The 115,343-nt window shown below is 50.3% G+C and carries 99 protein-coding genes, 3 CRISPR repeat arrays and 2 riboswitches (2 of these 104 running past the window's edge); of the genes, 63 read left to right on the top strand and 36 right to left on the bottom strand.

Features of this window, described 5'->3' with window-relative positions:
• A protein-coding gene (locus N7E60_RS07815; protein ID WP_077480383.1) for a dihydroorotase crosses the window boundary here: on the bottom strand, positions 1–98 show its beginning. It extends 1,258 nt beyond the left edge of the window; only the first 98 of its 1,356 coding nucleotides appear in the window; its start codon is at positions 96–98; its stop codon lies beyond the left edge, outside the window.
• A gap of 204 nt (positions 99–302) precedes the next feature.
• Here N7E60_RS07815 and hinT point away from each other — a divergent pair, with 204 nt between their 5' ends.
• The 9 genes from hinT to N7E60_RS07770 all read left to right on the top strand — a co-directional run bounded on the left by hinT (position 303) and on the right by N7E60_RS07770 (position 8,957).
• Entirely contained in the window at positions 303–653 is a 351-nt protein-coding gene (gene hinT / locus N7E60_RS07810) for a purine nucleoside phosphoramidase (RefSeq protein WP_269597048.1), read from the top strand.
• Positions 654–679: 26 nt separating this feature from the next.
• Positions 680–1,078: a YcfL family protein gene (locus N7E60_RS07805; RefSeq protein WP_269597047.1), complete on the top strand. Its 399-nt coding sequence runs from the start codon at positions 680–682 to the stop codon at positions 1,076–1,078.
• Positions 1,079–1,147: 69 nt separating this feature from the next.
• Complete coding sequence (locus N7E60_RS07800) at positions 1,148–1,726, top strand: hypothetical protein (protein ID WP_269597046.1); 579 nt, start codon at positions 1,148–1,150, stop codon at positions 1,724–1,726.
• Positions 1,719–2,579, top strand: coding sequence for a phosphotransferase (locus N7E60_RS07795; protein WP_269598560.1), 861 nt, complete (start codon positions 1,719–1,721; stop codon positions 2,577–2,579). Before N7E60_RS07800 ends, N7E60_RS07795 begins: the two co-directional genes overlap by 8 nt.
• Before the next feature lie 11 nt (positions 2,580–2,590).
• On the top strand, positions 2,591–3,436 hold the full coding sequence (locus N7E60_RS07790) for a DUF6279 family lipoprotein (protein ID WP_269597045.1): 846 nt from the start codon (positions 2,591–2,593) through the stop codon (positions 3,434–3,436).
• A 181-nt stretch (positions 3,437–3,617) separates the two neighbouring features.
• On the top strand, positions 3,618–4,172 hold the full coding sequence (gene ycfP / locus N7E60_RS07785) for an alpha/beta hydrolase YcfP (RefSeq protein ID WP_077455894.1): 555 nt from the start codon (positions 3,618–3,620) through the stop codon (positions 4,170–4,172).
• A gap of 174 nt (positions 4,173–4,346) precedes the next feature.
• Positions 4,347–5,684, top strand: a complete 1,338-nt coding sequence (hutW, locus tag N7E60_RS07780; RefSeq protein WP_269597043.1) for a heme anaerobic degradation radical SAM methyltransferase ChuW/HutW — start codon at positions 4,347–4,349, stop codon at positions 5,682–5,684.
• Positions 5,685–6,009: 325 nt separating this feature from the next.
• Entirely contained in the window at positions 6,010–7,299 is a 1,290-nt protein-coding gene (locus N7E60_RS07775; protein WP_269597041.1) for an NAD(P)/FAD-dependent oxidoreductase, read from the top strand.
• A 266-nt stretch (positions 7,300–7,565) separates the two neighbouring features.
• The gene (locus tag N7E60_RS07770; RefSeq protein ID WP_269597040.1) at positions 7,566–8,957 is read left to right on the top strand and encodes a DEAD/DEAH box helicase; all 1,392 of its coding nucleotides are present in this window, start codon (positions 7,566–7,568) and stop codon (positions 8,955–8,957) included.
• Positions 8,958–9,069: 112 nt separating this feature from the next.
• On the opposite strand, the gene N7E60_RS07765 is transcribed toward N7E60_RS07770, so the two are convergent.
• From N7E60_RS07765 to N7E60_RS07755, 3 genes are read right to left on the bottom strand one after another with little or no spacing between them, the layout of a single operon-like run.
• Positions 9,070–9,939, bottom strand: coding sequence for a peptidoglycan binding protein CsiV (locus tag N7E60_RS07765; RefSeq protein WP_241824929.1), 870 nt, complete (start codon positions 9,937–9,939; stop codon positions 9,070–9,072).
• A gap of 41 nt (positions 9,940–9,980) precedes the next feature.
• On the bottom strand, positions 9,981–13,445 hold the full coding sequence (mfd, locus tag N7E60_RS07760; RefSeq protein ID WP_269597039.1) for a transcription-repair coupling factor: 3,465 nt from the start codon (positions 13,443–13,445) through the stop codon (positions 9,981–9,983).
• 4 nt (positions 13,446–13,449) lie between these two features.
• The gene (locus tag N7E60_RS07755) at positions 13,450–14,043 is read right to left on the bottom strand and encodes a PilZ domain-containing protein (RefSeq protein WP_077639422.1); all 594 of its coding nucleotides are present in this window, start codon (positions 14,041–14,043) and stop codon (positions 13,450–13,452) included.
• Between the two features lie 202 nt (positions 14,044–14,245).
• Between N7E60_RS07755 and N7E60_RS07750 the strand changes: the two genes are divergently transcribed.
• The 3 genes from N7E60_RS07750 to lolE are packed head-to-tail and all read left to right on the top strand — an operon-like array spanning position 14,246 to position 17,362.
• The gene (locus tag N7E60_RS07750) at positions 14,246–15,433 is read left to right on the top strand and encodes a lipoprotein-releasing ABC transporter permease subunit (protein ID WP_269597038.1); all 1,188 of its coding nucleotides are present in this window, start codon (positions 14,246–14,248) and stop codon (positions 15,431–15,433) included.
• Positions 15,426–16,127, top strand: coding sequence for a lipoprotein-releasing ABC transporter ATP-binding protein LolD (lolD, locus tag N7E60_RS07745; protein ID WP_269597037.1), 702 nt, complete (start codon positions 15,426–15,428; stop codon positions 16,125–16,127). Before N7E60_RS07750 ends, lolD begins: the two co-directional genes overlap by 8 nt.
• Positions 16,124–17,362: a lipoprotein-releasing ABC transporter permease subunit LolE gene (gene lolE / locus N7E60_RS07740; RefSeq protein WP_269597036.1), complete on the top strand. Its 1,239-nt coding sequence runs from the start codon at positions 16,124–16,126 to the stop codon at positions 17,360–17,362. The genes lolD and lolE overlap by 4 nt, the downstream gene beginning before the upstream one ends.
• 199 nt (positions 17,363–17,561) lie before the next feature.
• Here lolE and N7E60_RS07735 read toward each other — a convergent pair whose 3' ends face one another.
• A complete protein-coding gene (locus tag N7E60_RS07735; protein ID WP_269597035.1) occupies positions 17,562–18,119 on the bottom strand; it encodes a DUF2062 domain-containing protein in 558 nt (185 codons plus the stop codon).
• A gap of 29 nt (positions 18,120–18,148) precedes the next feature.
• On the opposite strand from N7E60_RS07735, the gene N7E60_RS07730 reads away from it, so the two are divergent.
• The 5 genes from N7E60_RS07730 to kdsB are packed head-to-tail and all read left to right on the top strand — an operon-like array spanning position 18,149 to position 24,183.
• On the top strand, positions 18,149–20,449 hold the full coding sequence (locus N7E60_RS07730; protein ID WP_269597033.1) for a DNA internalization-related competence protein ComEC/Rec2: 2,301 nt from the start codon (positions 18,149–18,151) through the stop codon (positions 20,447–20,449).
• Positions 20,450–20,492: 43 nt separating this feature from the next.
• Positions 20,493–22,247 carry a lipid A ABC transporter ATP-binding protein/permease MsbA gene (msbA, locus tag N7E60_RS07725; protein WP_269597032.1) on the top strand — a complete coding sequence of 585 codons (1,755 nt, stop codon included), beginning with the start codon at positions 20,493–20,495 and terminating at the stop codon, positions 22,245–22,247.
• A gap of 2 nt (positions 22,248–22,249) precedes the next feature.
• A complete protein-coding gene (gene lpxK / locus N7E60_RS07720; protein WP_269597030.1) occupies positions 22,250–23,239 on the top strand; it encodes a tetraacyldisaccharide 4'-kinase in 990 nt (329 codons plus the stop codon).
• 9 nt (positions 23,240–23,248) lie between these two features.
• Positions 23,249–23,431 (top strand): Trm112 family protein, encoded by a 183-nt coding sequence (locus N7E60_RS07715; RefSeq protein WP_069587307.1) that lies wholly within the window; start codon positions 23,249–23,251, stop codon positions 23,429–23,431.
• A complete protein-coding gene (gene kdsB / locus N7E60_RS07710) occupies positions 23,428–24,183 on the top strand; it encodes a 3-deoxy-manno-octulosonate cytidylyltransferase (protein WP_167314465.1) in 756 nt (251 codons plus the stop codon). The genes N7E60_RS07715 and kdsB overlap by 4 nt, the downstream gene beginning before the upstream one ends.
• A 61-nt stretch (positions 24,184–24,244) precedes the next feature.
• Here kdsB and elyC read toward each other — a convergent pair whose 3' ends face one another.
• A complete protein-coding gene (gene elyC / locus N7E60_RS07705; protein WP_077455881.1) occupies positions 24,245–25,018 on the bottom strand; it encodes an envelope biogenesis factor ElyC in 774 nt (257 codons plus the stop codon).
• A 116-nt stretch (positions 25,019–25,134) separates the two neighbouring features.
• Between elyC and cmoM the strand changes: the two genes are divergently transcribed.
• Genes cmoM through mukB form a run of 4 tightly spaced genes read left to right on the top strand, consistent with a single transcriptional unit; the run spans position 25,135 to position 32,472 of the window.
• Positions 25,135–25,914: a tRNA uridine 5-oxyacetic acid(34) methyltransferase CmoM gene (cmoM, locus tag N7E60_RS07700; protein WP_069587321.1), complete on the top strand. Its 780-nt coding sequence runs from the start codon at positions 25,135–25,137 to the stop codon at positions 25,912–25,914.
• A gap of 33 nt (positions 25,915–25,947) precedes the next feature.
• Positions 25,948–27,312, top strand: a complete 1,365-nt coding sequence (mukF, locus tag N7E60_RS07695) for a chromosome partition protein MukF (RefSeq protein WP_077455880.1) — start codon at positions 25,948–25,950, stop codon at positions 27,310–27,312.
• The gene (gene mukE / locus N7E60_RS07690) at positions 27,293–28,024 is read left to right on the top strand and encodes a chromosome partition protein MukE (protein WP_069587314.1); all 732 of its coding nucleotides are present in this window, start codon (positions 27,293–27,295) and stop codon (positions 28,022–28,024) included. Before mukF ends, mukE begins: the two co-directional genes overlap by 20 nt.
• Entirely contained in the window at positions 28,021–32,472 is a 4,452-nt protein-coding gene (gene mukB, locus N7E60_RS07685) for a chromosome partition protein MukB (RefSeq protein WP_269597027.1), read from the top strand. Before mukE ends, mukB begins: the two co-directional genes overlap by 4 nt.
• Positions 32,473–32,531: 59 nt before the next feature.
• Here mukB and N7E60_RS07680 read toward each other — a convergent pair whose 3' ends face one another.
• From N7E60_RS07680 to N7E60_RS07670, 3 genes are all read right to left on the bottom strand, one after another.
• Entirely contained in the window at positions 32,532–33,737 is a 1,206-nt protein-coding gene (locus N7E60_RS07680) for a methyl-accepting chemotaxis protein (protein WP_269597026.1), read from the bottom strand.
• Positions 33,738–33,812: 75 nt separating this feature from the next.
• On the bottom strand, positions 33,813–34,811 hold the full coding sequence (locus N7E60_RS07675) for a cache domain-containing protein (RefSeq protein ID WP_269597025.1): 999 nt from the start codon (positions 34,809–34,811) through the stop codon (positions 33,813–33,815).
• 350 nt (positions 34,812–35,161) lie between these two features.
• On the bottom strand, positions 35,162–35,659 hold the full coding sequence (locus N7E60_RS07670) for a GNAT family N-acetyltransferase (RefSeq protein ID WP_269597024.1): 498 nt from the start codon (positions 35,657–35,659) through the stop codon (positions 35,162–35,164).
• A gap of 214 nt (positions 35,660–35,873) precedes the next feature.
• Here N7E60_RS07670 and N7E60_RS07665 point away from each other — a divergent pair, with 214 nt between their 5' ends.
• The gene (locus N7E60_RS07665; RefSeq protein WP_269597023.1) at positions 35,874–36,785 is read left to right on the top strand and encodes an aldo/keto reductase; all 912 of its coding nucleotides are present in this window, start codon (positions 35,874–35,876) and stop codon (positions 36,783–36,785) included.
• Between the two features lie 195 nt (positions 36,786–36,980).
• Here the strand turns inward: N7E60_RS07665 and N7E60_RS07660 are convergent, their stop codons facing one another.
• Positions 36,981–37,478, bottom strand: coding sequence for a MarR family winged helix-turn-helix transcriptional regulator (locus N7E60_RS07660; RefSeq protein ID WP_069587048.1), 498 nt, complete (start codon positions 37,476–37,478; stop codon positions 36,981–36,983).
• Between the two features lie 416 nt (positions 37,479–37,894).
• On the opposite strand from N7E60_RS07660, the gene N7E60_RS07655 reads away from it, so the two are divergent.
• From N7E60_RS07655 to N7E60_RS07635, 5 genes are all read left to right on the top strand, one after another.
• Complete coding sequence (locus N7E60_RS07655; protein ID WP_269597021.1) at positions 37,895–39,151, top strand: imelysin family protein; 1,257 nt, start codon at positions 37,895–37,897, stop codon at positions 39,149–39,151.
• Between the two features lie 58 nt (positions 39,152–39,209).
• Positions 39,210–40,607, top strand: coding sequence for a di-heme oxidoreductase family protein (locus N7E60_RS07650; RefSeq protein WP_269597019.1), 1,398 nt, complete (start codon positions 39,210–39,212; stop codon positions 40,605–40,607).
• Positions 40,608–40,643: 36 nt separating this feature from the next.
• On the top strand, positions 40,644–41,657 hold the full coding sequence (locus tag N7E60_RS07645) for an imelysin family protein (protein ID WP_269597018.1): 1,014 nt from the start codon (positions 40,644–40,646) through the stop codon (positions 41,655–41,657).
• Positions 41,647–42,744, top strand: coding sequence for a DUF1513 domain-containing protein (locus N7E60_RS07640; RefSeq protein WP_269597017.1), 1,098 nt, complete (start codon positions 41,647–41,649; stop codon positions 42,742–42,744). Before N7E60_RS07645 ends, N7E60_RS07640 begins: the two co-directional genes overlap by 11 nt.
• A gap of 151 nt (positions 42,745–42,895) precedes the next feature.
• Complete coding sequence (locus N7E60_RS07635; RefSeq protein ID WP_269597016.1) at positions 42,896–44,635, top strand: L,D-transpeptidase family protein; 1,740 nt, start codon at positions 42,896–42,898, stop codon at positions 44,633–44,635.
• A gap of 91 nt (positions 44,636–44,726) precedes the next feature.
• Here N7E60_RS07635 and N7E60_RS07630 read toward each other — a convergent pair whose 3' ends face one another.
• Positions 44,727–46,460, bottom strand: a complete 1,734-nt coding sequence (locus N7E60_RS07630; protein WP_077639441.1) for a GNAT family N-acyltransferase — start codon at positions 46,458–46,460, stop codon at positions 44,727–44,729.
• Between the two features lie 313 nt (positions 46,461–46,773).
• Between N7E60_RS07630 and N7E60_RS07625 the strand changes: the two genes are divergently transcribed.
• A complete protein-coding gene (locus N7E60_RS07625; protein ID WP_069587035.1) occupies positions 46,774–47,418 on the top strand; it encodes an MBL fold metallo-hydrolase in 645 nt (214 codons plus the stop codon).
• A 32-nt stretch (positions 47,419–47,450) separates the two neighbouring features.
• Here N7E60_RS07625 and N7E60_RS07620 read toward each other — a convergent pair whose 3' ends face one another.
• Complete coding sequence (locus N7E60_RS07620; RefSeq protein ID WP_240531886.1) at positions 47,451–48,134, bottom strand: DUF2982 domain-containing protein; 684 nt, start codon at positions 48,132–48,134, stop codon at positions 47,451–47,453.
• Between the two features lie 316 nt (positions 48,135–48,450).
• Here N7E60_RS07620 and N7E60_RS07615 point away from each other — a divergent pair, with 316 nt between their 5' ends.
• Positions 48,451–48,813: a MarR family transcriptional regulator gene (locus N7E60_RS07615; RefSeq protein WP_269597015.1), complete on the top strand. Its 363-nt coding sequence runs from the start codon at positions 48,451–48,453 to the stop codon at positions 48,811–48,813.
• 301 nt (positions 48,814–49,114) lie between these two features.
• Complete coding sequence (locus tag N7E60_RS07610) at positions 49,115–49,522, top strand: hypothetical protein (RefSeq protein WP_069587029.1); 408 nt, start codon at positions 49,115–49,117, stop codon at positions 49,520–49,522.
• 17 nt (positions 49,523–49,539) lie between these two features.
• Here the strand turns inward: N7E60_RS07610 and N7E60_RS07605 are convergent, their stop codons facing one another.
• On the bottom strand, positions 49,540–49,953 hold the full coding sequence (locus N7E60_RS07605) for a hypothetical protein (RefSeq protein WP_269597014.1): 414 nt from the start codon (positions 49,951–49,953) through the stop codon (positions 49,540–49,542).
• Positions 49,954–50,210: 257 nt separating this feature from the next.
• Between N7E60_RS07605 and N7E60_RS07600 the strand changes: the two genes are divergently transcribed.
• A complete protein-coding gene (locus N7E60_RS07600) occupies positions 50,211–50,828 on the top strand; it encodes a thiopurine S-methyltransferase (protein ID WP_269597013.1) in 618 nt (205 codons plus the stop codon).
• Between the two features lie 41 nt (positions 50,829–50,869).
• Here N7E60_RS07600 and N7E60_RS07595 read toward each other — a convergent pair whose 3' ends face one another.
• The 7 genes from N7E60_RS07595 to N7E60_RS07565 form a co-directional block, all read right to left on the bottom strand.
• Positions 50,870–51,769 (bottom strand): DMT family transporter, encoded by a 900-nt coding sequence (locus N7E60_RS07595; protein WP_069587024.1) that lies wholly within the window; start codon positions 51,767–51,769, stop codon positions 50,870–50,872.
• A gap of 89 nt (positions 51,770–51,858) precedes the next feature.
• On the bottom strand, positions 51,859–52,755 hold the full coding sequence (gene cdd / locus N7E60_RS07590; protein ID WP_269597012.1) for a cytidine deaminase: 897 nt from the start codon (positions 52,753–52,755) through the stop codon (positions 51,859–51,861).
• A 182-nt stretch (positions 52,756–52,937) separates the two neighbouring features.
• Positions 52,938–53,735, bottom strand: a complete 798-nt coding sequence (locus N7E60_RS07585; protein ID WP_269597011.1) for a type 2 periplasmic-binding domain-containing protein — start codon at positions 53,733–53,735, stop codon at positions 52,938–52,940.
• Positions 53,707–54,453 carry a type 2 periplasmic-binding domain-containing protein gene (locus tag N7E60_RS07580; RefSeq protein ID WP_269597009.1) on the bottom strand — a complete coding sequence of 249 codons (747 nt, stop codon included), beginning with the start codon at positions 54,451–54,453 and terminating at the stop codon, positions 53,707–53,709. The genes N7E60_RS07585 and N7E60_RS07580 overlap by 29 nt, the downstream gene beginning before the upstream one ends.
• Positions 54,454–54,529: 76 nt before the next feature.
• A complete protein-coding gene (locus N7E60_RS07575) occupies positions 54,530–55,021 on the bottom strand; it encodes a winged helix-turn-helix domain-containing protein (protein ID WP_269597008.1) in 492 nt (163 codons plus the stop codon).
• A gap of 199 nt (positions 55,022–55,220) precedes the next feature.
• Positions 55,221–56,642 carry an exodeoxyribonuclease I gene (gene sbcB / locus N7E60_RS07570; RefSeq protein WP_077455919.1) on the bottom strand — a complete coding sequence of 474 codons (1,422 nt, stop codon included), beginning with the start codon at positions 56,640–56,642 and terminating at the stop codon, positions 55,221–55,223.
• A gap of 162 nt (positions 56,643–56,804) precedes the next feature.
• Positions 56,805–57,389: an FMN-dependent NADH-azoreductase gene (locus tag N7E60_RS07565; RefSeq protein ID WP_269597006.1), complete on the bottom strand. Its 585-nt coding sequence runs from the start codon at positions 57,387–57,389 to the stop codon at positions 56,805–56,807.
• Positions 57,390–57,694: 305 nt separating this feature from the next.
• Between N7E60_RS07565 and N7E60_RS07560 the strand changes: the two genes are divergently transcribed.
• Complete coding sequence (locus N7E60_RS07560) at positions 57,695–58,372, top strand: HAD family hydrolase (RefSeq protein WP_269597003.1); 678 nt, start codon at positions 57,695–57,697, stop codon at positions 58,370–58,372.
• A 121-nt stretch (positions 58,373–58,493) separates the two neighbouring features.
• Here N7E60_RS07560 and N7E60_RS07555 read toward each other — a convergent pair whose 3' ends face one another.
• Positions 58,494–59,897: an alanine/glycine:cation symporter family protein gene (locus tag N7E60_RS07555; protein WP_269597001.1), complete on the bottom strand. Its 1,404-nt coding sequence runs from the start codon at positions 59,895–59,897 to the stop codon at positions 58,494–58,496.
• Positions 59,898–59,976: 79 nt separating this feature from the next.
• Positions 59,977–60,056: riboswitch (glycine riboswitch) on the bottom strand.
• Between the two features lie 2 nt (positions 60,057–60,058).
• Positions 60,059–60,146, bottom strand: a riboswitch (glycine riboswitch).
• Positions 60,147–60,400: 254 nt separating this feature from the next.
• Here N7E60_RS07555 and N7E60_RS07550 point away from each other — a divergent pair.
• The gene (locus N7E60_RS07550; RefSeq protein ID WP_269596999.1) at positions 60,401–61,567 is read left to right on the top strand and encodes a J domain-containing protein; all 1,167 of its coding nucleotides are present in this window, start codon (positions 60,401–60,403) and stop codon (positions 61,565–61,567) included.
• Positions 61,568–61,688: 121 nt separating this feature from the next.
• Positions 61,689–62,852 (top strand): amidase family protein, encoded by a 1,164-nt coding sequence (locus tag N7E60_RS07545; protein WP_269596998.1) that lies wholly within the window; start codon positions 61,689–61,691, stop codon positions 62,850–62,852.
• Between the two features lie 321 nt (positions 62,853–63,173).
• Here N7E60_RS07545 and N7E60_RS07540 read toward each other — a convergent pair whose 3' ends face one another.
• The gene (locus N7E60_RS07540) at positions 63,174–63,458 is read right to left on the bottom strand and encodes a TIGR03643 family protein (protein WP_069587016.1); all 285 of its coding nucleotides are present in this window, start codon (positions 63,456–63,458) and stop codon (positions 63,174–63,176) included.
• A 218-nt stretch (positions 63,459–63,676) separates the two neighbouring features.
• Positions 63,677–64,244: direct repeats of the CRISPR family, unit length 28 nt; unit sequence GTTCACTGCCGCACAGGCAGCTTAGAAA.
• Positions 64,245–64,379: 135 nt separating this feature from the next.
• On the opposite strand from N7E60_RS07540, the gene N7E60_RS07535 reads away from it, so the two are divergent.
• The 10 genes from N7E60_RS07535 to N7E60_RS07490 all read left to right on the top strand — a co-directional run bounded on the left by N7E60_RS07535 (position 64,380) and on the right by N7E60_RS07490 (position 75,517).
• Positions 64,380–64,628, top strand: a complete 249-nt coding sequence (locus tag N7E60_RS07535) for a type II toxin-antitoxin system ParD family antitoxin (protein WP_269596997.1) — start codon at positions 64,380–64,382, stop codon at positions 64,626–64,628.
• Entirely contained in the window at positions 64,625–64,942 is a 318-nt protein-coding gene (locus N7E60_RS07530; protein WP_269596996.1) for a type II toxin-antitoxin system RelE/ParE family toxin, read from the top strand. Before N7E60_RS07535 ends, N7E60_RS07530 begins: the two co-directional genes overlap by 4 nt.
• 167 nt (positions 64,943–65,109) lie before the next feature.
• Positions 65,110–66,081 (top strand): type I-F CRISPR-associated endonuclease Cas1f, encoded by a 972-nt coding sequence (gene cas1f / locus N7E60_RS07525; protein ID WP_269596995.1) that lies wholly within the window; start codon positions 65,110–65,112, stop codon positions 66,079–66,081.
• A complete protein-coding gene (cas3f, locus tag N7E60_RS07520; RefSeq protein ID WP_269596993.1) occupies positions 66,078–69,524 on the top strand; it encodes a type I-F CRISPR-associated helicase Cas3f in 3,447 nt (1,148 codons plus the stop codon). Before cas1f ends, cas3f begins: the two co-directional genes overlap by 4 nt.
• 252 nt (positions 69,525–69,776) lie before the next feature.
• Positions 69,777–71,126 carry a type I-F CRISPR-associated protein Csy1 gene (gene csy1 / locus N7E60_RS07515; protein ID WP_269596991.1) on the top strand — a complete coding sequence of 450 codons (1,350 nt, stop codon included), beginning with the start codon at positions 69,777–69,779 and terminating at the stop codon, positions 71,124–71,126.
• Positions 71,126–72,118, top strand: a complete 993-nt coding sequence (gene csy2, locus N7E60_RS07510) for a type I-F CRISPR-associated protein Csy2 (protein ID WP_269596988.1) — start codon at positions 71,126–71,128, stop codon at positions 72,116–72,118. The genes csy1 and csy2 overlap by 1 nt, the downstream gene beginning before the upstream one ends.
• A gap of 16 nt (positions 72,119–72,134) precedes the next feature.
• A complete protein-coding gene (gene csy3, locus N7E60_RS07505) occupies positions 72,135–73,118 on the top strand; it encodes a type I-F CRISPR-associated protein Csy3 (RefSeq protein ID WP_269596986.1) in 984 nt (327 codons plus the stop codon).
• A 9-nt stretch (positions 73,119–73,127) separates the two neighbouring features.
• A complete protein-coding gene (gene cas6f, locus N7E60_RS07500) occupies positions 73,128–73,775 on the top strand; it encodes a type I-F CRISPR-associated endoribonuclease Cas6/Csy4 (RefSeq protein ID WP_269596984.1) in 648 nt (215 codons plus the stop codon).
• A 150-nt stretch (positions 73,776–73,925) separates the two neighbouring features.
• Positions 73,926–74,552: a CRISPR direct-repeat array (repeat unit 28 nt; unit sequence GTTCACTGCCGCACAGGCAGCTTAGAAA).
• 370 nt (positions 74,553–74,922) lie between these two features.
• Positions 74,923–75,231: a helix-turn-helix domain-containing protein gene (locus N7E60_RS07495; protein WP_077455917.1), complete on the top strand. Its 309-nt coding sequence runs from the start codon at positions 74,923–74,925 to the stop codon at positions 75,229–75,231.
• Complete coding sequence (locus N7E60_RS07490; protein ID WP_269596983.1) at positions 75,215–75,517, top strand: HipA N-terminal domain-containing protein; 303 nt, start codon at positions 75,215–75,217, stop codon at positions 75,515–75,517. The genes N7E60_RS07495 and N7E60_RS07490 overlap by 17 nt, the downstream gene beginning before the upstream one ends.
• Positions 75,518–75,643: 126 nt before the next feature.
• Here N7E60_RS07490 and N7E60_RS07485 read toward each other — a convergent pair whose 3' ends face one another.
• Together N7E60_RS07485 and N7E60_RS07480 are read right to left on the bottom strand one after the other, a co-directional pair.
• Positions 75,644–75,991, bottom strand: coding sequence for a type II toxin-antitoxin system RelE/ParE family toxin (locus N7E60_RS07485; RefSeq protein WP_069586498.1), 348 nt, complete (start codon positions 75,989–75,991; stop codon positions 75,644–75,646).
• Complete coding sequence (locus N7E60_RS07480; protein ID WP_069586499.1) at positions 75,960–76,196, bottom strand: TA system antitoxin ParD family protein; 237 nt, start codon at positions 76,194–76,196, stop codon at positions 75,960–75,962. The genes N7E60_RS07485 and N7E60_RS07480 overlap by 32 nt, the downstream gene beginning before the upstream one ends.
• A 272-nt stretch (positions 76,197–76,468) precedes the next feature.
• Positions 76,469–76,976: direct repeats of the CRISPR family, unit length 28 nt; unit sequence GTTCACTGCCGCACAGGCAGCTTAGAAA.
• A gap of 320 nt (positions 76,977–77,296) precedes the next feature.
• On the opposite strand from N7E60_RS07480, the gene N7E60_RS07475 reads away from it, so the two are divergent.
• Positions 77,297–79,033 (top strand): methyl-accepting chemotaxis protein, encoded by a 1,737-nt coding sequence (locus tag N7E60_RS07475; protein ID WP_269596981.1) that lies wholly within the window; start codon positions 77,297–77,299, stop codon positions 79,031–79,033.
• A 201-nt stretch (positions 79,034–79,234) separates the two neighbouring features.
• On the top strand, positions 79,235–80,185 hold the full coding sequence (locus N7E60_RS07470; protein ID WP_269596979.1) for a VirK/YbjX family protein: 951 nt from the start codon (positions 79,235–79,237) through the stop codon (positions 80,183–80,185).
• Positions 80,186–80,257: 72 nt separating this feature from the next.
• On the opposite strand, the gene N7E60_RS07465 is transcribed toward N7E60_RS07470, so the two are convergent.
• The 3 genes from N7E60_RS07465 to rrtA form a co-directional block, all read right to left on the bottom strand.
• Positions 80,258–81,154: a DMT family transporter gene (locus tag N7E60_RS07465; protein WP_269596978.1), complete on the bottom strand. Its 897-nt coding sequence runs from the start codon at positions 81,152–81,154 to the stop codon at positions 80,258–80,260.
• Positions 81,155–81,273: 119 nt separating this feature from the next.
• Entirely contained in the window at positions 81,274–81,756 is a 483-nt protein-coding gene (locus N7E60_RS07460; protein ID WP_269596977.1) for a DUF2780 domain-containing protein, read from the bottom strand.
• A gap of 73 nt (positions 81,757–81,829) precedes the next feature.
• Positions 81,830–82,444, bottom strand: a complete 615-nt coding sequence (gene rrtA, locus N7E60_RS07455; protein WP_269596976.1) for a rhombosortase — start codon at positions 82,442–82,444, stop codon at positions 81,830–81,832.
• A 165-nt stretch (positions 82,445–82,609) separates the two neighbouring features.
• Between rrtA and N7E60_RS07450 the strand changes: the two genes are divergently transcribed.
• From N7E60_RS07450 to N7E60_RS07430, 5 genes are read left to right on the top strand one after another with little or no spacing between them, the layout of a single operon-like run.
• On the top strand, positions 82,610–84,658 hold the full coding sequence (locus N7E60_RS07450; RefSeq protein ID WP_269596975.1) for a prolyl oligopeptidase family serine peptidase: 2,049 nt from the start codon (positions 82,610–82,612) through the stop codon (positions 84,656–84,658).
• A gap of 12 nt (positions 84,659–84,670) precedes the next feature.
• Entirely contained in the window at positions 84,671–86,839 is a 2,169-nt protein-coding gene (locus N7E60_RS07445) for a TonB-dependent hemoglobin/transferrin/lactoferrin family receptor (RefSeq protein WP_269596974.1), read from the top strand.
• Positions 86,840–86,848: 9 nt separating this feature from the next.
• Complete coding sequence (locus N7E60_RS07440) at positions 86,849–89,122, top strand: proprotein convertase P-domain-containing protein (RefSeq protein WP_269596972.1); 2,274 nt, start codon at positions 86,849–86,851, stop codon at positions 89,120–89,122.
• Positions 89,123–89,168: 46 nt separating this feature from the next.
• The gene (locus tag N7E60_RS07435; RefSeq protein ID WP_269596970.1) at positions 89,169–90,632 is read left to right on the top strand and encodes an Lcl C-terminal domain-containing protein; all 1,464 of its coding nucleotides are present in this window, start codon (positions 89,169–89,171) and stop codon (positions 90,630–90,632) included.
• Positions 90,632–91,210 (top strand): Lcl C-terminal domain-containing protein, encoded by a 579-nt coding sequence (locus N7E60_RS07430; RefSeq protein ID WP_077661967.1) that lies wholly within the window; start codon positions 90,632–90,634, stop codon positions 91,208–91,210. Before N7E60_RS07435 ends, N7E60_RS07430 begins: the two co-directional genes overlap by 1 nt.
• Positions 91,211–91,283: 73 nt before the next feature.
• Here the strand turns inward: N7E60_RS07430 and N7E60_RS07425 are convergent, their stop codons facing one another.
• Together N7E60_RS07425 and N7E60_RS07420 are read right to left on the bottom strand one after the other, a co-directional pair.
• Complete coding sequence (locus N7E60_RS07425) at positions 91,284–92,888, bottom strand: ABC-F family ATPase (protein WP_408642320.1); 1,605 nt, start codon at positions 92,886–92,888, stop codon at positions 91,284–91,286.
• Between the two features lie 189 nt (positions 92,889–93,077).
• Complete coding sequence (locus N7E60_RS07420) at positions 93,078–94,565, bottom strand: carboxypeptidase M32 (RefSeq protein WP_269596967.1); 1,488 nt, start codon at positions 94,563–94,565, stop codon at positions 93,078–93,080.
• Positions 94,566–94,675: 110 nt separating this feature from the next.
• Here N7E60_RS07420 and N7E60_RS07415 point away from each other — a divergent pair, with 110 nt between their 5' ends.
• Positions 94,676–95,248, top strand: coding sequence for a gamma-glutamylcyclotransferase family protein (locus N7E60_RS07415; protein ID WP_269596966.1), 573 nt, complete (start codon positions 94,676–94,678; stop codon positions 95,246–95,248).
• Positions 95,249–95,364: 116 nt separating this feature from the next.
• Here N7E60_RS07415 and N7E60_RS07410 read toward each other — a convergent pair whose 3' ends face one another.
• Together N7E60_RS07410 and N7E60_RS07405 are read right to left on the bottom strand one after the other, a co-directional pair.
• Positions 95,365–96,381 carry an OmpA family protein gene (locus tag N7E60_RS07410; RefSeq protein WP_269596965.1) on the bottom strand — a complete coding sequence of 339 codons (1,017 nt, stop codon included), beginning with the start codon at positions 96,379–96,381 and terminating at the stop codon, positions 95,365–95,367.
• Positions 96,382–96,598: 217 nt separating this feature from the next.
• On the bottom strand, positions 96,599–97,303 hold the full coding sequence (locus tag N7E60_RS07405; RefSeq protein ID WP_069588488.1) for a DUF2786 domain-containing protein: 705 nt from the start codon (positions 97,301–97,303) through the stop codon (positions 96,599–96,601).
• 174 nt (positions 97,304–97,477) lie between these two features.
• On the opposite strand from N7E60_RS07405, the gene N7E60_RS07400 reads away from it, so the two are divergent.
• The 4 genes from N7E60_RS07400 to N7E60_RS07385 all read left to right on the top strand — a co-directional run bounded on the left by N7E60_RS07400 (position 97,478) and on the right by N7E60_RS07385 (position 102,302).
• On the top strand, positions 97,478–98,404 hold the full coding sequence (locus N7E60_RS07400) for a hypothetical protein (protein WP_269596962.1): 927 nt from the start codon (positions 97,478–97,480) through the stop codon (positions 98,402–98,404).
• A 97-nt stretch (positions 98,405–98,501) separates the two neighbouring features.
• The gene (locus N7E60_RS07395) at positions 98,502–100,901 is read left to right on the top strand and encodes a DNA polymerase II (RefSeq protein WP_408642344.1); all 2,400 of its coding nucleotides are present in this window, start codon (positions 98,502–98,504) and stop codon (positions 100,899–100,901) included.
• Between the two features lie 59 nt (positions 100,902–100,960).
• On the top strand, positions 100,961–101,239 hold the full coding sequence (locus N7E60_RS07390) for a DUF1289 domain-containing protein (protein ID WP_077457063.1): 279 nt from the start codon (positions 100,961–100,963) through the stop codon (positions 101,237–101,239).
• A gap of 100 nt (positions 101,240–101,339) precedes the next feature.
• On the top strand, positions 101,340–102,302 hold the full coding sequence (locus tag N7E60_RS07385; protein ID WP_167314417.1) for an ion channel: 963 nt from the start codon (positions 101,340–101,342) through the stop codon (positions 102,300–102,302).
• 32 nt (positions 102,303–102,334) lie between these two features.
• Here N7E60_RS07385 and N7E60_RS07380 read toward each other — a convergent pair whose 3' ends face one another.
• The 4 genes from N7E60_RS07380 to N7E60_RS07365 all read right to left on the bottom strand — a co-directional run bounded on the left by N7E60_RS07380 (position 102,335) and on the right by N7E60_RS07365 (position 106,118).
• On the bottom strand, positions 102,335–103,060 hold the full coding sequence (locus N7E60_RS07380; protein WP_205907362.1) for a complement resistance protein TraT: 726 nt from the start codon (positions 103,058–103,060) through the stop codon (positions 102,335–102,337).
• A 221-nt stretch (positions 103,061–103,281) separates the two neighbouring features.
• Positions 103,282–103,560, bottom strand: coding sequence for a 50S ribosomal protein L25 (gene rplY, locus N7E60_RS07375; RefSeq protein ID WP_096631389.1), 279 nt, complete (start codon positions 103,558–103,560; stop codon positions 103,282–103,284).
• 141 nt (positions 103,561–103,701) lie between these two features.
• Entirely contained in the window at positions 103,702–105,504 is a 1,803-nt protein-coding gene (locus N7E60_RS07370; RefSeq protein WP_269596958.1) for a DEAD/DEAH box helicase, read from the bottom strand.
• A 152-nt stretch (positions 105,505–105,656) separates the two neighbouring features.
• On the bottom strand, positions 105,657–106,118 hold the full coding sequence (locus tag N7E60_RS07365) for a GNAT family N-acetyltransferase (RefSeq protein WP_077457057.1): 462 nt from the start codon (positions 106,116–106,118) through the stop codon (positions 105,657–105,659).
• Positions 106,119–106,405: 287 nt separating this feature from the next.
• Between N7E60_RS07365 and rsuA the strand changes: the two genes are divergently transcribed.
• The 7 genes from rsuA (at position 106,406) to N7E60_RS07330 (ending at position 115,101) form a co-directional block, all read left to right on the top strand.
• Positions 106,406–107,101, top strand: a complete 696-nt coding sequence (gene rsuA / locus N7E60_RS07360; protein ID WP_096628474.1) for a 16S rRNA pseudouridine(516) synthase RsuA — start codon at positions 106,406–106,408, stop codon at positions 107,099–107,101.
• A gap of 257 nt (positions 107,102–107,358) precedes the next feature.
• On the top strand, positions 107,359–108,591 hold the full coding sequence (locus N7E60_RS07355) for a Bcr/CflA family multidrug efflux MFS transporter (RefSeq protein WP_240531941.1): 1,233 nt from the start codon (positions 107,359–107,361) through the stop codon (positions 108,589–108,591).
• Positions 108,588–109,244 (top strand): DUF2913 family protein, encoded by a 657-nt coding sequence (locus N7E60_RS07350; protein WP_269596957.1) that lies wholly within the window; start codon positions 108,588–108,590, stop codon positions 109,242–109,244. Before N7E60_RS07355 ends, N7E60_RS07350 begins: the two co-directional genes overlap by 4 nt.
• 85 nt (positions 109,245–109,329) lie before the next feature.
• Positions 109,330–110,706 (top strand): MATE family efflux transporter, encoded by a 1,377-nt coding sequence (locus N7E60_RS07345; protein ID WP_240531883.1) that lies wholly within the window; start codon positions 109,330–109,332, stop codon positions 110,704–110,706.
• 149 nt (positions 110,707–110,855) lie between these two features.
• Positions 110,856–111,527 (top strand): ABC transporter ATP-binding protein, encoded by a 672-nt coding sequence (locus tag N7E60_RS07340; RefSeq protein WP_077661959.1) that lies wholly within the window; start codon positions 110,856–110,858, stop codon positions 111,525–111,527.
• Positions 111,508–113,967 carry an ABC transporter permease gene (locus tag N7E60_RS07335; protein WP_269596953.1) on the top strand — a complete coding sequence of 820 codons (2,460 nt, stop codon included), beginning with the start codon at positions 111,508–111,510 and terminating at the stop codon, positions 113,965–113,967. The genes N7E60_RS07340 and N7E60_RS07335 overlap by 20 nt, the downstream gene beginning before the upstream one ends.
• 27 nt (positions 113,968–113,994) lie before the next feature.
• A complete protein-coding gene (locus N7E60_RS07330) occupies positions 113,995–115,101 on the top strand; it encodes a lipocalin-like domain-containing protein (protein WP_269596951.1) in 1,107 nt (368 codons plus the stop codon).
• A 6-nt stretch (positions 115,102–115,107) separates the two neighbouring features.
• On the opposite strand, the gene cra is transcribed toward N7E60_RS07330, so the two are convergent.
• Positions 115,108–115,343: the final stretch of a catabolite repressor/activator gene (gene cra / locus N7E60_RS07325; RefSeq protein WP_269596948.1), read on the bottom strand. The gene runs 778 nt beyond the window's last position; 236 of the gene's 1,014 nt are visible here — the last part of the coding sequence; its start codon lies beyond the right edge, outside the window — the gene reads right to left on this strand; its stop codon occupies positions 115,108–115,110.

The following is a 115,343-nucleotide window of genomic DNA, read 5'->3' as shown; positions in this document are numbered from 1 at the left end:
GCAATCTGAGAGATTCGGCCGTTTTCGACCAGCACATCGGTCTCAACAACTTGTCCTTCGTTGACGACAGAAGCGTTTTTAAATAGCAGGGTGGTCATGTTGTCATCCTTACATGTAAAGGCGTCGGCGCTATAGTAGCGCAAACGATTACCTGATTCAGCCCTTGATTTTACAAGGTGATATAAACATCAATTAACACAAGTTTGACCAAATTGTCGCATGCAACTGTGCTGTACATATTGCCCTTGGCAAAGGGGTACCGCATACTTGGCAGGGTTTATATTTATAAAAGGGAGCACACCATGGCGGAAGAAACCATCTTCAGCAAAATTATTCGCAAAGAAATCCCCGCAGATGTTTTGTATCAAGACGATTTAGTCACTGCTTTCCGTGATATTAACCCGCGTGCGCCTGTGCATATTTTGGTGGTACCAAACAAACTGATCCCCACCACCAATGATGTCAAGATTGAAGACGAGTTAGCGTTAGGTCGTATGGTGACGGTGGCGAAAAAACTGGCGGCTGACGAAGGGATCGCTGAAGACGGCTACCGTTTGATCATGAACTGCAACCAACACGGTGGCCAAGAGGTGTACCATATTCACATGCACCTAGTAGGCGGACGCGCGCTGGGTCCCATGGTGGTGAGTTAACCACGGCAAAGCCGACGATGGTGTGAATGATGTGTAAAAATCAAATCCAAACTTTGATGATTGCACTTGCCTTGGTGTTGGCGGGCTGCGCAGGGAGTCAGTCGACTGACCTGCGCATTGCGCCACACCAAACCGTGGTTTTTGCCGATCCAGAGCTGGCGACGTCGCTATGGGTTAAAGAGACGATGGTTCGTCGCACTCCAAACGGAAATCAAGCATGTGTGTGGTTAGAAAATACGTCTAGTCACCCGCAAACCATGCAGTATCGCTTTAGTTGGTACGATAGCCAAGGGCTCCAATTATCGACCTCTGCGGCGTCTTGGCAATCTGTGACCATTCCTCCCCATACACAGCGCGATATTCATGCGCCGATACCTGATATCAAGGTTTCGCAGTTTCGTTTAGCCGTCATGCAACCAGAATAATCCCCTTGTTTGTTGGCACTTTTTCACGCTTTTCTGGTCTATTCATTTTTTATTTACGGAGTCATCTCTATGTCCGCATGCTGCGCATTGACGGCCGCTTCACGTAAGCCAAATGCATTGGTAAAAGCATTATCGATGGGGCTATTTGTTGTCACAGTTGCAGGCTGTGCACCTCGCACGCAGCCGATCTATCAACCGTCGGCGCCAAAAGAATCCACCGTGCAGCAAGGGGTGGTGCATGGCAGTTTTAATCAAGCCATGCGCGCCGCGGTGCAGTCCTTAATGGGCAGTGAAAGCCTGCAAGGCGCCCCTGTTACTTTGGTGCAACCGCTACAAAATCTGACTGACGGTTATATTGACACTGTGGGTGTGTCAAAACAGCTAGAGCAAGGCCTTGCCGCACAAGGGCTAATAGGAACGGTCTCACAGGCGCAAGTCGATGTGGTCCGTCAGTCGCTAGGTTTGGGTGAGGGACAGGTTCTCATTGATCCGACCACGGTGATGCAATACGGACGCTTACTGGGGGCACAGTATCAGCTTGGTGGTAAGGTCACGGGGCAAGATGAGAAAACCTTATCACTGCAGCTGATGGATTTGACCACAGGTGTGATTGAATGGCAGGACACTCAGCGTTTTGTCAGTGGTTAATCTTTCCCCCGCGTTAAAAAGCTTACTGGAAGCGGCGTTGTGTGAGCACTATTCAGCGACCGTTTCGATTCAGCGTGTTACCCCCCTCGAAGGGGGCCTGACCAACCGCTGTTTGCGGATTGATGACTCACAAGGGGGACGCTTTGTTTGGCGGCCCCAAAGTCAGGTGAGTGGCGCTTTTGCGATTTCTCGGTCGCGCGAGGCGGCTGCGCAATCGCTGGCCGCTACCTATCAACTTGCCTCCGCACCCGTTTGTCAGTTGTCAGAAGGGCTTTTGGTCCCTTGGGTGGAAGGTGAATCCCTTGATCCGCACTCAGTCGAGAGCCAAGCGATCCTGATCGACCTGTTGGTACGTATCCATTCCATGGAAGGCCGTTTGGATGCGCAAGATGTTCGCACCCAATGCCAGCATTATGAGCAGCAGTTGACCTTGGCAAAGCAGCAAACACTCAAAAAGCTGCGCGACAGGCGGCAATGGCAATTACCCACGGATCCGCTCGCCCCTGTGGTGTGTCATATGGATTTGGGTAGTTATAACCTGGTTATTCAGCCAAATGGTGAGCCCTGTGTGCTTGATTGGGAATATGCGCGATTAGGCAGTGCGTGTTTGGACATTGCACTTTTTTGTCGGGCAAACGGCTATACACCAGCACAGGTCGTGTCCGATTATTGTGCGTTGCGATGCATCGAGGACTCGGCACCGGTTCGCCAAGCGGTAGAGGCATGGCTGCCCTTTGCCGACTATCTCGCGCTATGCTGGTATGAAGTGGGCGCATCGTTATATGGGCTCAGCACTTACCAAGAGCAAGCGCAGCGGTTATATCGCCAACTGGCGGGAATGGATGAATCATAAGGAGAGTTGCAATGGCTAGGTCGCGTTTTCGCTATGGCTTGATAGGGGGCTTATTACTGATCCTGACCGGTTGCACCACCGAGCTTGCGTATAACACCTTGCCGTTTTGGATTCATTACTACATCGATGACATTGTTAACTTGCGCCCCGAGCAATCTCGCCAAGTGAAAGCCGACCTCGACAAGATTCAGCAATGGCATCGAACCCATGAGTTACCTGCGATAGCCGAACGGTTAGGGCTGATTGCCACCCACAGTACCGAGCGACATACCATGGCGCAATTACGTGACCATCAAGAGGCGGTAAAAGCGCGGATCCACGCGACGCTACAGGCGTTTGTGCCGGCGACGGCGCGTTTACTTGATAGCTTTGATGACCAGCAAGCGCAGGCGCTCACCCAGTGGATGGAAGACGAGATTCAAAAGGCAACCGAACGACGTGCAAAGCGTTCGCAAGATGAGCAATTTGCCTATCAACGTGATGATCTCGAGGAAGATACGGAAGAGTGGATTGGCAGCGCTGCGCGTCATCAACAGCCCTTGTTTGCCGAAATGGCAGAGTATCAGCAAGCGGCGATGCCAACGTTCCGTCAGGTACGAGAGCGCTTAGTCAGCCGCCTTTTTGCGATTATCAAAAATCGACAGTCGATCGACACTGAGGCCGCGTTGTCAGAGTGGGTGGACGATGTGGTGGCATGGCGAGCCGGACCGGAGACGGAAACCGAAATGGCCATCTACCGTTCACGCCGGTTAGATTGGTTGTTGCGCCTTGATCGTAGCCTTGATGAGGATCAGCGTTCTCAACTGGTCGATAACCTCATTGAGTGGCAAACGCGTCTGAACGAGATGAGCCGTTAGTCTTGTTCCTCTTCCCTTGGATTGGGTAGGGCGTGGGCGTTGCTGTATGCATCAAAGCACCTACCTCATGGTTACGCCAAATACCCTGATTATTTTTAGGGTGATCTTGCTCATTTTTCTGTCTGGGTGGCTATGCTATTGATAGGGGTCACAGCTTTGCGATAACCAAGGATGGCTTTCCATGATCTTATATCTCCACGGTTTTGATTCAACCAGCCCAGGCAACCATGAGAAAGTGTTGCAGCTCCAATTTGTCGATGACGATGTGCGTACTATCAATTACAGCACCATGCACCCAAAACACGATATGCAGCATTTGCTCAAACAAGTCCAGACGCAGCTAGACGCGAGTCAGGATCCCAATCCACTGATCTGCGGCGTTGGCTTAGGCGCATATTGGGCAGAACGGGTGGGTTTTTTGTGTGGGATCAAGCAGGTTCTGTTTAACCCGAACTTATATCCGCACGAGAATATGACTGGAAAAATTGATCGGCCGGAAGAGTATGAGGATATTGCCACCAAGTGTGTGACAGACTTTCGTCAACGCAATCAACAACGAGCATTGGTGGTGTTATCGCGAGAGGATGAAGTCCTCGACAGTCGCCGCAGTTATCAAGTGTTGTCACCTTTCTATCCTGTTCGTTGGGATGAAACGCAAACCCACAAGTTTAAAAACCTATCGGCACACCTCAACGCCATTGCGGATTTTAAAAAGCAGCCCGCCCTCCACACTTAATCGGTTCCCCAGTCGCAAAGTGGGTCTTTGCGCACTGGGGTGCGTCGAATTGACCGAATAAACATCAACAGCGCCTCAGAGCGATGTGAGATCAATAAAACAACAAATGAGATCGCGTATCACTTGTATTTATATTGCAGAGCCGTTTTCGGTGTATAAATACTTGGAGCCGTTATGTTTGTTGATCTTACTCCGTTCGATGAGACGATTTTGGGCACGCATACCCCAGACCCATTGCGTTTTGCCTTTCCGCCGAAAAAACACGCCCACGCGGCGACCCATCAAATGCCTTTACCGCTCGAACAAGGCATCGCAGGCGTTACAACACAGCTTTTATCTCCGCCTGTGCAATCTGGGCCGCGGTGTTTATATATCCATGTGCCATTTTGTCGAGTGAGGTGTACTTACTGTCACTTTTTCCAACATGCGGCGAGCCGCACACTGATTGACAGCTACTTCGCGGCTTTACTCAAAGAGCTTGGTATGAAAGCGGCGATGCCATGGACCCAAGCGCAGCCTTTTGAGGCGGTGTATGTCGGTGGGGGAACACCCACTGCGTTGTCAGCAGCGCAATTGCAGCAATTGGGTCAGGAAATCCGTCGCCAATTTTGGCTCACGCCCGACTGCGAAATCACCCTTGAGGGGCGAATCAATGGCTTTGATGATAATGCGTTCGAGCATTCGCTTGCTGGGGGATTTAACCGTTTCTCGTTTGGGGTACAGAGCTTTAATACCCAAGTCCGCCGCGCGGCAAAACGTTTAGATGATGGTGACACTGTGCGTGAGCGTATTCATGCACTGAGTGCCCGTCAGGAAGCGACGATTGTGGTGGATTTGTTGTATGGCTTGCCTTATCAAACGGCTGAGATCTTTGCACAAGATGTGGCTGACTATCTGCAAACCGGCGCCAATGGTATTGATCTCTACCAGCTGGTGGTGGCGCCAAATACGCCGATGCTGCGCATGGTCGAGCAAGGAAAAATGCCACCGCCGGCAACGACGGCAGAAAAAGCCAGCTTGTTTGCGCAGGGCGTTAGTTTGATGGACCAACACGATTGTCGACGACTCAGTGTCAATCACTGGGCACGTGATCAACGTGAGCAAAGTCGTTACAACCGGCTTGCCAAGCATGGTGCCGATATTTTACCGCTAGGGTGTGGTGCCGGTGGCAGTATTGACGGTGTCGGGATCATGCAACATCGCGACTTGGCAACCTATCTCGATGCAATGCAAACCAATACCATGCCGATTGCGCGCGTTGTAGCCGCTGTGGAGCATCGTCGAGTGTATGATGCTATCAAAGCGGGATTAGATATGGGTGTGCTTCACGCGGATACGTTACCGCCTTGGCAAGGGATGAGCGTGTTTCAGTATCTCTCGCCGTTATTCGCGGTCTGGCAGCAACATGGATTGGTAACATTATGTGAAAATAAATTACAGCTTACTCTTGCCGGTCAGTTTTGGTCCGTAACGCTTGCGCAAGCCTGCATTCATGTCTTGCAGTCACTCTAACTATCAGAATTTAAAATTCAATTGCTTATCGTCAGCTACCTTCATTTCGAAGAAAAGTGTAAGAAAAGGGCGAAATTTAACTTGTCTTAGCTACAGAATATGGTGTTTTATTTCATCATGCAAAAGGCGGCCGAATCCGAATCTATGCTCGAAGTAGGCGACGTTTTCCGGCAGAATACGCATAGCGCTCCGGCCATAAAGAACAATGAACAATACGTAGCGTGCGAGAAACAAACTGTAATTTGATTACTGGCCCAATCCCATTTTTGTCAGTGACTATATAAGTGGCTGATGTTTGAGTTTTTAATTAGGTAAGGATGTAGAAGTGACCAAAATTATCGTTGTCGGTGGCGGTGCAGGCGGGCTAGAGCTTGCAACCAAACTGGGTCGAACGTTAGGCCGCAAGCGTCGTGCACAAATCACCTTGGTGGATAAAAACAGTAGCCACCTATGGAAGCCATTGCTTCATGAAGTGGCAACCGGCTCAATGGATGAGGGTGTTGATGCTTTGAGCTATCGTGCTCATGCCAAAAATCATGGGTTCGATTTCCAAATGGGGACCTTGTGGGACATTGATCGCGACCAGAAAGTGATCACCTTGGCGCCCATGTACGATGAAAATAACGAACTCCTGATGCCTGAGCGTGAGCTCGAGTACGACATCTTAGTGATGGCGATTGGCTCGACTTCTAATGATTTCAACACACCGGGCGTTCGTGACCATTGTATCTTCCTCGATAATCCTAAACAGGCTCACCGCTTCCGCGCGGAAATGAACAATGAATTCTTGCGTTTGCATGCTAAACACGGCCAAGGCAGTGTAGATATTGCGATTGTGGGCGCAGGAGCGACTGGTGTTGAGCTATCAGCAGAGCTGCACAATGCCATCAAAGAACTGCGTAACTACGGTTTCCGTGATTTAGATAGCTCGAAACTGAACGTGACCTTGGTGGAAGCCGGTGAGCGCATTTTGCCAGCGCTGCCTACTCGTATCTCAAGTGCAGCGCACCAAGAGCTGTTGAAGCTGGGTGTCACGGTGAAAACCAATACCTTTGTCACTAAAGCAGACGACCAAGGCTTGGAAACCAAAGAGGGTGAGCGTATTCACGCCGATATTATGGTATGGGCTGCTGGGATCAAGGCTCCGGATTTCTTGAAAGATATCGCTGGTTTGGAAACCAATCGCATTAATCAGTTGGTCGTGAAAAACACACTTCAGACGTCGCGTGATGACGACATCTTTGTGATTGGTGACTGTGCAGCGTGTACGCAAGCCGATGGCAGCATGGTACCGCCACGTGCACAGTCGGCGCACCAGATGGCAAGCCGCTGCTTTAGCAACATTGTTGCTAAATTAAATGGTCGTGATCTCAAGCCTTATGTGTTTAAAGATCATGGCTCACTGGTCTCGCTCAGCCGCTTCTCTACGGTAGGCAGCTTGATGGGTAATCTGACCAAAGGCTCGATGATGATCGAAGGGCGGATTGCTCGTGTGGTATACATCTCTTTGTATCGGATGCACCAAATTGCATTGCACGGTTACGTGAAAACTGGCCTGATGATGCTGGTAGGGCGGATCAACCGCGTTCTACGTCCAAGTTTGAAGCTGCACTAAACACGTGTGAAGCTGTGCTAAAACAGCATATAACCCCAAAGACCGAGGCTTGCCTCGGTCTTTTTTATTGTTCGAATTGGCGCATTTCTAGTTGCCGCTTGACGTGAAAGTCGTCACAATAGCGCCGTAATCAAGATTATTGATATCACTTCTAGAGCAACCCTCCTGACGCCGAGTTTTTCTCATACCACGATATTGATATTCATGACCCTAAGTGATGGGCCATGCGGCCTGTGACGACATTTTTTATTTATTGAGATCAATTAATGAGTTTCTCCTCTTTAGGACTATCTGCACCACTATTGAAAGCCGTGCAAGAGCAAGGCTATACCACACCTTCACCGATTCAGGAAAAAGCGATCCCTGCGGTGATTGAAGGCCACGATGTCATGGCGGCGGCGCAAACCGGTACCGGTAAAACCGCGGGCTTTACCTTACCGATTTTGGAGCGTTTGCAGGCGGGTAAACGTGCTCGCCCTAACCATGTACGTACCTTGATCCTGACGCCAACGCGCGAGCTTGCTGCGCAAGTGCACAAAAACGTGGAGCAATACAGCCAATACACGTCGCTCAGCTCAACCGTGGTATTTGGTGGTGTGAAGATCAATCCGCAGATGATGAAACTTCGTAAAGGCGCTGATGTGCTGGTGGCCACTCCGGGACGCTTGCTGGATCTGTACCAGCAAAATGCCGTGCGCTTTTCTCAGCTTGAAGTGCTGGTCTTGGACGAAGCCGACCGTATGCTCGATATGGGCTTTATTCGTGACATTCGTAAGATCTTGGGCTTGCTGCCGGCTAAGCGCCAGAATTTGCTGTTCTCCGCCACATTCTCGGATGAAATTCGCCAACTGGCGAAAGAGCTAGTCAACAATCCGGTTGAGATTTCAGTCAATCCTGCGAACCAAACCGCAACCGGGGTAGAGCAATGCATTTATCCCGCGGATAAGAAGAAAAAAGCGCCGATGCTGCTGTCACTGATTGCCGACAATAATTGGCAGCAGGTGTTAGTGTTTAGCAAAACCAAACATGGCGCTAACCGTTTGTCGCGTTATCTCGAAGAGTACGGTGTCAGCGCGGCGGCAATTCATGGTAATAAGAGTCAAGGCGCGCGAACGAAAGCGTTAGAGAAGTTTAAAACCGGTGAAGTACGGGTATTGGTTGCCACGGATATTGCCGCACGAGGGATCGATATTGCCCATTTACCGCAAGTGGTAAATTTTGATTTACCCCATGTGGCAGAAGACTATGTTCACCGTATTGGTCGTACTGGTCGTGCAGGTGCCGTGGGCAATGCAGTGTCTTTGGTTTGTGCGGACGAAGCGAAAGATTTGTTCGCCATTGAACGCTTAATTAAACAGGTATTGCCGCGTCATACTCTGGCGGACTTTCCCGTCACGAATCCGTTGCCAGAGTCGAAATTGGATACGCGTCCAATAAAGCCAAAGAAACCGAAAAAGAATAAACCGCGTCAAGACGGACAGCGCTCTGGCGATAACGCGCGCGGACACAAACCGGTAGGCAAAAACCGACGTCATACCGATAGCGCAGGCGACGGTAAGTCACGTGGTACCGGCAATCGCCCACCACGCACGCGCAGCGATAGCAACGGCGCGAAGCCACGCCGCGCGCGACCCGCTGCGGCAAAAACCAGCGCCTAATCTAGACGCTGTGTACTGAACAAGAATAAAAAACCGGCCACTCGCCGGTTTTTTATGATCTAATTTCAGTATCCTTCAAACGATTAGATCAATAGCCCATTAGTGGACAGGGTTAGTTTGCCTTTCTTACTTGAATAATCATGCCCATCATCGGGTTATCTAAATAGTGGGTCTCGCCACTGCGCATCCGTCGTTTGTGCGTGAAAGCATAGGGCTGCAAGAAACGTTGGATGTGATACTGCTTTTTCACCTTTTCCAAGCCTGCAACTTGTACATTGTTGGTATTGGTTGCCGCACCTTGTTGTGCGTCTGAGGTTTGCAACGGCATATCGATAATGTCTTCAACCAGCGCTCGTCGCTCGCTGGGCTCGCGCAGCACCATATCGGCCTCGACAAACAAGTAATGTTGTACATAGACGCGTAGTGTTCCATCGAGTTCATAGAGCGGCTGGCGAGGGGGGAGAGTATCCAATGATTGCTCTTCCCACTGCGATTCGGTATTCGAGGCGGTTGCGTTTGTTGGTGCAGCAGGTTGGGCCGTGATCGGGGTGCCATCTACGTTAAACCGGTCGCTATAATCTCGGCCCGCGCTAACCCGCAGTAGGGGAAGTGCTGCGCGCCCGCTATCATCTTGACGCCAAGCCACATGCACCATCGGGGTGAAGCCTGCATGGTTGGCCAGTTTGTTGTACGCGTCTGTTAATTGCCATTGGCTACGTGGTAGCGGGGTTAGGCCTGCGTTTTGTAATGCAGTTGTATTGGTGACTGGAACCGCTCGATTGACCGACTGGATATCGGTTTGGGTGGGCCAGCTTTCTTGGACACTCGCGGGATCTTGATTACGTTTAAACACAATCAGCTCGACATCATAAAGCCGTTTAGCCAAAGCCGGCTGACTGATGGCAATAAGCAGTAATGCCCAAATGCTCTGCTTGGCAATGCGGGTTAGCCAGCTTTGTAGTTGACGTTGATGGTTTTTCACAGGTTACTCCGTTCTCTCTGGCAAGCCAGTCTGATCGCCGATTAGGCGACCAGTTGGTGACTTGCAAATTGAGTCAACAGCTCATCAATAAAGTTCATCCGCTCACGTCGGTCAGTGAGGCTTTCGACAAACTTAATTTTGGTTGGCCCATCAAATTTATACTTGTCTGGACGCGATTGTAACAGTCCCACTAAGAATCCGGGATCAATTTGCGCATCCTCATGAAATTCAACCACTCCGCCGCGGTCACTGGCTTCGATTTTCTTCACCCCTAGGTGTGCCGCCCGTAACTTGATTTGTTGGACATGTAACAAGTTTTTGGTGGCATCAGGGAGCAGCCCAAAGCGATCAATTAACTCGACTTGAAGCTCTTGAATATCATCATTCGATTTCGCGCTGGCGATGCGTTTATACATCGACAAACGGGTGTTGATGTCAGGGATATAGTCATCCGGCAGCAGAGCGGGGAGGCGGAGCTCGACGTCGGTCTGCTCTTTTAACAGCGCATCCAAGCTCGGCTCTTTGCCTTCTTTTAGTGCCTCGACGGCTTGCTCAAGCATGTCCATGTAGAGGGTAAAGCCAATCGATTGAATTTGGCCACTTTGCTCATCGCCTAATAGCTCTCCCGCCCCGCGGATTTCTAAATCATGGGTGGCAAGGGTAAAACCAGCACCCAGATCTTCGAGTGAGGCAATGGCTTCTAAACGCTTGGCGGCATCCTTGGTCATCCGCTTAGGATGTGGGGTCAGTAGGTAGGCATAAGCCTGATGATGCGAGCGACCGACACGTCCGCGCAGTTGGTGAAGCTGGGCTAAACCAAAGTGGTCGGCACGGTCAATAATGATGGTGTTCGCGGACGGCACATCGATACCGGTCTCAATGATGGTGGTACACACCAAGACGTTGTACTTTTGATGATAAAAATCGCTCATGATCCGCTCGAGTTCGCGCTCACGCATTTGACCATGGGCCACGGTTACGCGCGCTTCAGGGATCATTTCACTGATTTCATTCGCGGTTTTTTCAATTGTTTCGATGTCATTGTGCAAGAAATACACTTGACCACCGCGCATAATTTCGCGCAACAACGCTTCTTTGACCAAGGTGTCTTCGCGCTCGCGAACAAAGGTTTTTACCGCCAAGCGACGTGATGGTGGCGTGGCGATGATCGAGAGATCGCGCATGCCACTCATGGCCATGTTGAGCGTCCGTGGGATCGGGGTCGCCGTGAGGGTGAGAATATCAATGTTGGCGCGCATGGCTTTGATTTTCTCTTTTTGGCGGACGCCAAAACGGTGTTCCTCATCCACGATGAGCAAGCCCAGATCACGTAGCTTCACATCCGCTTGCAGCAGTTTATGGGTGCCAATCAAAATATCGATTTTTCCCTCGGCACAGTCGGCCAAAATGGCTTTTTGTTCTTTCGCTGATTTAAAGCGAGAGAGCACCTCGACGCGGACCGGTAAGTTGGCAAAGCGGTCACGGAAGTTTTCGAAATGTTGCTGGGCAAGCAAGGTGGTCGGCACAAGTACGGCGACTTGTTTGCTGTTATTGACGGCAAGAAACGCAGCCCGCATGGCCACTTCGGTTTTACCAAAACCGACATCACCACACACTAAGCGATCCATGGCAATGGGGCGGCACATATCCGAGAGGACCGCGTTAATGGCTTGGGATTGGTCCGGCGTTTCTTCGAACGGGAAGCTGGATCGAAATACTTGATAGGCTTCTTTGTCATGTTTGAAGGCAAAGCCAGGCTTGGTTTCACGCTTGGCATAGACATCCAACAGCTCTGCAGCGACATCGCGCACTTTTTCTGCCGCGCGGCGACGTGCTTTTTCCCACGCTTCGCCACCGAGCTTATGAATAGGCGCAGTGTCTTCCGCGCCACCGGAATAGCGACTGATCAAGTGTAACGCACCGACTGGCACATAAAGCTTGGCGCCTTGCTGGTACTCGAGGGTCATGTACTCGGTTTTGAGCCCACCGGCTTCAAGCGTCTGCAGTCCTTGGTAGCGACCGATGCCATGCTCAAGGTGAACCACAGGCTGTCCCGGTTTGAGTTCGGCTAAACTACGTATCACGGCATCGTTGTTGACGCTTTGCTTGCGCTTATCACGACGACGTTGCTGTACAGCACGTTCGCCAAACATGTCGCTTTCGCAAATCAGGGCAAATTGACGAGTGTTATCAATAAAGCCTTGGTCAACCGGCCCAATGATGAGGCTGAATCGGCCCGGTTGCGCCAGCGCGTCTGAGAGCGACGATGCGACCATGGGGCGGATTTTGGCTTGAGTCAGCAGATCAAGCAGTGCCTCGCGGCGACCTTCCGATTCGACCGAGAACACCAAGTGACCGCTAAATTGTTCACTGAATTGCCGCAGTGCGGCTAGCGGCTCTTTGGCTTGATGATTGACCGTTAACGTCGGCAGTGGAGAGATATCGACATTCTCACGGCCTGCTTTTTCTGTGACGTTGTCACTTGATAGGCGCAGTTGCGGATAATCCTTCAAGTGACTAAACAGCTGGTCTTTATTAAGCCAAATAGCGTGTGGCGGTAACAGCGGACGTAAGGGGTCCACGCGGCGCTGGTCGTAGCGGTGTGCCACGTCATCGAGGAAGTGTGTCATCGCCGCTTCTATATCACCCACGGTTAAAATCAGGGTGTTATCGGGCAAGTAGTCAAAAAGCGTTTCGGTTTGGTCGAAAAACAGCGGTAGCCAGTATTCAATCCCCGCCGGCCATGTTTTCTTGCTGACTTGTTGGTAGACAGATTCTGGTTCACGGCGGGCTTCAAAGTGCTCGCGGAAGCGGCCACGGAAAAACTCGACGGCGGCATCATCGGTGGGAAATTCGTGTGCAGGTAGCAGTTGGATTTGCGCTAACTCACCCGTCGAACGCTGATTTTCTGGATCGAATTGGCGAATCGTGTCCACTTCATCATCAAAAAAGTCGATGCGATAAGGCTCATCACTGCCCATCGGAAATAAATCAAGGATCGAACCGCGGCTGGCAAATTCACCGTGCTCCATGACTTGGTCAACATGGCGATAGCCGGCATCCGTTAGCTGGTCGCGCAGCTTCTCGAGCGACAGGACGTCCCCTTTTTTCACCATTAATGCATGCTGATGGAGAAATTGCTTCGGCGTCACACGTTGTAAGGCGGTACTCGCCGGTGCGATCAGTACGCCGTCACCTTGGGTTGGCAGTTGATACAGGCACGCCAGTCGTGCAGAGATAATATCTTGATGGGGCGAAAAGCTGTCATAAGGCAAGGTTTCCCAGTCGGGAAAAATATCGCACTGCCCCTCGGTGAATTGGCTGATAGCGGGCTGCAAACGAATCGCGGTTTGGTTATCGGGCACCAACAAAAAAATGGGTCCCTGATGTTGCTGGCGAATGTTGGCGACGGCAATCGGTAACGCCGCACCCGTTAGGTTGCCTAGGTGTTTGACGTCACCCGCACCACGGGGAAGGGTAAACGTGTAAAGCGGTTGTTGAGTCATGAATTTAACTGCTTGATTTCTTTCGGTTGAGTGCGCGCTTTCGCAAAAGCTTTTGCTGATGATGTAAGGCGGCGCGGATCAGAGTGTCTCGGTCGTCTTCCAATAAGCGTGTGTACTGGATTTGGATCAAATATTGGGGTGGATGGTCACCGTCAGGCGCTTTTTCTTCACAGTGGGTGACCACGCCATAGCAATAAATCGCTGTGGGTGGAAAATCAAGAAACAGCTTCACACGCGCATGATCGCCGTGCTTTAACGGCGCAGGGCTTAGATAGGCAAAGCTGCTTGCGCCGAATGTATGGGTGGTGAAGCGCTGCGTGGGATCGTCTTCCTGACTGAGCATATAGCCCATCATTAAAGTGATCTTTTCGTTTTGCGCTTGCAAGATACGGTACAGTGCTGAGGCATCGTCCGGCTCAAGAGATTGTAACTCTTTTTCAACCGCGTTATCGACTTGGCCACATTGGCTTGCAACCCGAAAGGGCGCGGGGATTTCCGCCATAAATGCATCCGCATCGGGTTGGGCTTGGCTATCTTGAAGCGGCTCAACATTGATGCGTATGGCGGCTCTTACAGAAAAATACTCGTCTTGGCTCATCACTGTGCCTTATCTTGCAGTCATTTGATGATTATCACGCACCCGTCGCGTTAGGTAAAGTTTCAAGACCGCCTTATCGGGCGTCAACGTGCGCTTCTGGGCAGTATTCGTCAATATTCAGTCAAATCGGTGTGTAAACTTGGCGACATTCGCTCAGGCAGGTATGCTTTGCAGCGAATCAAAACAATAAGCTAGGTGCACTATGTATCAACCCTTATCGGTGTTTATTGGCTTGCGGTATTTGCGCGGCCGATCGGCCGATCGTTTTGGGCGATTTGTGTCGTCTATGTCTACTGCAGGAATTGCCATTGGTGTGCTCGCTTTGATCACCGTGTCATCGGTGATGAATGGCTTTGAAGCCCAGTTAAAAGGCCGCATTTTAGGCGCACTACCGCATGCGGTCATCGCGGACGGACAAACGGCATCGGTAAAAAACCGCGTTGAACAATGGCCACATGTGGTGGCGACGGCTCCCATTCAAACCACAGAGGCGGTGTTACAAAGCCGAACAGGGCTGAGTGCAGGGTTATTAGAAGGGGTTGACCCAACCGCCTATGAGCCGTTGGCAGACCATTTATTACAAGGAGATATTCAAGCGTTAGCCGAGAGCCGTTATCAAATCATCATTGGCCGAGCGATGGCGAGTAATTTACGTTTACGTGTTGGCGATCAGGTGCGAGTGATGGTCACCAGTGCGAGCCAATTTACCCCGATTGGGCGGATCCCTGCGCAGCGCTTATTCACCGTGGCGGGCATTTTTCACACCGGGACCGATGTCGATAATCAATTGATGCTGGCTAACATCCATGATGTCGCGCGTTTAATGCGTATTCCGCCGCAGCAAGCGCAAGACTTACGCCTTTTCCTTGACGATCCCTTTGCGATAACGGATCTCAAACCGATGGCAGAGAGTGCGGCGTGGCAAGACTGGCGCGTCTGGCGGGGCGAGCTTTTTCAAGCGGTGAAGATGGAAAAGAACATGATGAGCTTAATGCTCAGTCTGATCATTATTGTTGCTGCATTCAACATTATTGCTGCCTTGATCATGGTGGTGATGGAGAAGCAAGCCGAGGTTGCCATTTTGAAAACCTTAGGCATGCAAAATCGCGATATTGTTGCTGTCTTTATCGCTCAAGGCTCACTCAGTGGGTTATTGGGCGCATTGGTCGGGGGCGTATTGGGAGTACTCTCGTCTCTCTATATTAATGAAATCATGGCCCTGTTTGGGGTGAGTTTGCTGGGCAATGGCCTTGCGCTTCCCGTGGTCGTCAATCCAACTCACGTCGTTATGGTCATGGTGTTGGCTATTTTGCTGAGCACGTTAGCGACCCTTTTCCCTGCTTTTAAAGCGGCATCTGTTCAACCTGCTGAGGCACTGCGTTATGAATGAGTCTTTGTTGTCCTGTCACCAAATCAGTAAAACCTATCAAGAGGGTGGTCAGGCGATTCATGTATTGAATCAGGTGTCTCTTACCATTGCATCGGGAGAGCTTGTGGCGATTGTCGGCTCGTCTGGCTCAGGCAAAAGTACCTTGCTGCACACCTTGGGCACGCTTGATACACCGAGCGAGGGTGAGGTGTATTTTGAGGGCAAATCGATTAGCCAAATGTCTGCGAACCAACAAGCGCAGCTAAGAAACCAAGCGCTTGGATTTGTTTATCAGTTTCATCACCTACTGGCTGACTTTACTGCGCTTGAAAATGTGATGATGCCACTGCTGATCAACAAAGTTGCACGCAAAACGGCCACAGCAAGAGCTACGGAGATGTTGAATGCGGTCGGCGTGGGCCATCGTTTATCCCACCGTCCTGCTGAGTTATCGGGGGGCGAGCGTCAGCGTGTTGCGATCGCGCGTGCGCTAGTCAACGATCCTAAGCTGGTTCTCGCAGACGAACCGACGGGGAATCTTGACCATGCGACAGCTTTGGAGATCTATGATTTGATGCGTTCGTTGAATGCACGACATGGGACGGCGTTCCTAGTGGTAACGCATGACAGTGAGCTGGCAGCCAAACTTGACCGCCAAGTGCGAATGCAAGATGGCCAACTGCTTGCTGTGAGTGCCACTGAGGAGGGGCAATGAAACCACTGTCGTTAGCCATTGGACGCCGTTTTAGCCGTGCTCGCCAGCGTAATCGGTTGGTCTCATTTATCTCGTTGTCATCGGTGATTGGCATTGCCATCGGTGTGATGGTCATTATTGTCGGTCTATCGGCCATGAATGGCTTTGAGCGTGAGCTTAATCAGCGCGTGCTCTCTGTGGTGCCGCATGCGCAAGTGTTTGGCGTGAATGGTCCGCTTGACGATTGGCAGCAAGTAAAGCGCCAAGCCTTGCAGCATCCTCAAGTGGTGGCTGCCGCACCGTACGTGGAAATGACTGTGTTGATGGAACATGGCAGTGCACTTAAGCCAGCCCAGATCCGTGCCGTTTCACCGAGCGACGAATCGGCCGTGAGTCGCATTGGTGCTTTTATTGATGGCGGTTGGGACAGTTTGCCAGCGGGGCAATCAAATATCGTGCTCGGGCAAGGTGTCGCCGATAGCTTAGGCGTGAAGGTAGGCGATTGGTTAACGGTGATGATCCCCGCGGCGGATGCGAGCTTAAAGTTGCGTTCACCTCAGCGAGTGAGAATGCAAGTGGGTGGATTGTTACGGCTGGGCGGACAAATTGATCATGCGTTAGCCTTGATGCGTCTATCTGATGCGCAGCAGTTGATGGCACTAGATGGCGCGGTTACTGGGGTCTCACTCAAAGTTGAGCCGGTGTTGGAGGCGCGACGTATCGTCCGAGAGGTCGGTCAAACCCTTTCCGCCTATGTGTACATGAAAGACTGGACCAGTGAATTTGGCTATTTGTATCGCGATATCCATTTGGTGCGTTCGATTATGTATCTCGTCATGGTCTTGGTGATTGGGGTGGCCTGCTTTAACGTGGTATCAACGCTGATGATGTCGGTGAAAGACCGTGCGGCTGATATTGCGATTTTGCGTACGATGGGAGCAGGCGATACTTTGATACGACGGATTTTTATTTGGTATGGACTATTCGCCGGTGCGTTGGGGAGCCTGATTGGCAGTGTACTGGGGGTATTGCTGGCAAGCAATTTAACCCACTTGATCCAATGGGTGGAGCAGGTTGTGGGTCATCGTTTCCTCTCAGGTGATGTGTATTTTATTAACTTCCTACCCAGTGAGTTACGTGTGTCTGATGTGGTGGTGGTGAGTTTAACGGCGATGCTCCTAAGCTTGTTGGCCGCTTGGTATCCCGCGCGTCGCGCGTGTCAGTTACAGCCTGCCGCTGTATTGAGTGCAAAATAGCGGCTAGCTAGCGCGGCAGCTACTACAAACAATCACCAAAGGGGCCAGCATGAGTGCTGGCCCTTTTTCGATCTGTCTCGACAATTATGCGTTGGCATTACGTGGTGATAACGCCGGATGATGACTGCGTCGCAATGCGCCCTCTAGCGGCTTGTTTTCCTTTCCTGACGTTTTAGCGTTGCCTGATATCGACGTTGAATCAAGAGGGTTTATTCTGCTTCGGCAGTACTTCTTTTAACTTTTTCGGAATACGAAGTTTACGTTTTTGCCAGCTTCTTACCACGGAATAGCGCCAAATGCCTCTGACGGCAAAATAGCCAATCACGGCGAGCACCAAACCACTGGTCATACAGCCGAGAAAGAAAGGCGGTCCAATGTGGCCCATTTGTTCAACCAAATAGTGCCAAGAGAGCTCAAAATGGAAGGGATAGGGCGGTGTGTTCATCATCCACGCGCCGAGTTTATAGGCGAGATAGAACAGCACAGGCATGGTAATGGGGTTACTGATCCAAACCAGTGCGACCGACAAAGGCAGATTGACACCAAACAAGATCGCCAGCCCTGCTGCCATGATCATCTGGCTGGGCAAGGGGACAAATGCCATAAACAAACCGACCGCAAACGCCCCCGATGCGGAGCGACGATTCAAGCACCACAGGTTTGGGTCGTGCAACAGGCTTCCAAACACGCGCAGTGCTTTGTTATCGCGCAATGCCTCGCGTTTTGGCATGTAGCGTTGAAAAAACTTCTTGGGCATACCTGCTTAATTTACCTGGATGTTACGCGATGAAGCTGACATTCACGCTTGGCTTGGCTGCGTCGATTTTATCGCTGCCATGGTGGCCCAGTTTGCCACCAGTTTGGACGTGTTTCATTGCGTGTATTGTGTTTCATTTTGGGTGGAAAAAGCGCCTTTGGTGGCTCGCGGGGAGCGCGTTAGGGCTCACTTGGGCTGTATTATCCGCAACCTTATACCAAGCAGACGTGATCCACATCATTTCTAGCACAGAGGATACTACAATATCTGGCTCTGTGGGCAGCCTTTTTAGCCCCAAAGCTGGCCCACAATCGATTATTTTTGACGTTGATAAAATTAATGATAAACCACTGCCGTTTTTTCGTTCAGTTCGAGTGCGTCTTTATTGGCAATCGCCGCCGTTTCCCCAACAAGGTGAGCGTTGGAGGCTTACGGTCAGACTGAAGCCGCCGTATGGACGTTTAAACGAAGCGGGCTTTGATGCAGAGCGTTACTTTGTGGCGCGACGGATTCATGGCAAAGCCAGCCTCAAAAACGCCGAGCAGCTCACCCACACACCATCATGGCGGCAATCAGTCTTAAATGCACTGTCCCCCGTGCTTGAGCCTTTGCGTTATGGCCGCTATTTGCTGGCGCTAAGCTTGGGAGAGCGGCAATGGTTGACCCATGAAGATTGGCAGATCTTGACGCACAGTGGCCTTGCTCACCTGATGGCTATTTCTGGGCTTCATATTGGGCTGGCGTTTGCGTTGGGGTGGCAGGTAGGCTGGGGGATCCGTTTGCTGCTACCCGAATGGCGACTCACCCTTTGGTGGCCGCTCTATAGCGCTATGCTGGTTGCTTTAGGGTATGCCGCGTTAGCAGGGTTTGCGTTGCCCACCCAGCGCGCCTTGATTGCCCTATTTATCTATGCCAGTGCAAAGCGCATGGGGGCACAGGTGTCTCCCAGTACCTTATTGCAAATCACTTTACTGGCTGTGTTATTGCGCGACCCTTTTGCTGGTTTTTCGTTGAGCTTTTGGCTGTCGTTTGCCGCAGTGTCAGCGCTGTGCCTCGCGCATTACTCGCTACCTCGTTGGCGAGAGTTTCCGGCCACAGCTTATGCCCGTATGATTTGGCGGGGCAAGCAACTGGTGTTTATTCAATTCGTTCTCTTGATAGGCATGTTGCCTCTGCAACTGGGCTTTTTTTCTGGTGTGAGCGCCGCCGCCACGCCGTTAAATCTCTTTGCCGTTCCTTGGGTGGGAATATTCACGGTGCCCTTGGTCTTTGTCGCCCTAGTTGCTCAGTTCATAGCGGGCAGTACCGTCGCGACATTTATTTGGCAAGCGGCCGATTTGAGCCTAGCGCCAGTGATATGGCTTGCCGACGTTGCCCGCCAAGCCTGGCTGCAGCCTCCACCGTTATCGTGGTTGTGGTCTTTGCTGGTGGCAGGGGGATGTTGGCTGATAATGAGTTGGCGTTGGCACCGCCAAACGTCGCTTTTATTGGTATTGGTGACGACTGGTTTTGTATGGCGTGCGCCACCATTGCCCGACTGGCAGGTGGATGTGCTCGATGTAGGGCATGGCTTAGCGGTGTTAATCACTAAAAACGGCAGAGCGGTGCTTTATGATACCGGAAACCGATGGCAAGTAGGCGGGATCGCGCAAGCGGTGATTACGCCGATCCTTGAGCAACGAGGCATTGATCAACTCGATGGCCTACTCTTAAGCCATGGTGACAGTGACCATGATGGTGGAGCAGGGTATGTCACCGAACGCTTTCAACCGATTTGGCAGCGGGCCAGTGAGAAAAGACGTGGTTATTTACCCTGTCAGAGAGGCGCCAGGTGGGATTGGCAAGGGTTGAGGTTTAACGTGCTTTGGCCGCCGAGACAAGTGGACCGTGCGGGTAACAATGACTCTTGTGTGGTGCGGGTCAGTGATGGACGCACCAGTATATTGCTAACCGGCGATATTGAATCAAAGGGGGAGTTGGCATTGCTGGCGCGTTTAGAGCGTCGCGAAGCTGTGCAGAGCGACATTATGCTTGTTCCCCATCACGGTAGTGTATCGTCATCGTCACCGCCTTGGATAACCGCGGTATCACCGCACTGGGTGGTGGCGTCTACCGGGTTATTTAATCCGTGGGGATTGCCAGCGGTAGCTGTTCGCGAGCGTTATCAGCAAGCAGGGATCACGTGGTTAGATACCGCGAAAGATGGCCAATTGCGTTTTCAGCGCCGCCAGGGTCGATGGCAAATGACACGGTGGCGGCGTGACCATCAAGGGCAATGGTATCGGACGCTGTTTGAACGGCGACCGGTAAATTTGGACGACGGCGGGTAAAAGAGTAGAATGCCGGTCTGTTTTACACAGCTAAACGATTTTAATGAGCGAATATCAAGATAAAACGACCTGGCAGACGTTTAAGCAACTCTGGCCATACATCGCCAACTATAAGCTTGGCTTGATCGTTGCTATTGTCGCACTGGTTATCAATGCTGCCAGTGATACCCTCATGCTCTCCATGCTCAAGCCACTCCTCGATCAAGGTTTTACCTATGATGACGTGGCGGGGGATTTCCTCAGATGGATGCCCGTTTATCTCGTGGTATTGATGGTAGTTCGCGGGCTGTCTAGTTTTGTCTCCGCTTACTGCTTGTCATGGGTATCAGGGAATGTGGTGATGACCATGCGCCGACGCATGTTTAACCACTTTATGAAAATGCCCGTCAGTTTTTTCGATCAAGAATCCTCCGGCGCCTTGCTCTCTCGTATCACGTATGATTCCGAACAGGTTGCATCGGCGACAAGCAGTGCCTTAGTGAGCCTAGTTCGTGAGGGAGCGTCAATTCTCGGTTTGATGATACTGATGTTTTGGTCGAGCTGGCAGCTATCTGCGATTTTGTTGGTTATCGCACCTGTGGTGGCGTTTTCGATTCGCGTGGTGTCGAAACGGTTCCGTCGTATCTCATCAAATATGCAAGATGCCATGGGGTCTGTCACTAGCTCGGCAGAACAAATGCTGAAAGGACATAAAGTTGTCCTGAGCTACGGTGGCCAAGACGTTGAAAAAGCGCGCTTTGATAAAGTCAGTAATCGCATGCGCCAACAAACGATGAAACTGGTCTCTGCTCAAGCTATTGCTAACCCAGTGATCCAGCTGATTGCCTCGATGGCGCTGGTCGTGGTCTTGGTACTGGCGAATACCGAAGCGATTCGCTCCGAGCTAACTGCCGGTACGTTTGCAGTGGTGTTCGGTGCGATGTTTGGTTTGATGCGTCCACTAAAATCCCTCACTAACGTCACGTCGCAGTTCCAACGAGGCATGGCAGCGTGTCACAGTCTGTTCAACTTGATGGAACTCGACACCGAAAAAGATACCGGTGAGCATGAAGCGGATCGCGTGAAGGGCGATATTCAGGTGGACAATGTCGTCTTTACGTATCCATCCAAAGAAGCGCCTGCGCTTCGCAATGTCAGCTTTGAATTACCTGCCGGGCAAACCTTGGCGCTGGTGGGACGTTCCGGCTCAGGCAAAAGTACCATTGCCAATCTGTTAACGCGTTTTTATGACATCGACAGTGGCACCATCACATTGGATGGCGTGCCCATTGATGAATATAAGCTGGCCAATCTGCGCCAACATGTGGCGGTGGTCTCGCAAAATGTCCACCTGTTTAACGACACGGTCGCCAACAACATCGCCTATGCAGCCGAAGATCAGTTCACCCGTGAGCAGATCATTGAGGCGGCAAAACTAGCGTATGCAGACGACTTCATTCGTGAATTGGATGAAGGGTATGACACCATTATTGGTGAGAATGGCGTCAGCTTATCAGGCGGTCAGCGTCAACGCCTTGCCATTGCTCGTGCGCTGCTGCGCAACGCACCAGTACTGATTTTGGATGAAGCGACCTCGGCATTGGATACTGAATCTGAGCGCGCCATTCAAGCAGCATTGGACGAGTTGCAAAAAAACCGCACTGTGTTGGTGATTGCGCACCGTTTGTCCACGATTGAGGATGCGGATCAAATTCTCGTTGTGGATGAAGGTGAAATTGTTGAGCGTGGTAACCATCAGGCGCTGTTAGAGCAAGACGGTGCGTATGCCCAGTTGCACCGTATTCAATTTGGTGACTGACCATGGTTGAAAAACTTTGGTTTCGTGAAGATGTTCCGGTTTGGGCCGCCCCCTTGTGGCCCATCAGCAAGCTATTTGGCGCGGTGGCACGCTATCGTCGTCAGCGCTATCTGAGTGGTAAAGCCCCCAGTTATCGCGCGCCCGTGCCTGTGATTGTGGTGGGTAACATCATGATCGGCGGCAATGGTAAAACGCCGTTTGTGGTTTGGCTGGTGGAGCAACTGAAGGCCCAGGGATACCGCCCCGGGGTGGTATCACGTGGCTATGGGGGTAAATCAGAACATTATCCATTGTTGTTGTCGCAAACAACCTCTCCTCGTGTGGCCGGTGATGAGCCGGTCTTGATTGCCCGCCGTACTCAAGTGCCTGTTTGTGTTGACCCGGATCGTAGCGCGGCAGTTAAACGACTCCTCGATGAGGGCGTCAATGTAGTGGTTACGGATGATGGTATGCAGCACTACCGGCTCGATCGCGACCTCGAAATTGTGATTGTGGATGGTCAGCGTCGATTCGGAAACGGGCACTATATTCCATTAGGACCATTGCGCGAGCAGACGTCACGTCTCGATACCGTGGATATGGTGGTCAACAATGGAGGTGAGCCGCACCAAGGGGAGTGGCCGATGACATTGGTACCGACCGAAGCGGTGAATTTACGTAGTGGCCAACGTTGTCAGGTGTCGATTCTCCCTGAGGTGGTCGCGATGGCGGGCATAGGTCATCCGCCACGCTTTTTTGCCACCTTACAAAAAATGGGTGTGACCCCGGTACACAGTGAAGCGGTGCAAGATCATCAATCATTGAGTGCCGAAGCGCTAGACAGTTTAGCCGCAAAGGGGCAACATCTATTGATGACCGAAAAAGATGCTGTGAAATATCAAGGCATTGCTCAAGACAATTGGTGGTATTTGCCTGTGGCAGCGAAACTCCCTGACACAGCGGCAAACTATGTGCTAGAAAAGCTTCACCACCTGAAAAAGCATAAAAATTAAAGGAAACTTATGGATCACCGTCTGCTTGAAATTGTGGCTTGTCCTTCTTGTCAGGGTAAGCTCTACTTCAATAAAGAAAATAATGAACTCGTGTGTAAGTTCGACCGTGTTGCGTATCCGATTGAAGATGGGATCCCGGTGCTGCTCGAATCTGAAGCACGTGATATGTCATTGGAAGAGGTTCAGGGATGACAGACTTTTATGTGGTGATCCCCGCGCGTTATGGCTCAAGCCGATTACCGGGGAAACCACTCGCTGATATCGGCGGAAAGCCTATGATCCAACACGTTTACGAGCGCGCTCAAGCCGCTGGTGCCAAACAAGTCATCGTTGCGACGGATGATGCACGGATTGTTGCTGCCGTCGAGGCTTTCGGTGGTGAAGTCTGCTTGACTCGAGATGATCACCAATCTGGGACTGAACGATTGGCTGAAGTTGTGACAACCTATGGGTTTGCGGATGATGCCATTATCGTCAACGTCCAAGGTGATGAGCCTTTGATCCCATCGGCGGTGATCCGGCAAGTTGCGGACAACCTGAACACATACCAACAAGCGCCAATGGCGACTCTTGCGGTTGCGATTGACCAACCGGAGCAGGTCTTCAACCCTAATGTGGTCAAAGTTGTCACCGATCATCAAGGCTTTGCGCTGTATTTTAGTCGCGCCACCATCCCTTGGGATCGGGAGCATTTTGGTGAGGACTCGCCGCAGGTTCCTGAGTCATTACTGCGCCATATTGGTATTTATGGTTATCGCGCCGGATTTATCAGCCAGTACATCCATTGGACACCGAGTCCTTTGGAAAAAATCGAGTCACTGGAGCAGTTACGCGTACTCTGGCATGGTGAGAAAATTCATGTTGATGTGGCCAGTGAAACACCGCCACACGGTGTGGATACCCAAGCGGATTTAGAGGCGGTACGCGCGCACTTAGCGTCGTAACCGTGTGCGTTTGAGCACCAATAAAAAAGCCGCGATAGCTATCGCGGCTTTTTGTTACCTTTTATGCGCTCGGCTGGGCGATTAGATCGCGCAGCCTTTGCCATGCTTGGCCTAACCGTTCATGCCAATAACGCTCAAATTGTTCCAAGTATTGTGCGCGAGGACTGTACTTAATCCACGGCTGTTTGATTTCTTTTTGCGCCATAAAATTGGTTGGGGCAGGGATAGGGTCAAGCCCGGCGCTTCGAAATTCATACAAGGCACGATCCATGTGAGAGGCAGAGGTGACTAACACGAGGTTACTACTGCCTACGACAGATGCCGCTTGATAGGCTTCTTCCCATGTATCTTTGGCGGTTTCAAGTAACAGAATACTGTTCTTATTAACGCCCAGTGCCATGGCCACTCTCGCCAACATTCTGGCGTGGCTCACTTCATATCCGTGATCATAACCAGATAAAATCAGTTTGGAGGTTGGATACATCCGATGGATGCGTATACCTTCAGCCAAGCGCATCAGCGCGGTACGTGATAGCTCGGAGGTGGGTGGCAATGCGTCATCAACTACATGACTATTGCCTAACACCATGACGAAATCCACGGGTTTATCCGTGGGGAGAAAGGCGGGATATTGACGTTCCAGCGGCCGAAGCAGTCCAGAGGCGACGGGTTGGAAAGACGCGAGAAAGATACCTAAAAATGCCCCTAAGATAACAAATGATGCCAGCTTTTTACGCTGAGAGAACCAAAGCAGGCATAGCCCGAAAAGACCCAACAACAACAGCGCGGGCAAGGGCATTATCAAGGTTGAGATCAGTTTTTTTAATTCAAACATGCAATGTCGCCCGAAATATAGTCAAACGAGGCACAAATAGTGCCATAAACCTTTATTAACGTAAGGCTTGTGACAAAATATGCCCTTCTTACTATTCAATGATAACGAATGCCATTGTGACTGAGGACAGAAATTTCGACGACATTGCCCACAAATTTGTTAAAAACATTTATGGATCGGGCAAAGGCGAAATCCGCCAAGCAGTAGTTTGGCAAGACATTGAACAGATTTTGCGCCATTTTGACGATGATAGTCGTCCTCTGCATATTCTAGATGCAGGTGGCGGCGTTGGGCCATTATCGCAGCCATTGGCGGCGCTTGGTCACAGGGTCACTTTATGTGATCTCTCTTCGCAAATGCTCGACTTAGCGCGACAGGAGATTGAACAACAAGGCTTACTCTCGCAGTATCAGCTGGTTCACGCCCCCGTGCAAGCGATCGGCGAACATTTGACCACTGCACCGGATGTGATTTTGTTTCACGCGGTGATGGAGTGGCTAGAGCATCCAGAACAGGTGCTAAAGACGTTATTGACGTTGCTAAAGCCCGGCGGTTTCGCATCGGTGATGTTTTATAACCAGACCGGCTTACTCTTTAAGAATTTAGTGTGCGGCAATTTAAGCCATGTTCAGGCGGGGATGCCGCATCGAAAACGCTTCAAACTGCAGCCGACGAAAGGCTTAATGCCTAACGACGTGTATCAATGGATCACGCAAGCAGGATGCGAGATTAAGGGCAAAACCGGAGTGCGCACGTTTCATGATTACATGCGAGATACCCGCACCGGTGACTTTACCTTTGAACAAGTAGTGGCGCTAGAACAGCAGCTATGCCGCGAAGAACCCTTTGTGTCGCTAGGACGTTACATTCACGTCTGGGCACAGAAGGCAGAATAAGATGAGAAATGATGAAAACAACAAGGACAACGGATGAGTGATCAGGCCCAATCAACCCTGACGCGGGCAGACGACGCTCAGACAGTGCCCGAATTGGTCAACTGGGTGAAGCAAGGTGGCTTTTCACTTAACTTGCCGCCGGAGCGATTGGCGTTTTTATTGGCCATTACGGTAATGAGCCAAGAACGTTTCGAAGATGAACTAAGCGAAGGTGAATTGATTGATGCCTTCCGCATCGTGAGCGAACAGTTTGCCGCGTCGGGTGATAGCTCTGCGGGAAACCTTGCCTTTCGCGCCAACAACGCCATCAATGAAATGGTACAAGCCCGTTTGCTGAGCCGGTTTACGAGTGAAATGACCGAGGGCGATAGCATTTATCGCTTAACGCCGTTGGCGATGGGCATTGCAGATTATTATGCGCGCCACCGCGAGTATTCAGCATTGAAGTTGTCAGTGCAACTATCGATGGTGGCGGATGAAATTGAAAAAGCCCGCAGTGCAGCGATGCAAGACGGCGATGCGAAGTTTTGGCGCCACAACGTGTATGGCGTGTTGAAATACTCGGTAGCCGAAATTTTTGATCGCATCGACCTCAATCAGCGCGTGATGGACGAGCAGCAACAGCAAGTGAAAGATGATATTGCTGCGCTGCTGACGCAAGATTGGCAGGCTGCGATCGCCAATTGTGAATATTTGCTCAATGAAACCTCGAGCACGCTACGCGAGTTGCAAGACACCTTGCAAGCCGCGGGAGATAACTTACAAAGCCAATTACTCGAGATTCAAGAAGTCGTGCGCTCGCGTGATGATCTCGACTTCGTGGATGCGATGGTTTACAGCCTGCAAATGAAACTCGACCGGATCATCAACTGGGGGCAGCAAGCGATTGACTTATGGATCGGCTACGACCGTCATGTGCACAAGTTTATTCGTACCGCCATCGACATGGATAAAAACCGCGCATTCAGCCAGCGCTTACGTCAATCGGTGAGTGACTTTTTCGATGCGCCTTGGTTTTTGACCTATGCCGATGCAGAGCGACTCCGCGACACCCGTGATGAAGCCTTAGTGCTACGTGACGATGAAGTAACGGGAGAAATGCCTGCAGAGGTTGAATTTGAAGAGCTGACGGTGGTGGATGATGCGTTATCACGTCAAGTCTCTGAGATGCTGCAGCGTCACCGTCAAACCGGTCAAGCCATCAACTTAGGCGACGTCCTGAAATCTTATCTGGCCGAGCACCCGCAAGCCCGCCACTTTGATCTCGCGCGTTTGGTGATTAACCAAGCGGTTCGGATGGGCTATTCCCAGTCCGACTTTAACGCGATCCAGCCTGACTGGCAGGCCATTAATGACTTTGGAGCCAAGGTACAAGCGAATGTCATCGATAAATACTGAAATGCCAATGCCTGAAGGGTTAGCAAAAGCGATCGCTAATCCACTGTTTCCGGCGTTGGATAGCGCTTTGCGTGCTGGCCGCCATATTGCCAGTGAAGATTTGGATAACCATGCGTTGTTGGTTGAGTTTGAGCAAGAGCTGAATCTTTTTTACCAGCGGTACAACGCAGAATTAGTGCGTGCCCCAGAAGGGTTCTTTTACCTGCGCCCTCGCTCAACCAGCCTGATACGCCGCAGTGTTCTATCTGAGCTAGATATGCTGGTGGGCAAAGTCTTGTGTTTTCTTTATCTCAGCCCAGAGCGACTGGCACAAGAAGGGATTTTCACCACCCAAGAGCTCTTTGACGAACTGATGGCGCTTGCCGATGAGAAAAAGCTGATGAAGCTGGTCACACATCGCGCCAGTGGCTCTGACTTAGATCGTGACAAACTGTTCGACAAAGTCAAAACCTCACTGCGCCGTCTACGCCGATTAGGCATGATCATTCCAATTGGTGAAGGGCACAAGTTCCGTGTCAGCGAAGCTACGTTCCGTTTTGGCGCCGATGTGCGCACTGGAGAAGACATGCAGGATGCACAATTGCGCCTTATCCGCGATGGTGAAGCGGTAGTGCATACCCAAGAGCATATCCAATCCAGCTTTTTGGACGACGATCTGCATGAAGAGGATTCGTCTACCCAATCCCAACCAACTGAGGAACAGACAGCATGAGCCAACGCGGTAAATATCAATCACTCACCATGGTGAACTGGAACGGCTTTTTTGCTCGAACCTTTGATATCGATACCTTGGTGACCACGCTTTCTGGTGGTAACGGTGCCGGTAAATCAACCACGATGGCGGCGTTTATCACGTCTTTGATTCCCGACCAAACCTTGCTTCACTTCCGAAATACCACGGAAGCGGGCAGCTCGAGTGCCTCGCGAGACAAAGGGCTACACGGTAAGTTGCAGCCGGGGTCGTGTTATGCCGCGCTGGATGTGGTGAATTCCCGTCAGCAACGAGTGTTATTTGCGGTACGTTTGCAGCAAGTCGCAGGGCGAGACAAAAAAGTCGATATTAAACCTTTCGTCATTCAAGGGCTGCCCTCACACGTGACCCCGACTGAGGTATTGGTAGAAACACTGGCTAATGGGCAGGCTCGTGTTCGTCAATTAAATGAAGTGAAAGAGGCAGCCGGAGGCTATGAGACCGCGCATTTCAAGGCGTTTAACTCGGTCACCGACTATCACGCCCACATGTTTGAGTTTGGCGTACTGCCGAAAAAGCTGCGCACTCAGCAAGATCGCGGCAAATACTATCGTTTGATTGAAGCATCCTTGTACGGTGGGATCTCAAGTGCCATCACCAAATCGTTACGCGATTATTTGTTGCCGCAAAACGGTGGCGTGAAAAAAGCGTTCCAAGATATGGAAGTCGCTTTAAAAGAGAACCGGATGACGCTGGAAGCGATCAAACTGACCCAGCGTGATCGGGATTTGTTCAAGCACTTGATCACCGAAGCGACGCACTATGTCGCCTCAGACTACATGCGCCATGCCAACGAACGACGCAGCAAATTAGAACAAGCCTTGTCGTTGCGTGCCGAGTTGGGCAGTGCACAAGCGGAATTGCAGCAAAAGCAAGCGCAAGCACACGCGATGCAAGAAGAGCTGGATGAGCTGGAAGCGGGCCAAGATCACTTAGAACAAGACCACCAAGCGGCATCGGATCATTTGCAGTTAGTGCAATCTGCGTTACGTCAGCAAGAAAAAATCCAACGCTATGAAGAAGACTTACTTGAATTGAGTGAGCGCCTTGAAGAACAAATCATGGTGGTGGAAGAGGCGGCTGAGCAATTAGCTGAGGCCGAACTGCGAGCGGCGCAAAGCGAAGAAGAAGTTGATAGCCTAAAAAGCCAATTGGCCGATTATCAACAGGCATTGAATACGCAACAGACGCGTTCTTTGCAATACCAGCAAGCGGTGAATGCGCTGGAAAAAGCCCGTGCGCTGACCGGCGATGAAGAGCTACTGGCTGATGATGCCAGTGCTCGGTTGCAGACACTTAAAGCCGAAGAAGCGCAGCAAACCGATACCGTGCTGTCCTTGAAGCACAAACGTGACCTTGCTTCTGCGACGGCGAGCCAATTTGATCATGCGTTTACGTTATTACGTCGCATTGAGTCGGATGCGCTGCGCGAGAAAGCCGGAACGCAAGCGAAATATTGGGTGGAACAAGGCCGCGAGCGTCGTTATTTAGCCGATAGCCTGAATCAACTACAGTATGAGCAGCGCGAGCTGTTGCAACGTCAGCAGCACCGTGAGCAAGCACAATCACTGGTGAGTCAATATCAGGATGTAACTCACGAAACACTGACCAACGCGGATGCGGTCGAGCAGGCGGTAGCATTGCAGCAAGCGACGCGTGATGAGTTGCAGTTAGCCCGCGAGCAACAGGCCGAGCAGGTTCGCGAGCATCAACGCCAAGATGATGCACTGGCAAACGAAATTCGTGTGTTAGAGGGACAAGCACCTGCATGGATAGCCGCCAACGACGCACTGACCAAGCTCATTGAGCAGAGTGGTCAAGCATTGCACGATCGCCAAGCGGTGATGGCGGCGATGCATGAGACGCATGAGCAGGTGCGTGAACGTACCCAAGCGCGCGATCAATTAGCGGCGCAAAAAACCAAGGTCGAGCAAGCGATCGAGCATCTTGCCCAGCCAGGTGGCAGTGATGATGCTCAGTTGCAAGCGCTGGCGGACACCTTAGGGGGTACTTTGCTCTCTGAGATTTATGACGACATCACCCTTGATGATGCGCCTTATTTCAGTGCGCTGTATGGTCCGGCTCGTCACGCGATAGTCGTCCCTGACTTAAAAGGCGTGAAAGCAAAGCTGGCTGACTTAGACGATTGCCCAGACGATCTGTATGTCATTGAAGGTGATACCGATGCGTTTGACGACAGCGTGTTTGATGCCGAGGAACTCTCTGGCGCGGTGTGTGTGCACCTCAATGATCGTCAAATGCGTTATTCGCGCTTCCCTGAAACGCCTTTGTTTGGTCGCGCAGCGCGTGAGTACCGTCTCGAGGCGTTACGCGAGCAACGCGAAGCCTTGGTCGAAGACTACGCTAAAGCATCTTTTGATGTGCAAAAACAACAGCGTTTGTCTCAGGCATTTAGCCACTTTATTGCCGAGCATTTAACGGTTGCTTTTGAGGCGGATCCCGAATTAGCCATCAAGCAGCGCCGTGATAAGCGCTCGGCTATTCAGCGTCAATTGGCAGACGCCAAAGCGCAACAGCAACAAACGGACGAGGCAATCAAACGGACTCAGCACGCGCTGCAGATCCTCGACAAACTCCGTTATTGCGCTGGCGCGCTGGCTGAGAGCGATCTGGACAGTCAAATCGATGCGATTCAACAGCGGGTTGAAGCGGCAAAGCAGGCTAGTGCCTTTATCAAGCAGCACGGTGACACCCTCACCGAGTTGGAAGCGCGACTCTCGACGTTGGATGCTGATCCTGAGCAGTTTGATAAGCTTGAGCAGGCATACCAAGATGCAGACGCGCAGCTGCAACAGATTAAGCAGCAAGTGTTCGCGGTCGCCGATTTAGCCGAGCGTCGTCCGCACTTTGCCTATCAAGATGCGGCAGATATGCTCACGCAAAGCAGTGAGTTGAATGAGCAACTGAAAAGCAAGCTGAAAACCGCGGAGCAAGTGCGACAGCGTGAGCGCGAGGCACTAAAAAATATTCAGCAACAGACGAATCAATATCATCAGGTATTGGCGTCACTGAAAAGTTCGCACCAGGCGAAACAAGAAACCGTCGCCGAATTTAAACGTGAGTTAGCTGAGTTGGGCGTTCAGGCCGACGATGATGCGATGGAACGTGCTCGTGTCCGCCGGGACACCTTACATGAACAGGTTCACCAAGCGCGTCAGCGCCATAGTCAGCTTTCACGCGGTATTACTTCGCTGGATATGGAAGTGAAATCGCTAACTAAAGGCCTGCGTAAATCATTGAAGCAATATCAAGACTTGCGCACATTTGTGGTGAATGCGAAAGCAGGCTGGTGCACAGTGATGCGTATTGCGCGTGATAACGGCGTGGAAAAACAGCTGCATCGCCGCGAAATGGCCTATATGTCGGCTGATGAATTGCGTTCGTTGTCGGATAAATCACTGGGCGCGTTGCGTTTGGCAGTCGCCGACAATGAAACCTTACGTGATGCTTTGCGTGCATCGGAAGACATTGGTCGTCCTGAACGCAAGGTACTCTTTTATGTCGCGGTTTATCAGCACTTACGCGAGCGTATTCGCCACGATATTATTCGCACCGATGATCCTGTCGAAGCAATTGAAGAGATGGAAGTTGAGCTCGCTCGCTTGACCGAAGAGCTGACGCAACGGGAAAAACGTTTGGCGATAAGCTCAGAGTCGGTGGCGAACATCATTCGTAAAACCATTCAGCGAGAGCAAAACCGTATCCGCATGCTTAACCAAGGCCTACAAAATATTGGCTTTGGTCAGGTAAAAGGGGTGCGTTTGAATGTGTCGATTCGCGAGACGCATGCACAACTTTTAGCGGGCTTGGCCGAGAATGCTGAGCAACATCAAGACTTGTTTGGCAATCACAACCTCACCTTCTCGGAGGCGATGGCGAAGCTGTTCCAGCGCCTCAACCCGCATATCGAGTTGGGCCAACGTTCGCCACAGGTGTTGGGAGAAGAGCTCCTTGATTATCGCAATTACCTAGAATTAGGCATTGAGGTTAACCGTGGTACGGATGGCTGGTTGCAGGCCGAGTCGGGCGCGTTATCGACCGGTGAAGCAATCGGTACGGGTCAAGCTATCTTGCTGATGGTGGTGCAAAGCTGGGAAGAAGAATCACGCCGTTTGCGCGGTAAAGATGTGATCCCATGTCGTCTGCTGTTCTTGGACGAGGCAGCGCGTTTAGATGCTAAATCCATTTCGACGCTGTTTGAGCTATGTCACCGCCTTGATATGCAGCTATTGATTGCGGCACCGGAAAACATCAGTCCTGAGCAAGGCACGACGTACAAGCTAGTGCGTAAGATCTTCAACGATCGAGAGCATGTGCATGTGGTTGGATTGCGCGGTTTCGGTGAAGAAAAGCGCCGGGAGCTAGCGCAAGAACCCGTCCTCGGCTAGAGGCGAGACTGAAAAATAACAGGGCCAGCAGGATGCTGGCCTTTTTTGTGGCGTTGAGGTTAGGTTTTAAAGTGGCTGATGGTGTTTTCCAAGGTGGTCGCCTGCTCACTTAACTGCGTCACTGTTTCCTCAGTACTGCGGGTTCGCTCTGAGACGCGATCGGCGGATTGCGCCATGGTATTAACGTTTTGACTGATTTCATCGGTCACTTGAGTCTGTTGATTGGCGGCGGTGGCGATCTGCATGTTCATTTCATTGATATGTTTAATCATCTCGGTGATTTGACTGAGCTTGTCATTGTTTTCTTTACAGTTCTCAACGCTTTCAAGCACAGCACCGTTCGCCTGTTCGATGCCCGACGCCGCTTTGCGTGTTTCGAGTTGAAGTGCTTCGACTTTTTTACGGATTTCTTCCGTCGAGTCTTGCGTGCGTGTTGCCAGTGAGCGCACTTCATCCGCGACCACCGCAAATCCACGTCCTTGCTCGCCGGCACGCGCGGCTTCAATCGCCGCATTCAGTGCCAGCAAGTTGGTTTGCTCTGCAATCTCTTGGATGACATCAAGCACCGAGCCAATGGACTCACTTTCTTGCGACAGCTGCTCCATAGACTGCGTGGCATTGGACATATCGTTTTGAAGTTGCTGCATCCTCGCGACAAGGTTATCACCAATTTGGCTTCCTTCTTGTGCAGATTGAGTGATGTTATCTGAGGCTTCAGAGGCATTACTGGCATGTTCAGAGACTTCGCTAATCGAGGCCGCCATTTGTGTAGCAGCTGTCGCGACTTGGCTTGAGTTGCGTGCCTGCTCATCAATTTGACCACGCATATCGACGATATCGGTGCTGATATCCTTTGAGGATTGCAGCAGTAATGAAGACGCATTATGGGTCTGCTGGATAACGTCTCTGAAGCTAGCAAACATACCATTGAGGCTATTGCTAAGCTGTGAAAGCTCGTTTTTACCTTTGAGCTCAAGCTGAATGGTTAAATCCTTATTGGCTGCAATGTGTTGAATTTTATCGGCAAGGGCAAGAATGGGGGCGCCGATACTGCGGCCGAGATAGAACGCGGCGATCGATGCAACCACGGCCAAGCCCAGTGCGGTCAATAATGTCGAATAGAGGATATCATCGTTAATCTGCGCGGTAGCACTCAAGGCTTCGGACGTATCTTGCTGGCTCACGACGGCCCAAGTGATGCCATACACCTCGAGCGGTGAATAGATGGCAATAACCTCATTGCGGCGATAGCCCATCTGGGTCATGAGCCCTTGCTGACCCGTTAATGCTTTGGATGCGGCTTCACTGTCGATGGGTTGCTTACCAGCCGCACTATTCTGTTAGTCAATTTTGTGGATTGTTGCTTCATTTATGCCCATCGCTTGCAGCCGGCTAAGATAGGCGTCTTTGTCATCAGTTAGCAGACGTGGCTCAGAACGCAGACGCTTGTCAGGACCCACGAGAAATAGCTCGCCTGTTTTCCCCATACCTGATTCGGCCCATTTATCATTGTTGCTGATAATTTGGCTGATGCGCTCAATCGGCATCTGGAAAATTAAGGCACCGATTTGTTTATCATTTTTATACACAGGGCTGGCAATAAATGAGGCAGGGCTGTCGTAAGACGGGTAGTAGGCGGCAAAGTCGACAAACCCCAGCTCGCCTTTTGGCGCTTGGCGCACTTTTTTATACGCTTGTGCGATACCACTCGATGCGTAGGGACCATTGAGTAAATTAGTGGCGTAATCAAGCTCTTTATACACGCTGTAAACAATATTGCCTTGATTATCAATCAGAAATATATCGTAATAACCAAAGGTTTTTAAATAGTGCTGAAAGTTAGGATGAAATACGGCATGAATTTCGCTGTAGACTGACCCATCATTTGCGTTTGCTAATGCATCTTTACTCCCCAGTGGGTGCGTGTTTTCACTAATATAACTTTGCTGAAGACGTTTTGCGGTTTCAGTTAATTGATTGTATTTATCTAATGCACTGGTTCTCTCATCATTAATGTTTTGATATTGATTAGAAAACTGTTCTGTATAATATCGCTTTAGTGCGGCTTCTTTTTGAGGCGATGTAGAGATTTCATCATTAATGCTTTGAAATGCATAAGAAAACTGTGCCAATGCATCTTCGGTCATTGTTGAATTAGCCAGAGTTTTTATTTGATTACCAATCAGTTGGAAATAGTTTCCTATCTCCGATTTTTTGGCTTCTTTTATCGCGGTGAGCTGGTCACTCACTTTTGCAGTGAGTGACTGAGAAGACAGTGAAATGGTTCTTGTCGCAAGAATGGCAGCAACAATAATGACACAACTTAATGAGGCTGCCACAATGGCGAGGGTTATTTTTTTACTGACTTTCATTCTTGACACTCCACGTACTGCTTTAAGAAAAAGGTAGATACTAAAGTGTCACTTTGCACAGAAATAAATGCTGTGTTTGCGTGAAATTAATGATATGTACAGTAAAGGATACATATTCATGCGATGCGCGGACAGAAAGTGACGTGCGCTGTCACTTTTTGTCCAAAGAGCGTGATTAGTGGGCCGGTTCCGCCGTGAAGTGATCAATGGTGTTTGCTAAACGTTGAGCGCGTTACACCTGAGACGTCGTTATCCCGGCGTAAAAAGATACCTTGCTGCGACAAGGTGGGAGAGAATTATCCGATGAAGAAAATCACTTAACGGGTGAGATCACATTCCAGCATGGCGACACTGTGCAGTTTTCCAAACTTTTCACCCACATCACTGAGCTGACCGACTTGTTGAAAGCCATAGCGGCGATGTAGTGCCAATGAGGCAGGGTTAGGCAAAGTGATCAGAGAGTAGGCGCGGCGCAGGCCTAGTTGACGCATGCCATTGAGTAGCGTTTGCATCAGTTGCGAACCAATGCCTTGGCCACCTGCATCGTGAGCGACATAAATCGTGATTTCTGAGGAAATAAGATAGGCTTGTTTGGGATTAAAGGCGGTGTTGTATGCAAAACCGACAAGTTCGTTGTTTTGCTCCGCGACCCATGCCTGATAGCGAGATGACGTGTCAAACTGAGCAAACCAACGTTCACGCTCGATCGTTTGCCAAGGCACCAGATCAAAGGTAATCGCGGTTTGCGAAATGTAATAGTTGTAAATGGTGTTGACCGCGTCACAATCACGCAACTCCATGCGTCGAATAAGCATTTTCGCTTCCTTTTTGCGTTCTTTGCGCGAAATAAGATACCCACCTTGTTTCCGTTTGCCAAGTGTTGATGATAATTTGCTCATCGTTTGGGGGAGGAGTGAACACTGCCAACTACCAAGGTGACTGCGTCGGGAAATAAGACGAGAAAAGATTGTAGATTTATCCGGTTCGGATTAGCATGAAATTCTCACTCCTCGACATTAAGGACGTGTTTTGTCTGAGTTAACTGCAACTTCTATTTCGCCCGTCGGTCCGTATTTTTCGCCTTTGGTTCAGGGCTATTGGCGCCTTGATGACTGGCAAATGACGCCACAACAACGCCTTAGCTTTCTTAAAGCGCATATTGACCTTGGCATTACTACGGTGGATCACGCGGACATTTACGGTGATTATCGCTGTGAGTCCTTGTTTGGTCAGGCTCTCAAGCTCGATCCGAGTGTCCGTCAGAAAATTCAAGTGGTCTCGAAGTGTGACATTAAATTGGTCAGTGAAGCGGCGCCAACCCGCAAAATTAACCACTATGACACCAGCTATCGTCATATTATTCAGTCCGTTGATAACTCATTGTCGCGTATAGGCGTTGAGCGTCTAGATGTACTCTTGCTGCATCGTCCTGATGCGTTGATGGATGCAGATGAAGTGGCAGAAGCTTTCACCACACTGCGTCATCACGGCAAAGTGAAGCACTTAGGGGTGTCGAACTTTTCCCCATCGCAGTTTGACTTACTGCAATCGCGACTCGATGAGTCGTTAGTGACCAACCAAGTTGAAATCAACCCGCTGCGCTTTGATGTGATTCATGATGGTACCCTCGATCAGTTACAACGTTTGCGGATTAAGCCGATGGCGTGGTCGTGCCTTGCCGGCGGTGAGCTATTTAATGGTGATAGTGCACAGGCGACGCGGGTAAGAGAAACCTTACAAGTGATTGCGGATGAGTTAGGTGCAACCATTGACCAAGTGATTTACGCGTGGGTGATGCGTTTGCCGTCAGCACCGCTCCCCATTATTGGCTCAGGGAATATTGAACGCGTGAAGTCAGCGATTAATGCGCGCTCATTAACCTTAAGTCGTGAACAATGGTACCGTATTTGGGTCGCCTCAAAAGGGCATAATGTGCCTTAGGCACAGCGGCGAGTAGCCGAATAGATTAGCAAAATAGGGCGGCCATGGTGCCGTCTTTTTTATCACCGTAATGGGTGAAATCAGCGATAGTGTGGGGAAGCATGAATGGCGACGAGAGCGATGATCCTTTGCTTTCGTGACGCCATAACTGGCAGGTTGCCCGGTGGAGACGTCCTGTTACCTGCCGGGTCGCGACTATTTTTTAGCTTGAAGTTGCGCGTTGTGTGACGTGAGCGCAGACACCTCAAGAAGTGGGGCGGCGTCAATATCGTCAGCATTCATCATCGATGATACACGCTGGACTGACGAGAGCAATAATGACTGTTCCCACTCTTCCAAGTTTTGGAAGCGAGAAATAAAGCTTTCTTGCAAAGGTTTCGGCGCTTGCTCGAGTGCCGCTTCACCTTGCTCGGTTAAATGCGCGTGGACTTTACGCTTATCCAGCTCACTGCGCACCCGCACAATCAATCCACGCTTTTCTAAGCGATCAAGGATCGTGGTTGCAGTGGCTTGGCTCATGTTGGTGTGCGTGGACAGTTTTCGAATGGTCACTTGACCTAATTCTTTGATAGCACGCATTAAAACCAGCTGAGGACCTGTAATGCCAGAGACTTTGTTGAGTTTGCGTGAGTGCAGGTCAATCGCTCGGATGATTTGCCGCAGCGCGACCAGGACTTCTTCGTGTTTTTCCATTCATTAACCTCCACCAGTAAAACAGCGAGCGAAACTTACAATACAAGCAGATGTAGTGCAAAGATATTTAGAGAAAAAACGATGATTTACCGTTTTTTTCTCTGCGAAATAACTCGCCGTCTTTCAGTATATTATAATCGTTAGAGTTCAAATTAAATCTAATTTATTGTTATTTTTAGCTCTTTCAGTGACACAGTGCAAAAAGTACTACTTTGTCACAAACTTTCCTGCCAAACAGGTCCGATCAGCGTTGCAACTGGTTGTATTCAACACTAAGCATAATGGGTCGATCACATAAAGAGAAATAGCGCAAATTGATTGTTGCATTCAGTTACACATTGCTTAAAATCGCTTGCCAATAAAAGAGAATGGTTCTCATAACCATTTGAATCTCACTAGCGAAGGATAAAGGTATTATGGAACTGACCCCTTTTAAGCGTAATCTTATCGCGCTTTCCCTTTTTGCGGCACCTTTAGGTGCACAGGCAGCGACCCAGCAGGATGTTGTTGAGCATTACGCTGACGTTGCTCATGCGGTATTTGCTGATTCACACACAACAGCTATCGCGTTAGAGCAGGCCATCGATGCGTTTGTTGCTAAACCTTCTGAACAAACTCTTCAAGCAGCAAAAAAAGCATGGCTCGATGCGCGTGTACCTTACCAACAATCGGAAGTTTTCCGTTTTGGTAACGCTATTGTCGACGATTGGGAAGGGCAACTCAATGCTTGGCCACTCGATGAAGGCCTGATTGATTATGTTGCTGATGGATATCAAGCGGAATTAGGTAATGCGGGCGCGACGGCCAATATTATTGCTAACCAGTCCATTCAAATTGGTGCCACTAAGCTCGACGTTGCTGAGATCACACCTGACTTGCTGGCAAGTTTGAATGAAGTGGGTGGGTCAGAAGCAAATGTGGCGTCTGGATATCACGCGATTGAGTTTTTGCTGTGGGGACAAGATTTACATGGCACCCAAGCAGGCGCCGGTGAGCGTCCTTACACCGACTTTGCCTACGGTGAAGCATGTACGCACGGAAACTGCGACCGTCGTCGTGACTATCTGAAAGCGGCGGCCGATCTGTTGGTCGATGATTTGGCGTGGATGCGCGACCAATGGGCGGAAGGAAATAAAGACAACTATCGTGCGACTTTGCTGGCAGACTCAAGCGAAAATGGCTTGCGTAAAATGCTGTTTGGTATGGGATCACTGTCTTTGGGTGAGCTTGCCGGTGAGCGTATGAAAGTGGCACTGGAAGCGAACTCAACTGAAGATGAGCATGATTGCTTCTCAGACAACACACACAACTCGCACTTTTACAACGAGCAAGGTATTTACAATGTTCTGACGGGCTCCTATCAGCGTGTGGATGGTGGTGAACTGACTGGCCCTTCGATTTTGGATCTGGTTGCGGAAAAAGACCCACAAGCGGCAAAAGAGATCAAAGCGAGCTTTGACAAAGCCCACCAACAAGTCAAAACCTTGGTTGTGTCGGCTGAGCAAAACAACGTGCATTTTGACCAGTTGATTGCCGCGGGCAACACCGAGGGTAATGCGTTAGTTAATCAATCAATTTTTGCGCTGGTTGATCAAACCAAGCACATTGAACGTGCCGCCAAACTGATTGGTATTGATAACCTCAACCCAGATACCGCGGATCACCAATTCTAATTTAGCCGCGAAAGACAAGCCCCGTTCAGCGGGGCTTTTTGCTTTGTCAGGATACACTATGAAGCCCTATGTCATTGCTTATCTCAGTGCAGCGTGTATAAGTGCGTTGTACCTTCCTTCCAGCCTTGCATTTGAACGCACCTCGGGTGGCAGTACCACTGTTATCAAAGAAGGGCAGAATGCCTTTTCACAGCCAGCCGCTAACCTTCCGATGAGTGAGCGCATCGATTTTAGCGTCGGCAACAGTTTTTTTCGAAATCCCTGGGTAAGTTCGCCAGCATCTACGGATGCGCGAGATGGACTGGGACCTTTATTCAATACCAATGGTTGCCAAAACTGCCACATTAAAGATGGTCGTGGTCATCCGCCCCAAGCGGGGGATATTAACGCGGTTTCGATGTTAGTGCGGCTAAGCGTACCGGCGTTGAGTGACGCGGAAAGACAAAAGCTGATCCAGTACGGCAATATTCCCGAGCCAAATTACGGTGGCCAGTTACAAGACTTCGCGCTGCCGGGCGCCAAACCAGAAGGAAAAGTGACACTCTCTTACCAGCCAGTAACGGTCACATTCGAAGACGGTGAATCGGTGACACTGCGAAAACCTAACATTGCGATCACCGATTTAAACTACGGCCCTATGGCTGAGAATGTGCAGATGTCTGCACGCATTGCGCCGCCCATGATTGGACTGGGACTGCTTGAGTCGATTGCCGCTGAGGATATCTACGCGCTGGCCGACCCCAGTGATGATAATGGCGATGGGATTTCAGGACGGGCAAACCAAGTCTGGGACGTCGAACAAGGGCGTACCGCACTGGGTCGCTTTGGCTGGAAAGCCGGTTTGCCAACTGTTAAGCAACAAAATGCAGCGGCCTTTAACGGTGATGTCGGCCTCACGACCTCCATGTTCCCGCATCACAATTGCATGCCTTCTCAATCCGTTTGTGAGGATATGCCAAATGGAGGAACGCCGGAGGTAAGTGACAATATTCTCTCGTTTGTTACCTTTTATGCTCGCCATCTTGCCGTGCCAGCGCGCCGTAATATGCAAGATCCTAGTGTAAAACAAGGACAGGCGCTGTTCGCTGAAGCGGGCTGCCATGCATGTCATGTCCCGACTTTTACCACCCAAAAGCGGCCTGACTTACCGGCATTGAGCGAGCAGACCATTCATCCGTATACGGATTTGCTGTTGCATGACATGGGAGAGGGGCTTGCCGACCACCGCGGCGAGTTTATTGCCAACGGCCGAGAGTGGCGTACTGCCCCGCTTTGGGGAATTGGCTACACCAAAGAAGTTAGCCCAGAAGCAACATACCTTCACGATGGACGCGCGCGTACCCTGATGGAAGCGATTTTATGGCATGATGGTGAAGCCGCGACAGCCAAACAGGCGGTACTAGGCATGTCTAAAACAGAGCGTGATGCCTTGGTTGCTTTCTTACGCTCATTATAACGGTATTAACTAACACGATTATTGGAGTCATATCGCATGCGTTTTCGACTCAATGCTGTGGCGGTGCTCTCTGTGAGCGCCACGCTATGGCTAACGGGGTGTTTATCCCAAACCGAGACAGGGCCTAATCATGGCTTGTGGCAGCTGCAAAAACAACGCAGTGAGCATTTTAAACAAACGGCAGCGCAACTTGCCTCAACCACAGCGGCGGTATGTGATGATCGCGCAACTGTGGTAGAGGCTCGTGCGGCATGGCAAACCACAATGGCGGCGTGGATGCCGCTACAAGGGGTAGAAAAGGGATCGGAGCAAGCGCTCGCACAAAGTTGGCGCATCCAATTCTATCCGGATAAGAAAAACACCACCGGACGCAAAATTAATGCGTTGCTTGCTGCGGATAAAACATGGCAAGCGAATGATTTGGCCGAGCAAAGCGTCGCGGTCCAAGGTGTTGGTGCAATGGAATGGCTGCTTTATGACGCCCAAGCGGACATGCGTGATGCCAAACAATGTCAGCTCGCGAAAGCGGTGAGTGGCCGATTATCGCAAACTGCCAGTGCCCTGAATGACGCTTGGCAGCAAAATCCGTGGCAGGGCATGCCCCCATCGATGGCGATGGCGGAAAAACTTGGTGCATTGAACCACCAGTTAGATTACGTAATGAAGAAGCTTTCAAACCCATTGGGTAAGCCGGGTTTTCCCAACCCGTACCAAGGCGAAGCATGGCGTTCTCGCCATTCGTTAGCGCTATTAGGCGAGAGTATTCAAGCGATGCAGGCGATGTATCATGCTGATGGTGGTATTGAGCAGGCACTGCGCGAGCGTGGTTATGAGAAGGTCGCGGATCGGGTTAGCGAGCATTGGCAGCTTGCCTATGACAGTGTGCCGACGGACGGGGTGCCACTGTTTGAGCGCCTTAATAGCGTTGACGGGTATCGCGATATGCTCACGGTGTACAATAACTTGGAATACCTCAAGTTAGTGCTAAATGGGCAGGTCGCGCAAGATTTGGGTATCGTTGTAGGGTTTAATGCCACCGATGGAGACTAGTCTTAAACGTCGCCGTTTGCTTAAAGCGGCCTTAATGGGCGCGGCGCTTCCTTCCGTCGTGAGCTTAGTGGCAGGCTGTAGCGAAAAAGAATCGCAAAAGACCTGCACCTTGCTGGGCTGTGCCTTGAGCACGGATGGCTCTTACGCGGTGGTGGGCGCTGATGATACCGGCCAGCCGCTATTTCGTCTGCCGTTACCAGATCGTGGTCATGGTGTCGCAGCCCAGCGTCGTCACGTAGGCAGTTTGGCCGTGGCGTTTGCGCGTCGTCCCGGTGATTTCATGCAGGTTTTTGATTATCAACGTGGAGTGACCTTGTCACAAGTTGATGCCGAGCCGGATCGTTATTTCTATGGCCACGGTGCTATCTCTGACGATGGCCAATGGTTGTATACCACAGAAGGAAAACGCCAAACCAGCGAAGGCGTGATTGGTGTGTATCGCTTGTCATCCGACGGTCAAGTGAGCAAGGTGCGTGAGATCAGTGGTTTTGGTATCGGCCCCCATGAAGTAGCCCTGTACGATGCGAAAACGCTGGTGGTAGGGGTTGGCGGTATGCACACGGATGGCCGTACAGTATTGAACATCAACGAGATGCAGCCTGCGTTAGTCTACCTCGACATTGCCAGTGGTGAAGTCGTTGAGCGTGCCGAGTTGGCAAATAAAAAGCTCAGCATTCGGCATCTTATGGTGTCTCATGATGGTTATGTGGCCACCGGCCAACAGTATCACGGTGATGATAATGCTCCGTTGGTAGCGATCCATCGCCGCGGCGAGCCCATGCGACAGCTCACTGCAGAACCAGAGCAGTGGGCGCGATTTAACAATTACGTTGCCAGTATTGCGACCTTAAATGGTTGGATTGTGGCGACCTCTCCGCGAGGAAATTGTTATGGGATCTGGTCACTCGACAGTGGCGAGATGATCGGTCTTCACCCGTTGGTCGATGCGTCCGGGGCGAGTCGCGATGGCGATGTGATCAACCTTAGCTCTGGAGGAGGAAAAATGGTCACGCTGAATACCGCACACACGCCGGATTATCATATGACACCGGTGCGTTGGGATAACCACTGGATAACACTGGTGTAATCTTTCTCGGGTAAAATCAAATATCGGCAGCATCGTTTTGCTGCCGTTTTTTGTGCCATATTCCTGCCGCAAAGCGATAAAAATCAGACTATCATTTTGCTTCTGTCAGGCGAAATTTTGCCATAATTAAAGCATGGAGTAGGAGGGGTGTATGAAAATAAGGCCGGACGCCTATTTGGCTAACCTTCTGATTGTATTCAGCTTAATGTTATCGCCTGTCCATGCGGCATCGCCTAACAGTAGTAGCAGTGTGCGGTTTTTGACCGAATCAGCCGGACAGTCTTTGTCAGCCGATGAGCATCATAAACGCGCCTATCAGCATGCCCGAGATTGGCTGCAAGCGGCCGCGCCGGATGCCACTGTGCTCGCCTATCCTGATCTACTCACCCGCGACTATCTGGAACACGGATTCGTTTTGCTGTGGGAGCGAGACGATGCGCGCTATGAACTCGAAACACAAGTGAACGTCATTTCACTTGCTGGGATCAGCCCCGAGTTTGAATGGCGAGCATGGCAATTACGCCAGCTTCGCGAGCAAGGCCAAGATTTGGCATACGATGTGTTTGCGACCGATACCCTCTATGCACTCCTCAGCTATCAGGCCGCTATTCCCCAGAAAGGAAAACAATGGTTTTTTGGCGCTCAACATCGCGCGCCACTTCCGGCGCCTGCTTTGCCCGTCCGGGAACAGGTATTTCAGGCTGGGTTAGACCATACGCTTTACGCCTTTTTATACCATCGTCGCCCAGCTAATCAGCAATATCGCGCGTTAGTGACCGAAATTATCCGGCTACAACAAGATGCGAACCAACTTTGGCCAACGGTGGCATTAAACGGATTAGTCAGACCCAATGAGGCGGTAGCGACAACCTTTGCGTTGAATTTGGTAGAAAATCTGCGGCGACAAGGGTTTTGGGGGGAAGATCAACGGCTACAAGCGATTGATGGGCACAGCGTTCGTTATGGCGGTGATTTGTTGGCGGCTGTGCGCGAATTCCAAGGGCAACATGGACTGACGGTGGATGGCATCATTGGTCCATCGACGGCACGATGGCTAAATCGTGATGCGCAAGACCGTATTCGATTGCTCGCGCTCAACGCTGAGCGGCTTCGCCTATGGCCGGATAATCAGCCGAATCGTATTGTGGTCAATATTCCCGATTACCGGATGACCTTATGGTTTGACGATCAAAGTGTGTTTGAAAGTAAGGTCGTGGTCGGACGTACATCGCGCCGTACACCATTGTTTTCGTCTCGGCTTGATTCGGTAGTGCTTAACCCCAGCTGGAATGTGCCGCAAAGCATTGTGCGACGGGATATTTTGCCAAAGTTAGCGCGCGATGAGTCTTACCTCAGCCAAAACCATTATCGAATTCTGCCTGATTGGCACAGCGATCAAAGCATCGATCCAACCACTATTGACTGGCAGCAAGTGCGGGTTGATGGGTTTCCTTATCGCTTGCAGCAAGCGCCGGGCAAGCTAAATGCCTTGGGACGATTTAAATTTAACACCCCTAATCGCAATGCGATTTATCTGCACGATACGCCGGCACGCAGCTTGTTTAGCAAATCACGCCGCGCGTTTAGCTCCGGCTGCATTCGGGTGGAATATGCCGAGGAGCTGGCCAATGTGCTGCTCGATTTGTCAGGGCAACGTTTGACCGACTATCAAACCTATCTGGATGCGACGCAAACCAAGTGGATCAGTTTGCGTCGCCCACTCGCCGTACAAACCATATATCAAACGGCGTGGGTGACGGAAGGTGGGCGCGTTGCATTTCGAGATGATGTTTACGCCTATGACACCAAACCTAATCGAGATGTCACGACGCGGGAGCCGAGTTATTTGACTCAGCAGCGGCCGCTACAACAAAACGAACATACTCAGTAGTCCTAATAAGCATCCAGAAGCGGGCGGTCTCTACATAGACGACTGAGGCTAAGCGGCACGAGAGTGTCGCGCCGCTGCATAACGCTGAGGTCTATTCGGTTTGATGGGCCAAATGAGGGGCGATATAGCGCTGATAGCGTTTAGCTTTAAGCTTGGTTAAATCAACGAGGACCAAACCATCAATACAGTCGGCAAAGTCAGGATCGACGCCGAAATCTAAAAACTGTACGCCGCCAGGCTCGCATAACTCACTGTACTGTTTGTACAAAGTCGGGATCCCGACGCCAAGGTGATCCAACAGCATTTTGAGCTGTTTGAGATCCCGCTGATAATCATCGCCACTAAAATGGGCAAGTAATTCACTCTCTTTCGCCGCCGCCAAACGGTAGGGGCGTTTAGAGCGTGCGTAATCACTGTCTCCGGCAAAATAGGTACGGTAGAAAAAGATCAGCAACTCTTTGGCTGCTTGTGGCATGGCGTTGCTGATAGTCACTGGGCCAAATAAATATCGATACTGAGGACGCTGGGCCAACAGGGCACCAATACCAAGCCATAGATAGTCGAGACTGCGCTTGCCCCAATACTTGGGCTGCACAAAACTGCGGCCCAGTTCCAATCCCTGAGCAAGAAAAGGCTGCATACCTTGCTCAAAGTCAAACAAGCTGGCGCTGTAGATCCCCTCTATTCCTTGAGCTGCCACGGTTTTTTGGGTATCACACAGCCGATATGCACCGACAATATCCAGCTCGACCGGATCCCAGAGCACAAGGTGCCAATAATGCTGATCGAATTTATCGAGATCGCGTCGAGCTCCTGTCCCTTCTCCGACAGCGCGAAAGGCGACTTCGCGTAAACGCCCAATTTCTCGCATGATGGGTGAGTCGGCTTGATAGTCGATGAGAAAGATCAACTTACCATCGGGGGTCTCTCCCAGCTTTTCACTGGTTTCTAGCGCACGCTTGAGATCTAACCGCGGTTCAGGAGCGGCAATTGCAGCTTCGGTGGGGAATAAACCGGGCTTACCTTTTCCCAATCGGTAGAGGTGTTTGTGAAATAGCTTTACCCGTGTTCTCACCGGGAGATTGGCACTGGGACTGTAGCTATGGTGTGGGATCATTTCACCAATGGTAAAGACGATGGTTTTATTCTCTTGGCGGAACATTTCCTCTACCAAGAGTAAGGTCGACAAGGGTTTGTACACCATGGACGCGCCATAAAAGGTGGCAGAGTTTCGTCCGTCAACATGAATAGGAAGGATTGGGGCCTTGGCTTTGGTTGCCATCCGTAAAAAGCCTTGTTGCCATGGTCCATCTTTAATGCCAGAAGGCGCGACGCGCGACACTTCACCGGCTGGGAAGATAATTAGCGCGCCGTCGTTATCGAGCCATTGATTGATGTTTTGGAGGTTCTCTTTTGGGGTACGACCGCCCATGTTGTTGACGGGGAGCAGACACGAATGCAAAGGAGTAATTTGCATAAGAAGCTCGTTCGCGATCACTTTTACATCAGGACGTACCGAACGCACCATTTTTAGCAATGCCAAGCCGTCTAACGATCCAATCGGATGGTTGGCGATAATGACCACGCGCCCCGATTCAGGAATGCGCTCTTTTTCACGATCACTGACGCGGTAGCTGAAATTAAAGTAATCTAGTACCTGCTCGACAAACTCAAACCCTTGTAGGTGAGGGTAACGGTGGGCGAAATCGTGGAACTCCTGCTCGTGTAACAGTCGTCGCAACGTTTTAATCATGGGGCGTTTAAGCCATGCGCGTTGCTCCAGTTTGGGGTAATTCGAAGCTAATACCTTATCAACATCAAACATAGTCAACCTTGCGTCCAGAACCGTGCTCATGCACTGTTTGGTTAGACGTTAAAAACGACATTTGCTTACATCCTCACAGTCTTTAGTGCGAACTCATCGCACATAACGCGGTAAAGATCACAAAATAGCCGCTATCTATGGTTGGTGGGGGTCACCATCACCGTATAGGCATCAATGCTAGGTAGGAAAGGTGACAACGGCTTGGCAGCACAGTTGCAAACTCATGACAGCATGGCATAGTGAGGCCCATATTCATTAGCGTAGACAGAGACGGTTGTGTGTGACACGGCCTCGCGAATAAAAGGGATCTCTCATGGCGTTGCATTACGAGATTGTGCCAGTTACGGCATTTCAACAAAATTGCTCCATCATTTGGTGTGATAAAACCAAGCAAGCTGCCGTTGTCGATCCGGGTGGTGATATTGCGAAAGTGCGCCAAATGATTCATGCACTTGACGTTACAGTAACGAAAATTTTGCTGACTCATGGCCACCTTGATCATGTGGGCGGAACGGTTGAGCTTGCCAAAGCGTTAGATATTCCAGTGATTGGGCCGCATAAAGAAGATGCATTTTGGCTGCAAGCCTTGCCTGCACAGGCGCAGATGTTTGGCTTTGCGCATGCCGAGCCGTTTGAGCCAGACCAATGGCTTGAACAAGGCGATACGGTGACGGTTGGAGAAGGACAATTATCGGTATTATTTACTCCGGGCCACACGCCAGGCCATATTGTTTTTGTGGACGAGCAAGGTCGTACAGCGTGGGTTGGCGATGTGCTATTCAATGGCGGGATTGGCCGCACTGATTTTCCGAAAGGCGATCACGCAACCTTGATCAATGCCATCAAAAACACCTTATTGCCGGTGGGGGACGATGTGACTTTCATTCCGGGTCATGGCCCGACGTCCACGCTGGGGCATGAGCGACAAACCAACCCCTTCCTGACCGGGGCGTTTTAGCGCCGTTCGATAGGTAACTGCGCTCGTCGCTGTCACTCTTGGGCGGCGGCGAGATAGCGTCGCGTCACGCCTACAAAATCCTCCAACGGCCTATCCAATAAATCTTCACTGACAAAAATGTCATAGCCAAGAAGCTCGCGAGTATAACGCATGCGATTGGCGAGCATCGCCATCAGCCCTTTGTATAGGATACCGTTTTCACCGCGATATGGCGTATCGTCAAACATCATATCTTCAAGTGGTTTACTGGGCTTACTGGGGGCACGGCGATAGGCGGTAATTAACAGGGCGCGCTGAGTCATAATAATATGCGTGACCATGCGCAGGCTGATCCCCTCGAGGAGAGCGTCATAGTGCTTGATTTTAATCCCCACCCAGGGGAGAGGCTCACTGATCCCCTCTTGCCGATAAACCTGTGGAATACCGATAGCTGCGATATTTTTCCACTTTAGTGCCCACCCCCCGCGAAAGCTATGATGCTGTAGGTGCATAAAAGAGAGGGAAAAGGAGAGTTGTACGCGCTGTAGCAACTTATTGATGGTGAAAAAAATGGCGATAATGGCGATTAATCCCAGTACGCCTTGGCCGAATGACAAGGTGGGTTGGATCAGAAAAAAACAAACTAACCCGAATGCAACCGCCATGGCTGCGAGCATACTCCACCGAGCGGCTTCAAATTGCGGAGGATAGATTTTAACCGTTTTTAGCGCGTCCATGATCCTACGTGCAACCTGTGGGTAAAAAATCAGCGATGTCAGCGCTCCACTTTGCGGGTGGATGTGCCAACGGGCGACACTCTGTCTCGAGTCGAAAACGTCTCTTCTTTTAACCAGTATACGTGGAAAGTGCCTGATTAGTTTGCCTAAAAAACACTGGATTGGTAAACATTTGTCGCGGAATATCACGATCTTTACGCGTACTCGGGCACACTTACCTACAAAAGAGCGTCAAAATTTGGTATAAAACGCGCTTTGTTTTTCACCCGCTGCATTCAGAGGCTCTGAACGTAGTGCATCGGAGTAGGATGATTGAATGAAAATCTCTCACAAGCGTAAGGTACAATTCAAACTGAACAAGCGTGTAAAGGCAACGTCGCCAGCACGTCAGCGTCCAGTTAAAACTCAGCCAGTTGCCGCAGAAAAGCCTGCACCTGCCGCCGCGCCAGCAGCTGCTGCAAGCGTCTCAGTGTCACTCACGCCAAAGCAACAACAGGTGCTTGATATTGTACAAGCCAACCCAGAAGGGATTAATCCTAAAGGCATCGGTTTGGCTGCCGGTCAAGAAGATAGCAAAGCCGCCTCTTGGGCGACAGGCGCGCTGAAAAAACTCACCGAAGAGGGTGTGGTGGAGCGTGTGCAAGTGGCATCTAACAAGGTTATCTACAAAGCCTGTTAATCGCATTTGCTGGCCCGCTTAAGCTGCTGATGGCATCGATGCCATTAGCGTTTAAGCGGGTTACTCTCCCCACAGACCTTCTTATACGCTTTTCTTATTTTTATGTGGCAACAACGTGAATAATGCAGTGATTTTTCATTGAGTTGTTCTTTTATTGTTAAAAAAATCTTGTCATTATTACGCATTCGCGTGATTAAAGCTTGATCAGACGCAAAATACTGTATGATCTTCCAGACATCTGTTTAAAACTGCATATAGTAGAGGGACGTCAGTTTTCTTTCTCTGTCTGGAGGTAAAAGCCATGGAAGCGCTGTCTACCCAGCTGAAAACACCGACTGAAGTCGTTTTCGACTACACCCATTTTCTATGCGAAGAACAACAGCCCAACTGGACGTTTGTCGACATATTTCGCAGTTTGTTGCCTGCATTTAATACGGTGCTTGAGCATCACGCCCAACAGGCATTGACCGCCCAAGATCGTCTGCATCAGCAAGCGGCGCAGGTACTCTCATTTCGCAATACAGATACGGTTAACTTGGTGCGCCTGGCCAAATTGGCTCAACAGCAAAGTATTCGCGAGCTAACCATTTTGATGCCGTATGCACTGGACTACCGTCAAATGGAAGCGATTAGCGACCAAACGGGTGCACTGTTGGAGTACAGCAACGAAAATCGTGAGTGGGTACGCCTCACTTTTCCTTCTGTTTAACGTCTCGACGAATTGCTTCAATGGCAGTGCAACACGGCTGGATTTACAAACGCCACCCACTGTGTCCCTGTTTCATAGTGAGTGATTTTCTCGGCTTGCGGTGAAAAGGCCAACACAGCGCAAGAGGTATTCGCTTTCACAGCACCTTCCACGAGTGCGCAGTCATCGTAACCGTTGCGGCTGCGGATCACTCTCACTTGATCAGGATGAATTCCCCATTGCTGAAGATGTTTGGCCGTAAATGTACGCGGTGGATTGATGACAGTGATCCATTTGGGCTGTCGTGCCTTGAGCGCTAATGCTCGCATCATCGCTTGCCAATGAGTTTGTCGTGCATCTTGCATCGCATATGTGGCGGTGTGTGTTAACGGCGCGGTATTGGTTGCGTGATGTACGGACGTAATATTGGTAAGAGCTGATGTCGTGTACATGCGGATACCTGTATATATAATCAATACTGTATAAAAGAACAGTATTATTAAATCTGACCGTTGGCAAGTTGTCTGATGATTAATTTGTGATCAGGATCGTTATCTCTATCGTGTTGTGATCGGAAAGGAGATAGTCGAACAAGGAGCGTTCGTGAACAAAACGACACTGTTTTGTAGGGGCGAGGTATCGGCCACCTCTCTGCATCATCAGGGAATTCAGATATAATCAAGGACTTTTAAATTGAGTCGGAGAGAGCATGGAGCAAGAGTTTTGGCATCAACGTTGGGCCGAAAATCAAATTGGCTTTCATCGCGATAGCGTACACCCCATGTTGATGGCGTATTGGTCTGCACTAAACCCGCGTTTGGACGAGGAAGTGCTGGTTCCGTTGTGTGGTAAGTCTATCGATTTGAATTGGCTAGCCGAGCGTCATGAGCGTGTGGTTGGGGTAGAGCTTAGTGATATCGCGGTGCGCGCTTTTTTCTCTGAAAACCTTTACACACCGCAAGTGTATACGGCACCTTCTGGACACACGCATTATTGCTTTGACGAATTAGAGTTGATCAGTGGTGATTTCTTTACTGCGCGTTTGCAGCCGGCACCGTTAATTTATGATCGGGCGGCGTTAGTGGCAATGCCACCATCGATGCGTCAGCAGTATGTTGATCGCGTCACTTCCTTACTGGCCCCAGGTGGTCGCATGTTGCTTGTCACTCTGTTTTATCCACAAAGTGATGATCATCCGCCATTCTCTCTGGATGAACAGCTGGTTAGACAGACCTATCAAGGTATGAAAGTAACCTTGCTCGATACCTGTACCGAACCCTGTGGTGAGCGAGGGGAGCAAGTCTGGCTGATTCAAGCCGCTGAATAATGATAAAAAAGGGCCATCAGGCCCTTTTTCTATCGAGTACGTTACGCTGGTTTGGCTTTGGTGGCGTGATACTGACGGGATTCCCAGTGCGTGATAAAGAACACGGCGGCGATAATAATGCCGGCCCCTAACCATAATCGACCGGGTGGAACCCAGCTAAAGACTAACCAGCCAAATAACACATTTAACGGCAATTTGGCGTGATCAAACGGCTGAACAAATGAAGCATCTGCAACGGCATAGGCCTTGGCGATGGCCCATTGGGCTAAGGCGGTGAGCAGGCCAGCACCGATCAGCATCCACCATGCTGTCGCACTTGCTGGTAGCGTCCAATCCGGTACGGCAAGCACCAAATTAAAAGGCGTGATCAATAGCAACAGGTAGACCACCATAGTTGTTGGCGGATCATAGGCGGATAAACGTTTGACCATCAGCGAATAGGTGGCCCAAAAAAACGCAGCGCCGACAGGCAATAAGGTGGCCCACGTAAATCCTTCTGACCAAGGCTCCAAGATAATCATCGCACCACAGAAACCCGCGAGGGTTGCTAAGCTGCGAGCGATACCGACACGTTCTCGTAAAAATAACCCAGAACCGATGGTGGCAAATAAGGGAGAAGTCATCAGTAGAGCAATACCTTGCCAAATCGGTACAGGGTAGGCGAGGGCCCACAGCCACAGTTGAATGCCAATCACCGAGATAAACACGCGCAGACAGTGTTTTCCTAAATGTTCTGTTTTTAATGCGTGGCGTACACCCAGCTGTTTCAGCCACGGGATCATGGCAACCAGTGCGATCGCATATTGAATAAAGGCAACGGTGGTTGACGGCAAGCCGAGTTTAAAACTGACGTATTGTGAGAGGCTATTAACCAGCGCAAAACAGAGGCCGGCGATCAACATCCAGGCAGCACCTTGGATGGGATTATGAATTTGTTTCATCGCTGTGGTTATCCGAAAAAAGATGCTCGGATAGTAGCGTAAAACAGGCCGCAGAGCGACTAGAAATCAATGCGGCCTTATGTTTTGTATTAAGCTCTTAACCCTGCATATAACAAGGGAATGTCGGGATTAATGGCATCCAAGCTTGCTTGAGTGTCGGCCAGATGACTCACGGTGCTGTTTACTACTTCGGCTAATGCCACAGAGGCAATCTTATCCCACGAGTAGCCCGCCATATTGGCGGCAATTAAAGCAACTTGAAGCGGAGGCAAACTCGGATTAAAGGCCGCATTCTCGGCATACATTCCTTTAAATACACGGCCATCGCTTGTTTCAATCGCGACACCGCTGTAGTTGCCCGAATAAGGTGCATGGCTAATGTTCGCCGCTTCAACGGCTTGTTTAAGCAGAGGATCGTCAATATCGTCCGCCGTTAAGCCTTGCGTTTGGTCAGCAAGCAGTCGCGCTTCAATACCTAGGTCGGCAGGGCCAAATGCTTCGGGAAGATAAGCGTGCAGTGATTTAGCGTCCGATTTAGGCAGTTGAATCACTAAGTCCTCAGCACCATTTAACTCGTTCATAAACTGGCGACAATGGCCGCAAGGACTGTAATTAATGGTGATGTCGGTTAAGCGCGTCGCCCCTTTGGTCCATGCGTGGCTGATCGCAGCTTGCTCTGCATGCACGGTTTGTCCGAGTTGAACGCCAGTCAGTTCGATATTTGCACCTAGGTATAACGTACCATCTTCTCCTCTGACAATCGCCCCAACATTGAAACGAGAAATGGGTGTCACAGCATAGGCTGCGGCCAGCGGGAGTAAAGCAAGGCGCAATGCCGCGCCAGACAGGCCACTCGCGGCTTCCATATCTGCCACTTGCGCTTGCGTAAAGGTCGCATCAAACGCCGATGCGTGAAGCCATTCCGAGACGGTGCTCTGTAGTGAGTCTGGCAATTGTGTCAGTGCGTCAATGAGTGCGGTTCGCATAGCATCACTTCTAAATGGTTAACGGCCTATCAGTGTAGAGAAGCGATCTTGATAAATGTGTGAGTAATATCACGCATACAATGCAAATATAATCTTGTTGCTCAAACTTAGAGTGACGTCAACATTTTTAAGCCTGTAAATACAGTCACTATGATTGATTTTAAATACAGTCGCGAAGCTTGCTATTCCGGTTGCCAGTCCACGTAGGGGCGATGAACTTTATAATACTCACGCGCTAAAGCGCCACTGTCACGCAGGCGAGTGATCAACGCGGTGAGGTAGGCATCAATGGCCTGACCTTTCTCTCCTTTGGGGATCACAAATACATCTTGAAAATCAGCAAAATGTGCGCGGCGAATATTGGTTAGCCCTAACTGCTTGAGCATCATATCGGCTTCTTCTTGTGCCCAAACAAACCCATCAATGCGGCCAGCGGCGAGACGGCGCAAGGATTGTTCAATACTGTGCGAACGCTTGACTTTAAACGGCATGTAATAGGGTACCGCCTCAATCGTATAAGGTTCCGGATTAGCCCATAAGACATCAACGGGGAGGGGATTATTCTTATGGGTATATAAAACATGGGTGACATCGCCAAACGACTCACTGCTAAATGCAAAGGGCAAATCGGTGACTGTTTTCGTTGGGCGCACGGCGGGCAGCATTAAATCGGCACTGCCTTGTACGATGCCATTAATCGCGCGATGAATGGGAAATACGGTGATTTCGATTTGTGTGTTCGGATCTTGGTCATCGAGAAAGCGTACAAAATCCACGAACGGCCCTGACCCGTCAAGGTTTATCAGTCCCGGCAGTTCCCCCATGTGGATCACCAATGTGTGTGGGGGGGCGTCACTGTTCGATGGCTGCGCCTGTATCGGTGACGGCCCTATCAAGAAAAGCACTAACGCGCTGAGCAGAGCGCCGACTCGTCCTGCTTGGATCGACATATTAAGGTTGCCAATCATCATAGGGAGCATGAATTTTCCTGTGTTGCTGCTCTAGCTCACCGCTTTCGATGAGAGGTGTGAGCAATTGGGTTAGGTAGGCATCGATCTCTTCTCCCGCTTCACCTTTCGGGATCATAAAGACATCTTCCATATCAGCGAATAACTCGCGCTTAATATCGGTATAGCCAAGCTCTCTCAACACTTGGTCGGCCTCGGTTTGCGCCCAAATAAAGGCATCTATCCTGCCATTATGCAGCCGTTTGAGTGACTGGCGTATGCTGTGAGAGCGGACCACTTCAAAATCAAAGTCATGAGGAATGGATTCAATAATGTAACCATCTGGATTGGCTTTTAGCAGCGTTGCATTAAGTGGCTTAGATTTATGGGTATAGAGCACGTGAGGTACAACCCCAAAAGAGACAGTGCTAAAGGCAAAGGGTAGGTCACTAATATCTTCTTTTAATGGACGAATAGCGGGGAGCGCGATATCTGCTTGGCCTCGAGAGATATTGTTGATCGCGCGAAAAATTGGATAAATGCTGATCGTGATGTCTGTACTCGGATCTTGGGCGTCGAGATAACGAGCAAAATCGACAAAGGCGCCGGAGCCATCAAAATTAATCAACCCCGGAATTTCTCCCATGTGCAAGGTTATCGTGCGGTTCGCTTCCTGTTGAGCCAATGCTGAGAGACTGATCAACATGGCGACTAGCGTGGCAACAACCAATGATACTGATTTCGTGAGCATAGGCCCCTCCATACAACAAACTGGCTCTGGGCTGTTCGGGTTTACCCAAGCATGTTATTTATATCGACTGATCGGCTTATGTGAGTAATGCTGTTATTCCAATAATCACGGTTGCAGCGCTAAGAAGCACAATCAGTGGTTTGGTGATACTAAAGTCTACCGCTTGTAAATCATCTGGCTTCGCGAGCGATGGTGGCTCATCGGCTTGTGGTTGCGTTCTCGGTGCGGGTCGATGCGACAGGGTTTGTTGGGGCAAGGCAACGCGGTAGCCAAACTCGCCCACCACTTCAAAGGGCAAGCACTTTTTGCCGTTACGATAGGACTTTGCCATTAAAGACGTCACCACACTTTGGTGCTGCGCAAACGAGCTATCCGGTAATGCAACTTGCTTAAATAGCGTGCGGCTGGATAGCACTTCTCCCGCGTAGTAGCAAAGCATTTCTAGCATGCGTGACTCTTCGTAGGACAGTACCGTGATGGTTTGGTCGGTCCAATATAAGGTTCTGCTTTCTGGTTCGAAATCAACATCCGCAAATCGATAACAGCGCGTATTCACTTTGGTTGTCATAATTGAGCCCACTCCACACGATACTCTTTTTAAAAGTGTGGACTCAAATCACGGTTCTGCAACTAGAATATGGACGTTTTTTTTGGTAGACGAAGTTGGGCAGCGTGTGAGGAAATTTTTAAAAGCGACTATCTATCAGAAAGATAGTAGGCTTTCCCTTGCCAATGGCTCCGATGACACCACGGCAAGGGAAGCAAAATTAACTGACCAAGGATTCCACATAATGGTACACCGCTTTGAGGATCTTCAGCTGGTGTTCATCGTCTTGGTGAGCATCGACCAATTGCTGTAAGTTTTCCATGTATGCAGGCAAGTGGGCCTCGAAATAGTCGCGACGGTGCATAAACCATTTTTGCTGCTCAGCGTCAGTCAGTGTCCACGGATAATTACGCGCGCGATAGCGGAATAGCAGCGGCTTTATGCGCCAGTCGTCAACGCTCAAATCGAGCGCGGCAAGATTTTCAGGATCGCGCGCACGAATAATTTCCATCGCACTTTGATCGCTTTTCGAGAAAAAGCCTGCATATAGGGCACTATCGACGTCCTGATCGTCAAAGGGTTTTGATTCGGCAAAGACGGCAACCAGCTTTTCTCTTAGCTCTGGTGCGGCTTTGAGCGCTTTTAGATGACGTAAGCAGGCCTCGCGATCCACCCCTAAGCGCGCAGCATCTTCCGGACGTAGCGTTTTGGCATCGGCTAAGACCGGGCATTTGTTGATGTGCACGAGTTTCAGTGGTGCCGGTAATTCATCCTCCGCGAGTGCATGATGAGGCGTATACAAACGCTCGCGCAGCGCATCGACATCAAGCTCAAAAAGAGGTGCTGGGTCTCGCGCCAAATCAATGGTGATCACCGCATTGGGATTTTCAGGATGCCAAGCAACTGGCACGATCCAACTGGTGTTGCTTCGCTCGGTGCCAAACATACCCGAGACATGAACCAGTGGGGTCATATTCACCACATCAATCAGGGTTTTGATTTTGTTTTTATGGCGATGGGTCAGCAAATAATTGAATAAACGCGGTTGCGCAGCTTTTACTTTTTTGGCCAGCTCAATGGTGGCGTACACATCCGCCATAGCATCATGCGCATTACTGTGCTCAATGCCGTTGGCAACCGAGAGTTTTTCCAGCTTAAAGCTTGGCTTGCCATTTTCATCATGCGGCCACTCAATACCCTCGGGGCGCAACGCATAGCAAGCGCGCATCACATCGAGTAAATCCCACCGTGAATTTCCGTTTTGCCAACTCCAACCGTATGGGTCATAAAAGTTACGGTACAACGTGTAGCGGGTCACCTCATCATCAAAGCGTACATTGTTATATCCGAAGACACAGGTATTTGGCTGAGAGAGCGCCTCATGGATACGGGCGATAAATTCGGGCTCAGGTAAGCCTTTTTTCACCGCTAACTGTGGTGTGATCCCGGTGATTAAGCAGGCTTCTGGTGCGGGCAAATAATCATTCGGTGGCTGACAAAACAGCACTAAGGGCTCGCCAATAACGTTGAAGTCGCTATCAGTGCGCACGCCGGCAAACTGACAAGGGCGGTCTTTACCCGGGTGGGTGCCAAAGGTCTCAAAGTCGTAGATAAAAAACGTTGGCTGGGCGGTGTCGGTCACAATCGCATCCAATCTGATCAAAGAAAAGAAAGCAGGCTCAACCACCTGCATTAGACCGCACATGGTAACATTGGCGTCGCGGATCACCAATCCTCGCGCGCTTGCTAACCTAAACGCCTGCACATTGGCAGGCGTTTGCACCAAACAATGGGTCTTTTGCGATTAAGAAACCAGTTTTTTGAGCTGCTGTTTTGCATCGTCAATGGCTTTGCTGGCCAAGTCTTCACCCATGGCGAGGCCTTCCGCGTAGACAAATTCAACGTCTGTAATACCGATAAAACCAAGTACGGTTTGCATATAACCTGTCACGTGATCGGTGTTACCGCCTTTGTGCATCCCACCTCGTGTGGTGACAACGATAGCGCGCTTACCTGTCACTAAGCCTTCAGGGCCATTTTCGGTATAGCGAAATGTCACGCCAGCACGGGCAATAAGATCAATCCACGCTTTCAGCTGTACGGGCACCGTGAAGTTATACATAGGGGCGGCGATGATTAGCGTATCGCTTTGTTGGATCTCGTTGATCAACTGGTCAGAAAGCGCCAACGTTTGCTGTTGACGCTCATTCAGATCACTGCCGCCACGAAGGCCACCGGCAAGCTCGCCGTCAAGGATCGGCAATGGATTGGCTGCCAAGTCACGCTCAACCAAAGAATCAGGTGATAGGTTGTTTACCACGCCATCGATCACGGCGTTCGAGCTAGAATGGGGGCCAAGAATACTTGATTTGATGACAAGCGCTTTCATTACGTTCTCCTTAAAATTAACGGCTGCATATTGCGACCTTGGTTAGTGTAGAGTTTGGGCGTAAAAACACCACGTCAAGGATTCGTTAAACTTGTTCAAAAATTTCGTTGATGTAACAACTTTTCGAGTGAGCATTGGCAGTTATCAAGCAGGGGCGTATGATTGCGCTCGGCTGTCGTCCAAAATGTAAAAATAATGTTATAATGGCCGTTGTGTCGGACAGACAGCTTGCATTGGGGAAGCGCCACAATCAAATCAACAAGCCGTGTGCTTGTGTGGACGCAACGGGATTTGAGGAATAGCGCGTGAAAAATCTATTTATGTTAGACGTGGATGGTACGCTGGTAAATAGCTGCCACATGGACCACGAGTGTTTTAGTGAAGCCATTTTTGCTGTGACGGGACTGACAGTGCCTGATGATTGGGGTGGATACACCAATATCACCGACGCAGGTATCATCGAAGAACTCATCGATAAAAACGACCTGAAAAAAGAGAAAATCACCATTTTCCGAGAAGTGAAACGTGTGTTTATGCAAAAGCTCGCGCACGCCATTGCGGAAAACGGTATGACTCCCATTCCGGGCGCGGTCGAGTTTATCAATGAGATGCGTCAAGTACCTTCTGTCGCCCTTGCCATTGCGACGGGTGGCTGGGAAGAAACCGCGCGGATGAAGTTAAAGGCGGCCGGTTTTAATGTCGATGGTATCGTGTTCTCCTCATGCTCGGATGCGATGAGCCGCAGTGAAGTGATGGCACTCGCGGCGTTCCGCGCTAAGCAAGATTATGGCGTGCAGTTTGATCGCCGAATTTATTTTGGTGACGGGGTATGGGACAAACAGGCGACTCAATCACTGGATTATGAGTTCGTCGCGGTAGGGGATAAAGTGGAACATCACACCCGAATCAACGATTTTGTTAATCCACGCGCCATTTTAGGGCGTTTAGGCATAGAAGAAACCGATGCGGTGAAGTTTGCGTAAGCAATGACTGCCTGTTGAGTAATACGTAAAAGCCGGTGAGGTGTACTCACCGGCTTTTACGTTTGCTGTATCAGCGGGCTGACCGAGGTGGTAACGAGCCACTCACACACTTAGCCGTAACTTAATGCACTTGGCTGCAAGTGGTATGCTCGGCACGGGCTGGGCTCGCCGCCTCTTGATTAAAGTAGGCGCGCGTTTCATTGATCACCACATGGCGAAGTAGCAACAAGCCAATCAGGTTCGGGATCGCCATTAAGCCATTAACGATATCAGCAAGGATCCAAATGGTGTTCAGATGGATAAAAGATCCTGATGCAATCAATCCAATAAAAATGAGCTTATATAGATAGATAGCGCGTTTACCGAACAAATAAGCGACACAGCGCTCACCATAGTAATGCCAGCCTAGAATGGTGGTGAAGGCAAAGAATAACAGGCCAATATTCACCAGCATCGGTCCAATGCTACTCTCCATACCGACTGCAAAGGCATGAGAGGTCATCGAGGCCCCTGCCAGCTCCCCTGACCATGATTGGGTCAGAATTAGGGTCAGGCCCGTCATGGTACAAATCACCAGCGTATCGATAAAAGTACCGGTCATGGAAACAAGGCCTTGCTCAACGCAAGAATCGGTTTTGGCTGCAGCCGCGGCGATAGGGGCGCTGCCCAGTCCTGACTCATTAGAAAATACGCCGCGTGCAATACCGGCTTGAATCGCAAGCATCATTCCCGCACCTGCAAAACCACCGGTTGCTGCCATTCCCGTAAACGCGGACTCAAAGACCAGCGCGACGGCGTGTGGGAGTTGTTCAATGTTCGCCCCAAGCACCCATAAACACGCGACCACATAGAATACCGCCATCACGGGAACGATTTTGGCCGCTACGGCTGAAATCGACTTCACCCCGCCAATGGTTACCAGAGCCACCAGTACGGTTAAGATCCCTGCAACCGCCACGGTGGGAATATTGAACAGGTGAGTAGCGGCACTGCTGATGGCGTTAACTTGCGGGAAGGTGCCAATACCAAAGCAGGCGACGCCTAATCCAAACAGCGCGAACAGCTTCGCTAAAAGCGGTTGCCCAGCCCCTTTAGAAAGGTACATCATGGGCCCGCCCAGCATATTGCCTTTGTGGTCGGTTTCGCGATATTTCACCGCTAGCAAGCATTCTGCGTATTTGGTTGCCATGCCTAAAAACGCGGCTAGCCACATCCAGAATAGGGCGCCGGGACCGCCCAGTGCGATAGCGGTTGCGACACCAATAATATTTCCTGTTCCGATAGTCGCGGACAATGCTGTACATAAAGCCGCAAAACCAGAAACATCGCCTTGGGTTGAGGCGTCCGCCGGTTTAAAAATTTGTTTTAGTGCAAAAGGTAAACGGCGTAGCTGGATAAACCCTAACCGTACGGTAAAGAACAGACCGGTTCCGGTGAGCAGTAGTAAGAGCGGTGGGCCCCATATCCAGTCGTCAATGGTGGCGAGAAGTGATGGTATATCTGGTAGTTGAGTTAGAAATTGCATTTATCCCCCTTTAAACATCAAAGGAGGAGATAAGCCACACTAATATTAACAAAAGTGCTACATATTGGGGTGGGTATCTCCTCTGTCCTTTTGCCTGAGAGTTTCACTTGAAAACAAGCTTGCTCCTTCGGCGCCCGACTTAACGGGTCTCTCCAGAGGCTCCTCCAACAGCAGTCCATACATTTAAGTGCCTGAAAGATTTACTTCTTCGGCGGATGGCGAATGCCACCTCTCTCCTGCTGTCTTCATCGGAACGTCATATTGCGGTAAGTATGATAGATCACAGAAATATGAATGCAATGCAAAAATCAATAAAGAGTCCTATCAATTAAAGAAGCGCGCAAAATTTGCACTCTTTAAACTTTTATCTCCGAACAATATGGTGCTGGCTATACTGAAATCTCGACCCATAAATACTCAATAAATGTGATCCTTTGCCGATAACACGGAACAACACCTTGTGATTAAGTTTGCAAGACGAAGCCGTAATGATGGGCTCTGATATGACCACTTGGAACGAACTTTTAGGCGTTGGCGCCAGTGAAAGCGCCGAGCAAATTAAACAACGCTATCGTCAACTTTCTATTCGTGTGCATCCAGACAAAGGCGGAAGCACAGGGTTGATGCAGCTTGTCAGTGAAGCGTATCAAGCGGTTAAAAATGGCAAGGGCGATCACAGCCCGCTCGACAGTCAACAATCTGCTGGTGGCACGGCAGCATTGCGAAGCCAAGTGGCGCGGTTACAAAAAGAACTCGCCGCATTGCAGCAAGAGAATCGAACTTTACGAGCCCGCCAAGCGAACAACCAAATCCCTGCGCATCTGACCGCGAAAATTGCCAAGCTGGAGTTTGATAATCGCCAATGGCGGGAGCACTATCAGAAGCTGGAAAAGCAACATCATGTCTTAGAAGAGCAGCATCAGCGGTTATCAAAGCAACATGACAGTGACAAGAAAGAGAGTAAACAGCTCAATCGAGAATTAAAACAGGCACTATCTCAGGTTGAACAACTGGAAACCGAGCTCAAACATAAAGCAACGCCAGTGACGCTTAAAGCCGCAAAGCCCGGCTTAGCATGGCGTTGGGTATTGGCTTCTTGGGGCGTGATTGCGGTGCTGATGTTGCCGACTAGCCACTGGCAAAGCATGATGAGGACATTGTTAGGCCAATCGGCGCCAGAGGTGGCGCAACGTGTCAGAATTGTCGAACCGTTGGAAAACAATAAAACAACGGCACCTGCACCGACGCCGACACCCCAGGTAAGCGATTCGCGTGCGTCCATGCCGACCGCTCCGATGATCCAGCTAACTGCAACAGCGAATCAATGGCATGTGAATCAGTTTGATAAAGTACCACAACCTTATCTCGCGTTACGCAGTGAGCAAGGCTCGTATGTGGTGGCCAATTGCCAAGGGGAGTTTTACGTCTACCTTAATACCACCTATCAACCTTTACGCGTACCGCCAAATCTTGACTACATTACTCAGCGTCAACACTTTCATGTGTATGCAATTCCCTACGGACAAGGCGCGTCGATTGATAGTTGGCAGCTCGCCCGCAAAGTGAAAATATTTGACGATACCTTTGTCAGTGAGGATCTTGCCCCTCAACTCAGTGCGTTTGAACAATCGTGTCAACGAGCACCAGGGCTGACAGCGGCGAACTTTTAAAAAACCAGTAACACTTTCATTTGCATCGACATGGTTTACCGCCCAACTCAGGCGTCTGATTTGTCGCGACTGTATTACACTGATCAATAAGGCTCGATTGATTTTGTGATAAGGAACGCCAATGTTAGACCAAGCCATGTTTGCGCATCGGTATGATCCACCTCGTCAGGAAAGCGGCGGTGGGGTATTCAGGCGTTATCACATTGCTGTTTCTCACTCTGTAGCGGTAGAAGGTTTGGTGTCGGGGATCGGTATTCCCGCATGGTCGGAAGGGCGCACTGAATCAGCCAAAGATGCGGCGGTGCTGCACACCATGATGACCCAAGGCGCCAATTTAATTGGCCAACTGCAAGTGGATCCGCTTGCCTTTAGTATTACCGGCCTCAATCCTTTCTACGCTGAGCTTCGCAATCCAAAGTACCGTAAGTATCGCGTCGGCGGCAGTAATGCAGGGATTGCCGTCGCAGTCGCAAAAAAACTGGCTCACTTAGGCATTGGTAATGATGCTTTTGGCGGTGTACGCATCCCGGCGGCACATTGTGGCTTATTTGGCTATCGGCCTACGCCAGGGCTCATCGACGCGAGTGGTTTGCTACCTGCGGCAGAAACATTTGATAATCCGGGCGTCTGTAGTCAGGCATTAGCGCCAATTAGCCAGTTCCAAGAGCTGGTGGCAAAACCTTCAACGGCGATCAAAAACATTGTCGGTGTCGTGTTGGCAGAACCTATCTTCGCACTTTACTACAGTGACGAAGCCATGGATTGTTTCTACAAAAAATTAGAGGCGTTACCTTTACCGCATGAAACCACGTTGGCGATGAACAAACTGGTTTTAACACGAATTGAGAACGCCCAAGTTGCCATTGCCAGCCATGAGTTTTTACTGGTCTATCAAGAATGGCTGGAAAAGCAAAAGCTAGACTTGCCGTCCTCTACGCAAAGCTACTTGGCCCGCCTTCAAGCGATTAATTACAAAGACCATTTCCAAGCGAAAAAAACGCGCAAGCAACTCAGAGATACCGTATGTGCGATGTGGCCAAGTGATAAAGTATTGATTCTACCGTCTACGCCGGGCGAGATCTTGCCAAGAGACGCAGGCCAAGAGCAAAGCGACATCTTTAATTTGGCACAAAGACGCCTCATGGCGCTGGCCGATGTGTGTGGGCTACCGCAGTTAACCTTGCCATTATTTAACTACCAAGAAGCTCCTTACGGTGTCACATTGCTGGGACATCCCAACAAAGATAAGTTATTGATGGAAGTAGCACACCGTTGGGTCGGTTAAGCTTAGATCTGGAATCTTTAGCCACGCTGTCGTCAAGAAATTTCTATAAAATTGTATTTTATGCAATTAACTTGCTGATCTTTAAAGGTTAAATAAGTTACCCGATGTCGATTTACTATCAACAGAAACTGTGGATAAGTAGTTGGATTAGTGTTGTTTTTAACGCATAACTATTTGAAAAATAACGCTGTGAGTTAGATTGGCTTTGAGGTTGAAGCACAGACTAACCGCCAGTAGAAAGTGACAATTAGACTGTCACGTTTCCATAACGTGACAGAGACGATCAATTAACCACTCAGCCGCTTCGCTGTGACATCATTTTTATCTGCGATTGGCCTTACCGTTAGATGATTTTACTTTATATTGGCTTTTACAATGACTACGGCCCACAGACGCTGAACGCAGCGCTTTGTGCTTGGTTTTACGGCCGTTTGTGCGTTCACGCCATACCTTAAAGCTGCGCGGCTTTAACTCACGGCGCATCAGCGCGATAACATCATCTTGTCGCAGGCCATACAGTGTTTCAATGGCTTCAAAAGGGGTCCTGTCTTCCCACGCCATTTCTATAATTCGGTCAATCTCTCCCGGTTGCTCGTTCAAAGCCATATCTGTCTCCCTATGCTGGTGGCAAATAATACGGGTAGCGCAGGAAAAACCGATCAGCGTGTTCTTTCTGACCAATCAATGCTTTTACCCTTATTTTAGGGATATTTAAAAATAAACAATAAATACAGCTAGTTACGAAAGGCCCTTTTTAACAAGGGTAAAAGACGATTTTTATCCTAACAGCCTGTTGTATCGAACGATTGTTAGGTTATTCTATTGTTCACTGCCGCACAGGCAGCTTAGAAAATACCAGCGAGCGCAGATTGGCTTGCGCCAAGGTTCACTGCCGCACAGGCAGCTTAGAAATAAAACGACTTGCTACACCCTCAAAACGGCTTGTTCACTGCCGCATAGGCAGCTTAGAAAGATAGGCTCCAAGCTCTCCGGCGTGTAAATCTGTTCACTGCCGCATAGGCAGCTTAGAAATGACAACAACAGAAGTTGCAAGTAAGAATTTCGTTCACTGCCGCATAGGCAGCTTAGAAATTAACCGGTGGGGTTTTTTTATTTGCAGACAGGTTCACTGCCGCATAGGCAGCTTAGAAAAAGAAACGCGGAATAGATGCCCATCGTGTCTTGTTCACTGCCGCATAGGCAGCTTAGAAATAAGTTAAGTCCCAGTGCTATATCAATACGCTGTTCACTGCCGCATAGGCAGCTTAGAAAAGTATCGTTGTGTCACTAACTCCGAGTAATTAGTTCACTGCCGCATAGGCAGCTTAGAAATCTCTGGAATCCTCACTATCTCAAACGCAATCGTTCACTGCCGCACAGGCAACTTAGAAACGATTGAATGAGAACTCTTGTGGGCTGCTATATACCTAACGTTGTTCGGCTGAATCAATATGAGTTAAAAAGTTGGGAGTCACTTACAAAAAGCGCTATATTCATTATTCATATTTATGAATAAGTGCAATAGTTATGGCAACAACAAGTTTAAGCTTAGGGGAGCACTGGGAAGTGTTTATTAAAAACGAGGTAGCAAGTGGCCGGTACGGCTCTGCTAGCGAGGTTGTTCGTGATGCATTACGCACGCTTGAGGAACGCAAAACCAAATTGGATGTGTTGCGCGCACATCTTGATGAGGGGGCTAAACAGGCAGCCAGTGACACGTTTATCGATGACTTTTCAATGGATGAACTGATTAACGACTTGGACGCAGAATCTTGACGGCGAGCCAAATAAAAAAGCAGGTTCGTATTACGCCCAGAGCACGTGATGATCTTAAAAATATTGGTCGTTACACTGAGCGTAAATGGGGAAAAGCACAGCGTAACACTTATTTAAAGCGCCTAGCTACGCGGTTTAACTGGCTAGCAGAGAACCCGCAACTAGGCCAGCATAGAACAGACATCGAAAACGGGTACTACTGCTTTCCTGAAGGACAACATCTTGTCTTTTATCTTATCCGACGCCATGCGATTGATATCATAGGTGTTCCTCATAAAGAAATGGACATTATTAACCATTTCACTATTGGTTAGTGCGCTCATTGTGATTCATCATTACTGACATACGTACTCATAAAGTGATCTTCCTTCAAACCCTAAACTGTGCCTTGTTTCACGGGCATGCATTGCTATTTTTGTTACCTTTCTAGCGCTTGTGAGTGATCTGCTTTGTCACTCGGACAATCACGAAAGGGACATTCATGGACGATCTATCGCCCTCGGATCTTAAAACCATCCTTCATTCCAAACGCGCCAATACGTACTACCTCGAGCATTGCCGTGTGATGCAAAAAGACGGGCGTGTGTTGTACTTGGTGGAGGCCAAACGCGAAAACCTCTACTTTAATATCCCGATTGCCAATACCACCGTCTTACTGCTCGGCACCGGTACGTCAATTACGCAAGCGGCGATGCGTATGCTCTCGCAAGCGGGCGTGCTGGTTGGATTCTGCGGAGGTGGAGGCACACCGCTGCATATGGCAACCGAGGTCGAATGGTTTACGCCGCAAAGCGAGTATCGACCCACCGAATACCTGCAAGGTTGGTTATCCTTTTGGTTTGATGATCAAAAGCGACTGGACGCTGCGCGGGCTTTTCAGCTGGCACGTCTGAGTTACTTAAAGCAGGTCTGGCAAGCGAGCCGTGAACTTAAGCTTGAAGGATTCGATGTCGCCGAATTGGCTGGCTCGCTCGACACCTTTGTGGAGCGAACCGAGACGGCCAGCAAGCCAGCTGATTTATTGCTTACCGAAGCGCAGCTGACCAAAGCGCTCTACAAACACGCCGCCAACCGCACGCAAAAAAACGGTTTTAAACGCCAGCATGAGGCCGACGATCTCGCCAACCGCTTTTTAAATCATGGCAACTACTTAGCCTATGGCTTGGCAGCGAGTTGTTTGTGGGTGCTTGGGATCCCGCACGGGTTTTCGGTGATGCATGGCAAAACCCGTCGCGGCGCGCTGGTGTTTGATGCGGCTGACCTAATCAAAGATGCCATCGTGCTGCCTTGGGCGTTTGTATGCGCCAAAGAAAACGCTACAGAGCAAGAGTTTCGTCAACAAGTCCTGCAAGCCTTTATTGAGCATAAGGCGATGGACTTTATGTTCAACACCATCAAAGCCATTGCGCTGCAAGATGACTCTGAAGATGAGATAACGGAGCAGCAACGATGATGGTGACCTTTATTTCTCAGTGCGAGAAAAAGGCACTGAAGAAAACCCGCCGTGTGCTCGATGCCTTTGCCAACCGAATTGGTGATAACACCTGGCAAACACTGATCACCGAAGATGGCTTAAACACGGTGCGAAAAATGCTGAGCAAAACTGCCAGCCGCAGCACCGCGGTCAGTTGTCATTGGATTCGTTCGAGGACCCATAGCCAACTCGTGTGGATTGTGGGTAACCGCCGCAAGTTTAACTTAGAAGGCAATGTGCCGGTCAATCGCACTGAGCTTGATCTTAGCCACAAAGAGTGGGAGCAGGGGTGGCAGCTTAATGAGGTGATCGTGCTGGCAACGGCCATGGCAGGGTTGTTTCACGATTTTGGCAAAGCCAATGCGCTGTTTCAGCAAAAGCTTCGTGGCCAAACGACACACCAAGGCGAACCATACCGTCATGAATGGGTATCCTTGCGTTTATTCGAGGCGTTCGCCAAGGGCAAAAAGGATCAGCAATGGCTTGATGAACTTAGCGAGCTTACGCCTGAAACGGCTACTGAGCATGAAACTGAGCTACTGGCGCAACTGTTTACTGAAACGGACGGCTATCAGCCGGTCTTTGATGGCTTATCGCCATTCGCATCCCTCGTGGCTTGGCTGATTGTGTCGCATCACCGATTGCCCGTGAACTATGATGCCGACAACGCGCCAGTTGAGCTCTCGCAAATTGATCAATGGCTTTTCCGTTGCTTTGGCAGCCACTGGAATGCGCCCAACGCACTTGACCTCGCCAAATATGATACGCAGGCGCTTGCCGATAACTGGCGGTTTCCCGATGGCACCCCGTTTTTAAGCCAGCCTTGGCAACAAAAAGCGCGTCAATTGGCCCAGCGTGCCCGCCAATATCCGTGGAGCGCTCATGGACAAGTTGATTGGTTATCACAGCGGTTTGTCAGCCATATGGCACGTTTATCGTTAATGCTGGCGGATCATTATTACTCGTCGCTGCCGCTGGAAAAATCCAAGCCCAAATGGCGGGACGGCCATTACGCGCCGATTGCTAACACAGACCAGTCTCAGGGAAAACGCAAAAGCGCGCTGCCTAAACAACAGTTGGATGAGCACAACATCGGCGTGGCCATTAATGCGAGACGCTTTGCGGAGAATTTACCTTCGCTCAAATGGACCTTGCCGGCGATTGCTCAGCACCGCCGTTTTAGCCAAGGCGCCGAACAAGAAAAGTATCGCTGGCAAGATATCGCTTATCAGAAAACCAAAACCATAGCCACTCAGTCGGAAACACAGGGCTTTTTCGGCATTAATATGGCGTCGACAGGTTGCGGAAAAACCATTGCCAACGCGCGCATTATGTATGCGTTATCCGATCCTTGGCAGGGGTGCCGGTTCTCGGTGGCGCTGGGGTTGAGAACACTCACCTTGCAAACCGGTGATGCGTATCGCGATTTGCTGAAACTTGGCGATGATGAGTTGGCTGTGCTCGTTGGCTCGCAAGCAATCCAGCGCTTGCACGAGGCGCAAAATACGCCAAATCAGTCTTCCGGTGGCAGTGAATCCACTGAAGACTTCCTCGAGCAACTGTTTATCAGCTATGAAGGGCAAATTTACGATGGCCGATTAAAACACTGGCTGAATAATCAGCCTAAGCTGGAGAAATTGGTCAGTGCGCCGGTGTTAGTGAGCACGATAGATCATCTGATGCCCGCCACTGAAAGCCTGCGCGGCGGTCATCAAATTGCGCCCATGTTGCGTCTGCTCAGTACTGACTTAGTCCTTGATGAGCCCGATGACTTTGGTCTCGAAGACCTACCGGCGCTGTGCCGCTTGGTGAACTGGGCAGGCATGTTAGGGTCACGGGTGCTGCTCTCATCGGCGACCTTGCCGCCTTCGTTAGTAAAAAGCTTGTTTGATGCTTATCGTGCGGGCAGGGCGCAGTTTAATCATGCCCAGTTTGGTGACAGAGCGACGACAAACGGCGCTGACGGTGCACCTGTGATTTGCGGCTGGTTTGATGAATTTACCAGCGAGATCCAAACGATAACGAACAAAACCGAATACGTGACTTATCACCGTGAATTTGTCGCCAAGCGCGTTAAGCGATTAGAGGGCGAGCAACAGGTGCTACGTAAAGGGAAGACGGTAGACACCTCCGCGATTACCTCTCTGGCTGCTCCCCCAATATCCAGCGAACCTCATCTCGACTTTGAGCCGCTTGCGCAACTTATCCATACCCATATTCATCAGTTGCACCATGCGCATCACCAAACTCATGCATCCGGCAAAACAGTGTCGATAGGCGTGGTGCGCATGGCCAATATCGATCCGATGGTAGCGCTGACCCGCGCGCTGGTGGAAATCTCGCCAGATCCGGATCATGCACTCTTTGTTTGCCCGTACCACTCTCAGTTTCCGCTGGCATTACGTTCTTATCGAGAGAGTCGCCTCGATGCGGCGTTAAATCGCCATGATGAAGCGGCGATTTTCGAGCAGCCGGAGATTCGCCATGCTATTGAACATTGTGATGCCAAACACCTGATGTTTGTGGTGGTGGGGACCGCGGTGGTGGAAGTCGGGCGCGATCACGATTACGACTGGGCCATTGCCGAGCCGAGTTCAATGCGTGCCTTAATTCAGTTGGCGGGGCGGGTACAACGTCACCGCCAGCAAGCGCCGGCGACCGCCAATATTCATGTGCTCGAGCAGAACGTCCGTGCGTTAAAAGGCAAGCATCCCGCTTATTATAAGCCAGGCTTTGAAAGCGCGGCTATCCCGCTCGAAAAAGGTTACAAGGTCACGCTTGATGAGGGGCTAACGGCAATTTCCGCCACGCCGCGCATTCAGGAAGTTCCTAAGCTGGAAAAATGCGCCTTTGAGTTTGCTTTGCCGAAAAAAACAGAGGCTAAACCGGTGACCCACTGGGGCGTACAAGAGCACCGTGCGTTGCGCTTTACGTTGGAGTTGACGGGCGGGGAAAAGTATCAACCTGATTTTTTTCGAACCGGTAAGGAAGCCGAGCTTTGGTGGAACGATACGCTTGTCAGCCAAGCCGCTGGGCTACGTTTTCCCGGTAAACATGCTAGCTGGAGCGGCGAACTGATCCGGCGTACCCCGTTTCGTCACAGTCAGCGCCAAGAAAGCTTTGTGCTGGCTTATAACGACGATGACACACTAGCTTGGCAACAGTTAGATACTTCACGTTATCCCTACCAATACGCCGATCACTCATATCGCTTTAAACCCGCCGAAATATCGCTAGCAGCCGGTTGCCATTGGTGGTTTGACGTTGATCCGGAAGCTGTTTATCAGCACTTTGCTGACCAACTGGGATGGTCGATTAAAAAAGCGAGCCAGCATTTGGGCGAAATACGCCTCGCGGCTGAGCGGGAAAGCCAAAACATCACTTGGTGTTGGCATCCACAACTGGGTGCTTTTCGGGAATAAAAAGAGGGCAACGAGAGTTGCCCTCAGAAAGAAGCTGCCTATGCGGCAGTGTAACTGTTTGATAACTATTATAATTTCTAAGCTATCGATGCGATAGAGTTAGCAGTATAACGGACTTTTGTTCCCCAGCTCAAATCTGACCTTGATCACCATTCGTGGTTTTTAGTTTGATAACTATTATAAGGTTGTTGATATGATCTTCTTATGGCGGTAAGCTAGACACTGTTGTCTTGATGGATAAAGGAAGCGCTTATGGAACACAGCCTATACGATGCGCTGCTGGCATATATTGAACAGCGCAAACAGGCGAAGCTTGAGCCTTTGCAAAAGGCGCGTGATAAGGCCCTAAAAGCCGCCGCCAGCCAAGAGCAAGAGGCGATCGCCAATGCCGATTACGCAGAGAAAGCTACCCCGATAGAAGCGAAATTTGAGCCAATTCAATGGGTAACAGACGCTGCGACGCGGGCCAAGCAAATTAGCCTCGCCACCCATTGCCCCAAATTTGTTCATAGCGATGCTAGAGCGAGCAGCATGCTGGTGACTGAGAACGATAAGAGCGAGTCTCGCTACCTCACCAGCTATTCGCTGACCGAGAAAGCCATTGATGCGGTCGGCAATGCAGCTGCGTTGGATGTGGCGCGTTTTTTAAAAATCACTGTGGAAGGTGAGTCACTCATTTCTCAGTTACAAGCCGGCCATATCAGCGTACTTAAGCCACTCACTGATGACGCTAACTTGCTAGAGACTTGGCGTGCAGGCTTTTCACTGGCACTGGGTGACCAAGTGCTATCGGCTCATAACTTGATTAAGCAGACCTACTTTCCGGTGAATGAAGGTGAGTACCACCTGCTTTGCCCGCTATATTCATCGAGCCTTGCGCACACCCTGTACACCAAGGTGCGTGCCACGCGGTATGGCGAGAAAGTGAAAGCGATTCGTGAGGCAAAGAATAAACAGCATTATCACCCAGAGCGGTTAGAAGCCTTTCCGCGTACTGTTAAACAGACCTTTGGCGGCTCTAAACCGCAAAACGTGTCACAACTGAATAGTGAGCGTCATGGCGAGGGCTTTTTGCTCAATGCTGCGCCGCCAAGCTATCAGCAGCAGCCGGAGGATCCAAGCAAGCAAACCAGTATCTTCAACCGCCGTTTAGCCTACCAAACCAGCCATTTAATCCACGACTTTCGTAGCTTTTTGGCGAGTTTAACCGAACGGGACCGCAACTTTGCCACCCGTTATCGGCGCGATCATGACTTTATTCTGCCACTCACTGACCTGGTGTTTGACTATGCCGCGCGGGTTCAGCAGCAAGTTCCAGCCGGTTGGAGCCAAGGCACTGATGTTCAATCATGCCAACTAAAACGTGAACATGCACTTTGGCTGGATGTGTACAACCCCGACGATCAATTTCAGCGAGAGCGTGACGCACAAGCGTGGCTGGACACTGTCGCCTCTGATTTTGCTGCTTGGTTACTGCGCCAGCTAGAGGACAAACAACACTATCTGCTTGGTGATACGGAGTTCAATTACATCCGCAAAGTGTTCCTAACCCAGCTAAAAGCGTTTGAGCGCGACACGCCTCAATTTGAGGAGATCCGATAATGGCACAGTATCTATTGCTTAAGCACATTGAGGTGCAAAACGCGAATGCGATCGCGGGGCTGACTTATGGTTTTCCGGCGATCACGCACTTTCTTGGTTTTGCCCATGCGCTATCACGTCAACTCCCTGATGCGATGGGATTGCGTTTGGGTGGCGTGACCGTGGTGAGCCATAAAAACAACGTTCATGCACGGCAGCCCACAGGGTGGGGCGACTATGTTTTTGCCTTAACGCGTAATCCGGTCACCGCCAAAGGTGAAACGGCATCAATCAATGAAGAGGGACGCATGAATATGCAAATCTCTTTGCTGATTGAGGTTGAGGGACTGATTGCCGGTGATAAAGCCGCCACAGCACAGTTGATCGCGGAGGTGAAAGATTTGGCGCCTCAGCGACGGCTTGCGGGTGGGCAAATCTTAGCGATTGGCGAGATTGAATTGCTCGCAGATGCAAGTATGCAGAAAAAAGCGTTGCGCCGCCTCATGCCGGGCTTTGTCCTTTGCGACCGACATGATTATCTCGCTCAACATCATCAACAGCTATTGCAACACAATGCGCAGGCTAGCTTATTCGATGCTTGGTGTGAGTTTGCCATGTTGGCGTACCAAGCTGTCGCCGATAATGAAAGCGCACCTGACGACGATAACCAACCCGTGCCGGCGCAATGGCAGCGCGTAGCCAAACCCAAGCCCGGATATTTAGTGCCGATCATGACGGGCTACCGCGCTATTTCCCCTTGTTATGCCGCAGGCGAGGTCGCCAATGTGCGCGATCCCGAGGTACCGGTAAGCTTTGTGGAAGCAGCATACAGCGTGGGAGAGTGGCGCAGCGTACATCGTCTCACCGATATCGACGAGGCATGCTGGCGTTATCACGGTGATTACCCTTGGTACCTTGCCCGCGTGACGGCAGCAACGCATGACAAACCCATTGAACCTGACGTTGTGCCCACAACCGAAGATAACACTGACTTTGACCCCGACTTTTTGTAATTAAGGAGATTTCATCATGGCTGATAAAAAACTGACTACCCCTTCTGTGCTTGCCTTTGAAGCGAAACTGGTGCCTTCGGATGCACTAATGTATGCGGGCAACTGGGAAAAAGGCGATTGGCAACCCATTCAAGTGGGCGAAAAATCAGTGCGAGGCACCATCTCTAACCGCTTAAAAGCGGCCACCGCCAATGATCCCGCTAAGCTAGATGCGGAAGTATCTAAAGCGAACCTACAAACGGTCGATGTTGCGGCACTACCGCATGATGCCGATACGCTCAAAGTAACGTTCTCACTGCGTGTGCTCAGCGGACTACATGTACCGTCAACCTGTAACAATCCGGACTATCAGCAAGTGTTGGCTGATAAAGTGCGTGACTATCAATCAGAAACCGGTTTTAAAGAGCTGGCGCAGCGTTACGCACACAACATTGCCAATGGGCGTTTTTTGTGGCGCAACCGTGTCGGTGCCGAGCAAGTTAAGGTGGTGGTCACCGCAGGTGAGAAGCAATTTAGTTTTGATAGCTACGAATTTAGCTTGCACGATTTTGACGCGCACCCGGATGTCACCGCGCTGGCAGAGGTGATCCAATATGGCTTAACAGAAGCGCATGCGCTTATTCATGTTGAAGCCTACTGCCAACTGGGCGAAGGGCAAGCGGTCTACCCCTCTCAAGAGCTGGTGATGGGCGGCGGTAAAGGCGACAAAAGTAAATTCTTGTATCAATTAGATGGCCAAGCCGCGATGCACTCACAAAAAATCGGCAACGCGCTGCGCACTATTGATACTTGGCACCCTGCCTATGACGAAGTGGGCGCAATCGCTATTGAACCTTATGGCTCGGTGACTAACCGCGGGGCGGCGTATCGTCAGCCCAAAGAAAAGAACGACTTTTACAACTTGCTCGATGGATGGATGTTAAAAGACAAAACCCCAACGCTCGAACAGCAGCATTACATTATGGCGATGCTGATCCGCGGCGGCGTGTTTGGCGCGTAAGGAGGCACAATGCAGTATTACATTGATATCACCTTATTGCCCGACACAGATATTTCGGCAGATTTTCTCTGGCACAAGGTGTTTCAGCAAGTGCACATTGCCTTGGCAGAAAACAAAATCGGACCGAATCAATCGGCCATTGCGGTGGGTTTTCCGGACTATCGCCAAGGAGATTTCCCACTCGGTCATCGGTTGCGCTTGTTTGCGCAAACCGAGGCGGCATTTGAGCAGCTAAATATTCATCGATGGCTGTCTCGCTTAACCGATTATGTACATATTAAAGCGGTCAAGCCCGTGCCAGAAGGGGTGCAAGACTATGCCTACTTCAAACGTTGGAACTACAAATCGCCGCAGCGACTGTATAAAAACCTCGACCGGCGTGCGGCCGCGATTGCCAGCAAAAATGGTTATAATGAGGAGGAGGTAAAGCGTCGTTTGTTGGAAAACATCAAAACGGACGACAAACGCTGGTCGCTGCCTTTTATTCAAGTCACCAGCCTGTCGAGCCAAAAACGAGTAGGGCAGCCAAATACCGAGTTTGCTTTGTATATCGAACGGGAACTGACCAAACAGCCGCCAAATAACAGCCAACCATTCACCTGTTATGGGCTAAGCCGACGCGAACCCGACCAACAATCTGCGGTGCCGTGTTTTTGAGGGGGAAACCCCTCTTTACCCCTTCTTTTTGGGCTCTTTAAAAATAAACTTTAAATACAGCTAGTTACGGCAGGCCGTTTTTAACAAGGGTAAAAGGCGATTTTTATCCTAACGGCCTGTTGTTACTGACGATTATTAAGTTATTCTATTGTTCACTGCCGCACAGGCAGCTTAGAAATGACCGTGGCGGTTACCGCATTGGCGTACATCGTTCACTGCCGCACAGGCAGCTTAGAAAGATTACCGCAGCCTTGCCGCCAGTGCTAAGCGGTTCACTGCCGCACAGGCAGCTTAGAAAATAAACCTGATCACTTACACCGCGTGCCAGTGGTTCACTGCCGCACAGGCAGCTTAGAAAATCAACCTCTACCGCCAGTTGTACGGTGTTATGTTCACTGCCGCACAGGCAGCTTAGAAATATCCAAACCAACGGATTAACCTTTTTAATATGTTCACTGCCGCACAGGCAGCTTAGAAATCGTTCGCTGGACACTCCGCGACCCACATATAGTTCACTGCCGCACAGGCAGCTTAGAAATTTGCATCTTGGTTTCTTTCTTTGCCATTAAGTTCACTGCCGCACAGGCAGCTTAGAAATCCTTGACCTCGGCGTCACTGTCTACCGTGACGTTCACTGCCGCACAGGCAGCTTAGAAAGGTGAAAAGCTGGTGTACAAAGACGGCATCGAGTTCACTGCCGCACAGGCAGCTTAGAAATATCTCGATTGAACGATATATCAATATCACGAGTTCACTGCCGCATAGGCAGCGTAGGTGACACAAGCCCCAGCACGATTTTGGATAGGTGCACATTGCCAACGGGCGCCTGTCACGATCGAGGTCAATCGTTGGCCTCAATGTCGGAGGCGCGCGGCGCAAATCACACCAAGCTTGTATGATCGAGTTGGCGCTTGTCCGACCTACGCACAGGCAGCTTAGGTGACACAAGCGCCGCTACGGTGTTGGATATATAAAAACTGTCAATGGGCGCCTGTCATGATTGGCGCTTATATCAGCCGATGTAAATGCACCATGCTAGTCTTGATGTTGTGATTTATTTGACAATGAATACGTTGTGATTTCTTAAAGAACAACTAATATGTTGTATGTAAGCCATAATACAATATTAAAGTTGTTTGGGGATGTAATGGTGTCACTAAAAGATATAGCGCGCGCATTGCAAGCCCGTCGCAAATCACTTGGGCTAGAGCAGTCTGACATGTACATGCGTATTGGCATGAAACAACAGCAGTATCAGCGAGTAGAGGCGGGGAGTGATGTTCGGTTATCGACTTTGCTGCGCGTGCTTGAAGGGCTCGACCTGACATTAACGCTCGAGCCCAAAGCATCTCAGATGGTTGATGAGTCGGTAAACCTCGATCGTTATAAAGATGATGATAACGACGATCTCGACTTTTGGTTAGGGACGGAGCATAGCGATGACCAAAACCAGTGAAGACGTTGAGGGGCTGAACATTCAACTGCATGGCGTTGATGTAGCTGTTGTTACGCACTACGCGGGCGGGAAGAATATTCTCACGTTCAATCCGGCGTTTATCACCACCTCTCAGCATGAGCGTTTGACCTTTTCGTTAAGGCAACGTCGCGATCCGCAATACTTACACACACCACAAATTCGCACGGATAAACTGCCGCCAGTGCTCTCCAATCTGCTCCCAGAAGGCGCATTGAGAGACGTCGTCTCACAGGCGTTACAGTGTCATACAAACAATTTTATTTGAGCTTCTATCACAACTACAAAGCTGTGGCACAGTTCCGATGATAAATATACATGCGTATGCTAAATGGCTGAGTAAAGATTGCTAAGATCCTGTTTTTATAGGCGTATGTACCCTAGAGTAACGCCGCTAACGTCGATTCGGCGTCGCGCCGATGATCTTTAAATCCGCTTTTCTGCGCTTTTTCATCGTCGCGTAGAAATTCTCGTGCGAGCTGATATTAAGCAGGTAGAGCTCGAGTTTGTTTTCAATCCAAGCGTAGCCAAGTAACACTTCTTGCCTATCGAGCTTGAACTTGTGCACCCAAAGATAAGACAGATCGCCTTTTTTCTGGGTGCCAAGCGTGGGATCTTCAATGATTCTGTCTATCTCGTCCTCGACCACTTCACATTGCGCCTCGGACAACTTGTTCATCTGCTTTTCAAAAACACGAGAGACGAAAACATCAATCTGATTGTTTTGGGGTCCGTCGCTCATAACGTTTTACCTTACCAAGTTTAACTTCTTCAGATGCAATCAGCGCCTCTTGCACAAAGCTGTAGGGTAAATCAGGGTTCTCAGTCATGATTTTCCCAATTTTTGCCCAGTACTCAATTTGCTTGGGCACAGAGCGCATTTCAGCTTCTGCATGCACTTTTACATCTGACACAAACTCATCATCTAACCGCACACTGGTTGGCATGATTCACTACCTCGTTTAAAAATCTTCACTGGTTAATATGCGACAAAATGTCGCGCCTTGCAACATGTTTAGGACTGGCACATCTGGCGTGACTTAAGACGGCTCTGCTTCAACATATGTGATAAGTTGATACCCTTGCGACCCTTCTTTTTTTGACGTTCAAAAATAAACAATAAATACAAAGCGTTACGGAAAGCGATTTTTAACAAGGGTAAAAGGCCATTTTTATCCTAACGGCCTGTTGTATCAGATGATTGTTAGGTTATTCTATAGTTCACTGCCGCACAGGCAGCTTAGAAAGATAAGCGTAAGGAAAAAGATGCCATCAGCCCGTTCACTGCCGCACAGGCAGCTTAGAAATCGCTGGGATTGTCGATTTCCTCAAACGCTTTGTTCACTGCCGCATAGGCAGCTTAGAAATCGCGGTAAGCGTCGACATAGAGCGTTTTAGGGTTCACTGCCGCATAGGCAGCTTAGAAACTCGAATATCTCACACAGGAAGCGGTCCCACGGTTCACTGCCGCATAGGCAGCTTAGAAATCATCAACGTCAAAGCCGATTCAGTGCTGACAGTTCACTGCCGCATAGGCAGCTTAGAAATCAATGCCGCTGACCGTGTGGCCATCCATCAGGTTCACTGCCGCATAGGCAGCTTAGAAACGTGATTGAAGCGCGAGCACACACCACCGTCGGTTCACTGCCGCATAGGCAGCTTAGAAATTGCTCTGTGGGTGAATCGTGCAGTGATAAACGTTCACTGCCGCATAGGCAGCTTAGAAAAATCAATGGTAAAACCGTACAGCTTTGTGATGGTTCACTGCCGCATAGGCAGTGGTTTACTAATCTCGGAACAACCATTGTGGATGGTTCATTCTATTAGTGAGGGTGTCTTTCTTTTCTATAAAATGACCAATTAACTGTACTCTTTCGTGGTTTGGTATGTAACTCGACGTTTATCGCTAGTTTTATTTTTAGCGAGTAATCAAACAGTAACTTGTGGTGCAATTATCATTGCCTAGATTCTTTCAATTGATGCAGAGATTCTCTTCTACGCTAAGTCAGTAAAGATGTTTTACAGATGTTGAGTGCTGGAGTGGGATATGAACATCAATAACACCATGAAGTTAGTGTTCTTTATTATTGGAGCCGGGATTGTCGTTAGTTTTGTCACGATCATCCAGCTGAATGGGCTGATGAATAAAGTTGATGAAATGGCACAGGTTCGGTATGCCTCTTATCAAACGGCTGATGAATTGAGGCAAAGCTCTGATGATTTAACCCGTTTGGGGCGCACTTATGTTGTGACAGCCGATGATAAATACGAAAAGATGTATATGGACATCCTAGCCATTCGTAACGGTGAAAAACCACGGCCCGTTAACTATCATACGATTTATTGGGATTTGGTTTTAAATTACGGACAAAAACCTAAACCAGATGGTAAAACTATCTCTCTAAATCAGAGAATGCAAGATCTTGGTTTCACTGAAAAAGAATTTGATTTTCTCAAAAAAGCACAAGCTAACTCTGATGGATTAGTCAATATGGAAGTCAAAGCCATGAATGCGGTGAAAGGACTCTATCCGGATAGTAGCGGTAACTATACCGTTCGTGGTGAGCCCGACAAACAAATGGCGATTGAGTTGCTACATAGCCCTCAGTATCATCAAGAAAAAGCAAAGATTATGAAACCCATCGAAAGCTTTTTTATTGCGCTAGAAGAGCGTACAAGTGCGCAATTTAATGCGGCAGCGGCGAGTGTGAAAAGAACTGTACTGATAGGAAATATTTCGTTAGCGGTTGTGGTTGTTATTGCGGTATTAGGTTATGTCATTACTAAACGGAATGTCGTTAATCCTATTGATAGAATGGCGTCAACGCTCACGCAAGTGGATGATAATTCTGATTTAACACTACGCGTGGATGACAGTAAAAATAATGAAATAGGTACAATTGGCAGTACTGTTAATAAAGTCATTGTTAGTTATTCTTCAACGATTGAAAAAATTAATAATGTGAATCATATGATTTCACAGATCACAGAGAGTCTGGTTAATATTACCGACAAAAATGCCAAAGTATCTAACCAACAAAACCAAGAGTTGGAAATGGCTGCCACAGCAATGGAAGAGATGACATCGGCATTGGCCACAGTGGCTGAAAATACGTCCATGGCTGAAAAATATGCAGGAAGCACAGAAAATGAGACGAGCACTAGCAAAGAAGTATTTGATAAGACAATGGTTGAATTTGGCAGTTTAGAAACCGAATTTAACAAAACGTCAGAGGTGATTCAGGAGCTTGCCGATGAGTCCACGAACGTTGGTAATGTGCTTGATGTTATAAAAGGAATTGCGGAACAAACCAATCTGTTAGCGCTAAACGCAGCCATCGAAGCGGCGCGAGCAGGTGATCAAGGCCGTGGCTTTGCGGTCGTAGCCGACGAGGTGAGATCGCTTGCCCAGCGCACGCAAAAGTCTGCCGGAGAGATTGAAGATATGATCGGTGGTTTGCAAGGTAAGGCGGAGCAATCAACACAGACTATTCGTGTTAACGCAGATAAGATAGCATCGACACGTGACAATATGACCACTGCAAACGAATCGCTTGGCACGATCAAAGAATCTGCGGTAGAAATTCACCGTCTGAATTCATCGATTGCCTCGGCGACGGAAGAACAGCTTTCTGTTAGTGATGAAATCTCGAGCAATCTCTCGAATATCAAGACGCTTTCAGGTGATATGAATGAAGCGATTGATCAACTGGGCCCGATAGTGTCCGACCTAAAGAACAATGTTGATTCACTCAGCAGTGCGATTAAACATATTCGTACATAACTCAGTGACTGTTAGCGGATTGTCGAGCTTGGCAATCCGCTCCGTCACTCAAACATTAAGAAATACCTACGCGATACTGAAACACACCGACAAACTCTGACACTCTCGTACATTCTCACGACAGCCTTTTTTTGACTTGCTGATTATAGTCAGCCTTCTTTAGCGCATCTTATGCGACACAATGAAGTGGGTTTGGCTGTGATGAATATCAGTAAACAACATCGAATTAGCCTTGTGGAGTGGGCTGACAAAATTTATCCGAACAGCAAAGGATGGCGTGTGGTGAGCAAAAACTGGCGTTTTTGCGCGTTAGGTTCGGCATTTCCTACCATCATGGAGCGAATGATTGAGGTATTTAACGAACCGCATTTGGAGCCGGTATTGGCTGACTATCCGGAAGTGATCACCAAACCACTTAAACCGTACCTCAATGTCTCATTGAGCATGCCGGAGCGGGTTGAAATGTTGCATGACCATTATCGTTTTATGGCGAATACCTTTGGCCGTCATTGCAGCACCATTTTCTCGGTCGCGGGTCTGCCTCTAGTCAGCTTTACCGCCAATAATGGCCGTCAATATGGCGTGCGTTTTTATCGTGGTGCAATTCGCGAAGGGGCACTGGGTTTGTCCTTGTATGACGTGGAGAGCAAGCAAGGCGTGTACAGCATTTCGTTCCACTTCAACCATGAGGGGCGAGAGCTCTATATCGGTGCCTTGCAAGGTCCGAGTGATAGCGTACCTGACCGTCATCAGATCATTAAAATGTTGACGAAAACGGCGCATGGGTTACGCACCAAAGCTTTGATGTTAGAGCTGGTGTTGATGCTGGGCCGTATCATGGGTGCCGAGCGCTGCTACGCGGTGTCTAACAAAGGCCATATTTATAAAGCGATCCGTTACATCACCTCTAAGCGGAATGTGGTGACGTTTGATTATGATGAGCTTTGGCGCGAATATGATGGGATGCCATTGAGTCGGTATATGTATACCTTACCGATGCAGCCAATACGCAAAGATGTTACCCAGCTTAGCGGCAGTAAGCGACGTTTATACACCAAGCGTTATGCCTGGTTGCATACCCTAGAGCAAGATCTACGCTTGGCGATAAACGCGTTGACGGAAACGCGTGCAGAAATGCATCAAGTTGCCTGATCAGAAAAGCAAAACAATAACATGGCCTCTTTTGAGGCCATGCTCACGTCTTCTAACTACCTTCGTGCCGAACTACATCAAACGTCGTCGAAAGAGGCGGTGTCCCACGGCATTGAACAATGCGCCTGCCACAATCAGCCCACCACCGAGATACGTCCACATGGACGGCAGTTCTTGAAAGATCGCTATCCCAATTAAGGTAGAAAACACGATTTGCACATACGCATAGGCTGACGCTTCGCCAGCTTGTTGTGTTTGCATGGCTTTGGTGAGCCCATACTGGCCGATTTGAGTAAATACACCCACTAACACCAATAAGAATGTGAGTGGCAAACTTGGCATCACAAACTCTGGCCACATCAACACTATTGAGACCGGCAGAGCGACCATCGGGAAGTATAGGATGATCACCGAGCTGTCTTCGCTGCGGCTGAGTTTTCGTACAATCACGTAGGCCACCGAACTCCCTAAAGCCCCCAGTAATGCGATAGCGACACTAAAGGGCGGAAGTGCGCTATCGATCGATGTATTGAGGTTGGGTTGTACCATCAGATAAAGGCCGCCCAAACACAGGGCAATGGATACTAAGGTGGCGCCTTGTAATCGCTCTTTCAGTACGATAAAGCCAAGCACCGCAGTAAAAACGGGGTGCATGTATTGCAATACAGTGGCTTCGGCGAGTGGCAGGGTGGTAACGGCGTAATACACGCACATAAGTGCGGCCGTCCCTAATACGCTGCGCAGCAATAGTAGCGGTTTATTATTGCCAAAGGGCGACAAGCCTTTTCGTTTGACATCGGTGTAGCTGATGATAAGCGACACCAACGCCCGTGCAGCGACAATCTCAAAGAGTGGGATACCATGTAGGCTGACATATTTAACACAGGCGGACATGACCGCGAAGCCGAACGCGGAAAGGAGCATAAAGCGGATCCCAATAGGGATCGCGGACAATGAAAAGGCAGGCATAATCACACCGGCTAAAACAACAAGGCCGCTATGATAACGTGTCTCGATCCGTTTTGCTTGAGAGAACGCACTAACGCGCGGTTAAGCGCCGCGCGTCGATGAAAACGTTTAAGCGAACACTAAGGCCAAAGCCCTGTTAGTGCACTGAGTAAACCTTCACTGGCACCTTTTTGGCCTAAATAGTCGAGTACAATCGGTACAAATTGTTGCAAGGTGGCCGCATCAATGCCGAGTGTGTCAGCCACGTTATATAAACTCTCGAGCGAACCAATGTTATCGCCAATGCCACTGTCACCCAGTAATGATGAAAGGGACGATAAATCAGGACGCAGACTTGCCAGCTCTTGCTGCTGGTTACCGGAGAGCTGATTCGCCGCCATCGCTAGCAGGGCACTTGCGCCCCCAGCCGCTTGCGTCGGGCTAACATCCACTTGCTCGGTAATCGCTTGTACAAGCGGCGATTCACTGGCTTGGTCGTCCGCAAATTGGGTCGCCATTTGGGTCATCACATCCGTGGTGGTATTACCTTGACCAAACAACGCCTGACTGGAGGGAGAGATTAATATGGCAGCAAGCGTAAGTGCTGGCAGTGTCGCTTTCATAGAAGGCACCTATTATCAACCGAGAGTGATGTAGGTATAGCGGTAAATGGCGGTGAATGAAAGTCGCAGACCACTAAGACAGTGCAAGGTCGGTGTTTTTAGCTGATATGGTGCGATGTTGGATCCGCTTTTTGATGGCAAAAAAGGCCAGCGCCCCGGCGATCCCTCCAGCATGAGCGAGGTGAGCAATATCGATACCCAATGCGGCACGCATAGGCAGAGCTTGACCCGTGAGAGCATCTCCCACACATTTTACGCTCGTAATTAAGGCAATCCATTTCCCGCTAGGGGTGTGAATAGTGCTTATTCCTCCAAACATAAATAATCCATACAACACCCCAGATAGACCCATATATTGCTGATAAGGGCTCCACCACATCACCAGACCAACCACACACGCAAGCCACAAGATCAGTGACGCCAGCGTACCGGCGCTGATATGGCGATAAAACATCAGGCCGAATACGCCTAATCCCGTCATGTTGGTCAGTACATGGAAGACGTTGTGATGAATAAAATTGCCGGTTATCACGCGCCATGCTTGGCCTGAAGCAAGTGCACTGCGCTGCCACACCCACGTCTCGGCGAGCGACGAATAATGAACACCCACACACACTAGCGCGACGATTATCAGCAATCCAAGTGTTTGAATTGGCGCGTGTAGGGTGATAGGTCGTTTTCGCTTCATGGTCGCCTTTTATCTCGTTACAGCTTAAATAACAACGCTTTATTACAGTCAATATGACTGAATGAGATCTCCCTCAAAGATCATTACAAATGATAATTGATCTCAATCGTATTTGCATCTATGATGCGCGCCCTGAACTTACCCCCAATTTAATGTTTTTATAACATGAAGTTAGTGAATGCGCTGTTAATCGGGCTTATGTTTGTGTCGCCATTGAGCCATAGCGATGATGAAACGAATACGTTGTCGTCATTTTCGTGGCTGCAAAATGTGACGCAACAACAGGATAAAATTCGGGCATATCTGGAACGCCAAAATCAGCATGCGCAACAGTCGTTGACAGCGAGTCAATCGCTTCGTGATGAGTTATTGAGTGAATGGGAGCGTGCACCGCAAACCGGTTCCGAACCTTGGTTAGCGCGCGATGGTCGCGAGTTTTTACAAACACGGGTTAATGGTGAGCGCGTGCTGCGTATGCGCAAAGCCGCCAGCGAACAAGAAGCCGTTCGCGAAAAAGAAGCAGGTAGCGAAAAAGCATCGACATTGCTCAACATTGAGGCGCGAGCCGCTGAACATGCGTATTACCAGCTAGGGACTTGGTCGTTAAGTCCCAATGGACAATGGCTCGCCATTACCGAGGATATTCACGGTGAGGAAGACTACCGCATCGTGCTGATCAACCGCCAATCAGGGCAAGCCGATATTATTGCCACCGGGGCTGATGCATCTGTCATCTGGTCGCCGAATAATCAGCAGCTCTACTATGTCGGCAAAGAGGCGAAAACTGCGCGTCCCAGCCAGTTGTTCCGCCATGAAATAGGCACTACCGGTGGCGATAGCTTGGTGTATGAAGAAGTCGATCCAGCTTGGTTGTTGTCGGTATACCGTGCTAGCCACACAGATACGGCTATTGTGCAAGTCAACAATGAATCGTCGACCGAACAGCGTCTACTTCGTCTGAATGAAGGCAGCCTGTCTGCACCGCTCAAAGTGCGTCAACCGGATGTCGAATACTATCTCGACAAGACGGATGATGCGTTATGGATGCTGAGCAACCACCAAGGAAACAAGCAGTTTTATCGCGCTGCCGTCGCGACACCGAATGATTGGCACGTCGTTTATGCTGCCGAGCCGGGCGCTGAGTTAAACACGTTTTACCTTTTCGAAGATGGCATTGTCCTCACCCAACAGTACGAGGGTGAGCAGTGGTTTATCTTACTTAATGCGGACGGTGAGCGCGTGGTTAAGCAGCCTTTGGCGGCACAAGGGCAGGCCGCTTGGTTTGCGCGCGGAGGCGACTATGCTAGCAATCAGTTGTTTATTCGCAGTATGTCGCTCGTACAGCCACCACGATGGGAAGCGCTGGATCTTAAATCCGGCACACGTCGTGAAGTCAGTGCCGATCATTACCCCGACTTTGATGCATCTCGTTATCACTCTGAACGCTTGTACGTTGGGCCGCATCGTATTCCTGTTACGTTGGCGTACCGCAAAGATGCGCTGACCCCGTCATCGCCAGTCGTGCTGTATGGGTATGGCGCGTATGGCTTTACCATGAAGCCGTATTTTATGCCGCAAACTGTCTCGCTAATGGACCGAGGCGTCATCTATGCAATTGCGCATGTGCGTGGCGGAGGCTATTACGGTGCAACATGGCACCAAGCAGGCAGCGGGATGAATAAAAAGCATGGCATCCAAGATTTTATTGATGTCGCCAAAGCGATGGGCCGTTATCAAGACGGACAGCGTGCAGTCGCGGCTGTGGGCTCAAGCGCTGGCGGTACCTTGGTTGCCGCGGCACTTAACCAAGCGCCCGCAACGTTTGCTGCCGCTAGCCTTAATGTTCCGTTTGTCGATGTGCTGGGCAGTATGGCCAACCCGGCGTTGCCGTTAACGGCACAGCAATACCAAGAATGGGGCAATCCTGCGCAAAGCGATCAGCGCGAGGTTATGCAAGGCTATGATCCTTTGCGCAACATCCAGCAAAAACCTTATCCCCCTATGCTGGTGCGTGTCGGCTGGGATGATCAGCGTGTGCCTTTTTGGGAAGGGGCGCAATACCTTTCGCATTTAGCCGCAACCAGCACCCGATCGGGCCCATATTTGTTGTTGACGGATTTTTCCCGAGGCCACCAAGCCGATGCGCGTCATGGGCTGACGCAACAAGCGACCGACTATGCCTTTCTCTTACACCAACTGAAGCGTGTGAACTAACCGGAGTATTAAATGAAATTGTCTTCTGTCTCTGTGGCAGTGCTGACGGCACTGGCTACTGGCACCGTGCACGCCAATTCTGTCAACACCGAGGAGAATACCTCTGGTGACGTGACCAATCCCCATGTTGAGACGGTGGTCGTCACGGCCAATAAATTTGCTGAATTACCGTCAGATACAGCGGGTTCGGTCGCCATTTATCGTGGCGAAGATATCCAAAAAAAGGGCGCCACTGAGCTCTATGATGCACTGACAAACGAACCGGGTGTCAGTGTGACAGGCGGAGCGGGTCGCCCTCAAAACATCACTATTCGCGGCATGTCCGCTAACCGTATCTTGATTGTGGAAGATGGCGTTCCAGTCGCAGATGGGTTCGGTGCCGCTGATTTGAATGATAAAGCAGGGCGTAATTCCTTTGATATCGCAAGCGCCAAGCAAATCCAAGTCGTGAAAGGCGCTAGCTCAACCAGTTACGGTTCAGGTGCATTAGGCGGTGCTGTGATCGTGACATCGCTGTCCGCGGACGATCTCCTCCGCAACAAGGATCTGTTCGCCGACGCGCAAGTTACCTACAGCGAGCTCAGTGATAAAGGCCGAGTCGGCAGTCGTCTCGCGCTCCGTCATGGTGATACCAGTGCGTTGCTCGATGTGAGCTATTGGGAAGGGGAAGAAACCCGTAATTACCAGCAAGATTTGTATAACCGTACTTTGGATGGTGGCAGTGCCTCGTTGCGTCTGGATCATTATGTCTCCGATCGTTGGAAGCTAAGTGCTCGAGCCAAGTTCTACCGTGAAGATGCATCGCGACAAGAAGGGACAGCATCGATTCAACCTGACGGTAAGTGGGATATCAAAACGTTTGATCAAGCCGAACAAATCGAAACCACGCAATTTTGGCTTGGCAGTGAATATCACGCCCAGCAGCCTTGGTTAGAAACCCTCAACACCAAGCTCTATTACCGAAATACCGATTTTACCCAGAACACGAACCGTTTGATGACTCGCTGGAACATGGGGATCAATGAGCAACGTCGGGTGCTGGATGATCGCCGTTTTCAAGACCAGTCAATCGGTTGGTCGGTAGACGCCAACGCTGAGCAAATCAGCGGAGACGTGGTGCATACGCTGGTTTACGGTGGTGTGTTAGAAACGGCTTACCATGAACGCCCTGTGACGAAAACGACTCTCGATTGGAACGGCGTAACGGTGAGTGATACGCAACCGTTCGCGCCAGCACGGAGTTATGCGTTAGGTGTTTATGCGCAAGATGCAATGAGTATCGGGCAGTGGCGTGTAATGCTGGGTCTACGTGCTGATGCGTACCGATTAAGCGCAGACGATCCCCAAGCCATTGGCATGGCGAGTGTGGCGGACAATAACAGTGCAGCGTTATCGCCCAGTGCTTCGGTGGCTTATCACTGGACGCCCGCGTTCAATACCTACCTCAGTTATAAGCATGGTTATCGAGCGCCTGAATACGACAAAAGCTATGGCTACTCTAACCACGCCTCTGTGCCGGTGACGCCATTTGTGGTGCTGCCCAATCCGTCGCTTGACGCGGAAACCAGCGATAGTTTTGAGCTTGGGGCCAAATATGATGACGGCAAGCTGCGCTTGTATACCGCGGCATATTACAACCGGTTTAGCCAGTTTATTGATATTGCCGATCAGGGTTTTAATGCGGAAACCGGCCTGTTTGAGAAACGCTATGAAAACCTTGATGGTGTAAAAACGTATGGCGTTGAGGCATCAGCGGCCTATGCATTGACCGATCAATGGCAAGCGAAAAGTCAGATCGGCTGGATCTCCGGTAAAGACGACAATGACGAGTATGTTCGCAACTTAGCCCCCCTCGAAGGCAGCCTGTCGCTTCACTTCGATAACCAATCGTTTAACGGTTATACCCGTTTGAACTGGGCAGATCAGATGACCCGCACGCCCATGTGTTACACCGAGTTAGGCACCCGCACTGAGTGTGCTCAGACGTCTGGCTGGGCGAGCGTTGACCTTGGCTTGGGCTATCAGTTCTCGTCTCATGCTTCTATCAATCTCAATGTCTATAACGTGTTAGACCGCGAATACATTCGTTATCAAGACGTTGCCGGTATTTCTGAGTCACAAACCCGTTTTTCGACCGAGCCCGGTCGTTACTTCACCCTCAATGCACGTTATGCGTTTTAAGGAAGAACCATGAAATCAGCGATCAGTCTTGTGGCGTTGGTACTTGCCAGTGCCAATGCCATGGCAGGGGAATGGGATTACCCTGCGGGCAATTATCAAGCAAGTGATGCCACTCAAGCACAGCAGTATTTGCGCACGCATTATCCGTCAGTCGGGGAGCTGTCGTTGCGCTACCAAACCAGCAGTTTGCTTGGTCGTCAGTATAACTTTGATATTTACCGTGGTGGCGAGTATCAGCCGCAGCGTACGTTGGTGTTACATACCGACAAACACGGTTTGGTGACTCGGGTGTATAAAAGCCTAACCGACACCATGATCCGACAGGGTGAGGCAGTGAAAGAGGCGGCTATTGAGATCCCGCGTCGCCTGATCGCGGATGCGCCGCCAGCGCTATCAGACGGAGAATTAGTGACGCGCACCGTCAATGTGGTTGATCCGGATCTGCGTAGTATGGATAAACAGCCAGCCCCCGAAACGCTCTGGACAACGCTGGCGGATTATCCCCACGCGCCACGCTTTGTTATGCGTGATGTGTCTTTATTGGATGTGGGCGGTACGCTCTACCTGAATAATCCCAGAGTCCAAGCCGTTGATGCTATCGCCTTTGAAGACAAAAACCCTGAGTCTGGACAATGGCAGAAAAGTGACAGTGTCTCGTTTTTAAATCCGGATGGTGTCACACAGTTTGCGAGCCATGCTTCGCTCACAGCGTTGCCTTTTGATAGTCAAGATTTTGCACAAATGATGGCGTTTTATCATTTGGATAAGTCCCTGCAATATGTGTCCTCGTTAGGGTATTCATTATTTGACGGTCCGGTACGCTTTGATGCTCACGCCTTAAGTTCGAACAACTCGTCTTACTATGTGGGTCCTAACACCGTGATGTTTGGGGCGTCTGGCTCGCCCGATACACTTGATGCCGATGTCGTGGTCCATGAGCTGGCCCACGGCATTCACTACCATATTTTGCCCGACTGGGCGTACGGCCACACTGGCGCCCTGGGTGAGGGATTTGCTGACTATTGGGCGGGATCTTCTAGCTATCGCACCTTGTATCAACAAGGTGATGACTTCGAGATTGATACCGTCTTTAACTGGGATGGTTATTTCGGTTTTAAGCAAGGTACGCGCAGTTTGTGGAATCAAAAAGCGCGCTATTTTGAAAGCAGTGAATACCGCGCGCACGAAAACGTTGGTGGTGAATTAGGGGATGAGCTTTGGTCGACGCCTTTGTTCCAAACCCTCAAGCAAGCCGTCGCGCTGTATGGTGAACCCGCTTTTAAAGAGATGGATACCTTGGTGCTGGAGTCGATGTTTGGGCTAGGCCGGGGCATGAAAATGCACGATCTGGCAGAAAGCATGCTCTATGTGGCTAAAACCTATTATCCATCACGCGACTATGCAGCCTTGTTGAAAGCGAACTTTGAAAAACACGGTTTGCTCAAAGCACCGTTTCGCTTTGAAACAAGCCAGCGTTATGTTGCCGATACGGCGGCGATCCACACACGCTTAACACCACAAGGGCGCACAGCCTCAGTGCGTGGTGATATTCAAGTGGAGGGTGGAGCGCCCACGTCCATTAATCAATCACTTGATCAGGCTCAGTCGTTTTCTATCCCTCTACCGCTTGCGGCGCAATGCGGTCAGCCGCTGACTCTTGAGGCGCGAATTGACTATCAATTTGATGACACGTTGCAAACCCATCAATGGCAAGACAGTTTGACGGTGATTAAAGGCTTGCCCCAACTCACCCAATCGCGCCAAACCCTGAATGCGACCTTGCCGGATGCATCGGTGGCCAGTAATGGCGCTCAAAACAATGGTTTCAAGAGTTTTAACTTCATTATTAATGATGACGCGAATGCCATTCGTGCCGATCTTGGCGTGTATGTCCATATCAACCATGCCAGCCCATCAGATTTACGCGTTGTTCTTGTCTCCCCCGCAGGCTCACGGGTGACGTTACATGCCAATACCGCCCGTCAGAGCAATGACTTAGTGCGCTATTGGACCAGCCAGCACGACGATCTTTTACAAGCCTTTGATGGCGAACCCCTAGCGGGGAGTTGGCGTCTTGAAGTGACAGACTATGCCCAAGGCAGCAGTGGTGAGCTGGTGGCATGGCAAGTGGGACGCGTGACGGGATTCGATTGCCAAGATACCGACCTTAGCACCGAGGATGCTCTAGACACCGCTAGCTCGGGAGGCGGCGCGTTGTCATGGCCACTGCTGCTGGTGGGCTTGCTTTGGGGCGGCTGGCGAGCACGAAAGGGCGAGTCCTGATAGCGCGTTATTCAATCACCTTAACACCCTTATTAAAAAGATAGATATGATGAAATTTAACTACTCTCTACTCGCCAGTGCATTGCTACTGGCAGGCTGTAATGGTTCTGGATCAGAAACGAGTGCAAGCGACTCGATCGCGCCGACCTACAGCGTCTCTGGTACCATTAGCGCCACCAATGCCACCGGTAATGAAACCGTTTGTGCGGATTTAAATGGTGACTTTGCCTGTAACGCCAACGAACCCACCACACAAGCGGAGCAGGGGGCGTTTACTCTCACCAGCGCCGATAAAGCGATCTTGTCCTCACCGATTGTCGCGCAAATCGACACCGGCGTGACCACGTTATCGTCGCAACGAATGGGAGCGCAGACTGACGCGCCTCGCCAAGCGAATGCATTCCTTGTTGCTCCCGGCGTGCGCAAGACTACCGGCAATGAGATCAATGTGATCAGCACACTGGTCGCTAGCAACATGGCGGCAGGGGATGCCTATCAAGATGCTGTCGCTCATTTACGTGAGCAATTCGAGGCGATGGGCGTCACGACGCAAGCAGACTTGCTTACCAACGGAGCGGATAACCGTTTTGTACAGCTTGAAAATAACGTTTTATCGCTGATATCGGGGATGACGCCCACGCGGGCGAATCGCATGCTAGCGCTACTAAGCGGTGAATTGGCGCGTTACTCGGATGTTTTACTTAAAGGTGCTCCGAGTGATGCTGAGCTGAACGCGATTTTGGTTGAGTTGGATGAACGGACTCAAATGCGCCCTGTGAACGATACCGGCATTGTTAGCTATTATTCCGACAGCGGGAATGTTGCCACCGCGCCTGTCGATTACCCCGGTCAAGACGCTGACTATGGGTTTGATGCAACGGAAGGTGGGTTTAGCTTCACCAAACTGGATGACAAGGGTCAGCCTTTGCCCGATAGCGCGACCACGTGGGATTGTGTGCAAGATAATCGCAGCGGACTGGTATGGGAGAGCAAACACATGGATCCTCAATCCCCGCGATATGTGGATCGCCTTTTTGCCTATCAAGTGCCCGGGCAGTTCGAACCGTTTGACAAAGACATTGAGGCGACAGGCTGCAAAGACGCTGAGGGTATTTGCACCACGGCCCAATACCAAGCGTACCTAAATCAGCAACAGATCTGTGGCATCGATCAATGGCGCTTACCCACTTTTATTGAACTGTATAGCCTGATTGATTTCGGCGAGACGCAAACCGATAGCGATGGGCGTGTTTATGGGCTCGATACTGAGTATTTCCCTCATCAATCCTCTGCCAGTGAATACGATGCCGGCTTGCTGTGGTCCTCCACGTCTTTCTTAACCGAATATACCGCATTTGCGACGCCGGGTGCGCGCTATATCCAGCTACCGCAAACACGAGGCAGTGATCGTGGCACGACGGTATCGCTCGAGATCTATAGCGATCAGGTCGAGTCTGACTACACCTCATGGCAACTGCCTATCCGTCTTGTCGCCCAAGGAGAAAAATAATGAACAAGCTGATCATTGCCGCCAGTATCTTCGCATCTGTAACTGCATGGGCGGGCCAAGAATGCTCGATTGATTTAACCAAAACGGCACCGAATGTCCGTTACAGCTTTGATGATAATGGTACGGTAACGGACACCTTTACCGGATTAACTTGGATGCGTTGCCCACTGGGTAAAACCTGGCAAGCCGAACAACAGGCGTGTCGTGGCGAGGGCACCGGAATGTATTGGCAAGCCGCACTTAATGAAGTGCAGGCGATCAATCAAAGCCAAGCGCATCCTCTGCATCAATTTGCCGGTCACACGCAATGGCGCATGCCCAATATTAAAGAGCTAGCGTCCTTGGCTGAACATGCCTGCATGAAACCTGCGCTTAATCCAAAGGCATTTGCCGCCGGATTCCCATACTCTACGTCAGAAGAAGGCTATGGCAGTGGTGATGTGCGCGCTTACGTGTGGAGCAATAGCCATGTGCAAGCGGATAATACGATTTTGATGTTTGACGTGCGTAACGCGGAGATCTTTGCTTACGGGCCGACGCAGCTCGAGGGCAGTGTACTGCTAGTGACAGACCAGTAACAAAAATCGCCCCAGCGACATCGACTGTGGCTGGGGCGAGTGAGTTGTTATTGGTGATCGATAACCGAAGTGTTCAAGCCACCGCACGTACTTTTTCTAAGTGGGCGAGGTATTCATCGTAACTGCCGTTAAAGTGGATCAATTGCTGGTCTTTGATCTCAATGATATCGGTCGCCAATGAGGAAACAAATTCACGGTCGTGGCTGACAAAAATCAAAGTGCCTGAGAATTGCTCTAGGCCTTTATTGAGTGATTCGATGGCTTCCATATCCATGTGGTTGGTCGGCTCGTCCATCACGATCACATTGATATCTTGCATCATCAGCTTGCCGAATATCAGGCGGTTTTTCTCGCCCCCTGAGCAGCTTTTCGCTTTTTTGTTCACATCATCGGCTGAGAACAACAAGCGACCCAAAATGCCACGCACCATCAAGTCATCATGCTTGGCCGTACGCCACTGCGACATCCACTCAAACAGGGTCAGATCGTTGTTAAACTCCGCGCTGTTATCTTGCGGGCAGTAGCCAATCGCGGCATTTTCAGACCACTTAATGGTGCCTTTCTGGTGGCTTAACTCACCCACAAGACAGCGCAGTAGGGTTGATTTTCCCACCCCGTTTTCACCGATCACAGCCAGTCGTGAGCCAGCTTCAAGCAGTAGGTGACCGTTATCGAATAACAGGCCATCTTCAAAGCCATGACCCAGCTCTTTCAATTCAACCGCTTGGCGATGGAGCTTTTTGCTTTCGGTAAATTGGATGTAAGGGTGCACACGGCTTGATGCTTTGACTTCATCAAGCTGGATCTTTTCCATGCGTTTGGCGCGTGAACTGGCTTGCTTGGCTTTAGAGGCATTAGCACCAAAGCGATTCACAAAGTCTTGCAGCTCACTCAACTCGGCTTCTTTTTTGGCGTTACTCGACAGCAATTGCTCGCGTGCCAAGCTAGATGCTGCAACAAAGTCATCATAGTTACCCGGATATACGCGCAGTTCACCGTAGTCAATATCCGCCATGTGGGTACATACGGCGTTCAAGAAGTGGCGGTCGTGCGAGATAATAATCATGGTGCACTGGCGCTGTTGCAGCTCACCCGCCAACCAGTTGATGGTGTGAATATCCAAGTTGTTGGTCGGTTCGTCCAACAGCAAGATATCAGGATTGGCAAACAGGGCTTGAGCAAGCAGCACGCGCAACTTCCACCCCGGCGCCACTTGCGCCATCAGGCCAAAGTGCAGCTCTTCGGCAATGCCGGCTTGCAAAAGAATATCGCCCGCGCGGCTTTCCGCGGTGTAACCGTCCATTTCTGCAAACTGACTTTCTAGCTCAGCCACGGCCATGCCGTCTTCTTCGCTCATTTCTGGCAGAGAATAAATACGCTCGCGCTCTTGCTTGATCTCCCAAAGCTTTCGGTCACCCATCATCACCGTATCAATCACTGAATACTGTTCGTAGGCAAATTGGTCTTGGCTCAGCTCGCCCAACGTCTGCCCTGGTGTGATAGAAACATTCCCTGCACTTGGGGTGAGGGCACCGCTCATGATTTTCATCAGGGTCGATTTGCCACAGCCATTGGCCCCGATTAACCCGTAGCGGTTTCCGTTACCAAATTTGGCAGAGATATTTTCGAATAGCGGTTCAGCACCAAACTGCATGGTGATATTGGCGATTGAAATCAAAAGAGTTTCCTAGCGAATATGCTCAACGAGGGCGCGTATCATCATACTCAAAACGGAAGATGCACGGCCAAGCGAGGAGGGTGTAAAGATAAATAAGACTGAGCGCGCATTGTACAGAAATGTGATGGGATTAACAGAGTAGCCCGTATAAAAAAGGCCAGCATCGCTGGCCTTGGAGCTGCTGTGAGTTTACAAATACCGCCCTTGAATATACTTGCGGAAATGGGTTGGGTTGAGGGTTTCGCCGGTGGCATCTTTGAGTAAGTTGTCGGTTGAGGTGGTGCTGGCGCGTTGCCAGATATGTTGAGACAACCAATCAAAAATCGGTGAGACATTGCCGCTGGCGATAATGCCGTCTACATCCATTTGCTGACGCATCGTTTGCATCAATTGCGCGGCATACAATGCACCTAAGGTATAGGTCGGGAAGTAGCCAAAGCTGCCATCAGTCCAGTGGATATCTTGCATACAGCCGTTTTTATAGTTGCCAGCGGTGCTGAGGCCAAGGTATTGCTGCATGGCATGATCCCAACGGTCAGGGATATGATCGACGTCCATTTTGCCACTGATAAGATCGCGCTCAATGTCGTAGCGCAACATGATGTGTGCAGGATAGGTGACTTCGTCGGCATCAACGCGGATATAGCCGGGTGAGACACGTGTGAGCACACGGTGGAAGTTGTCTACATGGAAAGCCGGGTCGTCTTGGCGGTTAAAGGCTTGTTTGGCATGCTGACAAATCAAGGTGGCGAATGCCTCACTGCGGGCAAGCTGCATTTCACAGAACAGGCTTTGGCTCTCATGTACACCCATTGATCGCGCTTTGCCAACCGGCAAGCCGGCAAGGTGTTTGGGTAGACCTTGCTCATAGCGCGCGTGCCCCGTTTCGTGGATCACGCCCATTAACGCCGAGGTAAAGTCTTGCTCGTCATAGCGGGTGGTAATGCGTACATCGGTTGGCACGCCTCCACAAAATGGATGAGTGCTGACGTCTAATCGACCATGCTCGAAGTCAAAACCCAGCAGCGCCATCATTTTCTCGCCTAAGGCTTTTTGCTGAGCCTCTGCAAAGGGACCATCGGGCAACCGTGTGGTTTGCTGGCTTTGTTTATCCACTACCGCTTGAATGGTGTCTGGTAGCCATGTTTTAAGCTCGCCAAACACTTCATCGATGCGGTCAGCGGTCATGTCTGGCTCGTAAAGATCCAGCAAAGCGTCATAGGGCGAGCAGTTTTTCTGATCGGCTCGGATGTGGGCTTCTTCGCGCGCGAGTGCCACTACTTCTTTAAGGTTTTTGGCGAAGCCGTCCCAGTCGTTATTTTGACGCTGCTGTCGCCAGGCGTGTTCACATTTTGCACCGGCCAAAGATTTGGCTTTCACTAGGGTGTCAGGGAGTACACTGGCATGTTGCCACTGACGCTTCATTTCTCGGAAGCTGGCGCGTTGGGCGTCATTGAGTCGGTCTTGCTGCTCATCCAGCGCGCTAAACCAGTCATGCAGTTCATGCGTAGTGAGTTGCTGATGGGTATAGAGTGCCAATTCCGCCATAGCGTCGGCACGGGCTTGACTGCCTCCGCTGGGCATCATGGTGGCTTGATCCCAACCACAGATTGCGGCAAGGTGCTGAAAATGCGACAGACGTTTGAAGTGAGCTTCCAGCTTATCTAGTTGTTCCATAATCACTTTCCTTGTTTACAACGTTGCCGATATTTTGGCAACTTGGGTGAGAAAAGCAAGGCACATGCTGGCGTTCTGTAAGGTGGACCTGATAAGGAGTTATTTGGGGAATGTACTTGTTTGGCTATGGCAGTTTAATGAATCCTGCTTCGCGCGCGTTGACCGGAGAGTCAGGGTGGGCGTGTCCGGTAACCGTATCGGGGTTGCAACGCTATTGGAGCAATGTCAGTGAAGCATTGATCTCTCCGTTAGTGGTATTGGAAGGAGACGGCGCGTGCAATGGCGTCTTGGTAAAGATCGCGCCAGATGCTTTGCCTGACTTTGATCGCCGTGAGGCAGGGTATCGACGTCTTTCGCTAGACGCGTCTCGTATTGTACTGCCCAAAGGGATTGCGCTTGAAGGGCCCGTGTATGTGTATGTGGCAGAGGATCGTGTCGCGCCTGATGTGCATAAACCGATCGCGCAGTCGTACATAGATACGGTCATGGCAGGCTGCTTACGCTATTCGTCTGATTTTGCGGCTGAATTTTTACACACCACTCAGGGGTGGGATGCGGCGTATTGTAATGATCGGGCACAGCCGCGTTATCCACGCGTCGCCGGCGTGAGCGATGAAGATCGGGTGATGATTGATGATTTGATGAAAACCCATCTCGGCCAGCATCCCGCTGAAGCGGTATAATTAGACTTACTAGCGAGCCACGTGCAACGTTATTTTGTTTAGATTGAATAAAACAAAGCCGCCGCATGAACGGTGGCTTTGTTGATTAGAGGTTGTTCACCTTGTCACCAAGGGACTTATTGTACTTCGACGTAGACAAACTCAGGTGAGGTGACTTCAACGCGACGGTTTTTCGCGCGGCCGTCCACAGTGTCATTGCTAGCAATTGGCGTGGACTCACCTTTACCCATCACGGTTAAACGCTCGGCATCGATGCCCGCATCAACAAATACATCTGCTACCGCTTGTGCGCGACGCTCAGACAGTTTTTGGTTGTAGGCCGCTGGGCCTTTGCTGTCGGTGTGACCGATAATGGTTGCGGTCGCTTCTTCGTGCTGGAGTAGGCGGTTGATCAATGGTTGTAATGAGGCAGCCGCTTGTGGAGAAAGGGTTGCTTCATCAAAGCCAAACAACTCGGTTTCGCCCGCTTCTGACAAGACGATGGTTTGTGGTTCCGCAACCATTTGTGGTTCTGGCGCCGGCTCAGCCATGACGGGCTCTTCAACCATAGGCTCAGGCATCGGCTCGCTGCTGGTGCGGCCGAAGTGGTAGGTCATACCCACGGTCACAAGGTTATTGTCAACACTTGAGAAGTAGCCGTCGTCCATATCATTAATGTGTTGGTATTCAAGACGTACGTTGATGTTATCGGTCGCTTGGTGATCCACACCGATCGCGCCCATCAGTGACACGTCATCGCGATCACCGGCGCTGCTGTTCCAGTTCCACCATGCGCCACCGACTTTACCGTATAACGCGGTATCCGGTTTGAGATGGTAGGCAAATTTAGGGGCCAGTGTTAACGCAGTAAGATCGCCTGCCGCGCTGAGCGTTGTGCCTGACTGGTCAAATGAGGTATCAAAACGGCCAAGGTAGTCATAGGTACCTTCTAGCGCAAACCAGTTATTGAAGTTATAACCGGTAACTACGCCTGCCGCTAGCTCTGAGTCGCCGCAGTTGGCGTCAGAGACACAGCTGTCTTCAAGGAATGAAGGACCTACACGGCCACCGAGGTATAGACCGCTATCTTGTTGTGCATAAGCCGCTGGTGCAACGGCTAAAAGTAGGCCTAGGCTTGTCACGACTTTTTTCATGCCACTGTCTCCTAAATAAGGATGATAAGGTATTATTGTTCGCATTAACTATGCGTTGTTATCCGGCCATTTTTGGAACGACCTTCACCCCTAGGCTAGATCTGGATAATGGGTAACTCAATAGGAAAAAAGAGATTTAACCGAGATTTGACCCAACCTGACGCAACTGTCTTAAGTATGCGCCAGGCTTGACCGTTGTAGGACAATTCGAAGGGAGCTAGCGTGATTTTGTCTGACTAGTGAGACGTTTTCGTTCGCCTTGCCCGCCCACAGGGCGACTCACAGATACTTGGCGTCCTTTTTTCATGCCTTTCTCGTAATCGTCGGTGATGGCGGCCATGGCGGCTTTTAGCTGTTGCTTGAAGGTTTCTCGATCAATGTTTTCGAACTCTTTGTCGATGTAGCTTTTGATCTTATCATCGCTATCACGCGCATCGAGCTGAGGCAGTTTCTCCAGCGCCCCTTCTAGCCAGCCGATGGTAAAAGATTGCACACGGCGTGACACTTCTTGAGTGCTGGTGCCCGAACCGGCAAAACTGTTGCGGAATTGGCCGATATGCTCATTCATCTCGCGATACACCACATCAAAGGCGAACGCGGCGAATATCGCGCGATCGGCATCACCAATAAATTCTGCTTGCTTTAAGCCTTTGTAGTTGATCAGCACACACTCCACGCCAAATCGACCATTAATACCACGAATGATCTTCAGGATCGGTTCACTCACCGAGGTGGGCAGCAGGGTTTCAGAGCGCGTTTTCCCCATGCTGATAAAGTCGATATCGTCTTGGTCCAGGCCATGTTTTCGCATCAGGCGCTCAGCCATCTTAATCGCCTGCGCTGCCTCATTGACGTTTGCTGAGTTACTTAACTCAAGGCATTTGGCGATTTTTTTGAGCGCTTTGCTTTTCGGATCTGACATGCATACTTCCCGAGAACGAACAAACGCGTATTGTATCGCGTCCGTCAATAACAACAAAGCCGTGATGACGGATCAGAAGGCTTATTGTTCGGTCCTGCATAAAGGGAGGGGGTGAAAGAAATATCGCGATGACGCGGTCTATGCAGGAGTAAGTGGTTATAAGGAGCCCCATTCATGGGCATGGTCAAGCAAATGAGTTTATCGTTGCTGGTGTTAATGGTGATCACGACCAATGGCTACCTTGTGCAGTGGGGGATGGCGTGGGGGCTGGATTCGGCGAGTTTTGCCGCGTTGTGGTTGGCCGGCGGCGCAATCATGGCATGGTTGACAGCGCGTTATCTCGCGAGCAACAACACGAGCGTCTGTGCCAATGCAACCTATATGTATCCTGCGCCGCCAAAACGTGCTGCGTCGCGATTGCCTGATTCACTTTTTTCGCAGCCGACTGATGTTTGGCGTATGGCCGCGAGCTTGTTGCTTGCCGCCACATCCGCCTTGTTTGCATGCCGATATCTTGATTTAGGCACGCTAGCACTGATGGTGATGGCTGGCGTTCAAGGTGTGCACGGCTTGATGGCGACGGCAGAACGTAAAGGGTTACACTGGGGCGGCATGATGCTGTTGTTTGCTGGTGTGGGGTATTTATTTGCCCCCGGTATGTACGCCCCCAGCAGTTTAGGGTTGGGCTTGGCACTTGTGGCTGGATTGGCATGGCGTGACTATTGGCAGACGCTGTCTGAACACACTGAAGCGTACCCTAAACAACTCTGCATCAGTTTTCGGTTGAGTGTCTTACTGGCTATTGCCCTGCTGATTTTCGCGTTGCCCGGTTTAACCGTGACAATATCTGGCGCCGTAGTGGCGATGATTGCTGGAGCCCTGACGGTGCTCGGGATAATTTATCCTTGGCAGTGGCTTTCTACACAGGTTTCTCTGCTGTGGAAGCACACGTTATCGGTACTGGCGGTGCTCGCCTTAGTTGGCGTAGTGTGGTTGGACGATGGTCAGATGATGAACATGCGTTTAGCCAGTGCGGCTTGTGTGGCCTTTATCGGCGTCATCTTGATGGGAGCGACGCCGCGTGAACAGGTACGCGGTTAATATTTGGCGTGATGAGCAATAAATTAAACTGTTTATCTATACAGTGCTTTTGTCGGTTTGTTACACTCTTAGGATGATTTCTTGGGTTAGATGCTAAATAGTGGCTTTATCGACGACGTCTCAACCGTATGTTCAAAAAGGGTTCGTTATTACGCGCCAACAACGTGATCGAGGCGAATCGAGTACCATCGTGCTGTGGCTCTCTACACCTGATGGTCCGGTTAAACTCTGTATTGAGAATCAACAAAGCGTCTTTTTTATCCCCCAAGAAGAGCAACAACGTGCACAAGCACTGCTTCCTTCTGTCGACCCGCACGCTTACTGCAAAACCGTCCCGTTGGCGACCTTTCAACATATTCCTTTGGTCGCCTGTTACTTCAGTACCGTCAAACGCGCCCAAGAAGGGCAACGTGTATTAAGTGGCGCCGCCATTCCACTCTATGAAGGGGATTTGCGTCTTGCGGATCGCTATCTAATGGAGCGCTATATTTGTGGCAGCTTGCTGTTTACCGGTAATGCGCGTCAGCGAGCAGGTTACCTCGAAGTGACCCAAGGTAAAGCAAAGGCGCAGGCGTATACGCCACAATTACGCCATGTATCACTGGATATTGAATGCTCAGAAAAAGGTCAGCTGTACTCGGTTGGTTTAGACAGTGACATGGATAGCCGCGTGATTATGGTTGGGGCGCCACAACCCGACGCCCCCGCATGGATAGAATGGGTTAGCGACGAAGTCGCCTTGTTATCGGCGCTTGAGCGCTGGTTTAGCACCTATGATCCCGATGTAGTGGTGGGATGGAACGTCATTGATTTTGATTTCCGTTTGCTGGTCAAGCGTGCGCAGCGTCACCAAAAGGCACTCCGTATTGGCCGCGGCGGTGAGAGTGCCTATTGGCGAGAAGGAAATGCCAATAAGTCTGGCTTTATTAGTTTGGCGGGACGTGTGGTCATTGATGGGATTGATGCGCTGAAAACAGCGACCTATGGTTTTCGCTCTTGGGCGCTTGAGTCGGTCGCGCAAACGCTGCTTGGTGAGGGAAAGGCCATCGACGATCCGCATGATCGTATGGCGTCCATCAATCGCATGTTTCATCACGATAAAGTCGCGCTCGCCACCTATAACTTGCAAGACTGCCGATTGGTTAATCGCATCTTTGCCCATACGCATTTGCTTGATTTTATGATTGAGCGCTCGCGTCTCACCGGTGTCGAGCTAGATCGGGTTGGAGGCTCTGTTGCTGCGTTTACCAACTTGTATCTCCCGCGCTTACATCGCTCGGGGTATGTGGCGCCTAATTTGGCCAGCGACGGTTGGATTGCAAGCCCTGGCGGCTATGTAATGGACTCTAAACCCGGCCTTTATCACTCGGTGTTGGTGTTGGATTTTAAGTCGCTGTACCCGTCTATTATTCGTACGTTTTTGATTGATCCGCTAGGGCTGGTTGAAGGCTTAAAGTCACAACAAACAGGCGAGGAGCACGATATTGTGCCCGGCTTTCGCGGTGGTGTGTTTCACCGAAAAAAGCATTACTTGCCGGCATTGATTGATGATTTATGGCAAGCGCGCGATCGCGCTAAAAAAGCGGGAGAAAAAGCCTTCTCACAAGCGATAAAAATCATCATGAACTCGTTTTATGGGGTGCTAGGCTCGTCAGGGTGTCGTTTCTTTGATCACCGACTGGCGTCGTCGATTACGATGCGGGGGCACGAGATTATGAAAACCACTCGAGAGCTGATTGAGGCACAAGGCTATGCGGTGATCTATGGCGATACCGATTCTACCTTTGTGTCCTTGGGAGGCGATAAGGCGAGTGAAGACGCCGATGCCATTGGTCAAGCGCTGGTTGAACACGTTAATAGCTGGTGGCGTCAGCATCTACGAGAAACGTATGATCTTGAATCGGCGCTAGAGATTGAGTATGAAACCCATTACCAGCGTTTTTTGATGCCCACCATTCGTGGCCAAGAGACCGGTAGTAAAAAGCGATATGCGGGTCGCGTTGTGGACAGGGAATCGGGTCGCGCTGAGATCGTGTTTAAAGGTTTGGAAACGGTGAGAACCGATTGGACACCGCTTGCACAGCAATTTCAGCAACAGCTCTATCAACGCGTCTTCGATGGCGAAGAAGTGGACGAGTTTATTCGTGAGCTGGTGACCAGCACCAGCAAAGGCGAGCACGATGAACGCTTAGTGTACCGTAAGCGGCTTCGTCGTCCGTTATCGGAATATCAAAAGAATGTGCCGCCCCATGTGCGCGCGGCACGCTTAGCTGATAGCGAAAATCATCAGCGTGGGCGCGCTCAGCAGTATCAACGCGGTGGCTGGATTGAATACGTGATCACCGTTAATGGCCCCGAACCCCTTGCTTACCGGCGTAGCCCGATTGATTATCAGCATTATATTGATAAGCAGCTTAAGCCCGTTGCCGATGGTATTTTGCCGTTTATTGGTAAAGAGTTCGATACCTTAGCCTTGCCACAATTAGGCTTGTTTTAACCAAACTTGCATTTCTGCCCTGTGCCCGCTTGAATGAATAGACGAGCAGGGAGGTAGACGTGGAACAACTGGATTTCTTCGAGGTGCCAAGTCCATGCAAAGGCATCTGCGAAGTGAACAATAAAGGCTATTGCAAGGGGTGTTTTCGCAGTCGCGAAGAACGCTTTCATTGGTTTGAATTAACCAATGAACAAAAACGTAATGTTGTTCGCCTCTGCCATCAGCGTTATGAGCGCATCATGCGTGCCAAACGCAAACAGATGCGTGATGCTGCCTTAAATACCCAACCGATCCCGCAACAACCCTCATTGTTTGATGATGAGGACCCCACCCAGTAAGCATTGGGCTCATCGTTCTCTTTCTGGCTTTGATTATTTCACTGGTCATCAGTGGCGCCATTACCGAGTGTTTCTAAACTTAGGTAAGGAGGGCGAGGGCATGCGCAGTCAAACTTGTTCATTTAAAAGCAGCAAAGGCTGGTGTTGCGATCAGCCAGCCGGACAGTCCGGGCTATGCTATTGGCATGATCCGGACATTGATAAATGTGGTCATGACGTAAAAGCCGACGTGGAAAAATGGGCGGCATCAGGAAAACCGCTTGATGGCTTTCAACTTGCGCGAACTGACCTGACTGATATTGATTTGGTAAACCGAGGAAGTCGTGAAGGCTACTCGTGCCAAGGCGCGGATTTTTATCGGGCAAACATGGCTGAAGCGCATTGCTTTGGATTGGATTTACGCGGCGCCTCATTAATGAAAGCCAACTTGCTACGCGCGAATTTAAACTGTGCACGGCTAGATGGCAGCAATTTGTTAGGCGCTGATCTGGCTCGTGCAGGCCTTGAGAATGTGGACTGGGGAAAAGAGCTTAAGCAAGAACGACTGGCCTACAAAGAGCGTGATCCGGCAAGGCGAAAATCGTTATTTCAAGAGGCCGAAGAAGTCTGCCGAAACGTGCGCAAGCAATGCGAAAAGCAGGGGTTATTTGAAGTCGCTGGGTATTTTTTTAAAAAAGAGATGCGGTTTCGGCGCTACCAAATGCCTAAGTTGAGTTTTCGACGTTGGCTTTCCAAGATTGTTGATCTCTTTTGCGGCTATGGCGAAGATCCGCTGCGCGTGGTGATCTTTTCGGTTCTGGTGATTGTGTCGTGTGCGCTCGCGTATTTTGCCCTTGGCACCACACAAAGCAATCCCATCTATCCGGATGTGACTGGCTGGCAGCGATACTTTTATGAATTGTTGAACGCGGTATATTTTAGTGTTGTCACCTTTACCACCCTCGGCTACGGTGATATATCGCCTCACGGCGTGGCGCGTTTTATTGCCGCCTTTGAAGCGTTTCTTGGCAGCTTTACGATGGCGTTATTTGTTGTCGTATTTGTCAAAAAGATGACGAGATAAAAGCGCGCCTCCGTGAAGCGCGCTTAGTCACTTTATAGAAGCCCACTGATCGACTGCACTAAGCCTTGCTTCAACACAGGCTCAGCCTCAGCAAACTCTAGGTTAACTTTATTGGCAGTGGAAAGAACACGTGTTTGATATCGTTTCCATTGTGTTTCTTGGGTTGATGTTACGACCTTCTTACTGTTCGTGCCTTGCGCAAGTTGAGAATCAAGCGCTTCAGTTACTACGACACCTGCAGAGGCGCGCTCTGAGATTTGTAGGTCGGTAATCATTGAATAATAAACGTCCTCAACCAACGCATCAGCAACCAAGCCAATGGCCGCACCTGCGAGAGATGTTGCACCTCGGCCTGAACCGCCGCCAAATTGAGCACCAACAAGGGCGCCACCAACGGCGCTTCCAAAGCCCTGAGATAGGAAGTTTTCGCTATCGCGCAGATCCGCTTTACCGACTTGCAGAATATTCGCTTGGATCATGTAGTGAGCTTTATCTGGATTGTCGAGGACTTTATATCCGCGGCTTTCAATATTCGCTTTAATATCAGACTTAATATCGAGATTAGGCTTGTCGGAGGTGTTGCGAATTTGTAAGAACACGGTGCGTTTTGAAGGAGCCACTGGGTCTAAAAAGACGGTGTTACTCATTTTGGTTTGCACATCAAGGTTACGTTTTTTAACGAGAGTATTGGTGGCTGAGCAGCCCGTTAACATTAACGCCAAGGACATAAATGCAACAACAAAAATGCTTTTTTTCATGGTGGGATATAACATGTGTATTAAAAGGGAGGCTAAGTTAATCAACTTAATAGTCAAATTGGAATGCTGTTATCACGTTCATTCTCCCTTTTTTGATCTAGGTCTCCATTTATGACATTTTCATGACATGCAAACCTTACTTTTGCGCTAGGTCATGAATGCTCGGGATAAAAAAAAGACGCCCGTGGGCGCCTTTTTTCACATCATTATTCGGTGACGAATTAGATGCGGATGAAGTCCATGTGTTCAACTTTTGGCTTGAACGGGTGACGTTGGATGTCTTGTGGCTTCACTTTAACTTCTTGGCCATCGATAACCAGGATGATGCCTTCGTAGAACTCAGGCTTGTCCATTTGGTTAACAACAACTGGGTGGTTAAGTGCGATAGATACAGGCTCTTGGTTACCACCGTAAACGATAGCAGGGAATTTCTTCTGATGACGCAGGCGGCGGCTCGCACCTTTACCTTTCTCTGCGCGTACTTCAGCTTCGAATTTCATCATAATTAATAACTCTCTTTAGAGTGAAAATACAGTACTGAGCGTAGCGACCTAACTCAGTACCCAAAAACGAGCGCGGATATTAGCACTGCTTGGGGGGTAAAACAAGCCATAACGCGCAGGATGGCGCAATCGCGTGCGTTAGAGGTCGGCATCGGCGAATTGTTGGCCGCGACTTTGGGCAAGCAATGCATCAAGGCGATCTTGCGAGAGAAAGTCATCAACATCAAAAATCTTTTGGCGTAAGTGCCAAAAACGCCCTTGTTTGCGCGCGACGATAAAGTCCGGTGCTCGAAACCTGTGTTGTGCCGCCGCAATTTTGGTTGCGGCCGTGTCGGTAAAGGGACGGTGTCTATCGATCAAGTGGGGGCGGACAAAGCGTGCTAGCACATCCTGCTTTTGTTTCTTAGTTGCAAGCGGCCATACTTCATGAAGATCTGTTCCGTCACTGGTGTGATAGGTCACTTTCAACTGTGGTTTTTGATAACGGTTTTTTCCTGCAGTGAGTGACAGATCCACACAAGCCATCACCAGTGCATCTTTGAGTTTAAGTGCTTCACGGAGCTTTTTGTCCGGATCGACCAATGGATTATCACACTGATGACAGCGCCGCGCGGCGATATCGTTATCAGCACCGCATTCATCGCAGAATTTGGCGCGAAAACGGTAACCACATATTTCGCGTTCGCCGTCGTCGTCTTCCAAGTACCCTTGGCATTGACGACCATAATGCTCAATCAAAAAACCATTGTCGTCGAGTTTCCCCCAAAAGCTATTATTAAATCCACAGGCAGGGCAAGGAACGGTAACGAGTTCACTGTCGCTATCTGGCTTTGGCATGCCGATTTCGGGTTGATACAAGTCGTAGACGTTGCCGGCATAATCGAGGATTAAACAGTCTTTTTTCCCGGGAGAAAGGCGCAAGCCACGGCCAGCAATTTGTTGATACAAACTGACTGATTCGGTTGGACGTAAAATGGCAATTAAATCGACGTGAGGGGCATCAAACCCCGTGGTTAGAACAGAAACATTGACCAAGTATTTGAGCTGCTTTTGCTTAAAGGCTTGGATCAGCGCATCGCGTTCAGGACCGGGGGTATCACCAATAATCAAGGCGGACTCTTGTGGAGGCAGTAGCGCGAGCACTTCCTTCGCGTGGTTGACGGTCGCGGCAAAAATCATGACGCCCTGACGCTGCTTGGCATAGGACATTACCTGCTCAATGATTTGCGGCGTTGCGCGTGGTGCATTGGCCACGACCTTCTCTAAATCGGCTTCACGGTAGTAACCGTTGGCGGTGCGAGAGACTTGCGAAAAGTCGTAACTGAGTAAGGGAGCATCCAGCACATGGGCGGGGGTTAAAAATCCTTCATCGAGCAAATGGCTAATTGGCAGCTCGAAGACGCAGTCACGAAAAAAACGCGCTTCGGTGGTGCGGACTTTTCCACTGGTGTGATACTGATAAATCCAGCCTTGGCCCAGCCGATAGGGGGTCGCAGTGAGTCCCAATACTTTTAATCCGGCATTCACGCTTTGTAAATGGCTAATGACGCGGCGGTAGCTACTATCTTGATTGTCAGGTACGCGGTGGCACTCGTCGATAACCAGCAGCGAAAACTGATCCGCGAATGCTTCCAAGTTGCGTACCACCGATTGTACTGAGGCAAACACCACTTTTTCGTGTGATTCTTTTCGTCCCAACCCTGCGGAGAAGATGCCTCCGGTTAGCCCATATCCTTCATATTTAGCATGATTCTGTTCGACGAGCTCTTTTACATGGGCGAGTACGAGAACGCGTCCTTTCGCGATGCGAGCAAGCTCTGCAATCACCAAGCTTTTGCCTGCGCCTGTGGGGAGTACGGCGACGGCAGGCGTGCTGTGACGACGAAAATAATGAAGCACACCTTTGACGGCGTCAGATTGATAAGGACGAAGGGTATACATAATAATCAGTAGTCAGGGTTATTCTCAGTGTATTGGGGTTAACCACCAAAAACGTTGGCGGTTCGCGGTGGTTGGCGATGAATTTTTTCCACAAAAAACGGCCCTTTTAAGGCCGTTTAATTTTACTGACTTATGGGGCGAGGTACAGGACTTTACAGGCGCTTTGACATAATGCAGTGCTGACGGCGAGGTTGGTAATCAAATTGCTCATAAAACAAGCGGGCACCTTTGTTACCAATGTTGACCTCGAGGATCACCGCGACACAGTCATGCTGCTTGGCGGTCGCTTCGACCAAGGGGATCACTTGAGAGCCCACACCTTGGCGCCGCCAGTTTTGTGCGATAAAAAACTGATCAATCACGCCCACGCTGCCACCATTTTCAACGCTAAAGCTGTACACCAAGACCAAGTAGCCAATGGTCTCGCACTCGCCATTATGCTCAACATCAATCAGAAATACAGCCCCACGCTCTGGTTGTGAGAGTAGCGTTTTAAACGCTATTTCTACAGGTTCGCGTTCGAAGGGAAGCGCTTCATGCTCGTGCTGTGCGCGCGACATGGCGATTAGCGTTTCAAAAGCATTAGCGTCCGGCTGGCGAAGAGAAACAATCATAGTGTTACCTTATTTATCACTGATTAGTCGAGAGACGTCAGTATCATACCCAGTCATTAGTTAGGCTCAATCGCCACAACGTGTTGCATTGGCACGATGTGACGGACTCGTCGTCTCGATAAAAAGCCTGGGTGAGGCCTTGCATCTAATTTGTGGATTGGCGATAGCATGAGACAAGTTTATGTCACGGCCGTTCAGTATGCAGGTCAATCCATTGAAACTTGATCTGTGTCTTACTGCCTATGTGACGTATAATCGCCGCAAATACAGGTGTAACGAGCAGTCACATGCGATTAGATAAGTTTTTATGTGAGACCTTAGGGGTGACGCGAAAGCAAGCCGCACGCGTTCTGAAAAGTGAAGCGATTACGGTCAACGGAGAGGTGATCAAATCTGGCGCCGTTAAAGTCAGCGACGATGCTGAGGTTGAGTTTGAAGGCCAGCGACTGATGCTGTCCGGGCCGCGTTACTTTATGATGCACAAACCCGCGGGTGTGGTTTGTTCCCATGAAGATGCGTTCAACCCTACGGTGTTTGTGCTTTTAGAAGAAGTGAATGCGGAGAAACTGCATATCGCTGGCCGATTAGACGCTGATACAACAGGCTTGCTGTTATTAACCGACGATGGACAGTGGTCACACCGCATTACTTCACCCAAGCATAAATGCGATAAAACCTATCGTGTATGGTTAGCGGACCCACTCGCCGATGATGTCGCCGCTCAGTTTGAGCAGGGTGTTATGTTACGCGGTGAAAAAGAAGAGACCTTACCAGCGAAGCTCGAAAAAGTAGATGAGTGTGAGGTGCTGCTGACTATTCAAGAAGGGAAGTATCATCAGGTGAAGCGCATGTTTGCTGCGGTGGGTAACCGTGTTGAGGCATTGCACCGTGAGTCTGTTGGGCCGCTATGTTTGGACGACTCTCTTGAGCCGGGCGAATATCGTCCATTGACCGCTGATGAAGTGGCCATGTTTATCAAATAAAAGCACGCCTTAGGCATTCCGTTACCCGCACAGGGGCGAAAATGGGGTGCCTTTTTCAGGAGTCTGTCAGCCAGACTCCTTTATATTCCCACCGAACACTGTTTTTTGTTGCGAGAGAGACAATCTGAACCCAGATTTCATGCTGGGTGTCGTTGCTTATTGCGCTATGCAATAACAACAAAAAGAAAGACATTCTTTCCCGCACAGAAACAATAAACTGTTACAATTCGATCTACCTCACGTTATTTCCTGTTGCTCTGTCTTTCACGTTAAGGAGTGTTATGTCGCAATCATCGGCTGTCACGGCGTCACCGACACAACTCAGTTGGCTTTTGATTATCATTTTGGGCGCGATCGCGGCGCTGACACCACTTGCCATCGATATGTATTTGCCTGCGATGCCAGCCATTGCTAGCGATTTGGGAGCACCCAATAGTGCGGTGAAGTCAACCCTAGTGGCATATACGGCCGGATTTGCGATTGGCCAGCTCTTTCACGGGCCAATCTCCGACAGCTATGGACGCAAGCCGGTTATGCTTGGCGGGGTGATACTGTTTTTTATCTGCGCTGTCGTCAGTGCGCTCGCCGAAGACATCAACGTATTGATGCTGGCTCGCTCTACCCAAGGCTTTGCGGGAGCCGCGGCTGCAGTGATCATTCAAGCCTTGGTGCGTGATATGTTTGAGCGTGAAGAGTTTGCACGCACCATGTCATTTATCACCTTGGTGATGACCATTGCACCGCTTGCTGCTCCCATGATTGGCGGCTACCTGCTGACGTGGTTCGATTGGCGTGCGATTTTTTGGGTGTTGGCCGGCTGGGCGTGTTTTGTGATGGTCTGTATTGTGGTGAAAATTCCCGAGACCTTACCCAAAAATCATCGGCCGCCGCTACGCATCGGTGCTTCACTGCGTAACTATGCGCGTATGCTGAAAACGCCATTTGCCGTCGGTATGATCTTTTGCTCTGGCTTCTCTTTTGCCGGCATGTTCTCGTTTCTTACTGCTGGCTCGTTTGTTTATATCGACTATTACGGCGTCAGTGCGAAGGCATTTGGTTATCTGTTTGGCCTTAACATTGTTTGTTTGATCATCATGACCTTTTTGAATGGTCGGCTAGTGCGCAAAATGGGCTCTCACTGGATGCTGCGTTTCGGCTTGGCGATTCAGCTGGTTGCCGGTATCGCGATCGCAGTCTGTCAGTGGTTAGACCTTGGTCTTTGGGGAACCGTGATCCCAGTGATGACCTACGTCGGTGTGATCTCTACCATCGGCAGTAACAGCATGGCTTGTTTACTGTCTTGTTATCCCCAAATGGCCGGTACGGCATCGTCGTTGGCAGGGACGATGCGCTTTGGTATTGGCTCGTTAGTCGGGGCTGGGGTAGCGGTCGTCTCTGATGGCACGCCGTGGGGGATGATTGGCGCTATCGCGATTTGTGCGATACTCTCTGCCGCTTTCTATTGGTTACTCGCGCGAAAAGAACCATGAGTTACGTGACCCATATCCAGACGGTAGTGAATACCGCGTTTGCAGACATTGAAGCCGCCATTACGGCGCGAAAACTTGTTGATGCTCCCGCTGCTCGAGAAGCGTTTTTAGGACGTTGGGTGGCACAAGCGGCCAAAAAACAGCGCTTTCATCATAGTGTGAAAGCCGATTTACAACTCTGGGTGCAGCGTGCCCGTAGTGCGGGCACCAAAGCGGCGTTAGAAGCGGAATTTCGTCAAATTCAATCGGTTTATCAAGCTTGGTTCCCGGTGAATGCGCCGGCTAACAACGTGATGCATACCCAGCTATGCCAGCTAATCGATGCGGCAAAATCGGCGCAGTGGATGGTGCATACTGACGCTACCATTGACCGCAAAGTGAGAGTGATCTCGGAGGGGCAGCATTCATTGACAGTGTGTCCCGATGCGACGCAAGCGGCTTTTGACTCAGAGGGCGTATTGGTTAAGCCGTTGAGTGTGTACGTACGAGGTCCAGAAAACACCTTTATTGATTGGGCGCATCAAGCAGGATTAGCTCCGACGAAAGTGACTGCCTATAAGTCAATTGTTAAATACCATGCAGAGTATCTAATTTGGCCGCAAAACCAAGCAGATGGTTTGATGGTGATGCCCGCACAGACAACCCAAAAATAATCGATACAAACCGCCCGTTGGCGGTTTTTTCTTCATATAAAGGCAAGTACACTAAGGCCATTCTCGTTGTTGCGTGGAGTCGCCTGTGTCTGCTTTGTCCCGTCCTTTCTTTGATGCTGTTTTTCTCAAGCGTTTACTGTTAATTGCGATTCCCATTGCGTTGCAAACCATGATGTTTTCCAGCCGCAGCTTGGTGGATATTTTGATGGTGGGGCAGTTGAGTGAAGCTGATGTTGCGGCGATTGGTATCGCTGGTAAAGCGATGTTTGTCTCAACGTTGTTGATTTTTGGCGCGATGACAGGCGGATCCATGCTGGTTGCCCAGTATTGGGGTGCGGGCAATATGCAGGGCTTTCGCGAGAAAATTGCACTCACAGTGACCTTGACCAATGTCACTGCTGCACTCAGTGCACTCATTTTTTGGCTCTACGCAGATTCGATTATTAGTGTTGCCAGCGACAACCCTACTGTCATTGCGTTAGGAAAAGATTATCTACAAATCGCGGGACTGTCGCTCTTTTGCCTAGCGAGTGTGTCAGGGTTAGCTGCTGGCTTGCGCGCCATGCACAAGCCTGGGATCAGCACGTTTTTCAGTGGCGTGGGGATTAGCGTTAACATCCTCTTGAACTGGGTGTTTATTTTTGGCCACTGGGGGGCGCCTCAAATGGGCTCCAAAGGTGCCGCAGTCGCGACCGCATTGAGTGGCATTGTAGAAATGCTGGCTTTATACCTGTACTTGTACCAGCGCCAACATCTTGTTGCCTTTTCGCGCGCGGAATGGGTCTCGTCCCTCACACTGAAAGCCGTCAAGCGCTTCTTGGCATTGTCCTTGCCCACCGCCTTTAACTTTTTAATGTGGTCGTCCGGGTTGTTCGTTTATCACGCGATTATTGGACATGTGAATGAGGCCGGACTTGCCGCCATCGCGGTCATCACGCCGGTTGAATCCTTATCTTTGTCGTTTTTGATCGGCACGGCCAATGCCGCCGCCGTGTTGGTGGGGAATAATCTCGGCGCCAAGCAAACCGAGACTGCGTACCAACAAGCTTGGCAAGTGGGCGTGTTTAATTTTATTGCTGGTGTATTCATTGCGCTGGTGATGTTAGCTATTCAACCTTGGGTGCTAGGGTTTTTCCCTGCCTTGACCGGAGAAACGGCGCAAATCACCGCATACTTCTACTGGGCAATGTGCGCGCTTATCGTGGTAAAAACAATTCCGATGGCAATGATCGTCGGGGTGTTGCGTGCGGGTGGCGACGTGCGTTACTGCTTGGGGCAAGATTTTGTTGCCCAGTGGTTGATCGGTATTCCTGTGGTTCTGGCAGCCGCAGTCGTGTTTGAGTGGCCGGTCTATTGGGTTTATGCCTTATTAGCGACCGAAGAGCTGGTAAAGTGGGTCGGTTCGCTGATCCGTGTTAAATCCGGTGTGTGGCTGAACAATTTGGTTAGCGACAGCAATTGATTTTGTTATCAAATAATAATGGGAAGCTGCCCACAGTTTTTAGCCCTTTTCTCAGCGTGTTAATTGGGGTACATTGCGAATTCGTTCAGACAGTGTGACTTACTTCTCGTTTATCGCTGCTATTTAGACGTTAAAGGGTACGGATTGGCATGTTAGCAATTAAGGCGCTGTGTAAGGGCTATCAGGATGGAAGTGATTTTCATCCCGTGCTGCAAGGTGCCGCTTTGTCTGTTTCTCCCACCCATCAATTGGCCTTGATGGGGGAAAGTGGGTCGGGCAAAAGCACGCTACTTAATCTGATTGCCGGCTTGGACAAAGCCGACAGTGGTGAAATCTGGTTTGATGATAAACCGCTTCATCAAATGAATGAGCGCGCGCGTACCCAATTTCGCCGCCAGAATATTGGCCTTATTTTTCAGCAATTTAACCTACTGCCAACCCTGACCATTGCCGATAACATCCGTTTTTGCCGTCAACTTAAAGGCTTGAAAGACGATGCAGCGCTGTGGCGTCAGATTGTCTCCCAACTTGATTTGATGCCGTTGTTGAATCGTTACCCCGAAGAAGCCTCGGGAGGGCAACAACAGCGCACCGCGATTGCGCGCGCGCTATATATGGAACCCAAGCTGTTATTGGCTGATGAACCAACGGGAAGCCTCGATGAGCGTAATGCGGATGCCGTCATGCGGTTACTTACCACATTAACGCGCCAACAGGAAGCGGGCCTGTTGGTGGTTACGCACAGTGAAACTGTTGCCAATTACTTACAAGGTAGCGTCATGCTGCAAGGGGGCGTGCTCAGTGTTCGGGCCCGTCGCTAATGCGTTATGGGGGCATTATCGCCGCCATCCTTTTCAAATATTACTCGTTTGGCTGGGGCTTACCTTAGGTATCGCCTTGTTGGTGGGCGTATTATCGATCAACCAACACGCGCAAAAAAGCTACCGAGAAGGGGCTAAGCTATTTAGTAATCCCTATCCGTTTAGCATCCATCATACCCAACGCACGCAGCGCGTACCGCAAGCGTTTTATATCGATTTACGTCGGGCGGGATTTACCCAATGTGTGCCGATAGAGCGTTTACAAGTTGTGACGCCGTCACTTGATGATCTCAATCTGATGGGCGTCGATACGATCGCGATGTTACCCATGCTCAGCGAAGGTGATGGCGGTGAGGGCATTTCTCCCGTCGAGGCGATGTCTCCACCTTATCCCGTTTACGTCGGGGAAGCGATGGCGTCGCACAAGGGGTGGCAATCGGGACAAATGATCCCCTTGCTAGATTATCCGGCGATTGGCCCGTTGCGTATTGTCGATAACGATGCGCTAAGTATGGGCACCTACTTAGTGGCGGATATGGCGCTATTGCGTGCCTTGTCTCCTCATGCCGGCATTAGTGAAGTCTTGTGTGGCGCACTGAGTCAGGCCGAGCGCGAGCAGATCCGCCAATTATTACCCCCCGCTTTAACACTTGCGAAAACCCAAACCACCCAGTTAGGACCACTTACCAACGCATTTCACCTCAATTTATTGGCGATGGGATTGCTCGCGTTCGTGGTGGGGCTGTTTATTTTCTATCAAGCTATTTCTCTTTCAATGACCCAACGTCAGCCACTGGTCGGCGGCTTACGGCAATTAGGCGTAGACGGTCGGCAGTTGTCACTAGTGATGGCGATTGAGTTAGTCGGCTGGGTCATACTGGGTGTGATCAGCGGGAATGTGCTTGGGTTATTGCTGGCTAAACAACTGCTTCCTGCGGTCGCCACGACATTGTCTGACCTATATGGTGCCGAAGTTGACTTGATCATGCACTGGCAATGGCAGTGGGGATTATACAGTGTACTGTTAGCCTTGCTAGGTGCTGCAATGGCGTCGGCTTGGCCACTCATCCGCTTAATAAAAACGCCTTCGGGTCGCTTATCGCAGCGGATGACGTTATTACGTGGAACTCGCCGTGAGTTTTCGGTACAAGCGGTATTGGCGTTGTTGCTTGCGGTAGCCGCGTGGGGTGTGTCGTATTGGCCTAGTAGCCAGTGGCAAGGCTTTACGTTAATTGCGCTAACCATGCTAAGTGCCGCGTTGGTCTTACCCTATTTGTGTGGCGGCTTATTTCATCTATTGGCGCAATGGCACCAAGGCGCACGTTGGCGTTGGTTTTTTACTGATGCGGCGGCCAGTTTAAGTTATCGCGGTGTGGCAGCAATGGCCTTTATGTTGGCGGTGTCGGCACATATTGGCATGGAAACCATGGTGGGCAGCTTTCGTGCCAGCACCGAAACATGGCTACAGCAGCGACTCGCGGCGGATGTGTATGTTCGTCCTAGTAATGAGCTATTGCCCCGCATGGAATCTTGGCTGGTTAAGCAAGACAATGTCTCTCAGTTTTGGACAACGTACCGTCGTGAGCTTGATGCGCCGCAAGGCCGACTAGAAGTCCTTTCGGTTGGAAATCGTCCCCTTGAGAAACAAGCATTGGCAATCAAGAACGCCCAACCGGATTACTGGTCGCAGCTCCATCAGCAACGAGCCGTATTACTCAGCGAGTCGCTGGCTGCAAAATTCGGTGTGGAAGCGGGTGAAATAGTGAACTTACCCGCCCCGATGGGAGAGCGATGGCAAGTTGCGGGTGTCTATTATGATTACGGGAACCCCTACGGTCAGCTAGTGGTTTCTGCGCGCGGTGACGTAGGAGGCTGGTTAACTGCTGGCAGGCCATCGATGGCGGTTGTCCTCGATCAAGGCGTTGAAAGCGACCTGTTTATTGCCCAGATTCGTCGGACATTCTCACTCAGTAACGGCCAAGTTCAAAACCAAGCCGATATCATGCAGTACGCGATGCGCATTTTCGACCGTACGTTTACGGTGACCGAAAGTCTGTGTGTATTGATGCTGATTGTTGCCATCAGTGGTCTGTTTTTCTCTACGTTGGCCACCGAATTATCTCGCCAGCGTCAGTACAGTTTGTTGCGTTGTTTAGGTTCGTCAGGGCGCGAGTTGATTGCGCTCGGAGGCGGGCAGTTGGTGATCCTCGGGGTTGCCAGCGCTGTGATCGCAATTCCGTTAGGGCTACTGCTGGCGGGGATGCTAATCCATGTGGTGCTCAAAGCTTCCTTTGGTTGGACGATGACCATGAGCTTTTTCCCGCTCACCTATGCCACCACTATCGGGCTATCAATGCTTGCATTAATGGTGGCTGGTGCTTGGCCCGTCTATCGCATGATGAAGCGTACTGCGGCCGTCTCTTTGCGTGACGCGCAGTAGCGGCAGGAGAGTTAAGGAGTTAGTGAAATGAAACTAAGTCGCAAACTGTTTGGCTCCATGCTGGTGATGATTGTAGCCATCGCGCTGGGAAGTCTGATTTGGTGGGGACGCCAGCCTACGCCCCAAAGCAGCGCATCGACAGGCTTTGATGTGTTTGCCCAGCAGTCTGGTTTTCAAGCTGTGACCCCCGATTATCATCCCGAATACCCGAAAGATATGGCTGCCCATCCGGGCTTTGCCACGGAGTGGTGGTATTTAACCGCCACACTGGAAGATAGCCAAGGCCAAACCTACGGCGTGCAATGGACTCTGTTTCGCCGCGCGATTCGAGCCGAGCAGGCGCTTGGCTGGGCAAGCCCACAACTCTATATGGCACATGTCGCGATAACACGCGCTGATCAGCAGTGGGAAGCGGAACGGTTTGCTCGCGGTGGCATTGGTCAAGCTGGCGTGACGTTGTCACCATTTCAGGCGTGGCTGGATGATTGGCAATGGCAAGGTCAAGCCGATCCTTTTCCGGCGACAGTTGAAGCACAATTTGAGGCACAGAATACCGAGGTGGGTTTTGCTCTGCAGGTTGAAGACAGTGGTCTGAGAGTGAAGCAGGGCGAGCAGGGGTATAGCATTCGTCATGAAAGTGCACCGTCGGCCTCTTATTATTTCTCGGTGCCACAATTACGCATTACAGGCACCTTGACGCTCGACGGTAAGTCTTTTTCTGTGACAGGGAAAGGGTGGTTTGATAAAGAATGGTCGAGCGGTGCCATGGCCGACGACCAATCCGGATGGGATTGGTTTGGTTTGAATCTCGACGATGGGCGCGCGCTGATGGTGACTCAGATCCGCGGTCCAAAGCCCTTTGTATTCGGCTCTTTGACCTCGGCCGATGGCAAGGTGCGATCACTTGATAAACATGCAATACGCATGGTGCCGGTCAATCACGCCACACTTTCCGATAAACGGACACTGCCCGTCGGTTGGCAAATACGCATTCCCGATGAAGGGATCAACGTGACCACGCAGCCTCTAAACCCAGATAGTTGGATGGCGCTAAGCATCCCGTACTGGGAAGGGCCCGTGCGTGTCGAAGGGAGCGTGAGCGGCCGTGGCTTTATGGAAGCCACGGGTTACTGAGCATGATTAGTTTAAACCGACCCAAGCTTGGGTTTGATGCGGGCGCCAAATCGGTTGACGATCGACGGTGATCACGCCGGGTTGGTTGTCGCCTTCAGCAGCTGAAATAGCGAGGCTTAACGCGGCATCGCTAATCGCATCAAACTGTTGTGGAAGCGACTGCACCCCAAAGGGTAAAAAGTCCAAGATGCGACTGTCCCCGAATGTGGCAAAGTATAAGGCGGTCGGCGCAATGCCTGTTT

Source organism: Salinivibrio proteolyticus (genome assembly GCF_027286365.1).
In the GTDB taxonomy this organism is placed as follows: Bacteria; Pseudomonadota; Gammaproteobacteria; order Enterobacterales; family Vibrionaceae; genus Salinivibrio; species Salinivibrio proteolyticus.
Note: the sequence above shows the minus strand (reverse complement) of the source record. Positions and strands in the feature narration are given on the sequence as shown.

What these genes read in the sequence shown, in the direction of transcription:
- N7E60_RS07755 (WP_077639422.1), bottom strand. Translation starts at nt 14,043, where the DNA reads ATGAGCCAAGACGAGTATTTTTCTGTAAGAGCCGCCATACGCATCAAT.
- rplY (WP_096631389.1), bottom strand. Translation starts at nt 103,560, where the DNA reads ATGAAATTCGAAGCTGAAGTACGCGCAGAGAAAGGTAAAGGTGCGAGC.
- N7E60_RS07385 (WP_167314417.1), top strand. Translation starts at nt 101,340, where the DNA reads ATGCGCAGTCAAACTTGTTCATTTAAAAGCAGCAAAGGCTGGTGTTGC.
- N7E60_RS07805 (WP_269597047.1), top strand. Translation starts at nt 680, where the DNA reads ATGATGTGTAAAAATCAAATCCAAACTTTGATGATTGCACTTGCCTTG.
- N7E60_RS07645 (WP_269597018.1), top strand. Translation starts at nt 40,644, where the DNA reads ATGCGTTTTCGACTCAATGCTGTGGCGGTGCTCTCTGTGAGCGCCACG.
- N7E60_RS07420 (WP_269596967.1), bottom strand. Translation starts at nt 94,565, where the DNA reads ATGGAACAACTAGATAAGCTGGAAGCTCACTTCAAACGTCTGTCGCAT.
- N7E60_RS07465 (WP_269596978.1), bottom strand. Translation starts at nt 81,154, where the DNA reads ATGCCTGCCTTTTCATTGTCCGCGATCCCTATTGGGATCCGCTTTATG.
- N7E60_RS07615 (WP_269597015.1), top strand. Translation starts at nt 48,451, where the DNA reads ATGAAAATCTCTCACAAGCGTAAGGTACAATTCAAACTGAACAAGCGT.
- N7E60_RS07595 (WP_069587024.1), bottom strand. Translation starts at nt 51,769, where the DNA reads ATGAAACAAATTCATAATCCCATCCAAGGTGCTGCCTGGATGTTGATC.
- N7E60_RS07485 (WP_069586498.1), bottom strand. Translation starts at nt 75,991, where the DNA reads ATGAGCGACGGACCCCAAAACAATCAGATTGATGTTTTCGTCTCTCGT.
- cas6f (WP_269596984.1), top strand. Translation starts at nt 73,128, where the DNA reads ATGCAGTATTACATTGATATCACCTTATTGCCCGACACAGATATTTCG.
- N7E60_RS07715 (WP_069587307.1), top strand. Translation starts at nt 23,249, where the DNA reads ATGGATCACCGTCTGCTTGAAATTGTGGCTTGTCCTTCTTGTCAGGGT.
- cdd (WP_269597012.1), bottom strand. Translation starts at nt 52,755, where the DNA reads ATGCGAACCGCACTCATTGACGCACTGACACAATTGCCAGACTCACTA.
- mukF (WP_077455880.1), top strand. Translation starts at nt 25,948, where the DNA reads ATGAGTGATCAGGCCCAATCAACCCTGACGCGGGCAGACGACGCTCAG.
- N7E60_RS07630 (WP_077639441.1), bottom strand. Translation starts at nt 46,460, where the DNA reads ATGTTTGATGTTGATAAGGTATTAGCTTCGAATTACCCCAAACTGGAG.
- N7E60_RS07730 (WP_269597033.1), top strand. Translation starts at nt 18,149, where the DNA reads ATGAAGCTGACATTCACGCTTGGCTTGGCTGCGTCGATTTTATCGCTG.
- hutW (WP_269597043.1), top strand. Translation starts at nt 4,347, where the DNA reads ATGTTTGTTGATCTTACTCCGTTCGATGAGACGATTTTGGGCACGCAT.
- N7E60_RS07575 (WP_269597008.1), bottom strand. Translation starts at nt 55,021, where the DNA reads ATGACAACCAAAGTGAATACGCGCTGTTATCGATTTGCGGATGTTGAT.
- cas3f (WP_269596993.1), top strand. Translation starts at nt 66,078, where the DNA reads ATGATGGTGACCTTTATTTCTCAGTGCGAGAAAAAGGCACTGAAGAAA.
- N7E60_RS07400 (WP_269596962.1), top strand. Translation starts at nt 97,478, where the DNA reads ATGGGCATGGTCAAGCAAATGAGTTTATCGTTGCTGGTGTTAATGGTG.
- N7E60_RS07380 (WP_205907362.1), bottom strand. Translation starts at nt 103,060, where the DNA reads ATGAAAAAAAGCATTTTTGTTGTTGCATTTATGTCCTTGGCGTTAATG.
- rrtA (WP_269596976.1), bottom strand. Translation starts at nt 82,444, where the DNA reads ATGAAGCGAAAACGACCTATCACCCTACACGCGCCAATTCAAACACTT.
- N7E60_RS07555 (WP_269597001.1), bottom strand. Translation starts at nt 59,897, where the DNA reads ATGCAATTTCTAACTCAACTACCAGATATACCATCACTTCTCGCCACC.
- N7E60_RS07790 (WP_269597045.1), top strand. Translation starts at nt 2,591, where the DNA reads ATGGCTAGGTCGCGTTTTCGCTATGGCTTGATAGGGGGCTTATTACTG.
- N7E60_RS07540 (WP_069587016.1), bottom strand. Translation starts at nt 63,458, where the DNA reads ATGGCTTTGAACGAGCAACCGGGAGAGATTGACCGAATTATAGAAATG.
- N7E60_RS07610 (WP_069587029.1), top strand. Translation starts at nt 49,115, where the DNA reads ATGGAAGCGCTGTCTACCCAGCTGAAAACACCGACTGAAGTCGTTTTC.
- kdsB (WP_167314465.1), top strand. Translation starts at nt 23,428, where the DNA reads ATGACAGACTTTTATGTGGTGATCCCCGCGCGTTATGGCTCAAGCCGA.
- mfd (WP_269597039.1), bottom strand. Translation starts at nt 13,445, where the DNA reads ATGACTCAACAACCGCTTTACACGTTTACCCTTCCCCGTGGTGCGGGT.
- rsuA (WP_096628474.1), top strand. Translation starts at nt 106,406, where the DNA reads ATGCGATTAGATAAGTTTTTATGTGAGACCTTAGGGGTGACGCGAAAG.
- N7E60_RS07430 (WP_077661967.1), top strand. Translation starts at nt 90,632, where the DNA reads ATGAACAAGCTGATCATTGCCGCCAGTATCTTCGCATCTGTAACTGCA.
- N7E60_RS07480 (WP_069586499.1), bottom strand. Translation starts at nt 76,196, where the DNA reads ATGCCAACCAGTGTGCGGTTAGATGATGAGTTTGTGTCAGATGTAAAA.
- N7E60_RS07680 (WP_269597026.1), bottom strand. Translation starts at nt 33,737, where the DNA reads ATGACCCAGATGGGCTATCGCCGCAATGAGGTTATTGCCATCTATTCA.
- N7E60_RS07415 (WP_269596966.1), top strand. Translation starts at nt 94,676, where the DNA reads ATGTACTTGTTTGGCTATGGCAGTTTAATGAATCCTGCTTCGCGCGCG.
- N7E60_RS07545 (WP_269596998.1), top strand. Translation starts at nt 61,689, where the DNA reads ATGTTAGACCAAGCCATGTTTGCGCATCGGTATGATCCACCTCGTCAG.
- N7E60_RS07635 (WP_269597016.1), top strand. Translation starts at nt 42,896, where the DNA reads ATGAAAATAAGGCCGGACGCCTATTTGGCTAACCTTCTGATTGTATTC.
- N7E60_RS07605 (WP_269597014.1), bottom strand. Translation starts at nt 49,953, where the DNA reads ATGTACACGACATCAGCTCTTACCAATATTACGTCCGTACATCACGCA.
- cas1f (WP_269596995.1), top strand. Translation starts at nt 65,110, where the DNA reads ATGGACGATCTATCGCCCTCGGATCTTAAAACCATCCTTCATTCCAAA.
- N7E60_RS07655 (WP_269597021.1), top strand. Translation starts at nt 37,895, where the DNA reads ATGGAACTGACCCCTTTTAAGCGTAATCTTATCGCGCTTTCCCTTTTT.
- N7E60_RS07440 (WP_269596972.1), top strand. Translation starts at nt 86,849, where the DNA reads ATGAAATCAGCGATCAGTCTTGTGGCGTTGGTACTTGCCAGTGCCAAT.
- N7E60_RS07495 (WP_077455917.1), top strand. Translation starts at nt 74,923, where the DNA reads ATGGTGTCACTAAAAGATATAGCGCGCGCATTGCAAGCCCGTCGCAAA.
- N7E60_RS07370 (WP_269596958.1), bottom strand. Translation starts at nt 105,504, where the DNA reads ATGTATACCCTTCGTCCTTATCAATCTGACGCCGTCAAAGGTGTGCTT.
- N7E60_RS07670 (WP_269597024.1), bottom strand. Translation starts at nt 35,659, where the DNA reads ATGCTTATTCGACGCATGGAGTTGCGTGATTGTGACGCGGTCAACACC.
- N7E60_RS07365 (WP_077457057.1), bottom strand. Translation starts at nt 106,118, where the DNA reads ATGATTGTTTCTCTTCGCCAGCCGGACGCTAATGCTTTTGAAACGCTA.
- N7E60_RS07585 (WP_269597011.1), bottom strand. Translation starts at nt 53,735, where the DNA reads ATGCTCCCTATGATGATTGGCAACCTTAATATGTCGATCCAAGCAGGA.
- mukE (WP_069587314.1), top strand. Translation starts at nt 27,293, where the DNA reads ATGTCATCGATAAATACTGAAATGCCAATGCCTGAAGGGTTAGCAAAA.
- N7E60_RS07475 (WP_269596981.1), top strand. Translation starts at nt 77,297, where the DNA reads ATGAACATCAATAACACCATGAAGTTAGTGTTCTTTATTATTGGAGCC.
- N7E60_RS07330 (WP_269596951.1), top strand. Translation starts at nt 113,995, where the DNA reads ATGAAACTAAGTCGCAAACTGTTTGGCTCCATGCTGGTGATGATTGTA.
- N7E60_RS07340 (WP_077661959.1), top strand. Translation starts at nt 110,856, where the DNA reads ATGTTAGCAATTAAGGCGCTGTGTAAGGGCTATCAGGATGGAAGTGAT.
- N7E60_RS07450 (WP_269596975.1), top strand. Translation starts at nt 82,610, where the DNA reads ATGAAGTTAGTGAATGCGCTGTTAATCGGGCTTATGTTTGTGTCGCCA.
- mukB (WP_269597027.1), top strand. Translation starts at nt 28,021, where the DNA reads ATGAGCCAACGCGGTAAATATCAATCACTCACCATGGTGAACTGGAAC.
- hinT (WP_269597048.1), top strand. Translation starts at nt 303, where the DNA reads ATGGCGGAAGAAACCATCTTCAGCAAAATTATTCGCAAAGAAATCCCC.
- lolE (WP_269597036.1), top strand. Translation starts at nt 16,124, where the DNA reads ATGAAACCACTGTCGTTAGCCATTGGACGCCGTTTTAGCCGTGCTCGC.
- N7E60_RS07460 (WP_269596977.1), bottom strand. Translation starts at nt 81,756, where the DNA reads ATGAAAGCGACACTGCCAGCACTTACGCTTGCTGCCATATTAATCTCT.
- N7E60_RS07470 (WP_269596979.1), top strand. Translation starts at nt 79,235, where the DNA reads ATGAATATCAGTAAACAACATCGAATTAGCCTTGTGGAGTGGGCTGAC.
- N7E60_RS07435 (WP_269596970.1), top strand. Translation starts at nt 89,169, where the DNA reads ATGATGAAATTTAACTACTCTCTACTCGCCAGTGCATTGCTACTGGCA.
- N7E60_RS07550 (WP_269596999.1), top strand. Translation starts at nt 60,401, where the DNA reads ATGACCACTTGGAACGAACTTTTAGGCGTTGGCGCCAGTGAAAGCGCC.
- lolD (WP_269597037.1), top strand. Translation starts at nt 15,426, where the DNA reads ATGAATGAGTCTTTGTTGTCCTGTCACCAAATCAGTAAAACCTATCAA.
- elyC (WP_077455881.1), bottom strand. Translation starts at nt 25,018, where the DNA reads ATGTTTGAATTAAAAAAACTGATCTCAACCTTGATAATGCCCTTGCCC.
- csy1 (WP_269596991.1), top strand. Translation starts at nt 69,777, where the DNA reads ATGGAACACAGCCTATACGATGCGCTGCTGGCATATATTGAACAGCGC.
- msbA (WP_269597032.1), top strand. Translation starts at nt 20,493, where the DNA reads ATGAGCGAATATCAAGATAAAACGACCTGGCAGACGTTTAAGCAACTC.
- csy2 (WP_269596988.1), top strand. Translation starts at nt 71,126, where the DNA reads ATGGCACAGTATCTATTGCTTAAGCACATTGAGGTGCAAAACGCGAAT.
- N7E60_RS07405 (WP_069588488.1), bottom strand. Translation starts at nt 97,303, where the DNA reads ATGTCAGATCCGAAAAGCAAAGCGCTCAAAAAAATCGCCAAATGCCTT.
- ycfP (WP_077455894.1), top strand. Translation starts at nt 3,618, where the DNA reads ATGATCTTATATCTCCACGGTTTTGATTCAACCAGCCCAGGCAACCAT.
- N7E60_RS07770 (WP_269597040.1), top strand. Translation starts at nt 7,566, where the DNA reads ATGAGTTTCTCCTCTTTAGGACTATCTGCACCACTATTGAAAGCCGTG.
- N7E60_RS07800 (WP_269597046.1), top strand. Translation starts at nt 1,148, where the DNA reads ATGTCCGCATGCTGCGCATTGACGGCCGCTTCACGTAAGCCAAATGCA.
- N7E60_RS07490 (WP_269596983.1), top strand. Translation starts at nt 75,215, where the DNA reads ATGACCAAAACCAGTGAAGACGTTGAGGGGCTGAACATTCAACTGCAT.
- N7E60_RS07625 (WP_069587035.1), top strand. Translation starts at nt 46,774, where the DNA reads ATGGCGTTGCATTACGAGATTGTGCCAGTTACGGCATTTCAACAAAAT.
- N7E60_RS07410 (WP_269596965.1), bottom strand. Translation starts at nt 96,381, where the DNA reads ATGAAAAAAGTCGTGACAAGCCTAGGCCTACTTTTAGCCGTTGCACCA.
- N7E60_RS07735 (WP_269597035.1), bottom strand. Translation starts at nt 18,119, where the DNA reads ATGCCCAAGAAGTTTTTTCAACGCTACATGCCAAAACGCGAGGCATTG.
- N7E60_RS07660 (WP_069587048.1), bottom strand. Translation starts at nt 37,478, where the DNA reads ATGGAAAAACACGAAGAAGTCCTGGTCGCGCTGCGGCAAATCATCCGA.
- N7E60_RS07650 (WP_269597019.1), top strand. Translation starts at nt 39,210, where the DNA reads ATGAAGCCCTATGTCATTGCTTATCTCAGTGCAGCGTGTATAAGTGCG.
- N7E60_RS07620 (WP_240531886.1), bottom strand. Translation starts at nt 48,134, where the DNA reads ATGGACGCGCTAAAAACGGTTAAAATCTATCCTCCGCAATTTGAAGCC.
- N7E60_RS07535 (WP_269596997.1), top strand. Translation starts at nt 64,380, where the DNA reads ATGGCAACAACAAGTTTAAGCTTAGGGGAGCACTGGGAAGTGTTTATT.
- N7E60_RS07350 (WP_269596957.1), top strand. Translation starts at nt 108,588, where the DNA reads ATGAGTTACGTGACCCATATCCAGACGGTAGTGAATACCGCGTTTGCA.
- N7E60_RS07600 (WP_269597013.1), top strand. Translation starts at nt 50,211, where the DNA reads ATGGAGCAAGAGTTTTGGCATCAACGTTGGGCCGAAAATCAAATTGGC.
- N7E60_RS07580 (WP_269597009.1), bottom strand. Translation starts at nt 54,453, where the DNA reads ATGCTCACGAAATCAGTATCATTGGTTGTTGCCACGCTAGTCGCCATG.
- N7E60_RS07640 (WP_269597017.1), top strand. Translation starts at nt 41,647, where the DNA reads ATGGAGACTAGTCTTAAACGTCGCCGTTTGCTTAAAGCGGCCTTAATG.
- lpxK (WP_269597030.1), top strand. Translation starts at nt 22,250, where the DNA reads ATGGTTGAAAAACTTTGGTTTCGTGAAGATGTTCCGGTTTGGGCCGCC.
- N7E60_RS07565 (WP_269597006.1), bottom strand. Translation starts at nt 57,389, where the DNA reads ATGAAAGCGCTTGTCATCAAATCAAGTATTCTTGGCCCCCATTCTAGC.
- csy3 (WP_269596986.1), top strand. Translation starts at nt 72,135, where the DNA reads ATGGCTGATAAAAAACTGACTACCCCTTCTGTGCTTGCCTTTGAAGCG.
- N7E60_RS07445 (WP_269596974.1), top strand. Translation starts at nt 84,671, where the DNA reads ATGAAATTGTCTTCTGTCTCTGTGGCAGTGCTGACGGCACTGGCTACT.
- N7E60_RS07750 (WP_269597038.1), top strand. Translation starts at nt 14,246, where the DNA reads ATGTATCAACCCTTATCGGTGTTTATTGGCTTGCGGTATTTGCGCGGC.